Below are 92,076 nucleotides of genomic sequence, written 5' to 3'. Positions count from 1 at the left end.
CCCCCCCCCCCCCCCCCCCCCCCCCCCCCCCCCCCCCCCCCCCCCGGTCGGCGGGGTCGCCCACCGGGGGCTCGCGGGTCGCGGAGTCGCTCACTGCGAGGCGTCCGCCCCACCGTCCGCGCCGCCGTCGTGCTCGCCGGGGGTGCCGGACTCGCCGGCACCGCTGTCGGCCGGGCCCTCGGCGCCACCGTCGGCGCCGCCGTCCTGCTCGCCGGGCACGCCCGACTCACCGGCACCGCTGTCCGCGGGGCCCTCGGGGTCGATGCCGCCGCCCGCGCCGCCGTCGGCGCCGCCGTCGTGCTCGCCCGGGACGCCCTGCTCCTCGGCGCCGCTGTCGGCCGGTCCCTCGGTGGGGTTCTCGCTCATGTCGTGCCCCTCTCTCCGTCGGTGGTGCCCGATGGCACCGGTCCGCTCATCACAGCAGGTCAGCGCGCTGTTGTGGGGCTCGTGCGCAGGCTGACACCATGGGGTCATGCCACCGGACGTGGAGCTGGCCGAGGTCCGGGAGTTCCTGGGCCGCCACGAGCCCTTCGCGGGGCTCCCGGCCGACGTGCTCGCCGGTCTCCCGGTGCGGATGACCGTCGAGTACTTCCGGCGCGGGTCGGAGATGATCCCGCGCGGCGAGGACAACCACCACCTCTACGTGCTGCGCTCCGGCGCCGCCGACGTCCGGGACGCGCAGGGGACCCTCGTCGACCGCGGCGGGGAGGGCTCCTCCTTCGGCTCCATCACGCTCACGCAGGGCAACCCCTCCGCCTTCTCGGTCACCGCGATCGAGGACTCGCTCGCGCTGCTGCTGCCCGAGCAGGACTTCCACGCCCTGTGCCGGGAGCACCCGGACTTCGACGCGTTCTACGACGCCCAGCGACGCAGCCGGATGCGGGGGGCCGTCGCCGAGCTGCAGGTCCCGACCTCGGGCACGGCGGTCCTCACGACGACGGTGCGCGAGCTGGTGGGCCGCGACGTCGTCTCCGTGGTCGCGACCGCGAGCATCCGTGAGGCGGCCGAGGTGATGGCCGACCAGGGCGTCTCCTCGCTGCTCGTCATGGACGGTCAGCGGCTCGCGGGCATCCTCACCGACCGCGACCTGCGCACGCGCGTCGTCGCGGCGGGCGTCGACCCCGGGTCGCCGGTCACCGACGTGATGACGGAGGACCCGGTGACGGGGTCGGTCGAGTCGCCGGCCTTCGAGGCGCTCCTCGAGATGACGAGCCGGCACATCCACCACCTGCCGGTCCTCGACGCCGCCGGGCGCCCGGCGGGCGTCGTCACGACGACCGACCTGCTGCGCCTCGAGGAGGCCAACCCGGTCTACCTCGCGGGCGACGTCGCGAAGCAGCCGGACGTCGAGGGCGTGGCCCGGGCCGCCTCGCGACTGCCCAGGGTGGTGGGCGCGCTCGTCGAGCAGGACGCCTCGGCCGACGACATCGGCCGCGTCGTCACGGCCGTGGGGGACGCGGTCGAGCGGCGGCTCCTCGCCCTCGCCGAGGACGTGCTCGGTGCACCGCCGGTGCCGTACTGCTGGGTCGCGCTGGGCTCCCGCGCGCGGCTGGAGCAGGCGCTGGCCACCGACCAGGACACCGCGCTGGTCATCGACGACGCCGTCGACGAGGCCGGGCTGGCGTGGTTCGAGGACCTCGCGGACTGGGTCACCGCCGGCCTCGTCCGCTGCGGCTACCCCCGGTGCCCCGGCGACGTCATGGCCACCAACCCCCGGTGGCGGCGGCCGCTGTCGCAGTGGCGCCGCGAGCTGTCGGTCTGGTTCGCCGAGCCGACGCCCGACGCGGTGCTGCACTCCTCCATCGTCCTGGACATGCGCCCGGTGCACGGCGACCCCGCCCTCCACGCCCGGCTCCAGGAGCACGTCCTGTCGGTGGCGCCGGACGCTCGCGTCTTCCTCACCCACCTCGCCCGGCAGGCGGCCGGCCACGAACCGCCGCTCGGCTTCTTCCGCGGCTTCGTCCTCGAGAAGGCCGGCGACCACCGCGACACCCTCGACGTCAAGCGCGGCGGCATCCTGCCCGTCGTCGAGCTGGCCCGCGTGCACGCGCTGGCCACGGGGTCGCCCGCCGTCAACACCCGGGCCCGGCTGGGGGCCGCGCACGCCGCCGGGGTCCTCGGCGACGAGCTCGCCGACGACCTGCGCGACGCCTTCGAGTTCCTCGGCTACGTGCGGCTGCGTCACCAGTGGGAGCAGGTCCGGGCGGGCCGCCCGGCGGACAACTTCGTCTCCCCGGACGCGCTGTCGAGCTTCGAGAAGCGGCACCTGCGCGAGGCCTTCGCCATCGTCCGCTCGGCGCTGGGCTCGCTCGGGAGGGGGTACCAGACCCAGATCGTCTCGTGATGCCCTGGCGGCGCGGCGTGCCGGCGCGTCGGGAGCGGGCCCTGCGCCGCTGCGCCCCCGGCCCGCTGCACGACCTCCTCGACGGCCCCGTCCCGGCGCGCGACACCCCGCTCGACGAGCTGCCCCTGCTCGCCGTGGACATCGAGACGACCGGGCTGGACGCGCGCCACGACCGGGTGCTCTCGGTCGGGTGGGTGCCGGTGGACGGCGGTCGGGTCGTCCTCGCCGGCGCGGGCGGGGGCATCGTCTCCGACGCGGGCGAGGTGGGCCGCAGCGCGACCGTGCACGGCCTGACCGACGACGCCCTGGTCGGCGGCGCACCGCTGGAGACCGTCCTCGCCGCACTGCTCGGGGCCCTCGCGGGCCGGGTGCTGCTCGCGCACTTCGCGCGGATCGAGACCGGCTTCCTCGGTGCGGCGTGCGAGCGGTTCTGGGGCGCGGACCTGCCGGTCGAGGTGGTCGACACCTTCGAGCTGGAGCGGCGTGCGCTCGGCGGGGGGTGGGACGCCGCGTCCGACCCGGCCGCCCTGCGGCTGTGGGCGGCTCGCGCCCGGTACGGGCTGCCCGTCTACCGCGCGCACGAGGCGCTCACCGACGCGCTCGCCTGCGCCGAGCTCTACCTCGCGCAGCGTGCGGCGCTCGCCGCGGCCTCCCCGGAGACGACGACGACCCTCCGCCACGTGGTGGCGTGAGGGTCGGTCTGCGTGCCGCTGGGCCCCCGGTGGGTGCTCAGATGTGACGCGGGAGGTGGTGCGAGGTCTGCGAGAGGACGTAGAGCTCGTTGGCCTCGCGGACGAGGTCACGGTCGACGGTGCCGTTCCAGCCGCGGCCGGAGCTGCGGGTGGTGCGGAGCGAGGAGGCGAGGGCGCGGGCCTTCTGGACGGAGAGCGATGCGGCGTTCATGACTCCTATCTTCCGCCTCCCAATGCTTCAGCACAACGTCACTTCGCTTCAGAACCCCGCAGTGTGGCTTAACATTCAAGGATGCTCGACCCGCACCGCATCACCGTCTTCCGGTCCGTCGTCGCGAGTGGCTCCGTCCAGGCCGCCGCGGACAACCTCGGCCTCACCTCTTCTGCGGTCAGCCAGCACCTCTCGGCGCTCCAGCGCGAGACGGGGCTGACCCTCTTCCAGCGCGCCGGCCGGGGCATCGTCCCCACCGAGGCCGCCCTGGTCCTCGACGCCCAGAGCGACGAGCCGATGAGCCAGTGGGACCGCCTCGAGCAGGTGGTCTCCGACCTGCGCGACGGTCGCTCGGGCCGGCTCTCCATCGGGTACTTCGCCTCGGCCGGGTCGGCGTGGATGCCGGCCCTCGTGCGCCGGCTGTCCTCCGAGTACCCGGACCTCGTCCTCGAGCTGCGGCTCAACGAGGTCGAGCAGCGCGGCCCCCGCCCCGACCTCGACCTGGCCATCGACCCGCCGGACACCCCGCTGGCCGCGGGCCTGCGTCGCGTCGACCTCACCGAGGACCCGTTCGTCGCCGTGCTGCCGCGCGACCACCCGCTCGCCGGGGAGGCCGAGATCGCCCTCACCGACCTGCGCGGCGAGACCTGGGTGAGCAACGACTTCCCGGGCGCGGTGGGGCACCGCATCCTCGTCGCCGCCTGTGCCGCAGTGGGGTTGCGGCCGCGCTTCACCGTGCAGGCCCAGGACCACCACACGGCGATCGGGTTCGTCGCGGCCGGCGTCGGCGTCTCGGTGATGCCGGGCCTCGCCGCCCGGAGCCTGCCGGCGTCGGTCGTGCGCGTCGACATCTCGGCGCCCGCTCCGGTGCGCCACCTCTCGGCCGTGGTCCGGCAGCTCGGCGCCTCGACGGCGCCGACCGAGCGGGCCGTCCAGCTGCTGCAGGACCTCATCGCCCACCCGAGCGGGCGGGTGCCCCGCCGGCCGGTGCCGCGGCGTCAGGCGCGGTCGGCCCAGTAGAGCGCCCGCGCCGGGCAGAAGGTCACGGCCTGCTCGCCCTCGGCGCGGCCCGGGTGCGGGTCCTCGACCACGGGGTAGCCCCACTCGTCGAGGTGGACCCGTTCCGGCAGGAGGGTGGCGCACAGGCCGTGGCCGGTGCAGGCGACGCGGTCGACGCGCAGCTCAGGCGTGCTGGACACGGTGTCCCACCTCCGGTCGGGGGCAGCTCCCCGTCGCGTGCGCGGCGAGGTGCGGGGCGAGCACGGTCAGGGCCGAGGCCGCGAAGCGTGCGACGCCGTCGGGGAAGCGGCAGGCGCCGCGCCCGGGCAGCAGGCCCGCGTGCCGGCGCACCTCGTCGCGGGAGGCCGCGTCCGGGCGGGCGGCGAGGCGGTCCCAGGCGGCCGACAGCGCCGGCACGCCGAACATGCACGGGCCGCACTGGCCGGCGCTCTCGCCGGCCGCGTACGCCAGGCGCTCGCGGACGACGTCGAGCGGGCAGCGGGACGGGTCCAGGACCTCGAGCACGCCGGGCCCGACCGACCCGCCGTGGTGCGCCAGATCCGCAGTGCTCCAACGCAGCCCACGAGCGTCCGAAACGGTGAGGAGGATGCCTCCCAGCCCGCCGACGCCGACGTGGGCCGCGGCCGGCGCGGGCGAGGCGGCATCGAGGAGGTCGGCGAGCGGCACGCCCGCCGAGGTCTCGAGCACCCCGGGACGGAGGACGGCACCGGAGACGGTGACCAGCCGCGGACCGGGCTCGGCCGCGGTCCCGAAGGAGCGGAACCACCCCGGGCCGTGCGCCTCGACCTGGGCCACCCGCCAGAGGGTCTCGGCGTTGAGGACCACGGTGGCCGGGATGCGCCGACCGTCCGCGTGCTGCCCGCCGGTGACCACCGGGCGCCGCTTGGTGAGGGGGCGCGCGAGGCCGCCCTCGGCGAGCGAGACGAGCGCGGTCTCCTCGGAGGAGACGTAGCGGCCGGGGACCTCGAGGAGGTCGACGCCGGCGGCGGCGAGCAGGGCGGCGGTCCGCGAGCCACGGTGGGCGGCGAAGCGCACCGACCGCCGGCCCCTGCGGCCACCGACCACGAGCGCGGCGCCCCGGGCGAGCTCGTCGAGGTGGTGCTCGACCACCCAGGCGTCCTTGCCCGCCCCGAGCTCGCCGTCGCAGGCGTTGACGACGAGGTGGGCGCCGTGGTCGTGGGCGGCGCGGATCTTCACCGCGGTGCTGAAGGCGGCGCCGCCACGGCCGGTCAGGCCGGCGGCGTGCAGGTCGTCGACGAGGCTCATGTCCAGCTCCCCTCGAGGGCGGCGGCCCGCTGGTCGCGGTCGGGCTGGCGGGCGAGGAGCCGCCAGGCCACCGCGCCGGCGCCGACGGCGCCGCAGCCGATGGTGACGAACCGCAGCAGGGGCTGGTCGGAGGTGCCCATCGCCAGCCCGTGGACCAGCGCTGTCGGCCACAGGGCGTAGCCCGCCCAGTGCACGGCCCGCCAGGCCCGCTCCGGGATGCGGTGCCGCAGCCACGAGGTCGCGGCCACCGCGACGAGCAGGTCGACGGCCAGGGTGCCGAGCCCGACCCAGAGCCGCTCGTAGCCGCTCGTGAACGGGACGAGGGCGGACACGGCGTCGATGCTCACGTAGGTCTCGGCGACGGCTGTCGCGACGTGCGCGGTGACGAAGGCCAGCATCCCGAGGGAGAGCCAGCGGTGCACGGCCATCACGACCGTCGCGGACTCGCCGTGCGGGCGGCGCCGGCCGGCCGTGACGGCGCCGAGGACCACCACGGCGGTCAGCAGGGCCATGCTCGCGACGCCGGTGCCGCGCGAGAGGTACCAGAGCGCCTCGTTCACGGGGTCACCTCCTCGGGCCAACCGGGGGTCGTGACCACGTCGGTACCGGTGTCGAGCCGGGCGGCGAGCCCGTGCCCGGCGAGCCACGCGGGGGCGTCCGGGCCGAGGACGACGGCGGCGGTGGAGGCGGCGTTGGCCTCGAGCGCGTTCGCGCCGACCACGGTCACTTGGGCCCAGGTGGAGGGGGCGGTGGCTCCGGTGCGCGGGTCGACGACGTGGTGGCGGGTGCCCCCGCCGGCCACGGCCCAGGTGCGCCGGCGGGTCGAGCTGGTGGCGACGGCCTGTCCGGCCCGGAGGGCGAGGACCTGCACGACCGCGCCGCCCTCGTCCTCGACGCCGACCTGCCAGCCGTCGTCGGGGGCGGTGCCGAAGAGGGCGATGTCGCCACCGAGGTCGACGAGGAAGCCGCCCGGGAGGCGGGTCGCCAGGTGCCGCGCGATCTCGTCGGCCGCGTGCGCCTTGGCGGTCGAGCCGAGGTCGAGGAGGCAGCCGGCCGGGACCTCGATCCGGTCGGTCACCGGGTCGACGCTCACGGCGCGCCATCCGGGGACCGCCGCGACGGGCCGGGCCGGGGCGACCCGGGCGCGCACGACATCGAGGTCGGCGTCGTAGCCGCTGGCGGCCACGGCACGGCCCACGGTGGGGTCGACGAGCCCGTCGGTGATGCGGGCCGCGCGCAGGGCCGCCCGCAGCGAGCCGGCGAGGACGGGGGAGGCGAGGGCGCTCGCCGGGCCGGTGGCGGCCGCGTCCGCGAGCCGGCTGACCTCGGAGTCGGGGCGGAACCGGGAGGCGGCGAGGTCGAGGGCGGCGAGGTGGTCGCGGGTGAGGGCCTCGGCCTCGGCGAGCACGAGCGGGTCGGTCACGACGAGGCGCACGGTCGTCCCGAGGGCCGGGAACGAGGTCGCGGCGGGGGCGAGGAGGGTGTCGGCGGTGGTCACGGCGCGGTCCTCAGGACCCGTGGGTGGTCGACTGCGTCGAGGACCCGGAGCCGGAGGAGACCGTGCCCGACGAGGAGAAGCCGGAACCGCTCGAGGAGTCGGACGAGCCCGACGAGGACGAGCCCGTGTCGGACGTCGTCGAGGACGAGGAGTCGTCCGAGCCGCTCGTCGTGGAGGCGGTCGCCGTCGTCGTGCTCTGCGAGGTCGCGAGGTGGTAGCCCGTGACCCCGGTGGTGAGGGCGGCCGCCGTGACGGCCGCCGCCGTCCAGGCCTTGGCCCGCTGGAGGGCTCTCGGAGTGCTGCGCATCGTCGTCACCTTCGGTCGGTCGGGGGGCTGCTACCCCTCGACCTTCCGCCGGTGCCCTGTGCAGTTCCTGTGCCGGTGCGATGCCCCCTCTGTGGGGTCAGCGGCTGCCCGCGGCCACCGGGTCCTCGGTGTCCTGCGGGGTGCGCGTGCCGCGCTCGGCCGCCGCCTGCTCCTCCAAGTGCTCGGCGAGCCGCAGACCCTCGACGTCGAGGTCGGGGAGCAGCCGGTCGAGCCAGCGCGACAGGTACCACGCCCGGTCGCCGAGCAGGTGCATCAGCGCCGGTGTGAGGGTCATCCGCACGAGGAAGGCGTCGATGAGGACGCCGACGGCGAGCCCGAACCCGATCGGCCGGACCATCACGAGGTGGCTGAACGCGAAGCCGAGGAACACCGACGTCATGATGATCGCCGCGGCCGTGACGACCTTGGCGCCGTGGACGAAGCCGGAGCGCACGGCCGTGCGCGAGTCCTCGCCGTGGGCGCGGGCCTCGTGCATGCCGGAGACGAGGAACATCTGGTAGTCCATCGCCAGCCCGAACAGCACGCCGATGAGGATGATCGGCATGAAGCTGAGCAGCGGGCCCGGCTGGGTCACGCCGAACAGTCCTCCGAGCCAACCCCACTGGTGCACGGCCGTCGTGGCCCCGAAGGCAGCCACGACCGTCAGCAGGAACCCACCGGTGGCCACGAGCGGCACGACGACCGAGCGGAACACCACGGTGAGGATGAGCAGGGACAGGCCGACGACGACGACGAGGTAGGTCGGCAGCGCGCCCGAGAGCCGCTCGGAGATCTCGATGTTGGCGACCGTCTGGCCGGTGAGCCCCACCTGGACGCCGTCGTGGCGCTCGAGCAGGCCGGCGGTCCGGCGGATGCCGTCGATGGTCGCCGGGGTGGCCTCGTCGGCGGGCCCGGTGCGGGGGACGACCTGGAAGGCCAGGGTCTCCTTGTCGTCGCTGACGCCGAACGGCACGACGCTCACGACGCCGTCGACCTCACGCAGCGCGGTGGCGATGCGGGCCTGCGCGTCGACCACCTGCGCATCGGTGCGGGTGCCGTCGGTGGCGGGCAGCTCGGCGACGGCGACGACCGGGCCGTTCATCCCGGGGCCGAACTCGTCGGCGACGGTGGTGTACGCGGTGTAGGCGCTGGAGCCCGTGGGCTCGCTGCCGCCGTCGGGCAGGCCGAGGCGCATGTCGAGGGCCGGGATCGCGAGGACGCCGACGATGCCGACCACCCCGAGCACGGTGAGCCACGGGTGCCGCGTCACGGCACCGACGTAGCGGGAACCGTGCTCCTCCGGCCGGTCGTCCGGGTGGTCACCGCGGCTGGTGGGGTCGCCGGGCGTCGCGAAACCGGCTCTGCGCCAGCCTCGCCGCGACACCACACGGGTGCCCATGAGGCGCATCACGGCCGGGGCGACGGTGACCGCGACGAGGACGGCGACGGCGACGGTGACCGCCGCCACGACGCCCATCTCCGCGAGGATCGGGATGCCCGAGAGCACGAGCGCGGCGAGGGCGATGACCACGGTGGCGCCGGCGAACGTGACGGCCGAGCCGGCGGTGGCCACGGCCCGCGCGATCGACTCGCGCTGCGGCATCCCGTGCAGGATGTTCGCGCGGTGTCGGTTGACGATGAAGAGGGCGTAGTCGATGCCGACGGCGAGGCCGAGCATCAGGGCGAGTGCCGGTGTGGTGCTGTTGAGCTCGATGAACGCGGTCGCCGCCATCGCCCCGCCGAGGCCGACCCCGACGCCGAGCAGCGCGACGAGGAGCGGCAGGCCGGCGGCGATGAGGCTGCCGAGCACGAGCACGAGGACGAGGAGCGCGACGGCGAGGCCGAGGATCTCGCCCGGGCCGATGAAGGCCAGCTCCTGGGTGATCTCTACGCTGTAGCTCGGCGTGATGCCGGCCGCCTCCAGCACCGGGTCGCCGCGCTCGGGGATGAGCGCGCGGTCCTCCGGCGGCACCGACTGGGCGTTGTCGTCGAACTGGACCTGCACGACGGCGGTGCGGCCGTCCTCGCTGACCAGGCGGGTGCCCGCGGAGGCGGCGGCGACGGCGGCACCGTCGGTGTACTGCTCCTCGCCGGCCTTCAGCTGCTCCTCGGAGGTCGCCAGCTGCTCCTTGCCGCGCTCGACCTGCGTGCGACCGTCGGCCACCTGCGCCGCGAGGGCGGGGATGCCGGGGTCGTCCGGGTTCTGCTGTCGCAGCTGGGCCAGGAGGGCCTCGCCGCCGGCCAGCTGCCCCTCGCCCGTGGCGAGCTCCTTCTTCCCCGCCTCCAGCTGCGTGCGGCCGTCGGCGAGCTTCTGCTTCGCGGCGGCGAGGTCGGTGGCGGAGGTCTCGATCTGCTGCTGCGCGGCGAAGGGGTCGACGACGCGCTCGACGTGGGGGACGCCCTTCCACCGGTCCATGGCGTCGGCGATGGCCGCCTTCTGCGCGTCGGTGAAGGCACCGGAGTCGCTGGTGAGGACGACACGTCCGAAACCACCTGCGGCCGAGGGGATCTCGGTGCCGAGCTGCTGCACGACGCGCTCGAACTCGGTGCCGGGGATGGACACCTGGTTGGTGAGCGGTCGGCCGACGGTACCGGCGAGGGTGCCCGCGACGGCGAGGACGACGAGCCAGAGGGCGACGACGGGCCAGGCGTGGGCGGCGCACCAGCGGCCGAGGCGGTACAGGGCGGTGGACATGCGGTGACCTTCCGGGGTGGGTCAGGCGGTGGGGGTGCCGGCGAGGAGCCCGGAGCGCAGGTGCCCCAGGGACTCGGCGAGGACGACGTGGAACGCGGGCGGCTGCTCGCCGGCGACGACCGAGCGGGACCAGACCCGGATGGCGGCCTCCCCGCACCCGAGGATCGCGCCGGCGAGGGTGGCGACGTGCAGGTCGGTGGGACCGGGGCCGACGCGCTCGCGGAGCCAGGCCTCGAACCAGTCGAGCCAGGTGTGGAACTCGGCGAGGATCAGCCCCTTGGCGTGCGCCGAGGTCTCGCCGGCCGCGGCGAGCACGCCGATCCGCTCGACGAGCGAGAGGTCGCCGGGCCGGTCGACGACCGCGAGGACGCTGGTCAGCACGTCCTCGTCGGTGGGCCGCTCGGTGAGCCGGGCGCTCAGGGCCTCGAAGAAGTCGGCGACGCTCGCGGTGAGGACGGACTCGACCGAGGGGAAGTAGTTGAAGAACGTGCGCCGCGAGACGCCGGCCCGCTCGGCGACGGCATCGGCGGTGACGGCGTCGACGCCGGCGTCCCGCACGATCGCGTACGCGGCGCCGGCGAGGGCGCGGCGGGTCTGCTCGCGCTTGCGGTCGCGCAGCGTCGGGATCACGCAGGACGGGGTACGGCTCACGGGACGAGCGTAGGCGCCCGTTGCACCACCGTGCAAATCTGCACCTTGATGCATGTGGAAGGTCGAAGCCGAAGGGACGTCGGGGCGCGGCCGCGACGGGGACCGCTGCGCGGAGGATCATCGGGGTGGTGACCCGGACGATCCTCCACCGGGTGGCCTGATGTCGGCGCGACCCGCAGCCGGGCCGGCGCTCGGTCCGTCTCGGATGCGAGGCGCGGGCGGACCCGTCCGCGGCGCGGCCGACGGGCCCCCGTGGGACGCTGGGCGCATGACCGACCGCGCTGCCGCCGAGTCCCGCGCCGACGCCCTCCTGCAGCGGATCCGGGAGTCGGTCATCGGCGAGGACCACGTGATGCAGACCCCCTACGGGCCGCGTCGCGTCACCTACGCCGACTACACCGCGAGCGGTCGCGCGCTCTCCTTCATCGAGGACTTCCTCCGCGACGAGGTGCTGCCGGCGTACGCCAACACGCACACCGAGTCCAGCGGCACCGGCCTGCAGACCACCCGCCTGCGCGAGGACGCCCGGCGGATCATCCACGACGCCGTGCACGGCGACGACGACACCGTCGTCGTGTTCGCGGGGTCGGGCTGCACCGGTGCGATCGACAAGCTCGTCGGCGTGCTCGGCCTGCGCGTGCCGAGCGCCCTCGAGGACCGCTGGCAGCTCTCGCGGCACGTACCCGCCGACCAGCGGCCGGTCGTCTTCATCGGCCCGTACGAGCACCACAGCAACGAGATCCCCTGGCGCGAGACCATCGCCGACGTCGTGACCATCCGCGAGGACGCCGACGGGCAGATCGACCAGGACGACCTGCGCACCCGCCTCGAGGAGCTCGCCGACCGGCCGCTGCTCATCGGCTCGTTCAGCGCGGCGAGCAACGTCACCGGCATCGTCAGCGACACCCACGGCATCTCCGCGCTCCTGCACCGGTACGGCGCGCTGGCCTTCTGGGACTTCGCCGCCGCCGGGCCCTACGTCGACATCGAGATGACCGCCCCCGCCGGCGGGGACCCGTTGTCCTACAAGGACGCTCTCTTCCTGTCGCCGCACAAGTTCATCGGCGGCCCGTCGACCCCCGGCCTGCTCGTGGCCCGCCGCGAGCTGTTCGCCAACCGCGTGCCGGTCACCCCGGGCGGCGGGACCGTCGCGTACGTCAACCCCGAGGACCACGCGTACCTCCCGGACCCCGCGCACCGCGAGGAGGGCGGCACGCCGGCCATCATCGAGTCGGTGCGCGCCGGACTCGTTTTCCAGCTCAAGGAGGCCGTGGGGGTCGAGACCATCCGGGCCCGCGAGGAGCGCTTCCTCGAGCGCGCGGTCACCGCCTGGCGCGACGAGCCCGGCATCGAGATCCTCGGCAACCTCGATGCGCCCCGGCTCTCCATCGTCTCGTTCGTGGTGCGCTCACCGTCCGGCAGCCACCTGCACCACAACTACGTCGTCGCGCTGCTGAACGACCTCTTCGGCATCCAGTCCCGCGGCGGGTGCTCGTGCGCCGGCCCGTATGGGCACCGGCTGCTCGGCATCGACCTCGAGCGCAGCCACGAGTTCGAGCGCGAGATCACCGGCGGGTGCGAGGGCATCAAGCCCGGCTGGGTCCGGGTGAACTTCAACTACTTCCTGTCCGACGTCGTCGCGGACTACGTGGTCGAGGCGGTCCGGATGGTCGCCCGGGACGGCTGGCGGCTGCTCGGCGACTACACGTTCTGCCCGGAGACGGGGATGTGGCGCCACCGCCGGGGCGTGATCGAGCCGCCGCTGCGGCTCGGTGACGTGCGGTACGGCGACGACGGGTCGATCTCGATGCCGTTCTCGGACACCCGCGGTGGTGAGGAGATGCTCGCCGAGCACCTGCGGGAGGCGGCCGAGCTGCTCGCCGCCGCGACCCCGCCGGACCTCGGGGCGCCGGACCGGCACGTCTCGGCCGACTTCGAGCACCTGCGCTGGTTCGACCTCCCGGACGGCGTGGTCGTCAGCTCCTGAGCGGGCCGGCGGCCGTGACGGCCGCGACGTCCAGCGGCCCGTAGAGGTGGGGGAAGAGCTCGTCGGACTCCGGGTGCGGGGCTTCCCAGCGCACCGGGGCGCTGAGGCGGGAGGGGTCGACCGTGAGGAGCACGAGCTCGCCGTCGTGGTCGTCGTAGAAGCGCTCGAGCACCCCGGGCCACTGCTCGGCGGTCGACAGGTGGACGAAGCCGACGTCGGCGAGCGACAGTCCGCGGGTGGAGCGTTCGTAACGGCCCACCGCGCGCGCGGCTTCCCACTCGGTGGCGTCGGCGACGTGGAAGAGGAGGTCGGTCACGGCGACCACGGTGCCACGGCCCGCGCGCACCGGCGACCCGGGACCGGTCCGCGGGCCGTGGTCCTTCTCACGAGGTCGCGCTGCGCCCCCACTCCCGCAGCAGGTGCCACGGGAGGTCGTGGTCGCCGGTGACCGACGAGCGCAGGGCCGGTCCGGTCGTGGTGGAGGTGAGGGCCAGCCGAGCGCCCGGCCCCTCGACCTCCAGCACCAGGGGGCCGGTGTCCGCGGCGCCGCGCAGCGCGCGCACCAACCGGTCGGCGGTGGCGTCGTCCCAGTCCTCGAGGTCGACCCGCAGGGTCCGCCGGTAGCCACCGGTCACCTCGACCCCGCGCACGTCCCGGAGGGCGTCGAGCGCCGGGGCGAGGACGAGCAGGTCGGCCGGAGTGCTGTTGAGCACGGCGCCGTCCCGGCGCAGCTGCCACTGGGTGGTGGGCGCGAGGGCGGCCACCCGGGCCAGCAGGGCGACCGCCGGTTCGGAGGCCGCACCGGGTGCGAGCTCGACGCGCACGAGGCTGCCGTCGGCGCTCACGCGGGCGACGCCGGTGGGGGCCGCGGTCGCGACGGCCGTCGCCGAGACGACGTCGTCGGGGGTCGCGGTGTCGGCGAGGGCGCCCAGCGACAGAGTGAGCAGGGGCGAGGAGACCGACCCCCGGGCATCCGCGAACGCGGCCCGCAGGGCGCGGGCGGTCGGCAGGACCGCCTCGGTGCGAGCCACGGCGACCTCGACGCCGGTGACCCGTCCCGCGCCGCCGCGCAGGACAAGGTGGGTCGGCTCGGTCCCGCTCAGGGCGCGGTCGAGGGTGTCGAGGGAGCCGGTGCCGCCCGCGACGGGCAGCGCGAGGAGGTCGGGCGCGTCACGCTCGAGCGAGGTGGCGGCCTCGACGCACCCGGCCCGCGCCTCGTCGTCGGTCGCCAGAGCCTTCCGGGAGGCGGCGAGCACGGCGCGCAGGCGCTCGAGGGGGGCCACCACCCGGATGCAGGCCGCATCCGCCTCCGCCGAGGTCGACGGCCCGAGGTCCGCCGGCACCCGGACCGCCTCGACCCCCTCGACGGCCGTCGGACCGGAGCGCAGCAGGGACCAGGCACGGGCGGCGAGGGCCGCGCGGTCGCCGCCCGCGCCGAGGGGGAGCAGGTCGGGGCCGACCGCGAGGGTGATGTCCGGCCGGTCGCCGAGGTCGGTCCCGTCGGCGAGGTCGGCGAACCCGCCGAGCAGCCGGGCGACGTCGGCCGGGTCCGTGCCGGGCACCGCCACGAGCCGGCAGGTCAGGGCGTTCTGCGGCGGGTCGTCGACGAGCCGGGCCTCGCACTCGCGCACGGTGGCGATGCCCGGCTGCGTCCCCGCCCACTCGCGCACGCGGTCGGCGCCCTCCTGCGACGCGCACCCGGCGGCGACGGCGAGCAGCAGCGCGGCCGGCATCCCGACCGCGACCCGAGACCACCCCGCCGCCCCCACGGGGCCAGCCTAGGGTGGCGCCCATGGCCACCGCTCCCGGTCGCGTGCGACCCGCCACCCCCGCCGACGTCCCCGCGATCGTGTCGATGATCCGCGACCTCGCCGAGTACGAGAAGGCTCTCCACGAGGTCGAGGCCACCGAGGAGCACGTCGGGGCGGCGCTCTTCCCCGAGGGCGGCGCGCCCACCACGTTCGCGCACGTCGCCGAGGTCGACAGCACGGTCGTCGGTGCGGCGGTGTGGTTCCTGTCGTTCTCGACCTGGACCGGCACCAACGGCGTCTGGCTCGAGGACCTGTACGTCGACCCCGCCCACCGCGGCTCCGGTCTGGGTCAGGAGCTCCTGCGTGCCCTCGCCACGCTGTGCGTCGAGCGCGGGTACCACCGGCTCGAGTGGTGGGTCCTCGACTGGAACTCAGCCAGCATCGGCTTCTACGAGTCGATCGGGGCCCGGGCCCAGGACGAGTGGACCCGCTTCCGGCTCGACGGCGACGCGCTCGCCGCCCTCGCGGGCGGCTGACCCGGGGTCACCCCGCGGCGGGAGCGCCGACCGTTGGGGCGTAGGGGGTCAGCAGCTGGTCGACCGGTGCGTGGTCGTCGGTGAGGACCGGTGAGTCGCCGACCCACGCGTCGAGGGCGGCACCGTCGATGACCGCCCAGTCGAGGTCCCGGGCCGCGATGGCCGCGCGCCAGGCTGCGACGTCGAGCGGTGCGTCCGAGGCGAGCACGACGAGGTTGCCGCCGCCCTCGCCGCGGGTGGCACCGGGTGTGGCGGCGAGGGCGAGGTGCTCGAAGACCGTTCCGAGGGTGCGCACCTCGGCCCGCGCGAAGGCCAGCGGCTGGTGGTCGATGAGGTTGGCGGCGTAGAGGCCGTCGTCGCGCAGGGTCCGCCGCACGTCGGTCATGGCCTCTCGGGTGGTGAGGTGCCACGGCACGCTGACCCCGCCGAAGGCGTCGCCGACGACGAGGTCCAGGGAGCCGGAGCCGACCGCGCGCAGCCCCACCCGGGCGTCCTCGACCCGCACCCGGAGGTCCGGGCCGGTGCGCAGGCCGAGCCGCTCCTCGTCGACGGCGACGACGCCGGGGTCGATCTCCGAGACGGTGCTGACGGTGCCGGGGCGCTCGGCCGCGAGGAAGCGCGGGAGGGTGAGGCCACCGCCCCCGAGGTGGTGGGCCCGCACCGCGCCGGCCGGCAGCTGCGACTCGGTCGCGGCCGCGAGGGCCTTGACGTAGGCGAACTCGAGGGCCGTGGGGTCGGCGAGGTCGACCGCGGAGTGCCGCAGGTTGTCGAGCACGAGCACCCGCTCGGAGGGGCGCGCGGCATCCGTCGTGACGACCGCGCAGTGGTAGGTGGTCTCGACGTCGCAGCCGCTCGGGGCGAGCGCCGCCCCGAGCCCACCGACCACCGTGACGACGGCCGCCGTGGTGGCCAGGGCCCGCCGCGACCCGACCTCGACGACCACACCGCCGAGGACGAGGAGCACACCGAGCCCGACCATGATCCACGTGACCGGGACCCGCGAGATGAGGACGAACCCCGTGAGCACGGTGCCGAGGATGGCGCCCGCGGTGCCGAGCCCGGACAGCCGACCGACCACCGACCCGGTCTCCTCGAGCGTGGAGAGCCGCAGCGCGGTGACGACGGGGTGCACGGCCGACAGGAGCGCGCCCGGGACGATGATCGAGGCGCCGGCGACGAGGATCAGCAGCGAGCCGTCCGCGATGCCGCCCGCCCCCCGCACGAGGAACGGCGTCGCCGCGACGACCGCCCCCGACACCACCAGCAGCAGCCCGAGCAGCGCCCGGCCGTCCCGTTCGTCGGCCCAGCGCCCGCCGAGCCAGGCGCCCCCGGCGATGGCCGCGAGCGCGAGCCCGATGACGAGCGTGCTCGTCTCGAGGGTCAGCCCGAGGTAGGGCGCGAGCAGGCGCAGCGACACGATTTCGACGACGAGCACCGCTGCGGAGGAACCGAACACGAGCGCCACCGCCGTGCGGGCACCGATGCGCGGCTCGCGCCGGTCGGCCTTCCTCACGACGCGGGAACGTTCTCGTCGAGCTCGGCGAGCCAGGCCGTGGCGGCGGCGTCGGAGGGCATCCGCCAGTCACCGCGGGGCGAGAGCGAGCCACCCGCGACGACCTTGGGGCCGTTGGGGATCGCGGAGCGCTTGAACTGGTTCTGGAAGAACCGCTTGAGGAAGACCGCCATCCAGGAGCGGATGGTCGCGAGGTCGTAGGCGACGTGCTCGGCCTCCGGGTAGCCGGCCGGCCAGTCGCCGCGCGAGGCGTCGGCCCAGGCGTGCTCGGCGAGGAAGGCGATCTTGCTCGGGCGGAACCCCCACCGCAGCACGTGGAACAGCGTGAAGTCGTGGAGGGCGTACGGGCCGATGGTGTCCTGCGTCGACTGCAGCTTCTCGCCCTCCTTGACCGGCACGAGCTCGGGGCTGATCTCGGTGTCGAGGATGCCGAGGAGCGTGCGGTCGGCCGCGGGGTCGCCCAGCTCGCCCGCCGAGACGACCCATCGGATGAGGTGCTGGATGAGCGTCTTCGGCACACCGGCGTTCACGCCGTAGTGCGACATCTGGTCTCCCACACCGTAGGTGCACCAGCCGAGCGCGAGCTCGCTGAGGTCGCCGGTGCCGAGCACGATGCCGCCGCGCTGGTTCGCCGCCCGAAAGAGCAGGTCGGTGCGCAGGCCGGCCTGGACGTTCTCGAAGGTCACGTCGTACACCTCCTCACCGTCGCCGGCGGGGTGGCCGAGGTCCTTGAGCATCTGGGTGGCCAGCGGCCGGATGTCGACCTCCTCCCACTCGATGCCGAGGGCCTCCATGAGCTGCACGGCGTGCGTCTTCGTGCCTTCGCTCGTCGCGAAGCCGGGCATCGTGATGCCGAGGACGTGGGTGCGGGGCAGGCCGAGGCGGTCGCAGGCCTTGACCGCGACGATGAGCGCGTGGGTGGAGTCCAGGCCCCCGGAGACGCCGATGACGATGCGCGGCATCCGGTCCGGCACACCGCCGCCGATGGCGCGCATCCGCTGCTCGAGCCCGGAGACCTGGATGTTGTACGCCTCGTAGCAGTCCTGCGCGAGGCGGGCCTCGTCGTCGGGGACGAAGGGGAACCGGTCGAGGGGGCGGCGCAGCCCGAGGTCGCCGGCCGGCGGGCGCACCCGGAACGGGACCACCCGGAAGCCGGCGTCGTCGGCGGAGTACGCCTCGGCGTTGTCGTCGAAGGAGCCGACGCGCATCCGCTCCTGGCGCAGCCGGTCGAGGTCGACGTCGACGACGGTGCGGCGCGGGCCGTCGGGGAAGCGCTCGGACTCGCCGAGCAGCGCCCCGAGCTCGTAGGCGATCGTCATCCCGTCCCAGGACAGGTCGGTGCTCGACTCACCCTGGCTCGCGGCGGCGTACAGGTAGGCGGCGTCGCAGCGGGCGCTCGCCGAGCGGGCGAGGAGGTGGCGGTCCTCGGCCCGGCCGACGGTGATGGGGGACGCGGAGAGGTTGAGCAGCACCGTGGCTCCCGCGAGCGCGGCCTCGTGGCTCGGCGGTACCGGTACCCAGACGTCCTCGCAGACCTCCATGTGCACGACCAGGCCCGGGACGTCCTCGGCGGCGAGCAGCAGGTCCGGGCCGAAGGCGATCTCGCCGTCGACGTCGGCGCCGGGCCAGTGCGGCCGGACGAGGAACTGCCGCTGCTGGCCGGCACCGGAGGCGAACCAGCGCTTCTCGTAGAACTCGCGGTAGGTCGGCAGGTAGGACTTCGGGGCGACGGCGAGCACCTCGCCCCTGTGGATCGCGACCGCGCAGTTGTACAGCCGGTTGCCGTGCCGCAGGGGGGCTCCGACGACGACGAGCGGCGTGAGGCCGGCCGTCGCCTCGGCCACCGCGACGACGGCCGCGTCGACGGCGTCGAGGAGGACGTCCTGGAGGAGGAGGTCGTCGATCGCGTACCCGGAGAGCGAGAGCTCGGGGAAGAGCGCCACGGCCACGCCGTCGTCGTGGCAGGCGCGGACCTGCTCGACGATGCGCCGCGCGTTCTCCGCGGGGTCGGCGAGCGCGACGGGCAGGGTGCACGCCGCGACCCGGGCGAACCCCTGGGCGTAGACGTTCCGGAAGTCCATGCCCCCGAGGCTAGTCGGCCTGCCCGCCGCCCCGACTCATCGCGCCGTCACTGGGATGACGCGGATGTTTGCTCGTGCCAGGGATGCATCCACGTCATCGATGATCTTCCGCGTCGTCTCCGTGATGACGCGGATGCTCGCCGCAGCGACTGGTCAGTCGGCGAGCACGACCGCCTGCATGAACCGGGTGGCCGACTCGACGAGGTCGTCCAGCGGCGCGTCGTCGGGGGCCTCGATGGCCCGCAGCGCGACCTCGTTGAGCCCGCCGACGACGCAGACCGCCTCGAGGTGGCTCAGCCGGCGCACGCTCGTGCCGGCGGTGCGGGCCTGCTCGAGCATCCGCAGCAGCGTCTCCGCGTGCCGGTCGACGACCTCCTGGCGGGCGAGGACGCCCCGCTCGCCGATGGTCGTGATGTCGACGACGTGAGCCCGCCCGAGCGCGCGGTCCTCGGTGAGGAAGGTGAGGAAGGCACGGGCCACCTCCTGGAGCTGCACCGTGGCCGGGGTCGCGCCGGGGGAGAGGGCGGCGTCGACGGCCTCCATCAGCTGGCCGCTGCGGGTGCGATAGAGCGCGAGGAAGCACTCCTCCTTGTCGGCGAAGTGCTCGTAGAAGGTGCGCTTGGAGGTGCCGGCGAGCCGCGCGACGTCGGCGATGGTCGTGGCCGCCAGGCCCTTGTCGGCGACCGCGCCGGCGAGGGCGCCCTCGAGGCGCTCGCGGACGGCCGCGGACCGGGCGGTGTCGCCGGCAGGGCCGCGGTCCGCAGTGCGGGAACGGTGTGGAGTCGCGGTCGTCATGACTGGTACTGTACCGTACCAACCGACTGGTACCAAGCGGTACCGCCTCTCCCACAGTCCTGGAGGACCTCGTGCAGCTCGTCGCAGACGCCGTGTCCGTCGCCGGCACGCGCAGCCCCCTCGTCCGGCCGACGTCGTTCACCGCCGCGCCGTCGCACGTCACCCCGGTGGCGGGCGACCCGGGTTACGGCCAGGTCGCCCTCGCGCTCGCCCTCGCCGGCCGGATGCCCCTCGCCGACGGCCGCGTGCTGCTCGACGGCGACCCGGACCCGGCGCGCCTGCGCCGCCACGTCGCGCTGGTCGACGTCCCCGAGGTCTCCGCGCCGGAGGACGGCCTGGCCGTCCACCACGTCGTCGCCGAGGAGCTCGCCTTCGCGGGCCGGCCGTCGGGACGCCGGGCGGTGGCCGCCTTCCTCGAGCGGCACGGCGTGACGGCCGCGGCCGACGAGCCGTTCGAGCGGCTCGCGCCCGAGGAACGGGTGCGGGTGCTCACCTCCGCCGCCGCCGAGCGGGCCGCCACGCGCGTGCTCGTCGTCACCAACCCCGACCGCCGGGGCGGTGACCCGCGCCTCTGGTGGCCGATCCTCACGCACCACGCGGCGTCGGGCCTGACCGTCGTGGTGCAGCTGACCCACGCGACGATGCGCCAGCTCGGCGTGCCGGTGCGGGCCGAGCTCGGCTCCACCGAGGAGGTGGCCGCGTGACCGCCCTGCGCCTCGCCCTGACCGAGCTGCGCCGCATCGGGGCCAGCCGGGTCGGCCGGCTCGCCCTCGTCGCGATGGTCCTCGTGCCCTCCATCTACGGCGGCCTCTACCTATACGCGAACGACGATCCGTACGGCCGGCTCAGCGAGGTGCCCGCCGCCCTCGTCGTCGAGGACGCCGGGACCACCCTGACCGGCGGCGAGGAGCTGCGGGTCGGCGACCAGGTGGCCGACACGCTCGTCGACAAGCGCACCTTCGACTGGTCGCGGGTCTCGCGCCAGCGCGCCGACCGCGGTCTGCGCGACGGCGACTACGATCTCGTGCTCGTCCTGCCGAAGACCTTCTCCGAGGACCTCGCGAGCAGCGCGACGAACGACCCGCGGCAGGCGACCCTCGAGATCCGCACCAACGATGCGAACAACTACCTCGCCCGCACGATCGCCAACACCCTCGTCAGCCAGGTGACGGCCTCGGTCGCCGAGCAGGTCAGCAACACCGCGGCGAGCCGGTTCCTCGAGGGGTTCTCCGACATCCACGCCCAGGTGGTCGACGCGGCCGACGGCGCGAAGCAGCTGGCCGACGGGGCGCGCACCGCCTCCACGGGTGCCGGGGAGCTGGCCGACGGGGCGGACCAGCTGGTCAGCGGTCAGGAGAAGCTCGCATCCGGCGCGGACGAGCTGGCCTCCGGCGCAGGCGACCTCGCGGACGGGCTCGGCACGCTGCGCTCGAGCACGGCGGCGCTCCCGGACCAGACGCAGCAGCTCGCGGACGGCGCGCGCCAGGTGTCCGACGGCAACGCGAAGGTCGCGGCTGCCGGGCGCAGGGTGGCCGGCGCGGCCGACACCCTCCTCGGCGACCTCACGGCGACCAGGGGCCGGCTCGCCACCGACCTCACGGCGGCCGGCCTGTCCGACAGCCAGATCCAGACGGTCCTCGACCGCGTCGACGCCCTCTCCGGACCGGTGACCGACGCCAACGACACCGTCCAGTCCACCGCCGACGACCTCGACCGGCTCTCCTCGGGGGCCGATCGGGTGGCCGACGGCGCCGAGCAGCTGGCCGCGGCCGCGCCGAGGCTGAGCGCAGGCATCGCGACGGCCGCGGACGGCAGCGAGCGGCTCTCCTCCGGCGCCACCCGTCTCGCCGCCGGCGAGCGCGACGCCCTCGACGGCACCCGGCAGCTGGCCTCCGGGGCCCACGACCTCGACGACGGCCTCGGCGAGCTCTCCACCGGTGCCACGAAGCTCTCCGACGGCCTCGCGAAGGGCGCCGACTCCATCCCCGACCCCTCCGAGGCCCAGCGCCGGGCGATGGCCGAGACGATCGGCAGCCCGGTCGCGGTCTCGCGCGACGCCGAGGCGGCCGCCGGCAGCTACGGCGCCGGGCTCGCCCCCTTCTTCATGAGCCTCGCGCTGTGGATCGGCGGGTTCGTCCTCTTCACCCGGATGCGGGCGCTGTCCGCGCGGGCCCTCGCGGCCGGGCAGCCGGCGTGGCGTGTCTCGCTCGGCGGGTGGCTCGGGCCGGCGCTGCTCGGCGCCGCCCAGGCGGTCGTGGCGTTCGCGGTGGTCGGGTTCGGCGTCGGCATCGACGTCGCGCACCCGGTCCTGCTCGGGGTGTGGATGGTCGCGGTCTCGGCGGCCTTCCTCGCCGTCATCCACCTGCTGATGGCGCGCTTCGGGGTGGTCGGCCAGTTCATGGCCCTCGTGCTGATGGTCCTGCAGCTCGTGAGCGCCGGTGGCACGTTCCCCTGGCAGACGCTGCCCGGGCCGCTCCTGCCGCTGCACCACGTGCTGCCGATGTCCTACGCGGTCGACGGCGTGCGCCGGCTCATGTACGGCGGTCCGCTGGACCAGCTCTGGCTCGACGTCGCGGTCGTCGGCGGGTGGGGGCTGGCGGCCCTGGCCCTCGGCTCGCTGGCCGCGCGCCGGGCGGGCACGTGGACGGCGGCCCGGGTCAAGCCCGAGCTCGCCGCCTGACGTCGGTCGGTCGGGCCGGCTCAGCCGTCGTCGCCGTCGCCGCCGCCCTGCGGGGCCGGCTGCGAGCCGATGCCGTTCCAGACCGCCTTGGCGCCGCTGTGCCCGACGAGCACGACGTCGACGGTCAGGCCGACGGCCGCGAGCACGCCGACGACCAGGAGGACGCGCAGGAGCGCCGAGGGCTTCCGGGTCCCGGCCTCGGCGTCGCGGGGGGTCCGCTTCCAGACGAGGTAGATGACCCACGACAGCACCGCGACGCCGATGAGGATGAGCGGCAGGACGTCGCCGAGCTCGGCGTGCTGCTCGACGAGCTCGCCGCCGGTGCCGTTCAGCCGGCGCTCGAGCGACTCGCCGGACTCCTTGGCCACGTACCCACTCGCAGCCGTGACGGTGGCGAGCAGCGGGAGCGCGATGCCGATCCGGGCGCGCAGCTTCTCCGAGACGGCGGCGAGGACGAGGAGCAGGGCCGTGAGGGGCGCGAGGACCACGACGGCGTGGACGACGAGCGCGTGGACGGGGATGCCGAAGACGGTGTCGAACAAGGCAGGACCTTCCGCAGGGGACGTGGCAGGACCACGGTGTGGGCCAACTCTGCCCGCTCGTCGAGCCTCTCGACGTCAAGGGAGCGTCAAAAGAGGCTGGGACTTTCGTCCGTGGGCCGATGGTCCGATGGCGCAGGTCAGGGGGTCAGGAGGACCTTGCCCTGCGCGCGCCGCTGCTCCACCGCCAGCAGGGCGTCGACCACCTCGTCCAGCGAGCGCACCTCCCCGATGACGGGCGCCACCGCGCCGGAGGCGAGCAGCGGCACCAGGCGGTCCCACTGCTCGCGCAGGTAGCCGGCACCGGGCCCGTGCGGGTGGGTCCACCACGCACCCCAGCCGACCCCGACCACCGAGATGTTGTTCAGCAGCAGGCGGTTCACCTTCACCTCGGGGATGGACCCCGCGGTGAACCCGATGACGAGCAGCCGGCCGCCCGGGCCGAGCGAGCGCAGCGAGTCGGTGAAGCGGTCGCCACCGACGGGATCGACGACGACGTCGACGCCGCGGCCGGAGGTGAGCTCGGAGACGGCGTCGCGGAAGCCCTCGGCGAGGACGACCTCGTCGGCGCCCGCCGCCCGGGCGACCTCGGCCTTGGCGTCGGTGGACACGACGGCCAGGACCCTGGCGCCCCGTGCCGCCGCGAGCTGGATCGCCGCCGTGCCGACCCCGCCGGCCGCGCCGTGGACGAGCACGGTCTCGCCCTCGCGCAGGCGGGCGCGCTCGCCGAGGGCGAACTCGCAGGTGAGGTAGTTCATCGGCAGGGCGGCGGCGGTGTCCCACGGGGTGTCGTCGGGCAGCGGGAAGACCATCGCGGGGTCGACGGCCACGGCCTCGGCGAACCCGCCGAGCACCGGGAAGGCCGCGACCCGGTCGCCGGCGGAGAAGCCGCTGCCGGCCGGGGCGCTGCGCACGACCCCGGCCACCTCGGAGCCCGGGACGAAGGGCGGGTCGGGCTTCATCTGGTACTGCCCGCGGGTCAGCAGGACGTCGGGGAAGCAGACGCCCGCGGCGGCGACGTCGACCACGACGCTGCGCTCCGCGCCGTCGCGTTCCTGCGGGTCGGGGAGGTCGAGCACCTCGACGCTCTCGGGTCCGTCGAGCCGGGTCACCTGGGCTGCACGCATCCGGCCATCCTAGGAACGCGGTCCGGCGTGTGAACTCCGTGTGACATCGCCATCGATCCGGCGGGTCCGGGAATGCGCGGGCGGGCGGGGTTCCTTGCACCTCCCGTGCCCCAGCCCCGCCACCCCGCCCTCGCCACCGCCGCCCTCATCCTCGGCGGCGTCGCCATCGGCACGACCGAGTTCGTGACGATGGGCCTGCTGCCCCGGATCGCCGACGGTGTCGGCGTCGGCATCCCCACGGCCGGGCACACGATCTCCGCGTACGCGGCCGGGGTGGTCGTCGGGGCGCCGCTGATCGCCGCGCTCGGTGCGACCCTGCCGCGCAAGGGCCTGCTCGTCGGGCTGATGGCCGCCTTCGCCGTCGGCAACGCCCTGAGTGCGGTCGCGCCCGGGTACGAGACGCTCGTCGCGGCGCGGTTCCTGTCGGGCCTGCCGCACGGCGCGTTCTTCGGGGTCGCTGCCCTCGTCGCCGTCGACCTCGCGCCGGCCGGTCGGGCCGGGCGGGCGGTCGGCACGGTGATGCTGGGCATCCCGATCGCCAACGTGCTCGGGGTGCCCGGGGCCACCTGGCTCGGGCAGACCCTCGGGTGGCGCTCGGCCTACTGGCTGGTCGCGCTGCTCGGGCTGGCCACCGTCGCGCTCGTGGCCGCCCAGGTCCCGCGGCTGCCCGGTGACCGCACCCGCACCGTGCGCGCCGAGCTCGGCGCCCTGTCCAACCCGCAGGTGCTGCTGACGCTGGCCGTCGGCGCCATCGGCTTCGGCGGGATGTTCGCCATGTACTCCTACATCGCGCCCACCGTCACCGAGGTCACCGGGCTGTCGGAGTCGGCGGTCCCCGTGTTCCTCCTCGTCTTCGGTGCGGCCGGCTTCGTCGGCAACCTCGTCGCGGGCCGGATGGGCGACTGGTCGGTGCTGCGCTCGGTCGTCATCGGGATGGTCGGGCTCGGCGTCGCCCTCGGGCTGTTCGCGCTCGTGGCGCCGTACGCCGTGCCGGCGCTCGTCGTGCTCGCGCTCGCGTCGGTGCTGGCCTCGGTGCTCGTCATCAACCTCCAGCTGCGGCTGATGCAGGTCGCGGGCGAGGCGCAGACCCTGGCGGCCGCCGGCAACCACGCGGCGCTCAACCTCGCCAACGCCCTCGGTGCCTGGCTCGGCGGCGTCGTCATCGCGGCCGGGTACGGGTACACCGCGCCGTCGTGGGTCGGGGTGGGGCTGGCCGTGTTGGGGCTGGCCGTCCTCGCGGTCTCGGTGCGGGTGCACCGGCGCGACACCCGCGGTGCCGCCCGGGCGGCGGCCCCGGCACCCGAGGTCACGACCCCCGCCTGACCCTCCGACCTCCCCGAACGTGTGTGAACCCGCCGGGGATCCCCGGGCAGGTTCACACACGTTCGCTGCGAGGAGGCGGGTCAGGCCGACTTCCGCTCCTCGTCGTCCTCGAGGAACGGGTAGTCGGTGTAGCCCTCGGCGCCGCCGCCGTAGAAGGTGTCGGCGTCCGGCTCGTTGAGCTCGGCGCCCTCCTGCCAGCGGCGGGGCAGGTCCGGGTTGGCGAGGAAGAGCCGCCCGACCACGACCGCGTCGGCGTCGCCACCGGTGACGAGCTGCTCGGCCGACTCCTTGGTCGTCACGTCGGAGAACCCGGTGTTGAGGAGGAGGACGCCGTCGTGGAGGTCGCGGATGCGGGCGGTCACCTCGGCCTGCGGGTCGGCGAGCACCGAGACGTAGGCGATGCCGAGGTCGCGGATGCCCTCCAGGAACGCCGTGTACGTGGCGAGCACGTCGGCGGGGTCCTCCTCGGTCGCACCCTGGATGTTGTGCGCCGGCGAGAGGCGCAGCCCGACCTTGTCGGCGCCGATCGCGTCGACGACGGCGCGGACGACCTCGACGCCGAAGCGCGCCCGGTTCTCGGGCGAGCCGCCGTAGCCATCGGTGCGGTGGTTCGAGCCGGGCGCGAGGAACTGGTGGATCAGGTAGCCGTTGGCGCCGTGCACCTCGACCCCGTCGAGGCCGGCCTCGACCGCGCGGCGGGAGGCGTCGACGTACTCGGCGACGACGGAGGGGATCTCGTCCTCGGTCAACGCGCGCGGCACCGGGTGCGGCTTCATGCCGTCGGCGGTGAACATCTCGCCGGGAGCGGCCAGCGCGCTCGGCGCGACGGTCTCGAGGCCGTGCTTGTTGTCGGGATGGGCGATGCGGCCGGCGTGCATCAGCTGGACGACGATGCGGCCCCCCTCGCCGTGCACGGCGTCGGCGACCCGGCGCCAACCGGCGACCTGCGCGTCGCTGTGGATGCCGGGGGTGGTCAGGTAGCCCTGACCGACGGCGCTCGGCTGCGTGCCCTCGGTGATGACGAGGGCGGCCGAGGCGCGCTGGCGGTAGTACTCGACCTGGAGGTCGGTGGGGACGCCCTCCGCGTCGGCGCGGTTGCGGGTCAGCGGCGCCAGCACGATGCGGTGCGGCCACTCGCCGAACGGGGTGGGCAGGGGGGTGAACAGGTCGGGCACGGTGGTGTCCTGTCTCTCGGGGGTGGGACGGTCGCCCGCCTCGTGGGCGGGCCGACCCGTCATCCGGTTGAGGGTTCAACCACCTCGCGGCGCGGCCATTCCCGGGGAACGTCCGCTGTCGAACCCGGGCGCGGGACGCCGCCGTACGCTGACCGCATGTCCGCGCCCGTCACCTGCACCGTCGAGGGCGGCATCGCCCAGGTCCGCCTCGACCGCCCCGACAAGCTCAACGCCCTGACCCTCGACACGCTCGAGGGCCTGGTCGAGACCGCGCGCTCGCTGCGGGCCGACCGGACCCTGCGCGGGGTCGTGCTCGGTGGGGCCGGTGACTCGTTCTGCGCGGGCCTCGACTTCGCGACCGTGCTGCGCGAGCCGCCACGGGTGGCCCGGGCGTTCGTCCCCCGACCGTGGCGCGGCACCAACCTCTTCCAGGAGGCGTGCTGGGCGTGGCGGCGGCTGCCCGTGCCGGTCGTGGCCGCCGTGCACGGCCACTGCTACGGCGGCGGGCTGCAGATCGCGCTGGCCGCCGACCTGCGGATGACGACCGCCGACGCCCAGTGGTCGGTGCTCGAGGCGCGGTGGGGGCTGGTCCCCGACATGAGCGGCGTGCAGGCCCTCTCCCAGCAGGTCCGCCTCGACGTCGCCAAGCGGCTGACGATGACCGGCGAGGTGGTCAGCGGGACGCGCGCCGTGGAGCTCGGGCTCGCGAGCGAGGTGCACGACGAGCCGTTCGTCGCCGCGACCCGGTTCCTCGAGGAGGTCGCGACGCGCTCGCCCGATGCCGTCGCCGCGACCAAGCGGATCTTCGAGCGGACGTGGAGCGCGGGCCCCCGGCGCACCTTCGCGCGTGAGCGCCTGGAGCAGGCGCGGCTGCTGGGCCGCGGCAACACGAAGGCCGCCCGCGAGGCGGCGCTGCGCCGCGAGGCCCCCTCGTTCGGGCCGCGCGCCCGATGACGACGACGACGCGCCGCGCCTCCTGCACTCTGTGCGAGGCGATGTGCGGCCTCGTGCTGACGCAGGACGACACGGGCGCCGTGACGAGCATCCGGGGTGACGAGGCCGACCCGCTCTCGCGGGGGCACCTGTGCCCCAAGGCGTTCGCGCTCCCCGAGGTCCAGGACGATCCCGACCGGCTGCGGCGGCCGCTCGTGCGCGGCGCCGACGGTCGGCTGCGCGAGACGTCGTGGGACGCCGCCATCACGCGGGCCGCCGAGCTGCTCGCCGACGTGCAGCGCGAGCACGGTGACGACGCGCTCGCCGTCTACCTCGGCAACCCGAACGTGCACAGCCTCGGCGCCCTGACCCACCACCCGACGCTCGTGCGGCTGCTGCGCACCCGGAACCGGTACTCGGCGACCTCGGTCGACCAGCTGCCCCACCACGTCGTGGCGTGGGCGCTGTACGGGCACCAGTTCCTCCTGCCGGTGCCCGACATCGACCGCACCGACCTCCTCGTGCTCGTCGGCCACAACCCGATGGCGTCCAACGGTTCGCTGTGGACGGTGCCGGACTTCCCGGGCCGCCGGCGCGAGCTCGCCTCGCGCGGAGGGAGGCTCGTGGTCCTCGACCCGCGGCGCACGGAGTCCGCGAAGGTGGCCGATGCCCACCACTTCGTCCGGCCGGGCTCCGACGCGGTGGTGCTGCTCGCGCTCGTGCGGGAGGTGCTGGCCTCCGGGCGTTCACGGGCGCCGGCCTGGGTCGACGGCGTCGAGGCCGTGCGCGCCGCCGTCGAGCCGTTCACGCCCGAGCTCGCCGAGCGGGCGAGCGGGATGCCGGCCGACGCGGTGCGGGGGCTGGCGCAGGACCTCCTCGACGCACCCTCGGCCGCCGTGCACGGCCGGATGGGCGCCTCGACCCAGGCGCACGGCGTCGTCTGCCAGTGGGCGGTCCAACTGCTGAACATCCTCACCGGCAACCTCGACCGGCCGGGCGGGACGATGCTCACCACGCCGGCCGTCGACCTCGTCGGTCGCGGTGTGCTGGGTCCGGGTGGGTTCTCCCGCAGGCGGACCCGAGTGCGCGGTCTGCCCGGCTTCGGCGGCGAGCTGCCCGTCTCGGCGCTCGTCGAGGAGATCGCGACGCCGGGTGAGGGGCAGGTCCGGGCGCTGCTGACCATCGCGGGCAACCCGGTGTCGTCGACGCCGGGCGGTCATCGCCTCGATGCGGCGCTCGGGTCGTTGGACGCCCTGGTCTGCGTCGACATGTACCTCAACGAGACGACCCGGCACGCGGACGTCGTCCTGCCGCCGACCGGTCCGCTCGAGCGTGACCACTACGACCTGGTCTTCCACCTGCTCGCCGTCCGCGACACCGCGCGCTTCACCCCCGCGGTGCTGCCGAAGGACCCGGGCGGACGGCACGACTGGGAGATCGCCCGCGACCTCGGCCTGGCGTACCTCGCGGCCGGTGGCACGTCGCGGCGGCGCCGGCTGTCGCGGGCGACGCTGGCGCTCGAGGCGCGGCTGCGGACTTCGCCGACCCGTCAGCTCGACCTCCTGCTGCGCACCGGTGGTGCGGGCCTGTCGGTGCGGCGGCTACGGCGAGCAGGGCCGGGCGGGCTCGACCTCGGGCCGCTGCGCCCGCGGTTGCCGGGCCGGCTGCGGACCCGCGACAAGCGCGTCGACCTCGCGACGCCACTCGTGCTCGATGCCCTGCCGGGCGTGCTCGCGTCGTTCGAGGGCGCCGGCAGCGACGGGCTCGTGCTCATCGGGCGGCGGCACCAGCGCGACAACAACTCCTGGCTGCACAACGCGCCGGTGCTCACGAAGGGGCGCCCGCGGCACGCGCTGCTCGTCCATCCCGACGACCTCGCCGCCCACGGGCTGGCCGACGGCGACCGGGTGCGGGTGGCGTCAGCGGTCGGCGCGGTGGTCGTCGAGGCCGCGGCCAGCGAGGACGTCATGCGCGGGGTCGTGTCGCTCCCGCACGGGTACGGGCACGCGCGCGACGGGGTGCGGCTGCGGACGGCGACGGCGCTGCCCGGCGCATCCGTCAACGACCTCACCGACCCGGGCGTCGTCGACCCCCTGAGCGGCAACGCGGTGCTCAACGGCGTCCCGGTGACCATCGCCCCCGCCCCCTGACCTCCCTCCCTCTCCGCGAACGTGTGTGGTCTCGCCGGGGATCTCCGGCGAGTTCACCCACGTTCGCGTGTAGGGACCAGGAGGGTCAGGAGTGGTCGGCGGTGAGGTGGGTGAGGGCGCGGACGCAGTGGTCGACGAGGGCGTCACGCCCGGCCTCCCGCTCGGCCGGCTCGAGCGCCGACCACTGCAGCGCGCGGTCCTCGAGGTAGGCGACCCATCCGTGCGCCGCCGGCAACGCATCGTCACCCAGCACCAGCTCGCGGCAGACGAGCTCCGCGACGAACCACGTGACCGTGCCGAGCGGGTCGCCGGACGCCGCCCGCGACAGCTCGGTCTGCCCGCGCACGAGGGCCAGGTACCAGGCGCGCCGGCGCTCGACCTGGGCGAGGAAGCGCTCGACCACCTGCCGCACGGCGGCCTCGCCGACCGCCCCGTCGTCGGGGGTGACGTTGCGCCGCACCCGTCGACCGGCGGCGGCCACGACCGCGCGGTGGTACTCGGTCTTGGTCGGGAAGTAGTGGAAGAGCAGCCCGCGCGAGACCCCGGCCGCCTCGGCGACCTCGTCGAGCGAGAGGTCCTGGACCGGGCGTTCGACGAACTTGCGCAGCCCGATGCCGACGAGCTGGCGCCGCCGCTCCTCGGGCGTCATCCGCGTCCGCGCTGCCGTTCCCACGCTATTGAGCATCGCTCAACAAGGGTCTAGGGTCAAGGACATGGACTTCGCCCCGTCCGCCCGCGCCGCCGAACTCGCGGCCCGCGTCCGCGCCTTCGTCGACACCGAGGTCGCGCCCGTCGAGGAGCGCCTCCTCGCCGACGTCGCCGCCCGCCGCGCCCGCGGCGAGGACCCGTGGCCGCCCACGCCCGAGGTCGAGGACCTCAAGGGGAAGGCCAGGGCCCAGGGCCTCTGGAACCTCTTCCTCCCCGCCGGCGAGGGCGATGAGTGGGCCGAACGCTTCGGCACCGACGGCGGCACCGGGCTGACCAACCTCGACTACGCCACCGTGGCCGAGCAGACGGGCCGCTCCACGCTGGCCCCCCTCGTCCTCAACTGCAACGCCCCGGACACCGGCAACATGGAGGTGCTCCTGCGCTACGGCACCCCGGAGCAGCAGGACGCCTGGCTCGTGCCGCTCCTCGAGGGCCGCATCCGCAGCGTCTTCCTCATGACCGAGCCCGGGGTCGCCAGCTCGGACGCCACGAACATGGCCGCCACCGCCACCCCCGACGGCGACGAGGTCGTCCTCGACGGCCGCAAGTGGTGGACCACCGGTGCCGGCCACCCCGACAGCCGGCTCGGCATCTTCATGGGCCTCACCGACCCGAGCGCCCACCGCCACCGCCAGCACTCGATGGTCCTCGTCCCGATGGATGCCCCCGGCGTGCGCGTGGAGCGGATGCTCTCCGCCCTCGGCCAGTACGACGAGCCGCTCGGGCACGGCGAGGTGTCCCTCGACGCCGTGCGCGTGCCCGCCGGCAACGTCCTCCTCGGACCCGGCCGCGCCTTCGAGATCGCCCAGGGCCGCCTCGGGCCCGGCCGCGTCCACCACTGCATGCGGCTCGTCGGCCTCGCCGAGAAGGCCCTCGAGATGGCGTGCGAGCGCGCCTCCACGAGAACGGCCTTCGGCAAGCCCCTCGCGAACCTCGGCGGCAACCGCGAGCGGCTCGCCGGCGCCCGCATCGCCATCAACCAGGCGCGGCTGCTCGTGCTCCACGCCGCGTGGAAGCTCGACACCGTCGGCATCGAGGGTGCCCTCTCGGAGGTCAGCGAGATCAAGGCCGCGGTGCCACAGATGGCCTGCGACGTGATCGACCTCGCCATCCAGCTGCACGGCGGTGGGGGCATGAGCGAGGACTTCCCGCTCGCCGCGGCCTACGCCGGGGCGCGCAGCCTGCGCCTCGCCGACGGCCCGGACGAGGTCCACCTCGGGGTCGTCGCGCGCCACCTGCTGAAGCCCTACGCCCCCCGCGCCCAGGAGGCCACCCGATGACCCGCCGCGCCCTGGTCACCGGCGGGGCCTCCGGCCTCGGTCGTGCCCTCGTCGAGCTGCTCGTCGCCCGGGGCGACCGCGTGCTGGCCGTCGACCTCGCCGAGGACCGCCCGGCCTCCGTGCCGGCCGGTGCCGAGTACCGGCGCCTCGACGTGCGCAGCCAGCAGGACTGGGACGCCGCGCTCGCCTGGGTCCGCGAGGAATGGGGCGGTCTCGACCTGCTCGTGAACAACGCGGGCATCGCGACGGGCGGGCGCATCGAGATCGAGGCGATGGCCGACTGGGAGCGGGTCGTCTCGATCAACCTCCTCGGCGTCGCGCGTGGGTGCCACACCCTCACACCGCTGTTCAAGGAGCAGCGGGCCGGCCACATCGTCAACGTCGCCTCGCTCGCCGGCTTGGTCCACGGCCCGGGGATGTCGAGCTACAACGCCACGAAGGCCGGCGTCGTCGCGCTCTCCGAGACGCTGGGCTTCGAGCTGGGGCCGTGGGGCATCGACGTCTCGGTCGTCTGCCCGGCCTTCTTCCGCACCAACCTGCACGAGTCGTTCGCCGGCAAGGACACCGCGATGCAGGAGGCCGGCATCCGGCTCATCACGAAGGCCTCGGTCGAGGCCGCCGACATCGCCCGCATCGTCCTCGACGGCATCGACAAGAAGCGGCCCATCATCCTCACGGACCGGATGGGCAAGCAGGCGTACTACGGCAAGCGGTTCCTGCGGCCGCTCTACGACCGGATGATGGTCGGCCAGGCCAAGCGCCTCGCGCGCAAGGCGGGTGCCGACCCGCAGGAGTACCTGCCGTGACCGTGGTCGCCGGGGCCTCGCGCGTCCGTGACGAGGACGCCTTCGACGTCGCGGCCGCCGTGGCGTGGCTGCGCGAGAACGCAACCGACGCAACCGGTCTCGACGGCGATCCCGAGGTGCGCCAGTTCGCCGGCGGGGCCAGCAACCTCACCTACCTGCTGCGCTGGCCGGGCCGCGACCTCGTGCTGCGGCGCCCGCCGTCGGGCACCAAGGCCAAGGGTGCCCACGACATGCGCCGCGAGCACGACCTCCAGGCCGGCCTCGCGGCCTCCTTTCCCCTCGTGCCCACGATGGTCGGGTACTGCGGCGACGAGTCGGTCATCGGCTCGGAGTTCTACGTCATGGAGCGCATCGCGGGGACCATCCTGCGCAAGGACGTCCCGGAGGATCTCGGGCTCGACCGCGATGCCGTACGAGCGTTGTGCGAGAACGCGGTCGACGTGCTCGTGCGGCTGCACGACGTCGACGTCGACGCCGCCGGGCTGCGCGGCCTCGACCGCGGCGACGGCTATGTCGAGCGCCAGGTCGGTGGCTGGGCGGGCCGGATGCGCCGCGCCCACACCCCCGACGTGCCCGACCACGAGGCGACCATGGCCTGGCTCGAGGCGCACCGCCCCGCCGACCGGCCGCACACGTTGATCCACAACGACTTCCGCTTCGACAACCTGGTGCTCGACCCCGACGACCCCACCCGCGTCGTCGGTGTTCTCGACTGGGAGCTCGCCACCGTCGGCGACCCGCTGATGGACCTCGGCTCGGTGCTGGCCTACTGGGTGCAGGCCGACGACGACCCCACCTTCGTCGAGCTCCGGCTCCAGCCGACACACACCCCCGGGATGCTGACCCGTGACGAGGTCGTCGAGCGCTACTGCGCGGCCCGGAGCGTCGAGGTCTCGCCGCGCGACCTGCTGTTCTACGAGGTGTTCGGCCTCTTCCGGCTCGCCGTCATCGCGCAGCAGATCTACTACCGCTTCCACCACGGCCAGACCACCAACCCCGCGTACGCCGCGTTCCGGCACGTCGTCGCCCACCTCGACCAGCGGTGCGCCCGGCTCCTCGCCGAACGCGCCTGACCCGCAGCCTGACCCGCAATTCGACCGACCGACCACCGACGAGAAGGACCGACCGTGCCGACGACGATCATCACCGGGGCCAGCTCCGGCCTCGGGGCCGAGATGGCCCGCCAGCTCGCCGCCCGCGGCTGGGACCTCGGGCTCTGCGCCCGGCGCACCGAGCGGCTCGAGGAGCTGCGCGACGAGATCGTCGGGCGCACCGGGAGGCGTGTCGAGATCCGTGCCCTCGACGTCACCGACGACGACGCGGTGTTCGAGACCTTCCGTGCCTTCCGCGAGGACTTCGGCACCATCGACCGCGTCGTCGTCAACGCCGGGCTGGGCAAGGGCGCGCCGCTCGGCACCGGCCGTTACGACGCGAACCGGCAGACGGCGATGGTCAACTTCGTCGCCGCGCTGGCCCAGACGGAGGCGGCGATGGAGGTATTCCGTGCGCAGAAGCGCGGCCACCTCGTGATGATCTCGTCGGTGTCGGCGATGCGCGGGATGCGCAAGACGGTCACGACCTACGCGGCGACGAAGGCCGGGGTCGCCGCGCTGGCCGAGGGCATCCGCAACGAGATGCTCGGCGAGCCCGACCTCGACATCCGGGTCTCGGTCATCTACCCCGGGTACATCCGCTCGGAGATGAACGAGAAGGTGTCGCACACCCCGTTCATGGTCGACACCGTGCCGGGTGTCACCGCGATGGTCGACGCCATCGAGAAGGAGAAGGCGCACGCGCTCGTGCCGTCGTGGCCGTGGGTCCCGGTCGGCAAGGCGCTGCGCCACCTGCCACTTCCCGTCGTCCGGAAGATCATGTGACCGTGGGCGTCGTCGTCCTCAGCCGGCTGCCCGGTGACGCCGTCGAGCGGCTGCGCGCCGAGCACGAGGTCCGCTACCGCGACGAGGACTCGCCGGTGCCCGTGCGTGACCTGCCGGTGCTGCTCTCCGGGGCCGAGGCCGTGGTCGTGACGCTCGGCCACCGGGTCGACGACGCCTTCCTCGACGCCGCCGGTCCGGGCCTGAAGGTGATCTCCAACGTCGCGGTCGGGTACGACAACATCGACGTCGAGGCCTGCCGCGCCCGGGGGGTGCTGGTTACGAACACCCCTGGTGTGCTCACCGACGCGACGGCCGACATCGCCTTCGCGCTCGTCCTCATGGCGACGCGGCGGCTCGGGGAGGCCGAGCGCGGGGTGCGCAGCGGCCGGCCGTGGGGTTTCGGGATGTTCCACCTGCTCGGGACCTCGGTGCAGGGCAAGGTGATCGGCATCGTCGGGCCGGGGGCCATCGGCCTCGCGACGGCCCGGCGCGCCCGGGCGTTCGGGATGTCCGTGCTGCTGTGGGGCCGGTCGGAGCCCGACCCCGCGGCCGTGGCCGCACTGGAGGCCGAGGTCGTCGGGTTCGAGGAGCTGCTCGAGCGGTCCGACGTCATGTCGGTGCACGTACCGCTCTCGGCGGCGACCCGCCACCTGGTCGATGCCGAGGCGCTCGCACGGATGAAGCCGGGGTCCTTCCTCGTCAACACCGCCCGCGGGCCCGTCGTCGACGAGGCCGCGCTCGTCGACGCGCTGGAGTCCGGGCACCTGGCCGGGGCCGGGCTCGACGTCTTCGAGGAGGAGCCGCGGGTGCACCCCGGCCTGCTCGCCCGCGAGGACGTCGCGCTCCTCCCGCACATCGGCTCGGCGACCATCGAGACGCGCACCGCGATGGCCGGCCTCGCCGCCGACAACGTCCTCGCCGTGCTGGGTGGCCGAGGGCCCATCACCCCGGTCCGCTGACCCGTCGGAGGTGGCCGTCGTCCACAGGCGGCAGATCCGAGCTCGGTCGTCCACAGGTGTGTTCGGTGCCCGGGGGCACTGTCGGTGGTCGGTGCTTGGATGGTCACATGTCAACGGGGACAGTCGAACTCGCGGAGCGTCGCTCCGTGATGGAGGCTGCCGGGGACGCGTTGGCCGGGTTCTCGGACGTGCTGTCCGCGGCGTCGGGGGCGGAGCTGGGTGAGCTGCTCGCGGTGGCCGACCGGTTGGCGGCGTTGGCCTCGGCGGCGCGCGTCGCGGTGGCGGTGGAGGCGGCCCGGCGGGGTGAGGTGGCCGGGTCCGAGGTGGCGGCGTGGCTGCGGCAGCACTCGCCGTCGCTGCGGCAGGGCGGCGCGGCGTCGGTGGCGCGGATCGCCGTCGACGTCGCGGCGGCCGGGTCGGCCCTGCCCGGTGACGGTGCGGGCCCGGACGAGGACAGCCCGCTCGGGATCGTCTGGGACGCGGTGCGCGAGGGCGCCCTGGAGGCCGGCACCGGGTGCACGGTGCTGCGGGAGGTCACCCGCCTGACGCCGCTGCTCCAGGACCAGGCCCTCCCGACCGTGGCCACCGGCCTGGTCGAGCTCGCGGCCGAGCACGGGACGTCCACGATGCGCAGGCTGCGCCCGGCCCTCATCGCGCAGCACGGCCACCATGGCGCCCTGGACGACCTGCAGGCCCGGTTGGAGTCCTCGGCCCGGCTCTCGATGCCGCACGTGGAGTCCGGGGACCTGACGGAGTACCAGCTGTGGATGACCCCGGAGCAGGCCGCCACCCTCGAGGCAGCGATCGGGCCACTGTCCGCGCCCCGCCCCAATGAGGAGACCGGCGAGAAGGACCTGCGCCCGGCCGGGCAGCGCCGCGTCGAAGCCCTCACCGAGGTCTGCTCGACCGCCAGTGGCGTCGCGGCCGGGACCAAGGCCGGGTCGCCGGCCACGCTGCACCTCACGATGACCCTGACCGACCTCCAGCCCACCACCGGCGCCGGACAGGTCCTGGCCTCCACCGCCGGCGGCACCCTGCTGGCACCCGAGACCGTGCGGCGCCTGGCCTGCGATGCCACGCTCGTCCCGCACCTGCTCGACCTCACCGGGGCACCCCTGGCCCTCGGCGCGGCCGTGCGCCGGTTCACGACCCCGCAGCGCCACCACCTCTGGCTGCGCGACCGGCGCTGCACCTACCCCGGCTGCACCGCCCCCGCCGCCTGGACCCGCGCCCACCACGTCCAGCACTGGGCCGACGGCGGACCCACCGACGTCACCAACGGCGCCCTGCTCTGCCAGCGCCACCACACCACCGTCCACCGCCGCCGACTCTGGGCCACCGTCCGAGACCAACCGGACGAGCGCGGCCGGTACGTCATCTGGGACCTCACCCACGGCTCCTACGACCGCGCCCTCGCCGCCCTCCCACCACCCCGACCGAGCACCAGCCCCGCACCCGACACCGGGCACCACGACGACCTCGACCAGTGGTGGGACGAGCTCCCCCTCGACGAGGACTGGCACGACACCCCCGCTGCCTGATCGGTAGCGCAACGGAACCATCACTCATGCCGATGAAGGCGAACATCCGCGTCGTCACGGTGACGACGCGGAAACCCGACCTATGACGCGGATACATCCGCGTCACGCGCCAAATTCTGCGTCATCCCGTGACCGTACGGATGCGTCGCTCATGCCGCGGTGCTCACGGTCCTGTCGGTGCGATGAGGCGGATGCACGACGTTCTCAGCCGAAGCCCACCGGCTCCCGCTGGAAGTCCCATGTGAGCTCTGGCTGGTCGTCCTCCGTCCAGTAGTTGACGACCGCGTAGCGCGGTTCGTCCCCTGGCACCTCGAAGGACTCCGTCAACGTTGCTCCGGTGTCGGACTCCGCGGTGAGCCGGTGGCTCCCGGGCTGGAGAGCCAAGGGGAAGCGGATCCAGGTGTGCTGCCCCTTCACGTGGAACTCACCGTCGACCACCGTGACGCCGTCCACCCTGAGCTCCAGATCGACATCGCCGTCCTCGAACGACTGGTTGCTCACGTAGAGGAGGAGGTCTGCCTCTGCCTCACCAACGAGCCGCACCGTCGAACCGGATGCGGTCACCTGAGGGTGCGGCAGGGGGTCCTGGTCGTTGCTGCACGCGGTCACGGTGGCCGCAGCGAGGGCCGTGCCGAGGGCCACCGCGACGGACGAACGCATGCTCATGGGCATCCGACGCAGGCGGCGGCGATGTCGCTCCGTCGAGGGGCACCGCAGTTCGGCACGCTGATCGGAGGGCGTTCTCCGACCCCGACGATCTCAAGGGCATCTCGGCCCGAGTGCACCGATCGCTCCCGGCGTGTGGGTGGCGTTCTCCGTGCGTGCGCATCTCCGATCGGGACCGCACGCCCATGCCGAGCGGGAGGGCCGCGTCAGAGGTGGCGGTGCATGACGTGCAGCCCGACCCGGCCGTGCCGGCGCGAGTCGAAGGCCTCGGGGACGGTCCCGATCACCTTGAACCCGAGCGATCGCCACAGGCCCACGGCCGCCGTGTTGGTCTCGACGACCGCGTTGAACTGCATCGCCGCGTAGCCGTCGGACCGTGCGCGCTCGAGGACCCACTCGCCGAGCGCCCGACCCACCCCACGTCCACGGGCGGCCTCGGCCACCATGAACGACGCCGTCGCGACGTGGGCGCCGCGCCCCGGCCGGTTCGGGCCGGTCTTCGCCGAGCCGAGCAGCTCCCCGCTCGCCTCGTCGACGGCCACGACCGTCACCCCGGGAGCCGCCTCGACCCAGAGGGCCCGCACCTCCTCGGCGCCCAGTCCCTCGGGGTACGCGTACGTCTCGCCGTCGTCGACCACGGCGTGGAACACCGGCAGGAAGGCGGGCAGGTCGGCATCGGCGAAGGGACGGACGATCACCTCGCCGAGGATAGGGCGCGGGTCGGGCCGCCGCTCAGGCCTTTTCCGGTCGTATGTGCCGCCACGGCCGGGTGAGCGAGAAGCGGCGCCCGGTCAGCTCGTCGACGCTGATCGCCACCACGTTGAGCTTGACGGTGTCGACCCAGGGCCGCAGCGGAAGCTCCTCGGTCTCGTCCGCCTCGTGCCCGTCGAGGGTGCGTGCCCGCCCGCGCACGACCACGCTGCGGGCCTCGTGCTCGTCGATCTCGTCGACCTCGAAGGCGACGTCGGCGTTCATCGTCAGCCCGAGCAGCTTGCTGCCCTCAGCGGTCCGCACGACGATGCGGCCCTGCGCGTCGACGGCGTAGTTGATGGGGGTGATGTGCACCTCGTCCGCCAGGTGGAAGGCGAGCCGACCGAACTCGTTGTCGCGCAACATGGCCCACGAGTCCTCGCGGGTGAGGGTGCTGACGGGTGACTCGGACATCGAGGCCTCCTCGAGGTGCAACGGACTTTCTACTACACAGAGTAGTGGATGGATGTGCCGTAGGCCCACCGGACGTGGGTCACACCGGGGTAGCCTCCGGAGCGTGGAGGACTCCGGAGGCCGCACCGAGGAGGTCGTCGTCGTGGGCGCCGGCCCGGGCGGGCTGGCCGTCGCCGCCGCCCTCCGCGACCGCGGGGTCCAGGCCCTCGTCGTGGACCGCGCCGAGCAGGTGGGGGAGTCGTGGCGCAACCACTACGACCGCCTGCACCTGCACACCCCCCGCGGTTGGTCGCACCTGCCGGGCTACCGCATCCCCCGCCGGTTCGGCCGCTGGGTCGCCCGCGCCGACGTCGTGCGCTACCTCGAGGAGTACGCGCGCCACCACCGCGTCCGGCTCCGGCTCGGCACGGCCGTGACGCGCGTGGAGCGGCTCGACGCCACGGACCGCGGCGCGCGCTGGGTGGTCCACCTCGCCGACGGCACCGACGTTCGCGCCCGTCACGTCGTGATCGCCACCGGCTACAACCACACCCCGGTCGAGCCGACCTGGCCGGGCCTGGACGGTTTCACCGGCGAGCTAGTCCTCGCCCGCGACTACCGCAGCGGCCGGCCCTGGGCCGGGCGCGACGTCCTCGTCGTCGGCACCGGCAACACGGGCACCGAGATCGCCACCGACCTCGCGGAGCAGGGCGCCACCCGCGTCTGGCTCGCCGTCCGCACACCGCCGCACATCCTGTCCCGCACGCGTTTCGGCGTCCCGGCGCAGGCGACCGGCATCGCCGTCCGCCGCCTCCCGCCGAAGGTCGTCGACCGCGTCGCGGGCGTGCTGGCGGCCGTCCAGGAGCCCGACCTCACCGAGCACGGGATGCCCCGCGCCGGCCGCGACCTGTACTCCCGCGTGCTCGAGGGGCGCATCCCCGTGCAGGACGTCGGGGTCGTCGGGGCGATCCGGTCCGGACGGGTCGAGCCGGTCGCCGCCGTCGAGGCGATGGACGGCGCCGACGTCGTCCTCTCCGACGGCACCCGGCTGACCCCCGACGCCGTGGTCGTCGCCACCGGCTACCGGGCCGGGCTCGAGCCGCTCGTCGGGCACCTCGGGGTCCTCGGCGAGCGCGGGCTGCCGACGACGCACGGGGCCGAGCCGGCAGCGGGCGCCCCCGGCCTGTGGTTCACCGGCTTCACCAACCCGATCTCCGGGATGCTCCGCGAGCTGGCCATCGACGCCGAGAAGATCGCCCGTGCGGTCACCCGGACCACCTGACGACGGTGCGACCCGGGCGGTCAGTCGGGCAGGCGGGTGACGTCGAGGGTGAAGCCGTGCGCCCGCAGCCGGTGCACCAGCGGCATCCCCAGTGCGCTGGCCGGGGTCAGCACCCCCGCAGCGTCGGGCAGCCCGACGTCGCCCTCCGCGAGGGCCAGCGCGGACTGGCCGAGCATCACGGCCGTGCCCGAGTAGCCGGGGTCGTAGGGCGCGGCGACCGTGGCCCGGTAGCGCGCGCCGTTCGTCGCCTCGGCGGTGACCTCCATCCGGAACCGGCCGGCGGCCATCGCCTCGTCGCTGGGCCCTTCGCCGGGCGCGGGCAGGACGCGGTCGAGAACGGCGCGGGTGGGCGCGAAGGCCATCCCGGCGAGCCCGGCCAACAGCCCGGCCGAGACGACCCCGGCCGTCACCGCGCCGCGCGGGCCGGACCCGTAGTCGGAGTACTCGGTGTAGCGGAACCCGTCGCCGTACCCGAGCAGCGAGGCCGACCGCGCCACGACGCGGGTGTTGAACGCCGCCATGACGAAGGGCCCGGTGAAGTGGGCGTTGTCCGGGTCGCGGCGCACCGGCGAGGCCTTGACCACCCGGTCGAGCGCCCCGCCGACACCTCCGCGTCGCGTCCGACCGGACCCGGCCGGGCGCGGCGGCCGACCGCCCTCGGCCAGGGCCCACGGGTCGCCGGCGATGCGCCGCGTCGCGGGGTCCTCGCGCATCTCGAGGGCCTGGGTGCGCGCCGAGTCGATGGTCCCGCCGCTGAAGCCGCCCTTCATGCTGCGGACGGCCAGCCGGGTGGCGCCCAGCTCGGCGCCGTCGGCCCGCGCGGCGTCGGCGCAGAGCATCACGCCGAGGTCGCTCGGGATGGAGTCGAAGCCGCAGGCGTGCACGATGCGCGCGCCGGACAGCATCGCCGGCTCGTGGTTGGCGCCGACGCTGCGGTGCACGAAGAGCACCTCGCCCGTGAGGTCGCAGTAGTGAGTGCCGGCCTCGGCGCACGCGGCGGCCAGCGGCACACCGAACTTCGCGTACGGGCCGACCGTGGTGACCACGACCCGGGCCCGGGCCGCGAGGTCGGCGACGGCAGCGGGGTCGAGCGCGTCGAGCACGACCAGCGGCCAGTCCGCGCCTGCCTCCCCGAGCGACCCCCGGACCGCCTCGAGGCGGTCGAGCGAGCGCCCGGCGAGGCCGATGCGCAGCCCGGCCGGCGCGTTCTCGGCGAGGTGCCGCGCGGTCAGCCGCCCGACGAACCCCGTGGCGCCGAAGAGGACGATGTCGAGCTCGCGGCTGGTCATCGCCCCACCGTAGGGGGTCGCCCGTCCCGTCGAGCCGGTGCGTCGGGCAGAGTGGGTGGATGAGGGCGACGACGCGGGTGCTCGGTGTGGTGCAGGCAGGCGGGGCCGGGTCCCGGATGGACGTGCTGACGCGGGAGCGGGCCAAGCCGGCCCTCCCGTTCGGCGGGTCCTACCGCCTCGTCGACTTCGCCCTCTCGACCCTCGCGGGGAGCGGCGTCACCGACGTCTGGCTCTCCGTGCAGTACCGCGCCGGCAGCCTGCACGGCCACGTCGCCGGCGGTCGCCCCTGGGACCTCGACCGCACGCGCGGCGGCCTCCGGTGGCTGGTGCCCGAGGAGGGCGGCGGCTCACCGACGCAGGAGGGCTTCGCCGAGGGCAACGCCGACGACCTGCACCAGTACGTCGACGCGATCGACTCCTTCGGGTCCGACGTCGTCGTCGTCACGAGCGCCGACCAGGTGCTGGGCGTCGACCTGCGACCGGTCATCGACGAGCACCTGGCCTCGGGCGCCGACGCCACGCTGCTGACCACCGAGGTCACGCGCACGCGGGCCCGCGAGAAGACCGTCGTCGTCACCGGCCGCGGCGGCGCGGTGCGGCGGGTGGAGGAGAAGCCGGACGACCCGTCCGCCACGACGATCGCCGCCGAGGTGTTCGTCTACCGGCGTGAGGTCCTCGTCGACGCCCTCGGCGCCCTGCGCCGCGACGTGGCCGTCCGCGACGGTGACGCCGACGACCTCGGCGACTTCAGCGAGCACCTCCTGCCCGGCCTCGTCGAGCGCGCCGACGTCCGGGCCGTCCCGCTGCCCGGCTACTGGGCCGACTGCGGCACCCCGGCCGCCTACCTCGCCGCCCACCGCGACCTCGTCGCCGGCCGGGTGGGGCTGATGACCGACCCGCCCGTGCCCCTGCTCACGCGCTGGCCCGAGCGGCGCCCGGCCGTGGTCGCATCCGGTGCGGTGGTCGAGGACTCCTGGCTCGCGCCGGGCTGCGACGTGCGGGGGACGGTGCACCGCAGCGTCATCGGGCCCGGCGTGGTCGTCGAGGCCGGGGCCGTCGTCGAGGACTCGGTGCTCATGGAGGACGGCCTCGTGCGCCGGGACGCCCGCGTGGCCACGGCCGTCCTCGACGAGCGCGTCGTCGTCGGCCGCGGCGCGCGGGTCGGCCGCCTGCCCACCGCGACCCGGCTCGCCGACTCCCACGTGACGCTGCTGGGGCGCGACGCATCAGTGGCCGCCGGCGCCGAGCTCGACCCCGGTGCGCGGATGGAGCCCGGCGCGACCGCCTGACCCCTCGCGCTGCCTCAGCCCTGGGCGCCCGGGTGCACGGCAGCGAGCACGGCCGCGTAGCGCTCGCGCGCCTCACGGCCCTGCTCGGCGGCGGACGGCTCGACGGTGGTCTCGACGGCGACCGGCCAGTCCGGCGCGGCCTCGGCGCCGGATGCCGCCCACGCCGCCTGGCGAGCCGCGCCGACCGCGACGTACTCGCCCGGCGCCGGCACGGCGACGGGCGCGCCGAAGAGGTCGGGCGCGATCGTGCGCACGGCCGTCGAGGCGGCCGCACCACCGATGAGCAGCACCCGGTCGACGGGGCAGCCGGCGTCGCGCACCGCGTCGACGGCGCTCGCCAGCCCGAGCAGCATCCCCTCGACCACCGCGCGCGCGAGGTTCTCGGGTGTCGCGTTCGAGCGCGTGATCCCGTGCAGCGCACCGGTGGCGGTCGGCAGGTTGGGGGTCCGCTCGCCGTCGAGGAAGGGGAGCAGGGTCAGGCCACCGGCGCCCGGGTCGGCGGCCAGGGCCAGCCGGTCGAGCCCGGCGAGGTCGACGCCGAGCATCGCGGCGCCCGAGGTGAGCACCCGCGCCGCGTTGAGGGTGCAGACGAGGGGGAGGAAGGCGTCCTCGGCGTCGGCGAAGGACTGGACGAAGCCGCGGGCGTCGGCGGTCGGGCGGTCGTGACGCGCGAACGCGGTCCCGCTGGTGCCGAGCGAGACGACGACGTCCCCCCGCCCCAGCCCCAGACCGAGCGCGGCCCCCATGTTGTCGCCGGTCCCCGGTGCGACGGCCAACCCGTCGCGGGTGCGACCGACGACCTCGGCCGGGCCGGCGACCCGCGGCACGGCGAGGTCGCGGCCGGCGGCCATCCGCAGCAGGTCGGGGCGGTACTCGCGCGTCGCCGCCGAGAAGTACCCGGTGCCCGAGGCGTCGCCGGCGTCGGTGGTCCACTCCTCGAACCCGCCTCCGGCAGAGAGGATCCGGCCGGTCAGCCAGTCGTGGGGGAGGACCACGCGGGCCGCGCGCCCCATCGCCTCCGGCTCGTGGTCGCGTACCCACCGGACCTTCGCGGCGGTGATGGCCGCCAGGGGCACGATGCCGACCGCCTCGGCCCAGGCGGCGGCGCCGCCCAGCTCCTCGACGAGGTCGCGGGCCGTGCCGGCGGAGCGGGTGTCGTTCCACAGGAGCGCGGGACGGACCACCTCGTCGGCGTCGTCGAGCAGGACCATCCCGTGCTGCTGGCCGCCGACCGCGAGGGCGCCGACGCCGTCGAGCAGGCCGCCGGCGGTCGCCTCCTCCCAGGCCCGCCACCAGTGGGCGGGGTCGACCTCGGTGGCGTCGGGATGGGCGCCGCGACCGAGCCGGACCACCTCCCCGGTCTCGGCGTCGCACACGGCGACCTTGCAGGACTGCGTCGAGGTGTCGACGCCGGCGACGAGCGGGCGGTCGGTCATCCGGGGCCTTTCGGGGGCGGCGTTGTCGCTGCGGGCTCAGGTGAACGATAATCCGCTCACGTGAGACTGTGCAGGCCCGGCCCGTGAGCGAGACCGAACCCCTCCGTGCCACCGACGCGGTGCAGGCCGGCGAGGCCGCCCGCCGGTACTACCTCGCGGGCGAGAGCAAGGTCGAGATCGCCGCCGCCATGGGCGTCAGCCGCTTCAAGGTGGCCCGGCTGCTCGAGGCCGCGCGCGCGGCGGGCATCGTGCGCATCGAGGTGGTCGACCGCGGCGGGGTGGATGCCGAGCTGTCCCGGCGCCTGCGCGAGGCGTTCGGGCTGCGTCGCTGCGTGGTCGTCGACTGCCCGGACGACGCCCCGCGCCTGCGCACCCACGTGGGGTCGGCCGGCGCCGACGTCCTGCTCGACGTCCTCGGCCCGGACGACGTGCTCGGCCTGCCGTGGGCCCGCACCGTCAGTGCCCTGCTCGAGGCGCTGCCCGCGCTGCCGCCCGTGCCGGTCGTCCAGCTGAGCGGCTCGATGGTCATCCCGGGCGAGCACAGCCCGGTCGACATGGTGCGGGCCGCGGCCGCGCTCAGCGGCCACGACGCCAGTGTCTTCTACGCGCCCTTCATCCTCGACGACGCCGCCAGTGCGGCCGCCCTGCGCCGCCAGCCCGCCGTCGCCGCCGCGATGGCCGAGGCCGGGCGGGTCACCGTGGCCGTCCTGAGCATCGGCGCCTGGGTGCCCGGCCACTCGACCATCCACGACGCGGTCGACGATGCCGTGCGCGCCGACGTCACCCGCGCCGGGGCGGTCGGCGAGGCGCTCGGCGTCTTCGTCGACGCCGATGGCCGGGCCGTCCACCCCGAGCTCGTCGACCGGATGGTGACGATCGACGCCGAGCAGCTGCGGCGCATCCCGGAGCGGGTGGCGCTGGCCACGGGGGCGCCCAAGGCGTCGGCGGTGCACGCGTTCCTGCGGGGCGGGTGGGCGACGGCGCTGGTCACCGACCGCTCGCTGGCGACCGCCCTGGCCCGCCGCGCCGGCGCCTGACCCGTCGAAAGGACAGAACACGCCGTCCGCGCCCAGGCGCACACGGCGTGTTCTGTACCTTCGACGGGTCGGTCGGGGCGTCAGCGGGTGGCGGCCGCCCGGTGCTCCGCGGCCTGGCGCTGCGACCAGATGCGGTCGGCGCGGTCCACGCTCGCCCGGTCGTCGACGTCGACCCCTGCCCGCCGCGCCGCGGCGAGGGCCTGCGGGCTGTGCAGGTCGGGGGTGAGCACGCGCTCGGGGGTGATGCCGCGGTCGAGCTCGGCGTAGCGGCGCTGGGTGGCGGCGAGCCGCTCCTCGGAGCCGGCCGCCTCGCGCAGCAGCGCGCTGGTGGTGCGCACGGTCGCCCCGGTCAGCAGCGGGCTGACGGTCGGGGTGTAGCCGTTCGCGTGGCCCTCCTTCTTCGGGTGGTAGGACTCCTCGATCGGGTTGGACAGGCCGTTGATCCACTCCGGGGAGTCGCACACGGCGTGGCCGACGAAGCGCGAGGTCGGGTTGGCGAAGGAGAAGCCGGCGGCCGAGGCCCGCTGCGAGGTCACCGAGTTGACGAGGTCGGCCATCGCGTTGAGACGCGCCTCCTCCTCCGGCGAGAACCAGGTGAGGGCGTTGCAGTCCTCGCCGTTAAAGATCCGGGGGTAGCCGACCACGGTGACCTTGGCGTTCGGCGCCTTGGCCCGGATGCTCGAGTACAGCGAGGACAGCCGGCTGGGCAGGGTGCCGTTGACGAAGGCCTGCGCGCCGTCGACCGCGCCGTTGCAGTCGCTCATCCACCCCGGCTGGGCGCACTCGGTGAGGACGTCGGCGAACCCGGCGTCGTTGCCTCCGATGGAGATCGAGACGTAGGAGGTGGAGGCCGACAGCGCGGGGAGCTGGCTGTTCGTGACGTCGGCGACGGTCGCGCCGGAGCAGGCGCGGAAGGTCAGGGAGTACCCACGGGCCGCCGCGATGAGCGAGGGGTAGGCGTACGCGGAGCGCAGGCACGAGGTGCCGTCGGCGATGTAGTCCCGGGTCCCGGTTCCGGAGGAGTAGCTGTCGCCCAGGGCGACGTAGGTCGGGCCGGCCGCGTGCGCGGGCAGGGCGCTCAGCGCGAGCGCGACGGTCGATCCGAGGGCGGCGGCGGCCATGGCACGTCGTCGGGACATGGGTGATCCTCCAGGGTGTGGTCGGGGGGTGGGTGCCGTTCACGCTAGGACGGTCTCGCACAGTCCGCGCGGCGAGCGGTTCGCGCGGGTTCTTCCGCCGGGGCGCCGCGTCGCTTATCTTTGGGCCGTGAATCCAACGGGTCCAGCGCCGGGCTCGCAGGCCTCCCTGCGCGAGAGGAACCGCCTGCGGGTCCTCGACGCCGTCCGCGAGCACGGTGCGCTGACCCAGGTCGAGATCGCCGGGGTGACCGGCCTGTCCGCCGCGTCGGTCTCCACCCTCGTGCGCGAGCTCGACGTCGCGGGCGCCGTGCAGCTGCGCCCGAGCATCCGCAACGGGCGCCGGGCCACCCAGGTCTCGGTCGCGACCTCGAGCGGGCTGGTCGGTGCGGCCGTGTTCGGTGACCGCGACATCCGGGTCGCGGTGGCCACCGGTCCGGCCGACATCGTGAGCCAGAAGCGGATGCCGCTGCCCGCCGACCACGCGGCCGACGAGGGGATGACGCGCGCCGCCCGCCTGCTCCAGGAGCTCGCCGAGGGGGCCGGTCACACGGCCGCCGACATCCGCGCGCTCGTCGTGGGCCTGCCCGCACCCATCGACACCGTGTCCGGTGAGGTCGGCTCCGAGGGCGTGCTCCCCGGATGGCGGGGCGTCGCCGTCGGTCAGGCGATGCAGGACGCCCTCGGCGTGCCGGTGCTGCTCGACAACACCTCGAACCTGGCTGCCGTCGGTGAGTTCAAGCTCGGTGCGCTGCAGGGCATCTCGACCGGTGTGTTCCTCAAGGTGTCGTACGGCGTCGGCGCCGGGCTGATCATCGGGGGCGAGCTCTTCCGGGGGAGCGCGGGGACGGCGGGCGAGATCGGGCACGTCACCATCGACGAGAACGGACCGGTGTGCCGGTGCGGCAACCGGGGCTGCCTCGACACCTTCGTCGGGGCCCGGGCGGTGCTCGCCGCGCTGCTCCCCACGCACGGCTCGCTGACCCTGCGCGACGTCATCAACCGCGCGCTCGACGGCGACCCCGGCTGCCGCCGCGTGCTCGAGGACTCCGGCCGCCACCTCGGTGTCGCGCTCGCCGGCGTCGTCAACCTGCTCAACCCCGAGGTCGTCGCCCTCGGCGGTCAGGTGGCGCGGGTGGGGGAGGTCGTCCTCGGGCCGATGCGCGAGGCCATCGAGCGCTGTGCCATTCCCAGCGCCGCCGCGTCGGTGGACGTGCGGGTCGGCGAGCTCGCGCCGGAGGAGGCCGACGTGCGGGGCGCGCTGGCCGTCGCCGACCAGCTGCGCGAGGACGCCGACCGGGCCGCCCTGGCCGTCGGGTGAGGCCGTGACCGAATCGTGTCCCGACCACGTTGTATTCAAGCCTTGACGTCAAGGCCTGAAGCGAGTTGAATCCGTCAGGACCGCACCAGAGAGGCTGCGGACGTCAGGCACAGGAGAGACACATGACCCCTCGACTCACCCGATTCGCCGGTGCCACCCTGGCGCTCGGCCTCACCGTGGCCGGCCTCGCGGCCTGCGGTGACGGCGGCAGCGGCGGCGGCTCGAGCTCGGACTCCGGTTCCGGCTCCGGCGGCGCGAAGAAGATCGCCCTCCTCCTCCCCGAGAACAAGACCGCCCGCTACGAGGCGTTCGACCGCCCGATGTTCGAGGCCGCCGTCAAGGCCGCCTGCGCGGACTGCGAGGTCGTCTACAGCAACGCCGAGCAGGACGCCGCCAAGCAGCAGCAGCAGGCCGAGGCCGCCATCACGCAGGGCGTGAACGTCCTCGTCCTCGACGCCGTCGACGGCAAGTCGGCCGCGACCATCGTCCAGAACGCCAAGTCCCAGGGCGTCCCCGTCATCGCCTACGACCGCTTCGTCGCCGGCTCGGACTACTACGTCTCCTTCGACAACCAGAAGGTCGGCGAGCTCCAGGGCACCGGCCTGGTCACCGCGATGAAGGCCGCCGGCAAGACGAGCGGCGACATCGTGATGATCAACGGCTCGCCCACCGACGCCAACGCGGCCGACTTCAAGAAGGGCGCGCACAGCGTCCTCGACAGCAGCGGCTACACCGTGAAGGCCGAGTACGACACCCCCGACTGGAGCCCGGACAAGGCCCAGGCGTGGATGGAGGGCCAGGTCGGCACCGTCAAGGGCAACCTCGTCGGCGTCTACGCGGCCAACGACGGCACCGCCGGTGGCGCCATCGCCGCCCTCAAGGGTGGCGGCGTCAACCCGCTCCCGCCGGTCACCGGCCAGGACGCCGAGCTGGCCGCGATCCAGCGGATCATCGCCGGCGACCAGGCGCTGACCATCTACAAGGCCATCAAGCCGCAGGCCGAGGACGCCGCGAAGAACGCGATCGCCCTGGCCAACAAGCAGAAGCCTGCCTCCTCCGCCGACAAGGAGGGCGTCCCCTCGACCCTCCTCGACCCGGTCGTCGTCACCAAGGACAACATCAAGGACACGGTCATCGCCGACGGCTTCTACAAGGCCAGCGACGTCTGCACCGCCGAGTACGCGGCCAAGTGCACCGAGCTCGGCATCAGCTGACCCTCCGCCCCATCCCTCACGAAGGAGTGAGCCGACCGTGACCACCACCACCCCGGCCCCCGTGCTCTCGATGACCGGTGTGTCGAAGCGCTTCGGAGCAGTCCAGGCGCTCAAGGACATCGAGTTCCACGTCGGTGCCGGGGAGGTGGTGGCCCTCGTCGGTGACAACGGCGCGGGCAAGTCCACGCTCGTCAAGGCGATCGCCGGCGTCTACACCCCCGACTCCGGCGACGTCACCTTCGACGGCCAGAAGGTCGACATCACCACCCCCGCCCAGGCCCAGGCCCTCGGCATCGCCACCGTCTTCCAGGACCTCGCGCTCTGCGACAACCTCGACGTCGTGGGCAACCTCTTCCTCGGCAGCGAGGTCAAGCGCAGCGGCGCCCTCGACGAGGTGACGATGGAGCAGGAGTCCTGGCGGCTGCTGCGCGAGCTGAGCGCGAAGATCCCGAGCGTGCGCATCCCGGTCGCCAGCCTCTCCGGCGGCCAGCGCCAGACGGTGGCCATCGCCCGGTCCCTGCTGGGCGCGCCGAAGGTCGTCATGCTCGACGAGCCGACCGCCGCCCTCGGCGTGGCCCAGACCGCCGAGGTCCTCAACCTCGTGGAACGGCTGCGCGAGAAGGGACTCGGGGTCATCCTCATCAGCCACAACATGAGCGACGTCATGGCCGTCGCCGACCGCGTCGCCGTCCTGCGGCTCGGGCGCAACAACGGCGACTTCCGGGTCGCCGACACCAACAGCCAGGAGATCATCGCGGCCATCACCGGCGCGACGACCAACGCCGTCACCGCGCGAGCCGCCCGCCGGGCCCCGCAGGAGGAGCAGTCGTGAGCACGCAGACCCCGCCCCCCGCCGACCCCACCGCCGCCGCGGCGATCCCGGCCGACCTCCAGGACGAGCGGCTCATCGCCTCCCAGGGCGTCGGCGGCTGGGCCTCCGCGACCTGGACGCGCATCCGCTCCGGCGACCTCGGCTCGCTGCCGGTCGTCGTCGGCCTCGTCATCATCTGGGCGGTCTTCTACGCCCTGAACCCGGCGTTCATCAGCAGCCGCAACCTCGTCAACCTCACCCTCCAGATGGTGCCGATCGGCATCCTCGCCATCGGCGTGGTGCTCGTCCTCCTGCTCGGCGAGATCGATTTGTCGATCGGCTCGATGTACGGCCTGTCCGGCGCGGTGCTCGTCGTGCTGTTCGTCAACCAGGGGATGAGCGTCTGGGTGGCGGTGGTCGCCGCGCTGGCGGCGGGCGCGGTCGTCGGGCTCGTCTACGGGTTGTTGTTCAACCGGTTCGGCGTGCCCAGCTTCGTCATCACCCTGGCCGGCCTGCTCGTGCTCCTGGGGCTGCAGATCCGCACGCTCGGCAAGGACGGCACGGTCAACCTGCCGTTCGAGTCCTCCCTCGTGCAGTTCGCCTCGCAGAAGTTCCTGCCGCACTGGCTGGCCTACACGCTGGCCGTCGCCGTGCCGCTGCTCTACCTGCTGGCGCGGCTGCGCACCAACCAGCGGCGGACCGGCGCCGGCCTGTCGGCCACCCCGGTCACGGCGCTGGCCGTCCGGGCGGGTCTGCTCGCGGTGGCGCTGGTCGTCATCACCTACCTGCTCCAGCGTGACCGGGGCATGTCCTACATGGTCGTGCTCTTCCTCGTCCTCGTCGTCGTCATGGACCTCGCGATCCGGCGCACGACGTGGGGCCGCTCGGTGCTGGCCATCGGCGGCAACGTCGAGGCGGCGCGGCGGGCCGGCATCAAGGTCAAGCGCGTCTACCTCAGTGTCTTCGTCCTCTGCTCGACGTTCGCGGCGCTCGGCGGCATCCTCGGTGCGGCGCGGCTGGCCTCGGCCAACCAGAGCAGCGGTGGCGCCGACACCAACCTGAACGCCATCGCGGCGGCGGTCATCGGCGGCACCTCGCTCTTCGGTGGTCGTGGCTCGGCGTACTCGGCGCTGCTCGGCATCCTCGTCATCTACTCGATCAGCAACGGGCTGGCCCTGCTCTCGGTCTCGGCGGACGTGCGCTACGTCGTCACCGGTGCGGTCCTCCTCCTCGCCGTCGTCATCGACAGCCTGAGCCGCCGCAGCCGCGCGGCCCACGGCCGGGCCTGACCTCGGCCGTCCGGCCGGACCCCCGGGGCCTGCGCCCCGGGGGTCCGCCGTGTCCACGTAGCATCGCCGGATGGCCCTGACCGACCTGTCCCGCTGCTCGGCCGCCGCGCGCGACCGCGGCGAACCCCTCGCCGGCAGCGCCCCCGTGGCCAGCCGGTGGCTGCTCGTCGAGCACCCCGGCCCGTGGTCCAAGGCGCCCCTCGAGACCCCGCCCTTCCTCGGTCGGGTGGGCGCGGAGATCGAGTCCACGTGCGCGTCCTTCGGCGGGCGGGTGCTGCTCGTGCGGCGCCAGGGCCGCCGCGGCTCCGAACCCGGTGCGCGCCAGTGGTTCGCCGTCGACACCGTCCGCGGCACGTGGGTGCGCGGCACGTGGCGCACCGCCGAGGACGTCGTGGCCGCCGCCCGCTCGCTGGGGACCGCGTTGAGCGCCAGCGACACCGACGCCGAGCCGATGCTCCTCGTCTGCACGCAGGGCACGCGCGACGCCTGCTGCGCGGTGCGCGGCCGGCCGATCGCGGCCACCCTCGCCCGCGAGTGGCCCGAGGAGGTCTGGGAGTGCACCCACCTCGGCGGCCACCGCTTCGCGGGGACGATGCTGAGCCTCCCCGACGGCGCCTGCTACGGGTACCTGGACGCCGACCACGTCGTCGACCTCGTGCGGGGCCACCTGGCCGGTCGTGCCACGGCCCGGCACCTGCGGGGGGTCACGCGGTGGGAACCGGCGGTGCAGTCGGCGCTGGCCACGGTGCTCGCGGAGCACGGGCCGGCGGGCCTCGACGACGCCGTGCCCGGGCGGGTCGACGCCGACCCCGCCGGCGGGCCGACGCGGGTCGAGGTGCTGGGGTCCGGGCCGGTGCCCGACCGGGTGCTCGTCGAGGTCACGGCCGAGACGGTCACGGACTTCGCCCTCAGCTGCGGCGCCGGCCCGAAGCCGGCCGTCGTGCACCGCGCGCGCATCCTCCCCTCCGACTGAGCGACCGACGACGACGGCCCGCCCCCGCGGTGGGGACGGGCCGTCGGTCGGACGAGGCGGTCGGTCAGGAGGTCGCGACCGTCACGCCGTAGTACGAGGCCGCGTCGACGACCGGCTGGTAGAAGCTGTAGCTGCCCGCGCCGTAGCCGGCGTTGAAGCCGCACTCGACGCCGACCGGGCCGCCGGAGGTCATGCCCTGCGCGTAGTTGTTCGTGCCGATGTACGCGCCACCGGAGTCACCGCCCTCGGTGCAGACCGTGGCCCGGGCCAGGCCGCTCACCGAGGTGCCGCCCTGGTAGTTGACGGTGACGTTGTAGGCCTGCACCTGGCCGCAGGTCCAGCCGGTCGTGTTGCCGGCCTTGCAGATGTCGGAGCCGACGGGGTTCTTGCTGGCGCCGTACACGGGGACGTTGCCGGAGAGGCCGCCGCGGGTGTCGACGTAGGGGCGGCCGACGTCCTCGGCGTCGATGTCCATGAGGCCCATGTCGACGCTCGCCGCACCGGTGACGAACCGGCTGCTGACGCCCTTGCCGATGTGGGTTCCGTTGGCGTCGAGGATGTCCGGGAGCCCCTCGACGCAGTGGCCCGCGGTCAGCAGCACGTTGTTGCCGCTGGAGGTGGTGCCGGGGAAGCCGAGGCTGCAGTTCGTGCCCGGCGAGAGGTCCATGATGCGACCCGGCACGACGTCGGCCTGCGTGGTGAGCGGCGCGCCCTCCTCGACGGTGACGCCGGCGACGCGGGCGAGCGCCGACCGCAGCGAGGCGGGGGCGTCGGGGGCGACCTCGGCGACGACGGTCTGGCCGGCGAGGTCGGGGGTGAGGGACACCAGCTCGCTCGAGCCCTTCGCCGCGGCCTGCGCGGTGCGCGCGATGGCGTCGAGGTCGCTCTGCCCCCGGCCCTGGCGGGCGACGAGGCCCTCGGCCTGCACGGAGCGCGCGGCGGCGGGGGAGTCCACGAGCACCACGAGCCGCTCGCCGTCGAAGTAGGCGCCGTCGGTGGCGACACCGCGGCGGTCGAGGGACTCGTAGGTGCGCTGCCGGTCGGCCTTGCGCTCGAGGGACTGGCGGGCCTGCTCGGTGCTGACGCCGTCGCGCTGGGCGACGAAGCCGGCCACGACGTCGTCGGGGGTCGGGAGGGGGGCGGCGCTCGGGGCGGCCCAGGCGCTCACGGATGCGGCGGCGACGACGGCGCTCGTGACGACGCCGACGGCCAGGACGCGGTGCTTCATCGGGGACTCCTTCGTGGGGGTCGCCGGACCGAGGGGGTCCGGCGGCGCGGCGCCGGGGGTGGCGGCACCGGGGCCACCCGCCGGCGGCCCACCACCACCTCCGCAGGCCGTGACGCCGATCGCAAACCGGGACAGCCGTTTTGACCGAACCCATAACGGATCCTCGACCGACGCTGGGTTCCTCGTGACCACCCTCGGGGGTGTCCTGTGGGCACTCTTTACCCACGATTCCGCTCTCGGCGTAACTATCCGCCGTCGGCCGGAGGTGGGGTGGCGGCGGCGTCCGGGACGGTCTCGAGGGCCAGCGGCGCGCCCGCCTCGCAGGTGCGTCCGGGGTCGGCCTGGCGCGTGTCGATCCGGTCGCCGTTGGTGATCGACACGTCGTCGTAGGCCGGCCGGCCCTCGATGACGTCGCGGAACCGGTACCGCGTCAGCGACGAGAGCCGGCAGTCGGTGCCGAAGGTCAGCACGTCGAAGGACGACGGCTGGCCGACGAGCTCCTCGCCGGGCGCGTCCGCGGTGAAGTGGGTGAAGGGCCCGCCCCCGGTGAAGGTGCCCACCTGGATGCGGTTGCCCTCGAGGTCGCTGGAGTGCATGTGCCCGTTGAGGAGCACCCCACCGGACAGGCCCTGGACCGCCCAGGGCTCGTGGCTGACGACGATGTCCGTCGCCTTGCGGCCGGTGAAGGCCTCCTCGAAGGCCGTCCGGGCGGGGAGCTGCTTGAGCCGCGACCCGGTCCCGGAGTCGCCGAACCAGCGCGGGTCGTTGAAGCCCGAGATGGTGACGCCGCCGATGCTCGCCTCCTGGTACCCCCCGGTCGGTGGCTGCAGCAGGACGACGTTGGGGACGCGCGACATCCGGCGCAGGACGGCGGCGTCGGTGGCGGAGGTGGCGTCGTGGTTGCCGCGGGTGAAGACGTACGGCACGCCGAGCGAGCCGATGCCCTCGAAGATCCCGGCCGCCTCGCCCTCGGCGACGGTCCCGAAGTTCACCAGGTCGCCGGTGTCGACGACGACGTCGATGCTCTCCTCCTCGACCACGGTGCGCATCAGCGGGTACTGGTTGCCGCCGTGGATGTCGCTGACGAGCAGGACGCGCAGTGCGGGGTCGGCCTCGAGCGAGCCGGCGGCGTACTTCTGCTGCAGCGCGGTCGAGAGCGCGAGGAGGTTGCGCAGGTACGGCGTCACCTGGGCGGCGCGGGTCTCGACGTCGCCGAGCAGGCCCTGGTTGCGCTGGAGGGTGCCGAGCACCTCGGTCGCGGTGAAGGTGCCCTGCCGGCTCGGCTGGTAGGTCGTGTAGAGCGCGGCCGTCGTGCCGGCGGTGGCGACCGTCCAGCCGACCACGGTCGCGACGACGAGGGCGCGCGGCGGGCGGCGGCGCCGTGCGGCCGACCACGTGACGAGGACGGCCAGCCCGGGCAGCAGCGCCCCGAGGGCGAAGCGGGAGAGGACGTCGACGGCGGTGTCGCGGATCGCCGAGTCCAGCTCCTCGGGGCCCGGGCGCAGGCTGGCCAGGCTGACACCGGGCCGGGACAGGGCGTCGGTGATGTTCGCCCGCACCTGCGGCACGACGCGCACCCCCGGCGCGAGCCCGGTGAAGGAGACCCGCACGTCGCCGAAGGTCGTCTCGGCCAGCAGCTCGCCCGACAGCCGTGGGTCACCGGCGAGCGAGACGCTGGCCTGGTAGTTGCGGGTCTCGGCGGTGGCCGGCACGAGGGAGGTCGCCGCGACCCCGGCGCCGGCGCAGGCCGCCGTGAGCAGGACGACGCCGAGCGCGTGGCGCAACCGGTGGGACCCGAGGCGGTGCCCCGCCGCCCACCAGACGCCGACCGCCGTCACGAGCGGCCACAGCACGGTGAGGACGGCGACCACCCGCTCGTGCAGCCCGAAGACGCCGCCCCCGGTGTCGACGGTGAGCGAGGCCACGGCGAGGACGAGGACGGCGCCCGCCGGGAACGCGACCCGGCGATCCAGGACCGCCGGCCCGTCCCGCCGGGCGGCGAGGAGCGGCCAGAGCGCGAGCAGCCCGAAGGACAGCGTCGCGACGGCGGTGTGCGCTGCCGAGGACCCGGTGCGCGAGGGCAGGGGGAGCAGCGCGACGAGGAGGGTGGCCGCCCCGCCGGCGGCCAGCGCGATGCGACCCGTGGGCCGGGCCGCGCCGAGGGCCCACGCGCTGACCAGGTGCGCCACCCCGGTGACGACGAGCGCGGTCGTCATCACCCAGCGGTGCGGGGTCTCGAGCGAGGCGAGCGCGCTGATCGACTCGGCGGTGGGGTCGAAACCGCCACCCACGAGCCCGGCGGCCCACGTCCAGCCGCCCACGAGCGCGACGGACGCGACCGTCGCGCTGGCGACGGCGGTACGCAGGTGTCCGGCGGGCCGGGGCATGCCTCCACCCTAGGTCGGTGCTCCGGGCGCCCACCGGCGGTCCCCGGGATCGCGCATAGGGTGACGTCATGCCGGAGCCCGTCACCTCGTCCGACCCGCTGCCGGATGCCCTGCGCCGCTCCTTCGCGGCCGTCCTGTTCGACATGGACGGCACCCTCATCGACTCGATCGGCGCGGTGACCCGGTCCTGGTTGCGCTGGTGCGAGGAGTACGGCGTGGACCCGCAGCGCCTGGTCGGCTTCCACGGGGTGACCGCCGAGAACCTCATCGCCGGGCTGCTGCCGGAGGAGCGCCGCGTCGAGGCCTTCGCGCGCATCCGCGAGATCGAGCGCAACGACGTCGAGGGCATCGTCGTCCTCCCGGGGGCCGCCGAGCTGCTGCGGGCGCTCGCGGACGCCGGCGTGCCGACCGCCATCGTCACGAGCTCGACCGACGACCTCGCCGAGGCGCGGCTCACCGCGACCCGGCTGCCGCACCCGCCGGTCGTCGTCACCGCCTCCGACGTCGAGCGCGGCAAGCCCTTCCCCGACCCGTGGCTCCTCGGCGCCGAGCGGCTCGGGGTGGACCCGGCCGACTGCCTCGTCGTCGAGGACGCCGTCGCCGGGCTGCAGGCGGCGCGGGCCGCGGGGTGCGGTGGGCTCGTGGCCGTGACGAACACGATGGAGCGCGCCGAGCTCGAGCCCGAGGCGCACCTCGTCGTGCGCGACCTGTCCGCGCTGCGTGTCGAGGCCGCGGACGGGACCTGTCGCATCGTGGGTCACGGCGCATAGGGTTCCGAGCGTGGATGCCGACGTCGTCGTCGTGGGAGCCGGGCTCGCCGGTCTCGTCGCTGCGTGCGAGCTCGCCGACGCGGGCCGTTCCGTGGTGCTGCTGGACCAGGAGTCCGAGGCCAACCTCGGCGGCCAGGCGTGGTGGAGCTTCGGCGGGCTGTTCCTCGTCGACAGCCCCGAGCAGCGCCGGATGGGCATCCGCGACTCCGCCGACCTGGCCTGGCAGGACTGGCAGGGGACGGCCGGCTGGGACCGGCTGACCACCCCCGACGGCTCCCCCGGGCCCGACCACTGGGGACGCGAGTGGGCCCGTTCGTACGTCGAGTGGGCTGCCGGCGAGAAGCGCGACTGGCTTCGCGCGCAGGGCGTCTCGTTCTTCCCCGTCGTCGGCTGGGCCGAGCGCGGCGACGGCACCAGCGGCGGGCACGGCAACTCGGTCCCCCGGTTCCACATCCCGTGGGGTACCGGCACCGGTGTGGTGGCGCCCTTCGAGCGGCGGCTGCGCGAGCACCTCGCCGGCGGTCGCGTCTTCTACCGTCCACGGCACCGCGTCGACGCCATCGTGATGTCGAGCGGCGTCGCCTCCGGCGTGCGCGGTTCGGTTCTCGCGGAGGATGACTCGCCGCGGGGTGTCGAGAGCAGCCGAGAGGTGGTCGGCGAGTTCGAGTACGGCGCGCAGGCGGTGCTGGTCAGCTCGGGTGGCATCGGCGGCAACCACGAGCTGGTGCGCGCCAACTGGCCCGAGCGCCTCGGCGCGGCACCCGAGCACCTGCTGACCGGCGTCCCCGCGTACGTCGACGGCCGGATGCTCGCCATCACCGAGGCGGCCGGCGGGAGCATCGTCAACCGCGACCGGATGTGGCACTACGTCGAGGGCGTGCGCAACTGGGACCCGGTCTGGCCGGGGCACGCCATCCGCATCCTGCCCGGCCCGAGCGCCCTGTGGTTCGACGCCCACGGCAACCGGCTGCCCAGCCCGTTCCTCCCCGGCTTCGACACCCTCGGCACGCTGGACCACCTGCGGCACACCGGTGCCGACCACTCGTGGTTCGTCCTCAACCGCTCGCTCGTCGGCAAGGAGTTCGCGCTGTCGGGCTCCGAGCAGAACCTCGACCTCACCGAGAAGCGGTACCGGGACGTGCTGAAGCGCCCCGTCACGAAGGTGCCGCCCGCCGTGCAGGCCTTCCTCGACCACGGCGAGGACTGGATCACCGCCGACACCCTCGGCGAGCTCGTCGCGCGGATGAACGCCCTCGAGCCCGGCACCCCCATCGACCCCGCCCGGCTCGAGCGGCAGGTCGTCGAGCGGGACCGCCAGGTGGAGAACGGGTTCACCAAGGACGCGCAGGTGGCGGCCATCCGGGTCGCGCGGCGCTACCGCGGGGACCGGCTCACCAAGCGGGCCTTCCCGCTGCACCGCATCCTCGACCCGAAGCACGGGCCGCTCGTGGCCGTCCGGCTGCGGGTCCTGTCCCGCAAGACGCTCGGCGGCCTGCACACCGACCTCGACGGCCGGGTCCTCGACGCGGTCGGCACGCCGGTGCCCGGGCTGTACGCCGCCGGCGAGGTGGCGGGCTTCGGCGGCGGTGGCGTGCACGGGTACCGCGCGCTGGAGGGGACGTTCGTCGGCGGCTGCCTGTTCAGCGGACGCACCGCCGGCCGCGCCATCGCCCGCGCCCTCTGACGCGGCCGGTCAGGCGCCCGGCTCGACGAGGACCTTGAGGCTCGTCGGGTCGCTGCGCAGCGTCTCGAGGGCGTCCTCGTAGCCCGACAGCGGGAACCGGTGGGTGACGAGCCCGTCGGTGCGGACCCGCCCCGAGCGCAGGAGGGCCAGCGAGCGGTCCGTGCAGTCGACCTGGGCGAACGAGCCCTTGACGGTGAGCTGGCGCCGGAAGACGTCGTAGGGGCTCAGCGGGATGCGGGCGTCCTCGTCGCACATGCCGTAGACGAAGACGGTGCCGTTGGTCGCCGTGAGCGAGGGCAGCATCGCGACGACCGACGCCGACCCGGTCACGTCGACGGTGACGTCGAAGCCGCCCGGCTGCAGGGCGGCCAGGGTCCGCGCGGTCTCGCCGGCGTCGCGGGTCACCCGCACGACGCGGTCGACGCCGTAGCCGTCGGCGAGCTCGAGCTTGAAGGGCGTCGGGGCCGCGACCGTCACCCGGCCGGCGCCGCCGTGCAGCAGCAGCTGGGAGAGCAGCAGCCCCGTCGTCCCCGCACCGACGACGAGCACGTCGGCCCCCGGCCGCAGCGCGAGGACGTCCATCCCGTGCACCGCGCAGGCCAGCGGCTCGGCGAGGACGGCGACCTCGGGGTCGAGGTCGTCGGCCGGGTAGACCTTGTGCGCCGGGCTGAGGAGGGACTCGGCGAAGCCACCCGGGGCGTTGACGCCGAGCGAGAGGAATTGCTCGCAGAAGAGGTGGTTGCCGCGCGAGCACTCGGGGCACCGGCCGCACGACGAGGCGTTGTCGACGGCCACCCGCTGCCCGGGCCGCAGGTGGGTGACGCCGTCGCCGACCTCGCGCACGGTGCCGGTGGACTCGTGGCCGGGCGTCAGCGGGAAGGTGGCGAAGAACCCGCCCTCGTGCAGGTGCAGGTCGGTGCCGCACACCCCCGCGAGGTCGACGTCGACCACGACCTCGCCCGGCCCGGCCGACGGCCGCTCCACCTCGCGCACCGCGAGCGAGCGCGGCGCGTCGTAGACGACCGCCCGCATCGTCCGGCCGGGGTCGGGGGGCGCCGCGGGGGGGACGGGGGGCGGCGCGTCGTCGGGCACCCGTCCTTCCTAGCCGACCGGCGCGATCGGCGGTAGGGCCGTCCCGTCACGGGTTAGGCTCCGCGGGTGCCGACGACGCCCGCCACCTCGCGTGCCCCGGGCCGGACGCGACCCTCGTGAACGCCGTCCTCACCGGGCTCGGCCGCCTCCTCGGGCTCCAGCTGATCCTCCGGCTCACCGACGGGATGCCGCGTGCCGCGGCCCGTGCGCTCCTCGCCGCGACGGTCGTCGTGGTCAACGCCGCGCCGGTGCTCGCCGTCCTCACCGGCGCCATCGGGTACGGCGACGTCTGGCTGTGGCTGGCCGTCGAGGTCGTGACGATCTACGTGTGGACGCTGGTGCGCGCCCTGGTCGCCCGCGGCGCCGACGGGCGCGGCCGGGCCCGCTCGTTCGGCACGGTCTTCTTCGCGTTCCACTACGGAGGCTTCGCCGTCGTCCCCTTCCTCGTCGGGCTGGCCACCGTGCTGCCGGTGGCGCCGTTGCGCGGCCCGTGGCTGACCGTGCTCGTCCTCGGCGGCATCGGCTTCCTCGCGGCCGGTTGGGCGAGCGCCGGCCGGCTGCGCGAGCGTCAGCCGCTCGGCATCGGAGACTACGTGCGGGCCTACGCCCGGATGGCCCTCGCCTACGCCGCCCTCTTCGCCCCGCTCGTCGTGCAGGGCGTGGGCAGCAGCGATGACCTCACGCGACTGTCGGCCGGCCAGGAGCGCGGGGTCGCCCTCGTGGTCCTGGCCGCCAAGCTGGTCCTCGAGCTCCTCCTCCTCCTGGCCGTCGAGCGGCGCGAGGGGCGGCTCTTCGTCCTCGGCCGGCCGGTCGTCGTCACGGTCCGGAGAGCGGCGTGAGCGCCGACAGCACCACGGGTGCCCCTCCGCTGCACCGTGACCGCGACTTCCGCCGGTTCTGGCTGGCCCGCCAGGTGTCCATCGCCGGGACCCTCGTGACGGCGGTCGCGCTGCCGGTGCTGGTGTACCGGCTCAGTGGGAGCCCGTCGCTCACGGCGCTCGTCACGCTGGTCGAGGGCCTGCCGTACCTGCTCTTCGGCCTCGTCTCGGGCGCGGTCGCCGACCGGCTCGACCGCCGCCGCGTCATGGTCGTCGCCGACCTCGCGAGCGCGCTGGCCATCGGGTCGGTGCCGCTCGCCCACGAGCTCGGGGTGCTGACCGTCTGGCACGCCCTCGTCGCCGGCTTCGTCACCCAGGCCTGCTTCGTGTTCTTCGACGGCGCCGCGTTCGGCGCGCTGCCGGCCATCGTCGGCCGCGACCGGCTCGGGCCGGCGAACTCCGCCATCTGGGGCTTCGGCTCGCTCCTCGACCTGGGGGTGCCGATGCTGGCCGGCGTGCTCCTCGCGGCACTCCATCCGGCCCTGCTCCTCGGCGTCGATGCGCTGAGCTTCCTCGCGTCGGCGGCGGCCGTCGTCGGCATCGCGGCCCGGCTCTCCGGTGCCCGCGACCTCCCGCCGATCAGCGCCCGCGCGGTCGCCGACGAGGTGCGCGTCGGGCTCCGCTTCCTCCTCGACCACCCGGGCGTGCGCTCGCAGACGGTGATCGGCTTCCTGCAGTCGCTCTCGGGGGCCGGCTTCATGGCGCTGTCGGTGCCGTACGCCGACCGGCTGCTCGGGGTGGGCACCAGCGGGTGGCGCTTCGGTGCGGTGTTCGCCGCGTGGGGGATCGGCGGGGTCGTCGCCGCCACGCTGACCCCGCGCCTGCATCGCCGCTTCTCGATGCCGCGCGCCACGCTGCTGGCCCTCCCGGTCTCGGCGGTGGCCGGGCTCGTGGTCGCGACGACCTCGTCGTTCGCCGTCGCGGTGGTCGCCATGGTCGGCTGGGGGATCGCGTACCAGGCCGTGGTCCTCACCTCCATCACCTACCGGCAGCAGGCGACGCCCGAGCACCTGCTCGGCCGGGTGAACACCACCGGCCGGATGCTCTCGTTCGGCGTCGGCTGGACCTCGGGGGCGCTCGGGGCCGGGGCGGTGGCCGGGCTGCTCGGGACGCGGGGGGCGATGGTCGCCATCGTGTCCGTCGGGGTGCTGGCCGCCGTGTACGGCTGGCTGTCGCCGCTCCGCACGCTGCGCGAGGTCCCGGTGCCGGCATGAGCGCGGCCCCGACCGAGGTGTCCGTGCGCCCGTCGCGCTGGGGGCTGCTCGCGGCGTTCGCGCTGCTCGTCGCGACCACCCAGGTGCTCTGGCTGACCTTCGCGCCGGTGACCGTCGAGTCGGCCCGTGCGCTGGGGGGGTCGGAGGGTCTGGTCGGCGACCTCGCCGTCGTCAACCCGCTGCTCTTCGTCGTGCTCGCCCTCCCCGCAGGGCGGTTCGTCGACCGGTCGCTGCACCCGACGCTCACGGCCGGCGCCCTCTTCACCGCGGCCGGCGCCCTGGTGCGGTTGGTCGACCCGGGTTCCTACGGCTGGCAGCTCACGGGCCAGCTGCTCGCCTCGGTCGCCCAGCCGCTGGTGCTCACCGCGACCACCACGCTCGCCGCCCGGGCCTTCCCGGCCCGCGAGCGCACCACCGCCATCGCCGTCGGGTCGGCGGCCCAGTTCGTCGGGGTGCTCGGGGGAGCGCTCGGCGGGGCGCCGCTCGTCGCGGCCGGCGGCCTGCCACTGCTGCTGCGGGTGCACGCCGGCCTGGCCGTGCTCGCGGCGGTCGGGGTCGTCGCGATGCTCCGCGTCGCCGTGCTCGCGCCCGTGGGGACGCGGGACGCCCACGGCCTGCGCTGGCTGCGGCACGAGCCGCTGCTCTGGCGGCTCGCGGGACTGCTGCTCGTCGGCGTGGGCGTCTTCAACGCGCTCGCGACCTGGCTCGACCCGGTGATGGCCGGCCTCGGGCACCCCGGGACCGGCGGCCCGCTCATCGCGGTCACCACGCTCGCCGGGATCGTCGGTGCCGCACTGCTGCCCGGCCCGGTGGCCGCGCGGCGCCGCCGACGGAGGTTCCTCGTCGCCGCGACCGGTTGCACGGCAGCGGTGTTCGTTCTGCTCGTGGTGGCGAACACGCCGGTCGTGGCCGGCGTGCTGCTCGCGCTGCTCGGGTTCGTCCTGCTCGCGGGGCTTCCCGTGGCGCTCGAGTGGTCCGAGGCGCACGTCGGTGTCGCGCGCTCGGGGACGGCGACGGCGTTCCTCCTGCTGGCCGGGAACCTCGGCGGGGTGCTGCTGGTGCTGCTCGTCCAGCCGTTCGTCGACGCGCCACGGGTGGCGCTCGTCGTCATCGCGCTCGCGGCCCTGCCCGGCGCGGCCGTCGCGCTCTCGCTGCCGCGCCGCGAGGAGGCCGGCTGACGGTACCCGCCGTCAGAGGTACTGGCCGGTGCCCTCGGCGTGGCCCGGACCGTCGGGCCGCTGGACCCCGGGCAGGCCCCCCGGGCCCTGCGGGGTGTGGCCGTGGCCCTGCCCCGGAGCCATGCCCGGCGGGAGCGCGCGCATCTGCTGGAGCTGGGCCTGGGCGGCCATCTGCTGCGCGACCAGCGCGGTCTGGATGCCGTGGAAGAGCCCCTCGAGCCAGCCGACCAGCTGGGCCTGGGCGATGCGCAGCTCGGCGTCGGTGGGCTGCTCGTCCCTGAACGGCAGCGCGATCCGCTCGAGCTCCTCGACGAGCTCGGGGGCCAGGCCGTCCTTCAGCTCGGCGATCGAGCGGTCGTGGATCTCGGCGAGGCGGGCGCGGCCGCGGTCGTCGAGGGGGCTGCTGCGCACCTCCTCGAGGAGCTGCTTGACCATCGACCCGATGCGCATGACCTTGGCCGGCTGCTCGACGAGGTCGGCCGGGTTGGTCGGGCCCTCCCGACCCTCCTGCTCACCGGTCTCGGGCTCGCGCGGGGCGACGCCCATCCCCTCGGGGGTGACGACGACGATGCGGCCCTCGTCGCCGACGACGGTGGCGGGGACCGCTCGGGTCTCGTCGCGGTCCTGGTCCTCACGGGGCTGGTCGCTCATGACCCCATCCTGCCCCGAGGACCCGACGTCCATCCGTTGACATCGTTCCTCGATATGCATATCGTCTCTCGATAGTACATCGACGATCGATAGCCAGGAGATGCCATGAACGCCGCGCCGCGACGACGCAAGGACCCACTGACGTTCGACCGCTGGGACCGGTGGGGGCTCACGGCGCTCCTCGGACTGGCGGCCGTGGTGACCGTCCTCGGTGGCGTCGTGGGCCCCGTGCGCGACTGGGTGGCGGGAGCCCCGGTCCGCGTCGAGGCGCACGCACCCGTGTCGGTGCCCCGGCTCGACGCCGCCGGCGTGCAGCACGGGTTGGCGACCTTCGACATCGAGGTTCCTGCGGTCGGTGGCGGGCTGCGCCTGCTCTCGCTGCTGCCCGGGGTGCTGGTCGCCCTGCTGGTCGTCGTCGGCGGGTGGCTCGTGCTGCGGATCATGCGGACGGTGGCGGCGGGCGAACCGTTCGCGGCGGTCAACGTCACCCGGATGCGCGCGCTGGCGATGGTGCTGGTGCTCGGCTCGGCGGTGGTGTTCTTCCTCGAGCTGTCCGTCCGTGGTGCCCTGCTGGGCTCGGCGGAGCTCGGAGGCCTCGAGCCCGGGGTCGTCCTCGACGTGCCGTGGCTCCCGATGCTGTCGGGACTGGTCCTCGCGATGCTCGCCGAGGCGTTCAGGACCGGCAGCAGGCTGCGCGACGATGTCGAGGGTCTGGTCTGATGCCGGTCGAGGAGCCGCACCGCGTGGTCTGCCACCTCGACCGGCTGCTCGAGGAGCGGGGGATGACCCTCGCCGCGCTCGCCGAGGCCGTCGGGGTCACCGTCGTCAACCTGTCGGTGCTCAAGAACGACCGGGCCAGGGCCATCCGGTTCAGCACGCTGACGGCGGTCTGCGACGTCCTCGGTTGCCAGCCCGGTGACGTCCTCACCGTCGGGCCCGCCGCCGACTGACGAGGGCTCGAGGGCTCAGGTGGTCGCCGGAGCGGCCACCTCCGCACTCGACTCCGCGGCCGACCCCCGGCGCAGCAGCGGCTGCGACGCGGCGGCGAGGACGAGGGCCAGCACGCCCGCCGACACCGTCACCGAGAACGCGCCCTGGTGCCCGTGCAGGTCGGCCAGCCGGCCGGCGACCGCCGACCCGAGGGCGTAGCCGAGGCCGGTCACCGCGGCGAGCAGGGTCATCGCGGTGCCGACCCGGGGGGCCGGGACGGCCCGCTCGCCGAGGACGAAGACGCTGATCATGTAGGGCGCCACGACGAAGCCGAGGACGAGCACGACAGCGAACAGCCGCGGCACCGAGTCGGTCACGAGCAGCGGGGTGGAGAGCACCGCGAGGCCGGCGGCCGTGACGAGAACCCGTGAGGGGAAGCCGAACCGGGCCGGGAGGCCGGCCACGGCGAGCCCGGCGAGGACCGAGCCGACACCCAGGGAGGCGTGGACCAGCCCGGCGAGCCCGGGCTGGCCGGCCGCCGTCGTCAGCACCGTCGTGCCGGTCTGGATGGACCCGAAGACGACACCGATGAGCAGCTGCGCGCCCAGCAGCACCGCGAAGACCGGGGTGAGCAACCGGCCCGCGGCGACGGCGGTCGGCCGGTGCGCGTGCGCCAGGGCGGCGGTGGGGTGCAGCGCGAACGCGGTGCCGAACGCGAGGAGCAGGACGGCCGCCACCGACACCGCGAGGGCCGGGCTGACGAGGACGACGAGCACACCGATGAGCGCCGGCCCCATGACGAACGACGCCTCGTCGGCGGCGCCCTCGTAGGAGAAGGCGGTCTCCATCAGCCGGGGCTGGTGCTCGCCCTGGGCGCGGGTCATCGGCCGCCACCGGACGCGCGCCAGCGGGCCGATCTGGGGCATCGCCGCCCCGGCGACGGCGGCCGCCGCGATCACCGCGGCCGGTGCGACCCCGGACGTGGCCAGCGCGACGAGGACGAGCAGCGCCGCGCCGCCCGCGAGGGACTGGACGAGGACGACGGGGCGCTGGCCGATCCGGTCGGCGACCGCTCCGGCCACCGGCGCACCGGCGGCGTTGGCGACCGCGAGCGCCCCCGCGGCACCGCCGCCGAGGCCGTAGGAGCCGGTGGTGCCGGCGACGAGCAGGAGGGTGCCCATCTGGCTCATGGCGAGCGGCAGCCGCCCGACGAAGGCGACGAGGACGTAGAGGGGTCCGGCGAGCGAGAACAGCCGCCGGTAGCTGGCGAGGGGTGACATGGGGGTCGTGCTTCCTGGGTCCTGCGCCCGGGTAGGGCGGAGCGGGCGTGCGCCGAACCCGCCTCCAACGACGCACCAGGACCCTGTGCTCCGCCGATTCTACCGCCCCGAGAACGATGCCCCCGCCCGTCGCCGCAGGGGCGCGGGCGGGGGCATCCCCCTGCCAGGGGTCTTTGGTCAGGTCGCCCGGCGGGTGACCTGCGGGGCGCGGCGGATGCCGGCCGCGGCGAGCCCGGCCGCGACGACCGGCACGAGGAGCCCGACGACGAGCAGCGAGAGCCACGGGACGACGAGCAGGCCCGTCCCCTCGACCGAGCCGCCGGTCAGCGGGTCGTAGCCCTGGCTGGTCAGCGGCCGCGCGATGGCGATGCCCGGCACGAGCCCGACCGCCACGCCGAGCACGCAGCCGACCGCGGTGAGGACGAAGGCCTGGCCGGCCGCCATCACCCGCCGGGTGCCCCTCGTCGCCCCCAGCGCGGCGAGGGTGGCCTGGTCGGTCTGCTGCTCGGCGAGGGTCAGCGCCGTCGAGGTGAGCGTGACGACGAGGATGAGGACCCCGAACACGGCGAGGAGGATGGCGACCACGACGCGGTCCTCGCGCTGGAAGCCGTCCTCGCGCTGCACGCCGACCTCGTCGCCGAGGCGCTGCTGCAGCTGCTCGACCGCGGTGTCGGACACCGCTGCCCCGCTGGGGTCGCGCACGGTGAACGTCCGGTTGATGGTCGGCCAGCCCTGCGAGGTGGTGGTGTCCGCGGCGAACACGACGGTCGCGCCGAGGACTCCCGCGAAGCCCTCGCCGGTCGGCGGCACCCGGACGACGGGGACCTCCACGTCCTGGACGAGCCGGACGTCGGGGTCGGGAGCCTGCGTGGAGTCCGTGGCCGTGGGGTCGGTGGCGTAGGTGCCACGGACCACCCGGACGGTGTCGACGGGCAGGCCGCGGACGACCGCCGCACCGGCGCGCACCTTCGCGGCCGCGGCGGGGTCGAGGCCGAGCCGCCGGACGATCTCGTCGGCCGGGAGGACCGGCACCTCACCGGTCCCCGTGCTCTCGGTGCCGGCGACCGTGCAGCGCTCCTGCGGGCTCTCCTGGAACATCCCCCAGCCGAGGGTCTGCTCGGGGGTGCAGCCCTCCGGGACGAGGCTGAGGAACGGGACGCGGTAGGCCTCCTGCGGAGGTGTCTCGGCGTACCGCGCCGGGTCGAAGGCGAAGACGGGGTCGGGAGCCACGGTGAGGCCGGGGGCGGCGGCGACGTCGTCCGCGCGGATCGCGCCCTCGCCGAAGCCCCCCGAGACGAGGACCTCGCCGGGCAGCGTGCTCGGCACGTACTCGCGGCGGTTCTGCTCGGTGTCGCTCGCGAGGCCGGTCAGGCCGAAGGTCAGCCCGGCGACGACGGCGAGCACGGCCGCGACCGATGGCGCGCTGCGGGCCCGGTGCCGGGCGATGTCGCGCGCCGCCATCCGCAGCGAGGTGGGGAGCCGGCCGCCGAGCCGCCCGAGGCCGGCGAGCAGCACCGGGACGAGCAGGAGCGACCCGACGATGAGGACCACCGCGCCGACGACGACGAGCATCTCGCCGCTGTCGGAGGAGAACATCGGCAGGACGGACCGGGCGTCGACGACCCCCGTCCCGCCGAGCGTGAGCACGGAACCGGCCGCGGTGAGCAGCGCTCCGAGGGCGAACACGAGCACGCTCGGCCGCGGCGAGACGCTCTGGCCGCGCATCACCCCGACGATGTCGAGCCGCCCGAGCCGTCGCGCGGGGATGAGCGCCGCCACCAGGGTCGAGGCGATGGCACAGGCGGCGACGGCGAGGAGCACCGGCAGGCGGACGTCGAAGGGGCCGCCGAAGCTGGGGTACTGGGTCGTGGAGTCCCAGAGCACGAGGAGGCGGGCCAGGCCCACGCCGAGGGTGACGCCGAGCACCGCGGAGCCGGCGCCGAGCACGAGCGCCTGGGCGAGCACGGTGCGCCGCAGCACCGGCGTGTGGGCGCCGTTGCTCGCGGCGAGCGCGAGGGTGCGCCGCTGGCGGGTGGCGCTCACCGCGAAGGCGGGCCCGACGAGGAGGGTCGTCGAGACGAGGAGCATGACGGCGGCGAGCCCGACCATCAGGCCGGTGCGGGCGTCGTCGCCCGAGGTCATCTCGGCGATCTCCCGGGGCACCTGGTCCGGCGACGGCGGGTTCGCGAGCACGTCGGCCGAGGCGACCCGGAGGCCGTAGGTGTTGAGGTCGCGGACCTCCGGCCAGGTGACGGGGTCGTTGCCGAGGACGATCCAGCCGCCGTTGCCGGTGACGGCGGGCCCGTCGGCCTGCAGGAGGCCGGCGGTCACGACGCCGGGGACGGACCAGCCGTCCTGGGCCTCGGCGACACCGACGACGGCCAGCGTGCGCTCGGTGCCCTCCGAGGTGACCCGGACCGTCCCGCGCTCCGGCAGCCCGCGGGCGATGCCGACGGGGGTGACGAGGGCCTCCACCGGCGCCGAGGCGTCGCCGGAGGGAGCGGCCGGCCAGCGCCCGGAGACGAGGCGCAGCTTGTCGCCGAGCCCGACGGTGCCGTCGAGGGCGAGCCCGTCGAGGGAGACGCGGCGGTCATCGACGGTGGTGCGGATCGCGAATCGTTGCAGCGGAACGACATCGGCGCCGACGAGGCGGGAGACAGCGGGTGCGTTGTCGAAGAGGGAGGCGTCGCGGTCGTAGCCCGGGATCGCCCGGGCGTCCTCCGGGCCACTGCCCCCGGCCTGCGAGGGGTCGGCGCCCTGCAGGACCCGGCCGGAGTCGGGAGGGTCGATGAACGCCTGGCCGGTACCCATCGTGGCCGGGATCTTCTCGGCCCCGGTGACGTCGGAGGTGTAGGCGATGGTGACGACGGTCGACAGGAGGAGCGTCGGCAGCAGCACCATGACGACGACGAGCGCGCTGCGGCCGGTGTGGCGGCGCACGTCGCGGCGGGCCATCCGGAGCGCGACGGCCCACGACGAGCGCCACTGGGCGAACCGGCTCGGTTCCGCGGCAACGGGTTCCGGCGTGCCGGTGACCCGGTCGAGCTCCGGGCGGGGAGGGGCGGCGGTGCTCACCGTGCGCCGCCGGAGGCGAGGAGGTCCTCGGGCCGGTCGAGGCTCCCGGTGCTGTCGACGACCTTGCCGTCGCGCAGGAAGACCACCCGGTCGGCCCAGGCGGCGTGCCGGGCCTCGTGCGTGACGAGCAGGCCCGCGACGCCCTCGTCGCAGCGCTCGCGCAGGACCCGAAGCACCTCCTCGCCGGTGTGGCTGTCGAGGGCGCCGGTCGGCTCGTCGGCGAGGACGAAGCGGCGCGTGCCGACGAGGGCCCGGGCGATGGCCACGCGCTGCTGCTGGCCGCCGGACATCTGGTCCGGGTAGCGGTCGGAGAGGGCCATGAGGTCCATGAGGTCGAGGGTGCGGCGGGCGTGCCGGCGGGCCTGGCGCGCCCGCATGCCGTCGAGCTCGAGGGGGAGGGCGACGTTCTCGGCGGCGGTGAGGCTGGGGATGAGGTTGTAGTCCTGGAAGACGAAGCCCATCCGACGGCGGCGCAGCTTGGCGAGGTCGCGGGCGGAGAGGTCGCCGAGCGACTGCCCGCCGATGCTCACCGTGCCCGAGGTGGGGCGGTCCAGGCCGCCGGCGACGTTGAGCAGGGTCGACTTGCCGGAGCCGCTCGGGCCCATGACGGCGACGAGCTCGCCGGGCTGGATCTCGAGCGAGACGTGGTCGAGGGCGACGACGCGCATCTCGTCGTGGCCGTGGACGCGGGTGACGTCGGAGATGACGACGTGTGGCGTGCTCATGCGTGGGTCCCCTCCCGGTGGGCCGGCACGGTGCCGGCGTGGTCGTGCGTGGTGGTGTCGCTGGTGGCACGGCCCCCGGCCGGTGCCCGGCGTGCGTGGCGGGCGAGCGCGGACTCGACGTGGTCGAGCCAGCGGACCTCGGCCTCCGCGCCGAAGACGAGGTTCTCGAGGACCAGCAGCCAGGCCAGCCCGTGCTCGGCGTCGCGCGTGCCCTCGCCCGACCCCTCCGCCCGGTCGAGGGCGTCCCGCTTGAGGCGGGTGAGGTCGCGCAGCTGGCGCAGCGTCGAGGTGCGCTGGGCCTGGACGACGCGCTGGACGTCGACACCCGGGGCGGTGACGGCCAGCGCGAGCTTGATGGTCAGCTCGTCGCGCGGGGTGCTCGTGCGGTCGACGGGGGTGTCCCACCAGGTGCCGAGCTCGGCGTGGCCGGCCGCGGTGAGGCGGTAGGCGATGCGGCCCTCGGCGTCGGCCTCGCCGGCCTGCTCGACGAGGCCGTCCCGGACGAGCCGCTCGAGGGTCGTGTAGACCTGCCCCACGTTGAGCGGCCAGGTGCCTCCGGTGCGCTCCTCGAAGTCGGCGCGCAGCCGCGCGCCGTAGGAGTCGCCCTCGGCGAGGAGGGCCATGAGCCCCAGGCGGACCGACACCGGTGCCTCCGTCCCCCGGTGGTGATACCGGGTATTGCGTGCTGACGAGGAGATGTATACCGAGTATTGGGGCCGGTCGTCAAGCATCCCGGCCGGTCGCGTGCGACCGCCGGTGGCGCCGGAGCGACCTCTCGCCGACCGGACAGTGGCGGCGGCGTCCCCGGTCGCAGAGGATGGCCCCAGCAGACCCCGACGGAGAGGAACGCCGATGCTCGTCCCGATGACCGTGTCCGACTTCATCGACCGCGCGAGGACGGTCTACGGCGAGCGGGTGGGTGTGGTCGACGAGCCGCAGCAGCCGGCCGACCCGCTGCCGGACCTCACCTACGCGGAGGTGGCGGCGCTGGCGCAGCGTCAGGCGGCACGGCTCGACGAGCTCGGCATCGAGGTCGGCGAGCGGGTGGCGATCGTGTCGCACAACGCGGCCCGGATGCTCGTGTCGTTCTTCGGCGTCTGCGGGTCGGGTCGGGTGCTGGTGCCGGTGAACTTCCGGCTGCGCCCGGACGAGGTGCGGTACATCGTCGAGCACTCCGGAGCGCGCGTGCTGCTGGTCGACCCCGAGGTCGAGGCGTCGCTCTCGTCGGTGACGGCCGAGCACCGCTTCGTGCTCGGCGAGGACTCCGAGATCTTCGCGCCCGAGGGGGCGACGCCGCGGGTGTGGGAGCGGGACGAGAACGCGACGGCGACCATCAACTACACCTCGGGCACGACGGCCCGCCCCAAGGGCGTCCAGATCACCCACCGCAACATCTGGACCAACGCGCTGACCTTCGCGCTGCACGCCGGGGTGAACGACCGCGACGTCTACCTGCACACCCTGCCGATGTTCCACGCCAACGGCTGGGGGATGCCGTTCGCCACGACCGGGCTCGGCGTGAAGCAGGTGGTGCTGCGCAAGGTCGACGGGGCCGAGATCCTCCGGCGGGTGCGCGACCACGGGGTCACGTTCATGTGCGCGGCGCCCGCCGTCGTCAACGCGGTGCTCGAGGCGGCGCAGACGTGGGAGGGCGAGGTACCGGGCCGGGACCGGGTGCGCATCATCGTCGCCGGGGCGCCGCCGCCGACGAAGACGGTCGCGCGGGTGGAGGCCGAGCTCGGGTGGGAGTTCGTCCAGATCTACGGGCTCACGGAGACCTCGCCGTTGCTGACCATCAACCGCACGCGCGCCGAGTGGGACGACCTCTCCACCGAGGAGCGGGCCGAGCGGCTCGTGCGGGCCGGGGCGCCCGCGCTCGGGGTGACGCTGTCGCTGTCTCCCGATGCCGAGGTGCTGGCCCGCTCGAACGTCGTGCTCGAGGGGTACTGGGAGCAGCCGGAGGAGTCCGCGCGGGCGCTCGAGGACGGCTGGTTCCACACCGGCGACGGCGGGACCATCGGCGAGGACGGCTACCTGACCATCTCGGACCGCAAGAAGGACGTCATCATCACCGGTGGCGAGAACGTGTCGTCCATCGAGGTCGAGGACGTCATCTTCAGCCACCCGGCGGTGACCGAGGTGGCGGTCATCGGGGTGCCGGACGAGAAGTGGGGCGAGACCATCAAGGCGCTCGTCGTGCTGGCGCCGGGGGAGTCGGTGAGCGAGGCCGAGCTGATCGCGTGGTGCAAGGAGAAGGCGGCCGGCTACAAGGCGCCGACCTCGGTGGAGTTCCGCGACGAGCTCGCCCGCACCGCCACCGGCAAGCTGCAGAAGTTCAAGCTGCGCGCCCCCTACTGGGAGGGCCGCGACCGCCAGGTCAACTGACGGCGCGGACCCGGGGTAGGCGCCGGCTCAGTGGGCCAGGACCTGCGCCACCAGCGCCAGCGCCGCCGGCAGGGCCTGCACCACGAGGATCCGCTTGTTCGCCGTCGCCGCCCCGTAGACCCCGGCCACGACCACGCACCCCAACGTGAACAGCGCGAACGCGTACCGGTGCTCCTCCGGGCCGACCGATGCCAGAGCGATGCCCGCCACGAGGAAGCCGTTGTAGAGCCCCTGGTTGGCCGCGAGCACGGTGGTCTGCCTCGCCAGCTGCGGCGTCGTGCCGAAGGTGGCCCGCCCGCGCGGGGTGTCCCAGAGCGCCATCTCGAGGACGACGATGTAGACGTGGATGAGCCCGACGAGGGCGGTGAGGACGGTCGCGACGACGCTCATCCGCGATGTCTACCGCACCACGGCCCGCTGCCGCAGCCCCTCGTCCACCCGGGCCACGGGCGCGGCCCGGGCGGTCAGCCCGTCGTCAGCAGGATCTTGCCGATGTGCCCGCTCTCCTCGAGCTCGGTGTGCGCCCCGGCGGCGTCCGCGAGCGGGCGCCGCGAGTGCACGACGGGTCGCACGACCCCGTCCTCGACGAGCGGCCACACGTGCTCGCGCACCGCGGCGATGATGGTGGCCTTCTCCGCCGCCGGGCGCGCCCGGAGCGATGTGGCGATGACCGCGCCGCGCTTGGCGAGCAGCGCCCCGAGGTCGAGCTCGCCGACCCGCCCGCCCTGCATCCCGATGACGACCAGCCGTCCGTTCGTGGCGAGGACGTCGACGTTGCGCCCGAGGTACTTCGCACCCATGTTGTCGAGGACGACGTCGGCGCCGTGGCCGTCGGTGGCCTCGCGCACGCGCTCGACGAAGTCCTCCTCGCGGTAGTTGACGAGGACGTCCGCCCCGAGCGCCCGGCAGGCCTCGAGCTTCTCCGCCGAGCCGGCCGTCACGGCCACCGTCGCCCCGACCGCCTTGGCGAGCTGGATCGCCATCGTCCCGATGCCCGACGACCCGCCGTGCACGAGGAAGACCTCGCCCGGCTGGAGGTTCGCGGTGAGGAAGACGTTTGACCACACCGTGCAGGCCACCTCGGGCAGCGCGGCGGCGTCGACGAGCGACACCCCGGCCGGCACCGGCAGCAGCTGCCCCGCCGGCACGCGGACGAGCTCTGCGTACCCACCGCCCGCCAGCAGCGCGCAGACCTCGTCGCCGACCGACCAGCCCTCGACGCCCTCGCCCAGGGCCTCGACCGTGCCGCTCACCTCGAGGCCCGGCACCTCGGACTCGCCCGGCGGCGGCGGGTAGAAGCCCTGGCGCTGCATCGAGTCGGCCCGGTTGACGCCGGCGGCCGCGACGCGGACCAGCACCTCGCCGGCACGCGGCTCGGGTACGTCGACGTCGGAGAGGACGAGGGCCTCGGGCCCACCGGGTGCGGGGATGGTGATCGCCTTCATCCCCCGAGGCTATGCCCCGCACGCGGCCGGTCGGCACACCCCCGTTGCCGTCGGTGGAGTTCTACGGTGGAGGATCCGTCCGCCACCGATGGGAGCCAAGGCCATGTCGATCGAACGCCGCACGATGCTCAAGGGAGGGGCGGCCGTCGCCGGCGGCGCCGCCCTCGGGGGGCCGTTCCAGGGGCTGGTCGCCGCCCCCGCGTCAGCGCTCGGAACCAGCCCGGCAGGCCTCGGCGCCCCGGCCTTCCGGGGCCTGCGCCCCGCGCCCGACGAGCGCGACGGCGCGGTCCGCCTCCACGTGCCGGAGGGGTTCCGCTACCGCTCGTTCCACGACACCGAGTCGCCGGTCACCCTCGACGACGGCACCGCCCTCCCCGGCCGTCACGACGGGATGGCCGCCTTCCGGAACCGGCACCGCGGCCGCGTGACCCTCGTGCGCAACCACGAGGTCAACAACCCCGGTCCGGCGTTCGGCCCGGTCGGTGACCACACCTACGACCCGATGGGGCGCGGCGGCTGCACCGTCGTCGACGTCAGCCTCACCGGCGAGGTCGCGAGGTCCTGGACCGGCCTCAACGGCACGATGATGAACTGCTCGGGCGGCCCGATGCCGTGGGGCACCTGGATGACGTGCGAGGAGACGGTCAACGGCCCCGACGTCGGCCCCGACTTCACCGGCGCCTCGAACGTCCCGCTGACCAAGCCGCACGGCTACGTCTTCGAGGTGCCGACGAAGGGTCGCGCGAGCGGCGAGCCGATCACCGCGGCCGGCCGGTTCGCCCATGAGTCCGTGGCGTTCGACCCGCGCGGGGGCAGCCTCTACCTCAGCGAGGACAACTTCGCCTTCCCCTCGGGCTTCTACCGCTACACCCCGCGGAAGTCCCCGATGAGGTCGGGTCACCTCGACAACCGCGGCCGGCTCCAGATGCTCAAGGTCAAGGGCACCGACAACGCCCACCTCGAGGCGAACCAGCGCCGGGGCGCGTGGTACCGCGTCGAGTGGGTCGACATCGACGACCCGGACCCCACGTACGCGTACACCCCGGGCCAGACCGCGCCGACGAGCAACGACACCGCCATCAACCACGTCGGCGACCAGGGGCGCGCCCAGGGTGCCGCGCACTTCTCCCGGCTCGAGGGGACGATCTACGACCAGGGCGTCGTCTACTTCACCTCGACCCAGGGCGGCGGCGCCGCGATGACCGGCCCCGACTCGGTCGGCGGCTACGGCAAGGGCTTCGGCCAGGTGTGGGGCTACGACACCCGCCGCGAGGTGCTCTTCCTCGTCTACCAGTCGCCGGGCAAGGAGACCTTCGACTTCCCCGACAACATCACCGTGAGCCCCAAGGGCACGCTCGTCGTGTGCGAGGACAGCAGCGCCGACAACTACGTCCGCGGGCTCTCGCGCCGCGGGCAGCTGTGGGACATCGCGCTCAACCGGGTCCAGAGCTCCCGCACCGGGCAGCCCCGCTACGACGACGAGTTCGCCGGCTCGACCTTCAGCCCCGACGGGCGCACCCTCTTCGTCAACATCCAGGCCAGCGCCGGGATGACCTTCGCGATCTGGGGGCCGTGGCACCGGATCGGCGTCTGACGCACGGCCGCACGGGCCTCAGCGCGCCCGACCCACCCGTGCCGCGAGGGCCGCCGCCGTCTGCCGCACGGCGCGCACCAGCACCTCGCGGGCCGCGTCGTCCACGGCGTCCTGCGGGTAGGTGACGGCCACGGCGGCGACGGGGTAGTCGTTGGCGTCGAGCACCGCCACGGCCACCGAGCCGAGCCCCGGCGTCACGAGCCCGTCCTCCACGGCGTACCCCCGCTGCCGCACCGCCTGCAGCCACGAGCGCAGCTGGGTCGTCGACGCCGGCCCGCGCCCGTCCCGGTGCACCAGCGCGGCCCGGTCGGGGAACAGCGCCCGCACCTGGGCCGCCGGCAGCGCGGCGAGCATCGCCAGGCCGGTGGCGGTCAGTGGCGCCGGAAGCCGCACCCCGACGTCCGTCACCAGCAACGGCCTTCCGGGAGAACGTTGCTCGACGACGTAGAGGACGTCGGAGCCGTGCAGGACCGCGAGGTGCGCGTTGTGCCCGCACGCGTCGACGAGCCGGTCCATCGGGCCGCGCGCCATCCGCTCGAGCGGCGCCTGCCGCTGGTAGGCCGACCCCAGCTCGTAGGACGTCAGCCCGAGCCCGTACCGGCGCTCCTCGGGCAGGTGCCGCACGTACCCGCGCTCGACGAGCACCGCGAGCAGGTGGTAGACGCTCGAGCGGGGCAGGCCGAGGTCACGGGCGATGGCCGCGGCGGGCACGGGCTCGCCGTGCCGGGCGATGAGGCCGAGGACGTCGAGGGCGTGCGCGGCCGCGGGAGCGTTGGCCATCGCTCAGCCGATCCACCGGTAGAGGCGCTCGGGCCGTCCGGTCGAGCCGTAGCGCAGCCGGACGTCGGCGCGGCCGACCCCCGCGAAGTGCTCGAGGTAGCGCCGGGCGCTGACCCTCGAGATGCCGACGCTCTCGGCGACCTCGGTGGCGGACACCGCGTCCGGGGCGGAGGACAGGGCCTCCTCGACGAGCCGGGCGGTCTCGGGGCTCAGCCCCTTGGGCAGCACGACGGCCCCGCCGGATGAGCTCCGCCGGAACACCCGGTCGACGTCGTCCTGGCCCGCCACCTCGGTGCGGTCGAGGACGGCGCGCTGCGAGGCGTACCGGCGCAGCCGCTCCTCGAGGTCGGGGAAGCCGAACGGCTTGAGCACGTAGTCGGCGACCCCCAGCCGCACCGCCGCGCGCACCGCATCGCTCTCGCGGGCCGCGGTGATGACGATGGCGTCGCACGGGCTCGGGCCGGTGCGCACCTCGGCGAGCAGGTCGAGCCCGAACCGGTCCGGGAGGTAGAGGTCGAGCAGGAGCAGGTCGGGGCGCAGCTCCTCGACCGCCTCCAGGGCCTCCGCACCGGTGTGCGCCGTCCCGACGACCTCGAAACCGTCGACGCGCTCGACGAAGCCGACGTGGATGCGCGCCACCATGAAGTCGTCGTCGACGACGAGGACCCGGATCACGACCGGCCCCCCTGCGCCGCAGCCGAACCGGCGCCGGCAGGGGCCGCAGCGTCGACGACCGTCGACACCCCGAGCCGCGCGGTGAACCGCGTCGAGCCGTCGACCCGGTCCACGTCGATCTCCCCTCCACGGCGCCGGCACACGAGCCGGGTCAGGGCCAGCCCGACACCGTGCTCCATGGGGTCGACCCTCTTGCTCGTGACGCCGTGCTCGAAGAGGGAGGCCCGCAGCTCGTCGGGCACACCCGGCCCCGAGTCGTCGACCACGATCTCGACCGTGCTCGCGTCCTGGCGGATGCGCACCCGCACGGACGGCGGTGTGGCAGAACCCCTCGGCGCGTGCTCGAAGGCGTTGTCGACGAGGTTGCCGAGCACCGTCGCGACGTCGGCAGCGTCGTGGGTCTCGAGCCGCTCGAGGCGCGAGTCGTCGGCGATGGTCAGGTCGATGCGCCGCTCGTTGGCGGTCGCGGCCTTGGCCATGAGCAGCGCCGCGATGGTCGGGTCGCCGACGAGGGTCGTGACGACGAGGTCGAGCGCGGTGCGCTGCTCGCTCAGGGCATCGACGTAGCGGACCACCTCGTCGAGCTCGCCGATCTGGATGAGGCCGCTGATGGTGTGCAGCTGGTTGGCGAACTCGTGTGCCTGCGAACGCAGCACGTGCGCGGTGGACCGGAACGAGCCGATCTCGCGCTCGAGGTCGGCCATCTCGGTGCGGTCGCGCATGGTCGTCACGGTGCCCAGCACGCGGTCGCCGCTGACGACCCGCATCGTGCTCATGACGAGCACCCTCCCACGCCGGATGACGACCTCGTCACGCGCCGCGGTGACGTGGTCCTCGGGCGCGGCGTCCGCACCGGAGCGGGGGTTCTCCCCGACCAGCACCTCGCGCAGCCGCCCCTCGATGCGCAGGTCGGCCACCGACGTGCCGACCGCGTGCTCGGGCAGGTCGAGCAGCCGGCGCGCGACCTCGTTGACGAGCGTGATGCGGTGCTGCGGGTCGAGGGCGATGACCCCCTCGGCGATGCCGCGCAGCATCGCCTCGCGGTGCTCGGCGAGGCCGGCGATCTCGCGCGGCTCCATCCCGCGGGTCTGGCGCTTGATCCGCCGGGACAGCAGCCACGAGCCGCCGAGCCCGACGACGAGGGCGATGCCGAGGTAGGTGAGCAGGTAGGAGCTGGTGCCCTGCAACCGTTCCCACGTGGTCGGTGCCTCCTCGGCGACCATCACCGTGCCGAGCAGCTCGCCGGCCCGGGTGGGGGTCGTGGGATCCTTGTCGTCGTCGTCACCCGCGAGGACCGGTACCTGCGAGGCGAGGTACTCGCGCCCATCGACCGTGAGGGTCCCGGACCAGCTGCCCCCACGGGCCACGCGCGGGTCGCCGAGCGGCAGTGGGCGCTCCTCGAGCGAGGGGTCGGTCGAGACGCGGACGTCGAGGTCCGGCTCGGCGAACGACACCGACGTGATGTTCGCCTGTGCGACGAGCCCGAGCGCGAGGGTCGCCAGCCCGGTGCGGCTCTCGGGCTGGTCGAGGTTGGCGCGCACCAGGGGGTTGGAGGCCAGCTGCTCGCCCAGGGCCGAGACGCGGCGCCCCTCGGTGCGCTCGAACGTGGCCGCCGACTGCGCGAGCGAGACGGCGGCGACCGCCACGAGCACGACGAGGATGATCGCGAGCTGGAGCGCGAAGAGCTGCCCGGCGAGGGTCGCCCGGCGTCGTCGGCGCGTGACCACTATGAACTCAACCTCCACTGCGGACGAAAGCGCGACAGGCTCCGTACCGGTCGCCCACGATCATCGCGTTCCACTCCACCACAGGAAAGGGATCTCGACGATGAGACTCCACCGCATCGCGCTCGGCGCACTCGTCGCGGCCACGCTGGCCCTCACCGGCTGCGGCGCCACGAAGGACCAGGGCAGCGGGGGTGCCTCCTCCTCCGGTGGTGGCGCGCCGGCGACCGGCCTCCAGTACATGGTCCCCAACAGCCCCGGCGGCGGGTACGACACGACCGCGCGCACCGCGGCCCAGGTGATGGAGAAGGAGAAGATCACCGGCAGCGTCCAGGTCTTCAACCTCCCCGGCGCCGGTGGCACCGTCGGCCTCCAGCGGGTCGTCAACGAGAAGGGCAACGGCAAGCTCGCCATGCAGATGGGTCTCGGCGTCGCCGGCGCCGCGTACACCCAGAAGTCGCAGGCCAAGCTGTCGGAGACCACCCCGATCGCCAAGCTCATCGAGGAGGCCGGCGCGATCGTCGTGCCCAAGGACTCCCCGTACAAGGACATCACCTCGCTCGTCGCGGCGTGGAAGGCGAACCCGAAGGGCCTCGCCGTCGGCGGCGGCTCGTCCCCGGGCGGCCCCGACCACCTCCTGCCGATGCAGCTGGCCCAGGCCGCGGGCATCGACCCCAAGACGGTCAGCTACGTCAGCTACGACGGCGGCGGCGAGCTCCTGCCGGCGCTGCTCGGCAACAAGATCGCCTTCGGCGCCAGCGGCTTCGGTGAGTTCCTCGACCAGGTCGAGGCCGGCGACGTCCGCATCCTCGCGGTGACCAGCGCCGAGCGGGTCGCGGCCCTCCCCGACGTGCCGACCCTCAAGGAGTCCGGCATCGACCTCGAGTTCACCAACTGGCGCGGCGTCGTCGCCCCTCCCGGCCTCTCCGACGCCGACAAGGCCGTCTGGGTCGACGCGTTCACCAAGATGCACGCCTCCGCGGCGTGGAAGGCCGAGCTCGAGAAGCGCGGCTGGGTCGACGCCTTCGAGACCGGCGACGAGTTCGGCTCCTTCCTCACGGCACAGGACGCCGAGGTCGCCAAGATCCTCCAGACCCTCGGCCTGGCCTGACATGAGCACCGAGGCCACCACCGCCCCGCAGGGCACCGCGCCCTCCGGGGCGGGCCCCCTCGGCCGGGTCAGGGACCGCGCCCAGCTCGGGCTGGCCGCGGCCCTGGCCCTCGTCGGGGTCGTCGTCGTCGTCGACGCGGCCCGGCTCGGCCAGGTCACGAGCAGCAACGACCCGGTCGGCCCGCGGGCCATGCCCTTCCTCGTCGGCGGAGCGCTCCTGCTCGTCGCGGTCCTCTACGCCCTCGACGTCCTGCGCGGCGGGGTCGGCGAGGCCGAGGCCGGCGAGGACGTCGAGCTCGGCCACCGCGCCGACTGGAAGACGGTCGGCCTGCTCGCGGGCGCGTTCGCGCTCAACGCCGTGCTCATCGAGCCGCTCGGCTGGGTCATCAGCGGTGCGCTGCTGTTCTTCCTCTCCGCGTTCGCGCTCGGCAACCGCCACCACGTCCGCGGCCTGGCGATCGGTGTCGCCCTCTCGCTCGCCACCTTCTACGCCTTCGCCATCGGGCTCGGGGTCAACCTGCCCGCCGGCATCCTCCAGGGGATCCTCTGATGGACAACGTCAACGCCCTGCTCGGCGGCTTCGCCGACGTCATCACGCCGATGAACCTGCTCATCGCGCTCCTCGGGGTCACCGTCGGCACCGCCGTCGGCGTCCTCCCCGGCATCGGGCCGGCGATGACGGTCGCGCTCCTGCTGCCCGTCACCTACGGGCTGCCGGTCGAGCAGTCCCTCATCCTCTTCGGCGGCATCTTCTACGGCGGCATGTACGGCGGGTCGACGACGTCGATCCTGCTCAACACCCCCGGCGAGTCCGCCTCGGTCGTCACTGCCCTCGAGGGCAACAAGATGGCCAAGTCCGGACGGGCCGCCCAGGCCCTCGCGACCTCGGCGATCGGCTCGTTCGTCGCCGGCACCATCGCCACCGCGGCCATCGTCTTCGTGATGCCTCAGGTCGTCGACTTCGCCGTGACCCTCGGGCCGCCGGAGTTCCTCGCGATCATCCTCGTCGCCTTCGTCGGCACCGCCGCGATCCTCGGCTCGTCCCGGGTGCGCGGGTTCGCGGCGCTCCTCGTCGGGCTCGCCCTCGGCCTCGTCGGCACCGACTTCGTCACCGGCCAGCAGCGGCTGACCTTCGGCAGCCCGTTCCTCGCGGACAACATCGACGTCGTCGTCATCGCGGTCGGCATCTTCGCCGTCGGCGAGGCGCTGTGGGTCGCCGCTCACCTGCGGCGCAAGGCCGCGACGGTCATCCCCGTCGGGCGTCCGTGGATGTCGAAGCAGGACTGGAGCCGGTCCTGGAAGCCGTGGCTGCGGGGGACCGCGCTCGGCTTCCCGTTCGGGGCCATCCCCGCCGGTGGCGCCGAGATCCCGACCTTCCTCTCCTACCTGACCGAGCGGAAGCTCACCAAGCACCCCGAGGAGTTCGGCAAGGGCGCCATCGAGGGCGTCGCGGGCCCTGAGGCCGCGAACAACGCCTCGGCCGCCGGGACGATGGTGCCGCTGCTGGCCCTCGGCCTGCCGACCAACGCCACCGCGGCGATCATCATCGCGGCGTTCATGTCCTACGGCATCGAGCCCGGGCCGCTCCTGCTCACCAAGGAGCCGGACCTCGTCTGGATGCTCGTCGCGAGCCTCTTCATCGGCAACCTCCTGCTACTCGTGCTCAACCTGCCGCTCGCGCCGGCCTGGGCCAAGCTGCTGCGCATCCCGCGGCCCTACCTCTACGCGGGGATCCTGTTCTTCGCGTCGATGGGCGCCTACGCGGTCAACGCCCAGCCGTTCGACCTGTTCCTGCTGCTCGGGCTCGGCGCGGTCGGCTTCGCGATGCGGCGCTTCGGCCTGCCGGTGCTGCCGCTCATCGTCGGCGCCATCCTCGGCCCGCTGGTCGAGCGCAAGGCCCGCCAGGCGCTGCAGCTGACCGGCGGTGACGCCTCGGGCCTCGTCGGCGGGCCGGTGGCGTGGGTCTGCTACGCGTTCATCGTCGCCGTCCTGGTGTGGCCGCTCGTCGCGAAGCTGCGTGGCCGCGGGCGTGGCGGGGACGACGACGGCCCGGCCGACGGTGACGGTGGCTCGCCGGACCCGCAGGTCGAGCTCGCCCACGCCTCCTCGGAAGGACACCGGTCATGACCGTGCTCGTGGGCTACGTCCCCAACCCCCTCGGCGAGGCCACCCTGCGCGCCGGCGTCGAGGAGTCCCGCCGCCGCTCCGAGCCGCTCGTTGTGCTCAACATGGCGCGTGACGACGTGCTCGTCGACGCCCGGCGTGCCCCGGCCGACGACCTCGCCCGGGTCGGGCGCGACGTCGCCGAGCTAGGGGTCGACGTCGAGGTCGTCCAGGTCGAGGAGGGCAGCGACCCCGCGGACGTCATCGTGTCGGAGGCCTCGTCGCGGGGTGCGTCGGTCGTCGTCATCGGCCTGCGGCACCGCACTGCCGTCGGCAAGCTGATCATGGGCTCGGTGGCGCAGCGCATCCTCCTCGATGCACGGTGCCCCGTTCTCGCCGTCAAGGAGGACGAGGCATGAGCACCGGGGACTTCACGACCGCCGACCTCTACGACGAGCACGGCGACGCGCTCCAGTCGTGCTCGGTGCAGCTGCGCCGGTACGGAGGGGTCGCCCGCTTCACCGGGCCGGTCAGCACGGTCCGCTGCCACCGCGACAACGCGCTCGTCAAGGCCGCGCTCGCCGAGCCCGGGGAGGGCCGGGTGCTCGTCGTCGACGGCGGCGGCTCGCTCGAGTCGGCGCTCATGGGCGACCTCATCGCCGGCTCCGCCGTGGCGCAGGGCTGGGCGGGCGTGGTCATCCACGGCGCGGTCCGTGACGTCGTGGCCCTCGGCGACCTGCCGCTCGGGGTGCTGGCGCTCGGCTCGAACCCGCGCAAGTCCGCGAAGGACGGTGTGGGGGAGCGTGACTCGCCGGTCGCCTTCGGTGGTGTCGAGTTCGTGCCCGGGGCGACGCTCTGGGCCGACGAGGACGGGGTGCTCGTCACCCGCCCCTGACGCCCAGCCCTCTCCGGACCGGTCGGACCCCTGCCCCCACCGGTCGAGAGACGAGAACATGCCGCGTGCCCCTGAGAGCGCGCGGCATGTTCTCGTCGTTCGACGACGGGGTCAGGCGTCGGCGTCGGCGTCGAGGCGCTCGAGGATGCGGCGCAGCGTCGCCCGGTCGGCGGCCGGCAGCCGGGCGAAGGATGCCTCGGCGGCCTCGCGCCGGGCCTCGTCGACCCGCTCGAGCAGCGCGCTGCCCTCGTCGGTCACCGAGACGACCTGGGCGCGCCGGTCGACGGGGTCGGGAGAGCGCCGGGCCAGGCCCCGCTCCTCCAGGGCGTCGACGACGTCGGTGACCGAGCGCGGCGCGACGCGCAGGTGCTGCGCGAGCTCGCCGAGGCGCATCGAGCCGTGGTGGCCGAGCACGCGCAGCGCGCGGGCGTGGTGCGGTGCGAGGTCGTGGGGCTCGAAGGCCACCATCCCGCGCCGGCGCAGGTCGCGGGCGAGGCGCATCACCAGGTCGCCGAGGTCGAGGTCGGCGGCGGGACGGTCGTCGCGGGGTCCGTGCACGCGGGAATGCTAGCGCGAGGTGCTGCGTTGGGCTCATTGTGAGGTAACCTCAGCAACGACCCGACCGGAAGGAGGGGTGCCCGTGACGGCGGCCCCGACCCAGACCCCCACCCGTTCCCGCGCCGCCGACCCGCTCGCGGTGCCGGCACCCGGCCCGACCCACGGCGGAGGCCGGGGCGGTCGCGGCGGCCCGATGACCGTCGACCCGCGCGACCGCGCCCGCCTCGAGGAGGCGCCGGTCAGCCTGCGCCGCGTCCTCGACCTGTTCCGCCCGCACCGCGGCCGCATCGCCGTCGTCGTCGGCATCATCGTCGTGACGAGCGTCGTCGGCCTGGCCCAGCCGTTCCTCGTCCGCGAGGTCGTCGACGTCGCCCTCCCGCAGCAGGACGTGCGGCTCCTCGTGCTCGCCGTCGCCGCGATGGTCGCCGTCGCGGCTGTCACCCAGCTGCTCGGCGTCGTCCAGACCTGGCTGTCGACCCAGGTCGGCCAGCGCGTCATGCACGGCCTGCGCACCGACGTCTTCACCCACCTGCAGCGCCAGTCGCTCGGGTTCTTCACCCGCACGCGCGGCGGTGAGGTGCAGTCGCGGCTCGTCAACGACGTCGGCGGGATGCAGGGCGTCGTCACCTCGACCGCCACGTCCATCGCCTCGAACGTCACGACCGCCGTCGCCACCGCCGTCGCGATGGTCGCCCTCTCCTGGCGGCTCTCGCTCCTCTCGCTGATCGTCGTGCCGCCGGCCCTCTGGCTGACCCGGCGCGTCGCCCTCCTGCGCCGCGAGGTCACCGCGCAGCAGCAGCGACGGCTCGCCGACCTCAACGCCCAGATCGAGGAGGGACTCTCGGTCAGCGGCGTCCGCCTGGCCAAGACGCTCGGCACCGGTCGCGCTGCGGCAGAGCGCTTCTCGTCGACCTCCTCGGACCTCGTCGGGCTCGAGCTGCGCTCGCAGCTCGCCGGGCGCTGGCGGATGGCGACGATGCAGATCGTCTTCGCGGTGATCCCCGCGCTGGTGTACCTCGCGGCCGGGCTGCCGGCGACGTCGGGGTCGATGACCATCGGCACGCTCGTCGCCTTCACCGCGCTGCAGGGCGGCATCTTCCGGCCGCTCATGGGGCTGCTCAACGTCGGTGTCCAGTGGGTCACCTCGATGGCCCTGTTCTCGCGCGTCTTCGAGTACCTCGACCTCGTGCCGGACGTCCCCGCGCCGACGCACCCGGTGCCGCTCGACCCCTCGCTGGTCTCCGGCCACGTGCGGCTCGACGACGTCAGCGTGCGCTACCCCGGGTCGGACCGGGACGCCGTCTCGGGCGTGACGCTCGACGTGCCGGCCGGTTCGACACTGGCCCTCGTGGGGGCCACTGGGTCCGGCAAGTCCACGCTCGCCGGGCTGCTGGCCCGCCTGCACGACCCTGACACCGGGCGGGTGACGGTCGACGGCGTCGACGTGCGCGACCTCGACCCCGAGGTGCTCGCCTCCGTGGTCGGCACGGTGTCGCAGGAGAGCTACCTCGTGCACGCGTCGGTGCGCGAGAACCTCCTCCTGGCGCGGCCCGAGGCCACCGAGGCCGAGCTGTGGCGGGCGCTGGCCGCCGCCCAGGTCGCCGACCTCGTGGCGTCGCTGCCCGACGGGATCGAGACCGTCGTCGGCGCGCGGGGGCACCGCTTCAGCGGCGGCGAGCAGCAGCGGCTGGCCGTGGCGCGGACCATCCTGCGCGACCCGCCGGTGCTCGTCCTCGACGAGGCGACCTCGGCCCTCGACACCGCCACCGAGCGGGCCCTGCAGGCGGCGCTCGACGATCTCGCCCGGGGTCGGACGACGGTGACCATCGCCCACCGGCTCTCGACCGTGCGGCGCGCCGACCGCATCGCGGTGCTGGACGCCGGTCGGGTCGTGGAGTCCGGGACGCACGAGCAGCTGCTGGCGCTCGGCGGCCGGTACGCCGACCTCGTCGCCGCGGCCGAGGGTGCTCCCGTCCCCGCCTGAGCACCCCACCCCTGCCGGCATCCGGAGAGAGTTGAGGTCTCGGGTGCGAGACAGGATGCGGGGCGGCGTGCTGGTCGCGCGGCGCGGTCGGCCCTCCAATGGGAGGCATGACCGCTGACGCCCCCACCGCCCCGCCCGTCGTCGTCGGGTCGGGCCCGCTGACCGTCGAGGACGTCGTGGCCGTCGCCCGCCACGACGCTCCGGTCCGCCTCGGCGATGCCGCCCTGGCCGAGGTCCGCCGCACCCGCGAGATCATCCGCGGGCTCGCCGACGACCCGCAGCCGCACTACGGCGTCTCGACCGGATTCGGCGCGCTGGCCACCCGCCACATCCCCGTCGACCTGCGACACCGGTTGCAGCGCAGCCTGATCCGCAGCCACGCCGCGGGCTCCGGCCCCGAGGTCGAGCGCGAGGTCGTCCGCGCCCTGATGCTGCTGCGCGTCGCCACCCTGGCGACCGGCCGCACCGGCATTCGCGAGGAGACCCTGCGCACCTACGCCGGGATGCTCGACGCCGGCATCACGCCCGTCGTCCACGAGTACGGCTCGCTCGGCTGCTCCGGCGACCTCGCCCCGCTGTCGCACTGCGCGCTGGCCCTGATGGGGGAGGGCGACGTCCGTGATGCGAACGGCGCCCGGATGCCCGCCGCCGACGCCCTCGCCGCCGCCGGCCTCACGCCGGTCGAGCTCGAGGAGAAGGAGGGCCTGGCCCTCGTCAACGGCACCGACGGCATGCTCGGGATGCTCTGCCTCGCCCTGCACGACCTGCGCGGGCTGCTCGTCGTCGCCGACGTCGCCGCCGCCATGTCGGTCGAGGGGCTGCTCGGCACCGACGACGTCTTCGCCGCGGACCTGCACGCCCTGCGGCCCCAGCCCGGCCAGGCCGTGAGCGCTGCGAACATCCGGAAGGTCATGGCGCACAGCCCGATCCGCGAGTCGCACCGCACGGAGGAGTGCACGCGCGTCCAGGACGCGTACTCGCTGCGGTGCGCGCCGCAGGTGGCCGGTGGCGCCCGGGACACGGTCGAGCACGCCGCCCGGGTCGCCGGGTTCGAGCTCGCGTCGGCGGTCGACAACCCCGTCGTCACCCCCGACGGCCGGGTCGAGAGCAACGGCAACTTCCACGGCGCGCCGGTCGCCTACGTCCTCGACTTCCTCGCGATCGTCGCGGCCGACCTCGCCTCGATTTCCGAGCGCCGCACCGACCGCTTCCTCGACGTCTCGCGCAGCAACGGCCTGCCGCCCTTCCTCGCCGACGACCCCGGCGTCGACAGCGGCCACATGATCGCCCAGTACACGCAGGCGGCCATCGTCTCGGAGATGAAGCGGCTCGCCGTGCCGGCCTCGGTCGACTCGATCCCGAGCAGCGCGATGCAGGAGGACCACGTCTCGATGGGCTGGTCCGGCGCCCGCAAGCTGCGGCGCTCGGTCGACGGCCTCGCGCGCGTGCTCGCCGTCGAGGTGCTCACCGCCGCCCGTGGGCTCCAGCTGCGGGCGCCGCTCGAACCGGCCCCCGCATCCGGTGCGGTCGTCGCGGCGCTGGTGGCCGCCGGAGCATCGAGGCCCGGGCCGGACCGCTTCCTCGCCCCCGAGGTCGAGATCGCCCACCGTCTCGTCATCGACGGCACGGTGCGCCGCGTCGTCGAGGAGGTCACCGGCCCCCTCGCCTGACCCCCGAGACCGCTCCCACATCGCGAACGTGGGTGAAACCCTTCGGTATGGCGAAGGTTGTCACCCACGTTCCGGAGGAGGGCCGGAGTGGCGTCAGGCGGTGCGGGTGGCGCGGACCACGAGGTCGTCGGCGTGGTGCGCGCCGGCGCCGCCGCTGATGAGCCGCGGCCGGCGCTCCTCGAGCACCTCCCACCCGTCGGCCTCCCGCAGCCCCGCCGCGACGTCCTTCGGTGCCAGCAGCGTGTCCGGGTCGAACCCGTGGGCGATGGCCCGCTCGCGGTCGACGTCGGCGTGGTGCACGACGAGCAGCGTGCCGCCCGGCGCGACGAGCGCGGCGAGCTGCGCCACGGGGTCGATGTCGAGGGAGATCGCCGGGTAGAAGACCGAGACGAGGTCGAAGCCGGCATCCGGCAGCTCGACCTCGCCGAGTCCACCCCGGAGCCACGTCACCTCGACCCGGCGCTCGCCGGCCGCCCTGCGCGCCCGCTCGAGCGCGACGCCCGAGGGATCGATGGCCGTCACGCTCCATCCGCGGGTGGCGAGCCAGACCGCGTCCGCACCCTCGCCGCACCCGACGTCTAGCGCGCGGCCGGGCACCAGGGCTGCCGCCTCGACGGTGAGCCCGTGGTTCGGCTCGCCGCTCCAGATGCGGTCGGTCTCGGAGTAGCGGGCGTCCCACACGGACTCGTCGTCGCGCAGGGCGTACCCGTGCTCGTGCCGGAGGGGCGTCCCGGAGCCGTGCTGGTGGTCGTGGCCCGCGGCGTGGCCGGCATCGTGCGTACTCATGCCCCGAGTGTGCTCCGCCGGGGTGCTGCGCGTGGGCATCCCGTTGCCGTTCCGGCAACCGGCACGACGCAGGACACCCGGCCACGTCTCGGATGCCAGACGCCGACGGCCGATGCCCCCTCCTGCCGCGCCCCCGGCGCCGCGACAGTGGGGGGAACGCGACGAAGGAGACCGACATGGACGGCGCCCGCCCGGTCCGCAGCCCCCGCGGCACCACCCTCACCGCCCGCCAGTGGAGCACCGAGGCCCCGCTGCGGATGCTCATGAACAACCTCGACCCCGAGGTCGCCGAGCGCCCCGACGACCTCGTCGTCTACGGCGGCACCGGCCGCGCCGCCCGCGACTGGCGCTCCTTCGACGCGATGGTCCGCACCTTGACCGACCTCAGGGCCGACGAGACGATGCTCGTCCAGTCCGGCCGCCCGGTCGGTGTCTTTCGGACCCACGAGTGGGCGCCGCGGGTGCTGCTCGCGAACTCCAACCTCGTCGGCCACTGGGCGACCTGGCCCGAGTTCCGCCGCCTCGAGCACCTCGGCCTGACGATGTACGGCCAGATGACGGCCGGCTCGTGGATCTACATCGGCACCCAGGGCATCGTCCAGGGCACCTACGAGACCTTCGCCGCGGTGGCCGAGAAGCGCTTCGGCGGAACGCTGGGCGGCACCCTCACGCTCACCGCCGGCTGCGGCGGGATGGGCGGCGCGCAGCCCCTGGCGGTCACCCTCAACGACGGCGTCTGCCTCGTCGTCGACGTCGACCCGAGCCGCCTCCACCGCCGCGTCGAGCACCGCTACCTCGACGAGGTCGCCGACGGCCTCGACGACGCCGTCGAGCGCGTCCTGCGCGCCAAGGCCGAGCGCCGGGCCCTCTCCGTCGGCGTCGTCGGCAACGCCGCCGAGGTCTTCCCCGAGCTGCTGCGCCGCGGCGTCCCCATCGACGTCGTCACCGACCAGACCAGCGCCCACGACCCGCTCAGCTACCTGCCCGAGGGCATCGGCCTCGACGAGTGGGCCGAGTACGCCGAGAAGAAGCCCGAGGAGTTCACCGACCGCGCCCGCGCCTCGATGGCCCGCCACGTCGAGGCGATGGTGGGCTTCCTCGACGCCGGCGCCGAGGTCTTCGACTACGGCAACTCGATCCGCGACGAGGCCCGTCAGGGCGGCTTCGCGCGCGCCTTCGACTTCCCCGGCTTCGTCCCGGCCTACATCCGCCCGCTGTTCTGCGAGGGCAAGGGCCCCTTCCGCTGGGCCGCGCTCTCCGGCGACCCGAAGGACATCGACGCCACCGACCGCGCGGTGTTGGACCTCTTCCCCGACAACGACCGGCTCCAGAAGTGGATGCGCGGCGCGCGCGAGCGGATCGCGTTCCAGGGCCTGCCGGCGCGCATCTGCTGGCTCGGCTACGGCGAGCGCGAGAAGGCGGGGCTGGCCTTCAACGACCTCGTCGCCTCGGGCGAGGTCAGCGCACCGCTCGTCATCGGCCGCGACCACCTCGACTGCGGCTCGGTCGCCTCGCCCTACCGCGAGACCGAGTCGATGCTCGACGGCTCCGACGCCATCGCCGACTGGCCGCTGCTCAACGCGATGGTCAACACCGCCTCGGGCGCGAGCTGGGTGTCCATCCACCACGGCGGGGGCGTCGGCATCGGCCGCTCGATCCACGCCGGGCAGGTCTCGCTCGCCGACGGCACGGCGCTGGCCGCCGAGAAGCTCGAGCGCGTGCTGACCAACGACCCGGGGATGGGCGTCATCCGGCACGTCGACGCCGGGTACGAGCACGCCGACGAGGTGGCCGAGGAGCGTGGCGTCCGGGTCCCGATGCGCGAGGGCATCTGACCCCCCGAGCCCACTGATTGCGCATCCGCCACCTCGGAGGGCCCGAATCGGCCTCCGCGAGGTGGCGGATGCGCAAGAAGTCGGGTGGTGTGGCCCCGGGTCAGCGGGGGGTGACGGGGTCGGTGACGTCGGCGACCTCGGCGTCGAGGGCCGCGACGAGGGCGTCGGCCCCCACCGTGGCCGCCACCCCGTGGGCGCCGGCCCCGATCGAGACCGTCCGGCCGGTGAGCGTGGCGTCGGCGACGACGGGCAGCGCCCGCAGCGACCCGAACGGCGTGATGGTGCCGCGCTCGTAGCCGGTGACGTCCCGGGCGACGTCGGCCGGAGGCATCGAGAGCCGGTTCACCCCGAGGTGCGCGCGCAGCTTGGGCCAGGAGATCTCGCGGTCGCCGGGCACGAGGACGAAGAGGTGGTCGTCCTCGCCGCGGCGCACCACGAGGGTCTTGACGATGCCCGCCGGCTCGACGCCCCGGAGGCGGGCCGCCTCCTCGAGGGACCCCACCCGTCCGTGGCTCGTGATCTCGTGGGCCAGCCCCGAGGCGGCGAGTGCCGCGCGGGCCCGGTCGGCTCCGTCGTCCATGGCCGTCAGCCTAGGGCGACAACCGTTCACCGACATCGTCTCCCCGGCGAGACAATCGCTCGTCCCTCCGCCCCCACCAGCCCGTCCGGCTTGGTCCAATGGTCGACATGTCCAGCAGGCAGGTCCCCGACGGGGCGACGCTGGCCTTCCGGAGGATGTGGCAGGACCTCGAACCGCTGGGGCTCGACGCCACCACGGGGGGCTACCGCCGGTATGCCTGGACCCGGACCGACCACGACCTGCGCGAGTGGTTCGCCGGCGAGTGCGCGGCCCGCGGCCTGGACCTGACGACCGACCGCATGGGCAACCAGTGGGCGTGGTGGGGCGACCCCGACGCCGCGGCCGCCGCCGGCACGCCCGGGGTCGTCGTCGGCTCCCACCTCGACTCGGTGCCCGACGGCGGGGCCTTCGACGGCCCGCTCGGCGTCGTCAGCGCGCTGGCCGCCGTCGACGCCCTGCGCGCGAAGGGCTTCCGTCCCGACCGGCCCATCGGCGTCGTGAACTTCGGTGACGAGGAGGGATCCCGGTTCGGCGTCGCCTGCGCCGGGTCGCGCGTCATCACCGGGGCGATGTCCGCCGACCGCGCCCGCGGCCTCAAGGACCTCGACGGCGTGACGATGGCCGAGGCGATCGAGCTCTCGGGCGGCGACCCGCGCCACCTGGGCCGCGACGACGAGACCCTCGCCCGGGTCGGCACGTTCGTCGAGCTCCACGTCGAGCAGGGCCGGGCCCTGGACCTCCTGGACCGGCCGGTCGGGGTCGGCAGCGACATCTGGCCGCACGGCCGCTGGCGCATCGACGTGCCGGGGGAGGCCAACCACGCCGGCACGACGGCCCTCGACGACCGCGAGGACGCGATGCTGGGCCTGGCCGCGGCCATCATCTCGGCCCGCCGGTCCGCCGAGGAGCACGGCTGCCTCGCGACGATCGGCAAGGTCGAGGTCGTCCCGGGCGGCGTCAACGCCGTCGCCAGCTGTGCCACCGCCTGGCTCGACGCCCGCGGCACCGACGCCCACGCCGTGCGCCGCGTCGTCGCCGACGTGCGCGACGTGGTCGCCGACTTCGACGCGCTCGTCACCGAGGAGTCGTGGACGCCCACCACCGACTTCGACCCCCTCCTCGTGCGGAGGCTGTCGACGCTGCTCGGCGGGATCCCGGTCATCGGCACGGGTGCCGGCCACGACGCGGGCATCCTCGCCAACGCCGGCGTGCGCACCGCGATGTTGTTCGTGCGCAACCCGACCGGCGTCAGCCACAGCCCCGACGAGTGGGCAGCGGCCGATGACTGCCTCAGCGGCGTCGCCGCGCTCGCCGACGTCGTCACCGACCTCGCGGGACCGACTGCTGCATGACCACGTACTGGTGCGAGCACGCGGTGCTCCCCGGGGGTGCGCGGCGCCACGTCCGGGTCGTCACGGAGCGCGGCCGCATCCTCGAGGTCGTCGGCGACCAGCCGATGGAGCCCGGGGACGTCGTCCTCCACGGGCTCGTCCTCCCCGGCCTGGCCAACGCCCACAGCCATGCCTTCCACCGGGCGCTGCGCGGCCGCACGCACGGCGAGGAGGGCAACTTCTGGACCTGGCGCGAGGGGATGTACGCCCTCGCGCGCCGGCTCGACCCCGACTCCTACCGCCGCCTGGCCACGGCCGTCTTCGCCGAGATGGTGCTGGCCGGCTACACGGCGGTCGGGGAGTTCCACTACCTCCACCACGGCCCGGACGGGACCCCCTACGACGACCCCAACGCGATGGGCGTCGCGCTCGTCGAGGCAGCGGCGGCGGCGGGCATCCGGCTGACCCTCCTCGACACCGTCTACCTCGCCGGCGGCCTGACCGGGGGTGGGCACGTGCCCCTCGACGCCGTGCAGCAGCGGTTCTCGGACGGCTCGGCCGAGGGCTGGATCGAGCGGGTCAGCGCCCTGCGCCCGGGGGAGGGCTGGCGGGTCGGGGCCGCCGTGCACTCGGTGCGCGCCGTGCCGCTGGACGACCTGGCCGTCGTCGGTGACGCCGCCGTCCGCGAGCTGTGGCCGCTGCACGCCCACATGTCCGAGCAGCCGGGCGAGAACCTCGCCTGCGAGTCCTTCTACGGCCGCACCCCGGCCCGCCTCCTCGCCGACGAGGGCCTGCTCACGGGGACCACCTCGCTCGTCCACGCCACGCACCTCACCGACGACGACGTCGCGCTGCTCGGCGGGTCCGGTGCCTGTGCGGTCTTCTGCCCCACGACCGAGCGCGACCTCGCGGACGGCATCGGCCCGGCCCGCGCGCTCGCCGACGCGGGGGCGCGGCTCGCGGTCGGCTCGGACCAGCACGCCGTCGTCGACCCGTTCGAGGAGGTGCGCGGGGTGGAGATGCACGAACGCCTCGTCAGCCTCGAGCGCGGCCGGTTCGCGCCGGCGGACCTCCTCGCGATGGCCACCCTCGACGGCTACCACTCGCTCGGCTGGCCGGACGGTGGTCTCATCGCCGGCAACCACGTCGCCGACCTCGTCGCCGTCCGCACCGACAGCCCGCGCACCGCGGGCTGCTCCCTCGACCAGGTGCTCTACGCCGCGACCTCGGCCGACGTCACCGACGTCGTCGTCGCGGGCGAGCACGTCGTCAGTGCAGGCGTTCACCGTCTGGGTGACGTCGGGCGGCTTCTCTCCGAGGCGATCACGGCGGTCCGCCGATGAGTGGCGGTGCGGCGCAGCTCGTCACGGGTATCGGCCGGCTCGTCACGTGCGCCGGGCCCGACGGTGACCTGCCGGTCGCCGACCGCTCGGTGCCGGCCGAGGAACGCCTCGGGGTGCTCACCGACGCCGCGCTCGTCGTCGAGGACGGCCGCGTCGCGTGGGTCGGGCCGGCCGACCGGGCTCCCTCCGCCGACCGGGCCACCGACGTGGGCGGCCGCGCCGTCGTCCCCGGGTTCGTCGACAGCCACTCGCACCTCGTGTTCGCGGGCGACCGGTCCGCGGAGTTCACCGCCCGGATGGCGGGAACCCCCTACGACGGCGGGGGCATCGGCGTCTCCGTGGCGGCCACCCGGGACGCGACCGACGACGAGCTCCGTGCCCTCCTCGCCGCCCGCGTCGCCGAGGCGCGTGCGCTGGGCACGACGACGCTCGAGGTGAAGGGCGGGTACGGGCTGACCGTCGAGGACGAGGCGCGCTCGCTGCGCCTGGCCGCCGAGGTCACCCCGGAGACGACCTTCCTCGGTGCCCACGTCGTGCCGCCCGAGGCCCGCGGGGACCGCGCCGGCTACCTCGACCTCGTCACCGGCCCGATGCTCGCCGCCTGTGCTTCGCACGCCCGCTGGGTCGACGTCTTCTGCGAGCCGAACAGCCCGCACGCCTTCACGGGGGAGGAGGCGCGCCGCGTCCTCGTCGCGGGGCGCGATGCCGGGCTCGGGCTGCGGGTCCACGGCAACCAGCTGGGGCCCGGTCCGGGCGCGCGGCTGGCCGTCGAGCTGGGCGCGGCCTCCGTCGACCACTGCACGTTCCTCGACGACGCCGACGTCGAGGCGCTCGCCGGGGCAGCCGACACCACC

84 protein-coding genes (1 of these 84 running past the window's edge) are annotated in these 92,076 nt (G+C 74.6%); 45 read left to right on the top strand and 39 right to left on the bottom strand.

Annotated features, from left to right (window positions below; all coding sequences use genetic code 11):
- Positions 1 to 90: 90 nt before the first annotated feature.
- Complete coding sequence (locus tag ACQZ2A_RS04335; protein WP_430207521.1) at positions 91 to 366, bottom strand: BatC protein; 276 nt, start codon at positions 364 to 366, stop codon at positions 91 to 93.
- 106 nt (positions 367 to 472) lie between these two features.
- On the opposite strand from ACQZ2A_RS04335, the gene ACQZ2A_RS04330 reads away from it, so the two are divergent.
- Together ACQZ2A_RS04330 and ACQZ2A_RS04325 are read left to right on the top strand one after the other, a co-directional pair.
- The gene (locus tag ACQZ2A_RS04330; protein ID WP_430207518.1) at positions 473 to 2,344 is read left to right on the top strand and encodes a DUF294 nucleotidyltransferase-like domain-containing protein; all 1,872 of its coding nucleotides are present in this window, start codon (positions 473 to 475) and stop codon (positions 2,342 to 2,344) included.
- On the top strand, positions 2,344 to 3,036 hold the full coding sequence (locus ACQZ2A_RS04325; protein WP_430207515.1) for an exonuclease domain-containing protein: 693 nt from the start codon (positions 2,344 to 2,346) through the stop codon (positions 3,034 to 3,036). The genes ACQZ2A_RS04330 and ACQZ2A_RS04325 overlap by 1 nt, the downstream gene beginning before the upstream one ends.
- Before the next feature lie 37 nt (positions 3,037 to 3,073).
- Here the strand turns inward: ACQZ2A_RS04325 and ACQZ2A_RS04320 are convergent, their stop codons facing one another.
- Positions 3,074 to 3,247 carry a hypothetical protein gene (locus ACQZ2A_RS04320; protein WP_430207512.1) on the bottom strand — a complete coding sequence of 58 codons (174 nt, stop codon included), beginning with the start codon at positions 3,245 to 3,247 and terminating at the stop codon, positions 3,074 to 3,076.
- An 81-nt stretch (positions 3,248 to 3,328) separates the two neighbouring features.
- On the opposite strand from ACQZ2A_RS04320, the gene ACQZ2A_RS04315 reads away from it, so the two are divergent.
- Positions 3,329 to 4,267 carry a LysR family transcriptional regulator gene (locus ACQZ2A_RS04315; protein ID WP_430207509.1) on the top strand — a complete coding sequence of 313 codons (939 nt, stop codon included), beginning with the start codon at positions 3,329 to 3,331 and terminating at the stop codon, positions 4,265 to 4,267.
- Here ACQZ2A_RS04315 and ACQZ2A_RS04310 read toward each other — a convergent pair.
- Genes ACQZ2A_RS04310 through ACQZ2A_RS04295 form a run of 4 tightly spaced genes read right to left on the bottom strand, consistent with a single transcriptional unit; the run spans position 4,246 to position 7,031 of the window.
- Positions 4,246 to 4,446: a ferredoxin gene (locus ACQZ2A_RS04310; protein ID WP_430207507.1), complete on the bottom strand. Its 201-nt coding sequence runs from the start codon at positions 4,444 to 4,446 to the stop codon at positions 4,246 to 4,248. The two genes, ACQZ2A_RS04315 and ACQZ2A_RS04310, sit on opposite strands and share 22 nt — an antisense overlap.
- Complete coding sequence (locus ACQZ2A_RS04305) at positions 4,430 to 5,533, bottom strand: NADH-ubiquinone oxidoreductase-F iron-sulfur binding region domain-containing protein (protein ID WP_430207504.1); 1,104 nt, start codon at positions 5,531 to 5,533, stop codon at positions 4,430 to 4,432. The genes ACQZ2A_RS04310 and ACQZ2A_RS04305 overlap by 17 nt, the downstream gene beginning before the upstream one ends.
- The gene (locus ACQZ2A_RS04300; protein ID WP_430207501.1) at positions 5,530 to 6,093 is read right to left on the bottom strand and encodes a ferric reductase-like transmembrane domain-containing protein; all 564 of its coding nucleotides are present in this window, start codon (positions 6,091 to 6,093) and stop codon (positions 5,530 to 5,532) included. Before ACQZ2A_RS04300 ends, ACQZ2A_RS04305 begins: the two co-directional genes overlap by 4 nt.
- Entirely contained in the window at positions 6,090 to 7,031 is a 942-nt protein-coding gene (locus ACQZ2A_RS04295; protein WP_430207498.1) for an FAD:protein FMN transferase, read from the bottom strand. Before ACQZ2A_RS04295 ends, ACQZ2A_RS04300 begins: the two co-directional genes overlap by 4 nt.
- 23 nt (positions 7,032 to 7,054) lie before the next feature.
- Here ACQZ2A_RS04295 and ACQZ2A_RS04290 point away from each other — a divergent pair, with 23 nt between their 5' ends.
- Complete coding sequence (locus ACQZ2A_RS04290; RefSeq protein ID WP_430207495.1) at positions 7,055 to 7,249, top strand: hypothetical protein; 195 nt, start codon at positions 7,055 to 7,057, stop codon at positions 7,247 to 7,249.
- 186 nt (positions 7,250 to 7,435) lie between these two features.
- On the opposite strand, the gene ACQZ2A_RS04285 is transcribed toward ACQZ2A_RS04290, so the two are convergent.
- Positions 7,436 to 10,033 (bottom strand): MMPL family transporter, encoded by a 2,598-nt coding sequence (locus ACQZ2A_RS04285; RefSeq protein ID WP_430207492.1) that lies wholly within the window; start codon positions 10,031 to 10,033, stop codon positions 7,436 to 7,438.
- A gap of 21 nt (positions 10,034 to 10,054) precedes the next feature.
- On the bottom strand, positions 10,055 to 10,684 hold the full coding sequence (locus tag ACQZ2A_RS04280) for a TetR/AcrR family transcriptional regulator (protein ID WP_430207490.1): 630 nt from the start codon (positions 10,682 to 10,684) through the stop codon (positions 10,055 to 10,057).
- Between the two features lie 268 nt (positions 10,685 to 10,952).
- On the opposite strand from ACQZ2A_RS04280, the gene ACQZ2A_RS04275 reads away from it, so the two are divergent.
- Entirely contained in the window at positions 10,953 to 12,671 is a 1,719-nt protein-coding gene (locus ACQZ2A_RS04275) for an aminotransferase class V-fold PLP-dependent enzyme (protein ID WP_430207488.1), read from the top strand.
- Here ACQZ2A_RS04275 and ACQZ2A_RS04270 read toward each other — a convergent pair.
- Positions 12,661 to 12,987, bottom strand: coding sequence for a DUF952 domain-containing protein (locus tag ACQZ2A_RS04270; protein WP_430207485.1), 327 nt, complete (start codon positions 12,985 to 12,987; stop codon positions 12,661 to 12,663). The two genes, ACQZ2A_RS04275 and ACQZ2A_RS04270, sit on opposite strands and share 11 nt — an antisense overlap.
- 67 nt (positions 12,988 to 13,054) lie before the next feature.
- A complete protein-coding gene (locus tag ACQZ2A_RS04265) occupies positions 13,055 to 14,440 on the bottom strand; it encodes a hypothetical protein (RefSeq protein WP_430207484.1) in 1,386 nt (461 codons plus the stop codon).
- 23 nt (positions 14,441 to 14,463) lie between these two features.
- Between ACQZ2A_RS04265 and ACQZ2A_RS04260 the strand changes: the two genes are divergently transcribed.
- Positions 14,464 to 14,958 (top strand): N-acetyltransferase family protein, encoded by a 495-nt coding sequence (locus ACQZ2A_RS04260; RefSeq protein ID WP_430207481.1) that lies wholly within the window; start codon positions 14,464 to 14,466, stop codon positions 14,956 to 14,958.
- Positions 14,959 to 14,965: 7 nt separating this feature from the next.
- Here ACQZ2A_RS04260 and ACQZ2A_RS04255 read toward each other — a convergent pair whose 3' ends face one another.
- The 3 genes from ACQZ2A_RS04255 to ACQZ2A_RS04245 form a co-directional block, all read right to left on the bottom strand.
- A complete protein-coding gene (locus tag ACQZ2A_RS04255; RefSeq protein WP_430207478.1) occupies positions 14,966 to 16,471 on the bottom strand; it encodes a fused MFS/spermidine synthase in 1,506 nt (501 codons plus the stop codon).
- Positions 16,468 to 18,552 (bottom strand): NAD(+) synthase, encoded by a 2,085-nt coding sequence (locus ACQZ2A_RS04250; RefSeq protein ID WP_430207476.1) that lies wholly within the window; start codon positions 18,550 to 18,552, stop codon positions 16,468 to 16,470. Before ACQZ2A_RS04250 ends, ACQZ2A_RS04255 begins: the two co-directional genes overlap by 4 nt.
- A gap of 153 nt (positions 18,553 to 18,705) precedes the next feature.
- A complete protein-coding gene (locus ACQZ2A_RS04245; RefSeq protein ID WP_430207474.1) occupies positions 18,706 to 19,347 on the bottom strand; it encodes a TetR/AcrR family transcriptional regulator in 642 nt (213 codons plus the stop codon).
- A 71-nt stretch (positions 19,348 to 19,418) separates the two neighbouring features.
- Here ACQZ2A_RS04245 and ACQZ2A_RS04240 point away from each other — a divergent pair, with 71 nt between their 5' ends.
- Together ACQZ2A_RS04240 and ACQZ2A_RS04235 are read left to right on the top strand one after the other, a co-directional pair.
- Positions 19,419 to 20,051 (top strand): hypothetical protein, encoded by a 633-nt coding sequence (locus ACQZ2A_RS04240; protein WP_430207471.1) that lies wholly within the window; start codon positions 19,419 to 19,421, stop codon positions 20,049 to 20,051.
- Positions 20,048 to 22,027 carry a YhgE/Pip family protein gene (locus ACQZ2A_RS04235; RefSeq protein WP_430207469.1) on the top strand — a complete coding sequence of 660 codons (1,980 nt, stop codon included), beginning with the start codon at positions 20,048 to 20,050 and terminating at the stop codon, positions 22,025 to 22,027. The genes ACQZ2A_RS04240 and ACQZ2A_RS04235 overlap by 4 nt, the downstream gene beginning before the upstream one ends.
- A 20-nt stretch (positions 22,028 to 22,047) precedes the next feature.
- On the opposite strand, the gene ACQZ2A_RS04230 is transcribed toward ACQZ2A_RS04235, so the two are convergent.
- Together ACQZ2A_RS04230 and ACQZ2A_RS04225 are read right to left on the bottom strand one after the other, a co-directional pair.
- Complete coding sequence (locus ACQZ2A_RS04230; RefSeq protein ID WP_430207466.1) at positions 22,048 to 22,569, bottom strand: DUF2231 domain-containing protein; 522 nt, start codon at positions 22,567 to 22,569, stop codon at positions 22,048 to 22,050.
- Between the two features lie 137 nt (positions 22,570 to 22,706).
- On the bottom strand, positions 22,707 to 23,693 hold the full coding sequence (locus tag ACQZ2A_RS04225; protein ID WP_430207464.1) for an NADPH:quinone oxidoreductase family protein: 987 nt from the start codon (positions 23,691 to 23,693) through the stop codon (positions 22,707 to 22,709).
- A 105-nt stretch (positions 23,694 to 23,798) separates the two neighbouring features.
- On the opposite strand from ACQZ2A_RS04225, the gene ACQZ2A_RS04220 reads away from it, so the two are divergent.
- The gene (locus ACQZ2A_RS04220; RefSeq protein ID WP_430207462.1) at positions 23,799 to 25,016 is read left to right on the top strand and encodes an MFS transporter; all 1,218 of its coding nucleotides are present in this window, start codon (positions 23,799 to 23,801) and stop codon (positions 25,014 to 25,016) included.
- 80 nt (positions 25,017 to 25,096) lie between these two features.
- On the opposite strand, the gene ACQZ2A_RS04215 is transcribed toward ACQZ2A_RS04220, so the two are convergent.
- Complete coding sequence (locus ACQZ2A_RS04215) at positions 25,097 to 26,254, bottom strand: alkene reductase (RefSeq protein WP_430207459.1); 1,158 nt, start codon at positions 26,252 to 26,254, stop codon at positions 25,097 to 25,099.
- Between the two features lie 93 nt (positions 26,255 to 26,347).
- On the opposite strand from ACQZ2A_RS04215, the gene ACQZ2A_RS04210 reads away from it, so the two are divergent.
- Together ACQZ2A_RS04210 and ACQZ2A_RS04205 are read left to right on the top strand one after the other, a co-directional pair.
- Positions 26,348 to 27,145, top strand: a complete 798-nt coding sequence (locus tag ACQZ2A_RS04210) for a crotonase/enoyl-CoA hydratase family protein (protein WP_430207456.1) — start codon at positions 26,348 to 26,350, stop codon at positions 27,143 to 27,145.
- Complete coding sequence (locus ACQZ2A_RS04205; protein WP_430207454.1) at positions 27,142 to 29,274, top strand: molybdopterin-dependent oxidoreductase; 2,133 nt, start codon at positions 27,142 to 27,144, stop codon at positions 29,272 to 29,274. The genes ACQZ2A_RS04210 and ACQZ2A_RS04205 overlap by 4 nt, the downstream gene beginning before the upstream one ends.
- An 85-nt stretch (positions 29,275 to 29,359) precedes the next feature.
- On the opposite strand, the gene ACQZ2A_RS04200 is transcribed toward ACQZ2A_RS04205, so the two are convergent.
- Positions 29,360 to 29,947, bottom strand: a complete 588-nt coding sequence (locus ACQZ2A_RS04200; RefSeq protein ID WP_430207452.1) for a TetR/AcrR family transcriptional regulator — start codon at positions 29,945 to 29,947, stop codon at positions 29,360 to 29,362.
- 40 nt (positions 29,948 to 29,987) lie between these two features.
- Here ACQZ2A_RS04200 and ACQZ2A_RS04195 point away from each other — a divergent pair, with 40 nt between their 5' ends.
- The 6 genes from ACQZ2A_RS04195 (at position 29,988) to ACQZ2A_RS04170 (ending at position 36,445) form a co-directional block, all read left to right on the top strand.
- Positions 29,988 to 31,262 carry an acyl-CoA dehydrogenase family protein gene (locus ACQZ2A_RS04195; protein ID WP_430207449.1) on the top strand — a complete coding sequence of 425 codons (1,275 nt, stop codon included), beginning with the start codon at positions 29,988 to 29,990 and terminating at the stop codon, positions 31,260 to 31,262.
- On the top strand, positions 31,259 to 32,068 hold the full coding sequence (locus ACQZ2A_RS04190) for an SDR family NAD(P)-dependent oxidoreductase (protein WP_430207447.1): 810 nt from the start codon (positions 31,259 to 31,261) through the stop codon (positions 32,066 to 32,068). The genes ACQZ2A_RS04195 and ACQZ2A_RS04190 overlap by 4 nt, the downstream gene beginning before the upstream one ends.
- Positions 32,065 to 33,141, top strand: a complete 1,077-nt coding sequence (locus ACQZ2A_RS04185) for a phosphotransferase family protein (protein ID WP_430207444.1) — start codon at positions 32,065 to 32,067, stop codon at positions 33,139 to 33,141. Before ACQZ2A_RS04190 ends, ACQZ2A_RS04185 begins: the two co-directional genes overlap by 4 nt.
- A 54-nt stretch (positions 33,142 to 33,195) precedes the next feature.
- Positions 33,196 to 33,945 (top strand): SDR family oxidoreductase, encoded by a 750-nt coding sequence (locus ACQZ2A_RS04180; protein WP_430207442.1) that lies wholly within the window; start codon positions 33,196 to 33,198, stop codon positions 33,943 to 33,945.
- Entirely contained in the window at positions 33,942 to 34,904 is a 963-nt protein-coding gene (locus tag ACQZ2A_RS04175; RefSeq protein WP_430207440.1) for a 2-hydroxyacid dehydrogenase, read from the top strand. Before ACQZ2A_RS04180 ends, ACQZ2A_RS04175 begins: the two co-directional genes overlap by 4 nt.
- 149 nt (positions 34,905 to 35,053) lie before the next feature.
- A complete protein-coding gene (locus ACQZ2A_RS04170; protein WP_430207538.1) occupies positions 35,054 to 36,445 on the top strand; it encodes a DUF222 domain-containing protein in 1,392 nt (463 codons plus the stop codon).
- 204 nt (positions 36,446 to 36,649) lie between these two features.
- On the opposite strand, the gene ACQZ2A_RS04165 is transcribed toward ACQZ2A_RS04170, so the two are convergent.
- From ACQZ2A_RS04165 to ACQZ2A_RS04155, 3 genes are all read right to left on the bottom strand, one after another.
- Entirely contained in the window at positions 36,650 to 37,111 is a 462-nt protein-coding gene (locus ACQZ2A_RS04165; protein ID WP_430207439.1) for a hypothetical protein, read from the bottom strand.
- A 206-nt stretch (positions 37,112 to 37,317) separates the two neighbouring features.
- Positions 37,318 to 37,809, bottom strand: a complete 492-nt coding sequence (locus tag ACQZ2A_RS04160) for an N-acetyltransferase family protein (protein WP_430207436.1) — start codon at positions 37,807 to 37,809, stop codon at positions 37,318 to 37,320.
- A gap of 34 nt (positions 37,810 to 37,843) precedes the next feature.
- A complete protein-coding gene (locus tag ACQZ2A_RS04155; RefSeq protein WP_430207434.1) occupies positions 37,844 to 38,275 on the bottom strand; it encodes a pyridoxamine 5'-phosphate oxidase family protein in 432 nt (143 codons plus the stop codon).
- Between the two features lie 103 nt (positions 38,276 to 38,378).
- Between ACQZ2A_RS04155 and ACQZ2A_RS04150 the strand changes: the two genes are divergently transcribed.
- The gene (locus ACQZ2A_RS04150; RefSeq protein ID WP_430207433.1) at positions 38,379 to 39,536 is read left to right on the top strand and encodes a flavin-containing monooxygenase; all 1,158 of its coding nucleotides are present in this window, start codon (positions 38,379 to 38,381) and stop codon (positions 39,534 to 39,536) included.
- A gap of 20 nt (positions 39,537 to 39,556) precedes the next feature.
- Here the strand turns inward: ACQZ2A_RS04150 and ACQZ2A_RS04145 are convergent, their stop codons facing one another.
- Positions 39,557 to 40,825, bottom strand: coding sequence for a saccharopine dehydrogenase family protein (locus ACQZ2A_RS04145; protein WP_430207430.1), 1,269 nt, complete (start codon positions 40,823 to 40,825; stop codon positions 39,557 to 39,559).
- Between the two features lie 59 nt (positions 40,826 to 40,884).
- On the opposite strand from ACQZ2A_RS04145, the gene ACQZ2A_RS04140 reads away from it, so the two are divergent.
- Positions 40,885 to 42,114: a glucose-1-phosphate adenylyltransferase family protein gene (locus ACQZ2A_RS04140; RefSeq protein WP_430207427.1), complete on the top strand. Its 1,230-nt coding sequence runs from the start codon at positions 40,885 to 40,887 to the stop codon at positions 42,112 to 42,114.
- Between the two features lie 14 nt (positions 42,115 to 42,128).
- Here ACQZ2A_RS04140 and xylB read toward each other — a convergent pair whose 3' ends face one another.
- Positions 42,129 to 43,550 carry a xylulokinase gene (xylB, locus tag ACQZ2A_RS04135; RefSeq protein ID WP_430207424.1) on the bottom strand — a complete coding sequence of 474 codons (1,422 nt, stop codon included), beginning with the start codon at positions 43,548 to 43,550 and terminating at the stop codon, positions 42,129 to 42,131.
- Between the two features lie 83 nt (positions 43,551 to 43,633).
- Between xylB and ACQZ2A_RS04130 the strand changes: the two genes are divergently transcribed.
- Positions 43,634 to 44,587 (top strand): sugar-binding transcriptional regulator, encoded by a 954-nt coding sequence (locus ACQZ2A_RS04130; RefSeq protein WP_430207421.1) that lies wholly within the window; start codon positions 43,634 to 43,636, stop codon positions 44,585 to 44,587.
- Positions 44,588 to 44,667: 80 nt separating this feature from the next.
- On the opposite strand, the gene ACQZ2A_RS04125 is transcribed toward ACQZ2A_RS04130, so the two are convergent.
- A complete protein-coding gene (locus ACQZ2A_RS04125) occupies positions 44,668 to 45,726 on the bottom strand; it encodes an SGNH/GDSL hydrolase family protein (protein ID WP_430207418.1) in 1,059 nt (352 codons plus the stop codon).
- 127 nt (positions 45,727 to 45,853) lie between these two features.
- Here ACQZ2A_RS04125 and ACQZ2A_RS04120 point away from each other — a divergent pair, with 127 nt between their 5' ends.
- The 5 genes from ACQZ2A_RS04120 to ACQZ2A_RS04100 all read left to right on the top strand — a co-directional run bounded on the left by ACQZ2A_RS04120 (position 45,854) and on the right by ACQZ2A_RS04100 (position 51,331).
- Positions 45,854 to 47,044 carry an ROK family transcriptional regulator gene (locus tag ACQZ2A_RS04120; protein ID WP_430207415.1) on the top strand — a complete coding sequence of 397 codons (1,191 nt, stop codon included), beginning with the start codon at positions 45,854 to 45,856 and terminating at the stop codon, positions 47,042 to 47,044.
- A gap of 122 nt (positions 47,045 to 47,166) precedes the next feature.
- Entirely contained in the window at positions 47,167 to 48,258 is a 1,092-nt protein-coding gene (locus tag ACQZ2A_RS04115; protein WP_430207413.1) for a sugar ABC transporter substrate-binding protein, read from the top strand.
- A gap of 37 nt (positions 48,259 to 48,295) precedes the next feature.
- On the top strand, positions 48,296 to 49,090 hold the full coding sequence (locus ACQZ2A_RS04110) for an ATP-binding cassette domain-containing protein (RefSeq protein WP_430207410.1): 795 nt from the start codon (positions 48,296 to 48,298) through the stop codon (positions 49,088 to 49,090).
- Positions 49,087 to 50,358, top strand: coding sequence for a sugar ABC transporter permease (locus ACQZ2A_RS04105; protein WP_430207408.1), 1,272 nt, complete (start codon positions 49,087 to 49,089; stop codon positions 50,356 to 50,358). The genes ACQZ2A_RS04110 and ACQZ2A_RS04105 overlap by 4 nt, the downstream gene beginning before the upstream one ends.
- Positions 50,359 to 50,428: 70 nt before the next feature.
- The gene (locus ACQZ2A_RS04100; RefSeq protein WP_430207405.1) at positions 50,429 to 51,331 is read left to right on the top strand and encodes a sucrase ferredoxin; all 903 of its coding nucleotides are present in this window, start codon (positions 50,429 to 50,431) and stop codon (positions 51,329 to 51,331) included.
- Between the two features lie 64 nt (positions 51,332 to 51,395).
- On the opposite strand, the gene ACQZ2A_RS04095 is transcribed toward ACQZ2A_RS04100, so the two are convergent.
- Positions 51,396 to 52,559: a S1 family peptidase gene (locus ACQZ2A_RS04095; protein WP_430207403.1), complete on the bottom strand. Its 1,164-nt coding sequence runs from the start codon at positions 52,557 to 52,559 to the stop codon at positions 51,396 to 51,398.
- Between the two features lie 245 nt (positions 52,560 to 52,804).
- Complete coding sequence (locus ACQZ2A_RS04090; RefSeq protein ID WP_430207400.1) at positions 52,805 to 54,946, bottom strand: DUF998 domain-containing protein; 2,142 nt, start codon at positions 54,944 to 54,946, stop codon at positions 52,805 to 52,807.
- A 68-nt stretch (positions 54,947 to 55,014) separates the two neighbouring features.
- Here ACQZ2A_RS04090 and ACQZ2A_RS04085 point away from each other — a divergent pair, with 68 nt between their 5' ends.
- The gene (locus tag ACQZ2A_RS04085; protein WP_430207398.1) at positions 55,015 to 55,716 is read left to right on the top strand and encodes an HAD family hydrolase; all 702 of its coding nucleotides are present in this window, start codon (positions 55,015 to 55,017) and stop codon (positions 55,714 to 55,716) included.
- A gap of 10 nt (positions 55,717 to 55,726) precedes the next feature.
- A complete protein-coding gene (locus ACQZ2A_RS04080) occupies positions 55,727 to 57,400 on the top strand; it encodes an FAD-binding dehydrogenase (RefSeq protein WP_430207395.1) in 1,674 nt (557 codons plus the stop codon).
- Between the two features lie 9 nt (positions 57,401 to 57,409).
- Here ACQZ2A_RS04080 and ACQZ2A_RS04075 read toward each other — a convergent pair whose 3' ends face one another.
- Positions 57,410 to 58,492 (bottom strand): zinc-dependent alcohol dehydrogenase family protein, encoded by a 1,083-nt coding sequence (locus ACQZ2A_RS04075; protein WP_430207393.1) that lies wholly within the window; start codon positions 58,490 to 58,492, stop codon positions 57,410 to 57,412.
- 116 nt (positions 58,493 to 58,608) lie between these two features.
- Here ACQZ2A_RS04075 and ACQZ2A_RS04070 point away from each other — a divergent pair, with 116 nt between their 5' ends.
- From ACQZ2A_RS04070 to ACQZ2A_RS04060, 3 genes are read left to right on the top strand one after another with little or no spacing between them, the layout of a single operon-like run.
- Positions 58,609 to 59,331 carry a DUF6498-containing protein gene (locus ACQZ2A_RS04070; RefSeq protein ID WP_430207391.1) on the top strand — a complete coding sequence of 241 codons (723 nt, stop codon included), beginning with the start codon at positions 58,609 to 58,611 and terminating at the stop codon, positions 59,329 to 59,331.
- A complete protein-coding gene (locus ACQZ2A_RS04065) occupies positions 59,328 to 60,584 on the top strand; it encodes an MFS transporter (RefSeq protein WP_430207388.1) in 1,257 nt (418 codons plus the stop codon). Before ACQZ2A_RS04070 ends, ACQZ2A_RS04065 begins: the two co-directional genes overlap by 4 nt.
- A complete protein-coding gene (locus ACQZ2A_RS04060; RefSeq protein WP_430207386.1) occupies positions 60,581 to 61,762 on the top strand; it encodes an MFS transporter in 1,182 nt (393 codons plus the stop codon). Before ACQZ2A_RS04065 ends, ACQZ2A_RS04060 begins: the two co-directional genes overlap by 4 nt.
- A 12-nt stretch (positions 61,763 to 61,774) precedes the next feature.
- Here ACQZ2A_RS04060 and ACQZ2A_RS04055 read toward each other — a convergent pair whose 3' ends face one another.
- On the bottom strand, positions 61,775 to 62,413 hold the full coding sequence (locus ACQZ2A_RS04055; RefSeq protein WP_430207383.1) for a bacterial proteasome activator family protein: 639 nt from the start codon (positions 62,411 to 62,413) through the stop codon (positions 61,775 to 61,777).
- Between the two features lie 105 nt (positions 62,414 to 62,518).
- Here ACQZ2A_RS04055 and ACQZ2A_RS04050 point away from each other — a divergent pair, with 105 nt between their 5' ends.
- Together ACQZ2A_RS04050 and ACQZ2A_RS04045 are read left to right on the top strand one after the other, a co-directional pair.
- Complete coding sequence (locus ACQZ2A_RS04050; protein WP_430207380.1) at positions 62,519 to 63,133, top strand: DUF2975 domain-containing protein; 615 nt, start codon at positions 62,519 to 62,521, stop codon at positions 63,131 to 63,133.
- A complete protein-coding gene (locus tag ACQZ2A_RS04045) occupies positions 63,133 to 63,363 on the top strand; it encodes a helix-turn-helix domain-containing protein (RefSeq protein WP_430207377.1) in 231 nt (76 codons plus the stop codon). The genes ACQZ2A_RS04050 and ACQZ2A_RS04045 overlap by 1 nt, the downstream gene beginning before the upstream one ends.
- 15 nt (positions 63,364 to 63,378) lie before the next feature.
- Here ACQZ2A_RS04045 and ACQZ2A_RS04040 read toward each other — a convergent pair whose 3' ends face one another.
- The 4 genes from ACQZ2A_RS04040 to ACQZ2A_RS04025 form a co-directional block, all read right to left on the bottom strand.
- A complete protein-coding gene (locus tag ACQZ2A_RS04040) occupies positions 63,379 to 64,623 on the bottom strand; it encodes an MFS transporter (protein WP_430207375.1) in 1,245 nt (414 codons plus the stop codon).
- Between the two features lie 177 nt (positions 64,624 to 64,800).
- The gene (locus tag ACQZ2A_RS04035; RefSeq protein ID WP_430207373.1) at positions 64,801 to 67,698 is read right to left on the bottom strand and encodes an FtsX-like permease family protein; all 2,898 of its coding nucleotides are present in this window, start codon (positions 67,696 to 67,698) and stop codon (positions 64,801 to 64,803) included.
- Positions 67,695 to 68,423: an ABC transporter ATP-binding protein gene (locus ACQZ2A_RS04030; protein WP_430207372.1), complete on the bottom strand. Its 729-nt coding sequence runs from the start codon at positions 68,421 to 68,423 to the stop codon at positions 67,695 to 67,697. Before ACQZ2A_RS04030 ends, ACQZ2A_RS04035 begins: the two co-directional genes overlap by 4 nt.
- Entirely contained in the window at positions 68,420 to 69,067 is a 648-nt protein-coding gene (locus ACQZ2A_RS04025) for a PadR family transcriptional regulator (protein WP_430207371.1), read from the bottom strand. Before ACQZ2A_RS04025 ends, ACQZ2A_RS04030 begins: the two co-directional genes overlap by 4 nt.
- A gap of 220 nt (positions 69,068 to 69,287) precedes the next feature.
- Between ACQZ2A_RS04025 and ACQZ2A_RS04020 the strand changes: the two genes are divergently transcribed.
- Complete coding sequence (locus tag ACQZ2A_RS04020; protein ID WP_430207370.1) at positions 69,288 to 70,808, top strand: AMP-binding protein; 1,521 nt, start codon at positions 69,288 to 69,290, stop codon at positions 70,806 to 70,808.
- Between the two features lie 27 nt (positions 70,809 to 70,835).
- Here the strand turns inward: ACQZ2A_RS04020 and ACQZ2A_RS04015 are convergent, their stop codons facing one another.
- Both ACQZ2A_RS04015 and ACQZ2A_RS04010 read right to left on the bottom strand, forming a co-directional pair.
- Positions 70,836 to 71,198 (bottom strand): DUF1304 domain-containing protein, encoded by a 363-nt coding sequence (locus ACQZ2A_RS04015; RefSeq protein WP_430207369.1) that lies wholly within the window; start codon positions 71,196 to 71,198, stop codon positions 70,836 to 70,838.
- A 74-nt stretch (positions 71,199 to 71,272) separates the two neighbouring features.
- On the bottom strand, positions 71,273 to 72,253 hold the full coding sequence (locus tag ACQZ2A_RS04010) for an NAD(P)H-quinone oxidoreductase (RefSeq protein ID WP_430207368.1): 981 nt from the start codon (positions 72,251 to 72,253) through the stop codon (positions 71,273 to 71,275).
- Between the two features lie 88 nt (positions 72,254 to 72,341).
- Here ACQZ2A_RS04010 and ACQZ2A_RS04005 point away from each other — a divergent pair, with 88 nt between their 5' ends.
- Positions 72,342 to 73,847, top strand: coding sequence for a PhoX family protein (locus ACQZ2A_RS04005; protein ID WP_430207366.1), 1,506 nt, complete (start codon positions 72,342 to 72,344; stop codon positions 73,845 to 73,847).
- 18 nt (positions 73,848 to 73,865) lie between these two features.
- On the opposite strand, the gene ACQZ2A_RS04000 is transcribed toward ACQZ2A_RS04005, so the two are convergent.
- From ACQZ2A_RS04000 to ACQZ2A_RS03990, 3 genes are read right to left on the bottom strand one after another with little or no spacing between them, the layout of a single operon-like run.
- Positions 73,866 to 74,627 carry an IclR family transcriptional regulator gene (locus tag ACQZ2A_RS04000; protein WP_430207364.1) on the bottom strand — a complete coding sequence of 254 codons (762 nt, stop codon included), beginning with the start codon at positions 74,625 to 74,627 and terminating at the stop codon, positions 73,866 to 73,868.
- A 3-nt stretch (positions 74,628 to 74,630) separates the two neighbouring features.
- The gene (locus ACQZ2A_RS03995; RefSeq protein WP_430207363.1) at positions 74,631 to 75,302 is read right to left on the bottom strand and encodes a response regulator; all 672 of its coding nucleotides are present in this window, start codon (positions 75,300 to 75,302) and stop codon (positions 74,631 to 74,633) included.
- The gene (locus ACQZ2A_RS03990; RefSeq protein WP_430207362.1) at positions 75,299 to 77,029 is read right to left on the bottom strand and encodes an ATP-binding protein; all 1,731 of its coding nucleotides are present in this window, start codon (positions 77,027 to 77,029) and stop codon (positions 75,299 to 75,301) included. The genes ACQZ2A_RS03995 and ACQZ2A_RS03990 overlap by 4 nt, the downstream gene beginning before the upstream one ends.
- A 100-nt stretch (positions 77,030 to 77,129) precedes the next feature.
- On the opposite strand from ACQZ2A_RS03990, the gene ACQZ2A_RS03985 reads away from it, so the two are divergent.
- The 5 genes from ACQZ2A_RS03985 to rraA are packed head-to-tail and all read left to right on the top strand — an operon-like array spanning position 77,130 to position 81,135.
- Complete coding sequence (locus ACQZ2A_RS03985; RefSeq protein ID WP_430207360.1) at positions 77,130 to 78,137, top strand: Bug family tripartite tricarboxylate transporter substrate binding protein; 1,008 nt, start codon at positions 77,130 to 77,132, stop codon at positions 78,135 to 78,137.
- 1 nt (position 78,138) lies between these two features.
- Positions 78,139 to 78,687, top strand: coding sequence for a tripartite tricarboxylate transporter TctB family protein (locus tag ACQZ2A_RS03980; RefSeq protein WP_430207358.1), 549 nt, complete (start codon positions 78,139 to 78,141; stop codon positions 78,685 to 78,687).
- On the top strand, positions 78,687 to 80,264 hold the full coding sequence (locus ACQZ2A_RS03975; protein ID WP_430207355.1) for a tripartite tricarboxylate transporter permease: 1,578 nt from the start codon (positions 78,687 to 78,689) through the stop codon (positions 80,262 to 80,264). Before ACQZ2A_RS03980 ends, ACQZ2A_RS03975 begins: the two co-directional genes overlap by 1 nt.
- The gene (locus tag ACQZ2A_RS03970) at positions 80,261 to 80,659 is read left to right on the top strand and encodes a universal stress protein (protein WP_430207352.1); all 399 of its coding nucleotides are present in this window, start codon (positions 80,261 to 80,263) and stop codon (positions 80,657 to 80,659) included. Before ACQZ2A_RS03975 ends, ACQZ2A_RS03970 begins: the two co-directional genes overlap by 4 nt.
- Positions 80,656 to 81,135, top strand: coding sequence for a ribonuclease E activity regulator RraA (gene rraA / locus ACQZ2A_RS03965; RefSeq protein ID WP_430207349.1), 480 nt, complete (start codon positions 80,656 to 80,658; stop codon positions 81,133 to 81,135). The genes ACQZ2A_RS03970 and rraA overlap by 4 nt, the downstream gene beginning before the upstream one ends.
- Before the next feature lie 111 nt (positions 81,136 to 81,246).
- On the opposite strand, the gene ACQZ2A_RS03960 is transcribed toward rraA, so the two are convergent.
- Positions 81,247 to 81,693, bottom strand: coding sequence for a MarR family winged helix-turn-helix transcriptional regulator (locus tag ACQZ2A_RS03960; RefSeq protein ID WP_430207346.1), 447 nt, complete (start codon positions 81,691 to 81,693; stop codon positions 81,247 to 81,249).
- 193 nt (positions 81,694 to 81,886) lie between these two features.
- Here ACQZ2A_RS03960 and ACQZ2A_RS03955 point away from each other — a divergent pair, with 193 nt between their 5' ends.
- Positions 81,887 to 83,677, top strand: coding sequence for an ABC transporter ATP-binding protein (locus tag ACQZ2A_RS03955; protein WP_430207536.1), 1,791 nt, complete (start codon positions 81,887 to 81,889; stop codon positions 83,675 to 83,677).
- A 107-nt stretch (positions 83,678 to 83,784) separates the two neighbouring features.
- Positions 83,785 to 85,347, top strand: a complete 1,563-nt coding sequence (gene hutH / locus ACQZ2A_RS03950; protein WP_430207343.1) for a histidine ammonia-lyase — start codon at positions 83,785 to 83,787, stop codon at positions 85,345 to 85,347.
- A gap of 93 nt (positions 85,348 to 85,440) precedes the next feature.
- Here the strand turns inward: hutH and ACQZ2A_RS03945 are convergent, their stop codons facing one another.
- A complete protein-coding gene (locus tag ACQZ2A_RS03945) occupies positions 85,441 to 86,133 on the bottom strand; it encodes a class I SAM-dependent methyltransferase (RefSeq protein ID WP_430207341.1) in 693 nt (230 codons plus the stop codon).
- A 176-nt stretch (positions 86,134 to 86,309) separates the two neighbouring features.
- Here ACQZ2A_RS03945 and hutU point away from each other — a divergent pair, with 176 nt between their 5' ends.
- Complete coding sequence (hutU, locus tag ACQZ2A_RS03940) at positions 86,310 to 87,968, top strand: urocanate hydratase (RefSeq protein ID WP_430207339.1); 1,659 nt, start codon at positions 86,310 to 86,312, stop codon at positions 87,966 to 87,968.
- Positions 87,969 to 88,068: 100 nt separating this feature from the next.
- Here the strand turns inward: hutU and ACQZ2A_RS03935 are convergent, their stop codons facing one another.
- Complete coding sequence (locus ACQZ2A_RS03935; protein ID WP_430207336.1) at positions 88,069 to 88,548, bottom strand: aminoacyl-tRNA deacylase; 480 nt, start codon at positions 88,546 to 88,548, stop codon at positions 88,069 to 88,071.
- Between the two features lie 107 nt (positions 88,549 to 88,655).
- Here ACQZ2A_RS03935 and ACQZ2A_RS03930 point away from each other — a divergent pair, with 107 nt between their 5' ends.
- The 3 genes in view from ACQZ2A_RS03930 to hutI are tightly spaced (each overlapping or abutting the next) and all read left to right on the top strand, a layout consistent with a single transcriptional unit that may run on beyond the window.
- Positions 88,656 to 89,900 carry an allantoate amidohydrolase gene (locus ACQZ2A_RS03930; protein ID WP_430207334.1) on the top strand — a complete coding sequence of 415 codons (1,245 nt, stop codon included), beginning with the start codon at positions 88,656 to 88,658 and terminating at the stop codon, positions 89,898 to 89,900.
- Positions 89,897 to 91,222, top strand: a complete 1,326-nt coding sequence (locus ACQZ2A_RS03925; protein ID WP_430207331.1) for a formimidoylglutamate deiminase — start codon at positions 89,897 to 89,899, stop codon at positions 91,220 to 91,222. The genes ACQZ2A_RS03930 and ACQZ2A_RS03925 overlap by 4 nt, the downstream gene beginning before the upstream one ends.
- Positions 91,219 to 92,076, top strand: the 5' portion of a protein-coding gene (gene hutI / locus ACQZ2A_RS03920) for an imidazolonepropionase (RefSeq protein WP_430207328.1). It continues 354 nt past the right edge of the window; 858 of the gene's 1,212 nt are visible here — the first part of the coding sequence; its start codon is at positions 91,219 to 91,221; its stop codon lies off the right edge, out of view. Before ACQZ2A_RS03925 ends, hutI begins: the two co-directional genes overlap by 4 nt.

Source organism: Phycicoccus avicenniae (assembly GCF_050496545.1).
GTDB lineage: Bacteria > Actinomycetota > Actinomycetes > Actinomycetales > Dermatophilaceae > Phycicoccus > Phycicoccus avicenniae_A.
The sequence above is the reverse complement of the archived record's forward strand: the minus strand, read 5'-3'. Positions and strand labels throughout refer to the sequence as shown.

Excerpts from the sequence above, each read along its gene's own strand:
- ACQZ2A_RS04335 (WP_430207521.1), bottom strand. The coding sequence starts at position 366 with ATGAGCGAGAACCCCACCGAGGGACCGGCCGACAGCGGCGCCGAGGAG.
- ACQZ2A_RS04330 (WP_430207518.1), top strand. The coding sequence starts at position 473 with ATGCCACCGGACGTGGAGCTGGCCGAGGTCCGGGAGTTCCTGGGCCGC.
- ACQZ2A_RS04325 (WP_430207515.1), top strand. The coding sequence starts at position 2,344 with ATGCCCTGGCGGCGCGGCGTGCCGGCGCGTCGGGAGCGGGCCCTGCGC.
- ACQZ2A_RS04320 (WP_430207512.1), bottom strand. The coding sequence starts at position 3,247 with ATGAACGCCGCATCGCTCTCCGTCCAGAAGGCCCGCGCCCTCGCCTCC.
- ACQZ2A_RS04315 (WP_430207509.1), top strand. The coding sequence starts at position 3,329 with ATGCTCGACCCGCACCGCATCACCGTCTTCCGGTCCGTCGTCGCGAGT.
- ACQZ2A_RS04305 (WP_430207504.1), bottom strand. The coding sequence starts at position 5,533 with ATGAGCCTCGTCGACGACCTGCACGCCGCCGGCCTGACCGGCCGTGGC.
- ACQZ2A_RS04285 (WP_430207492.1), bottom strand. The coding sequence starts at position 10,033 with ATGTCCACCGCCCTGTACCGCCTCGGCCGCTGGTGCGCCGCCCACGCC.
- ACQZ2A_RS04275 (WP_430207488.1), top strand. The coding sequence starts at position 10,953 with ATGACCGACCGCGCTGCCGCCGAGTCCCGCGCCGACGCCCTCCTGCAG.
- ACQZ2A_RS04260 (WP_430207481.1), top strand. The coding sequence starts at position 14,464 with ATGGCCACCGCTCCCGGTCGCGTGCGACCCGCCACCCCCGCCGACGTC.
- ACQZ2A_RS04250 (WP_430207476.1), bottom strand. The coding sequence starts at position 18,552 with ATGGACTTCCGGAACGTCTACGCCCAGGGGTTCGCCCGGGTCGCGGCG.
- ACQZ2A_RS04245 (WP_430207474.1), bottom strand. The coding sequence starts at position 19,347 with ATGACGACCGCGACTCCACACCGTTCCCGCACTGCGGACCGCGGCCCT.
- ACQZ2A_RS04225 (WP_430207464.1), bottom strand. The coding sequence starts at position 23,693 with ATGCGTGCAGCCCAGGTGACCCGGCTCGACGGACCCGAGAGCGTCGAG.
- ACQZ2A_RS04215 (WP_430207459.1), bottom strand. The coding sequence starts at position 26,254 with ATGACGGGTCGGCCCGCCCACGAGGCGGGCGACCGTCCCACCCCCGAG.
- ACQZ2A_RS04210 (WP_430207456.1), top strand. The coding sequence starts at position 26,348 with ATGTCCGCGCCCGTCACCTGCACCGTCGAGGGCGGCATCGCCCAGGTC.
- ACQZ2A_RS04205 (WP_430207454.1), top strand. The coding sequence starts at position 27,142 with ATGACGACGACGACGCGCCGCGCCTCCTGCACTCTGTGCGAGGCGATG.
- ACQZ2A_RS04195 (WP_430207449.1), top strand. The coding sequence starts at position 29,988 with ATGGACTTCGCCCCGTCCGCCCGCGCCGCCGAACTCGCGGCCCGCGTC.
- ACQZ2A_RS04190 (WP_430207447.1), top strand. The coding sequence starts at position 31,259 with ATGACCCGCCGCGCCCTGGTCACCGGCGGGGCCTCCGGCCTCGGTCGT.
- ACQZ2A_RS04170 (WP_430207538.1), top strand. The coding sequence starts at position 35,054 with ATGGAGGCTGCCGGGGACGCGTTGGCCGGGTTCTCGGACGTGCTGTCC.
- ACQZ2A_RS04165 (WP_430207439.1), bottom strand. The coding sequence starts at position 37,111 with ATGAGCATGCGTTCGTCCGTCGCGGTGGCCCTCGGCACGGCCCTCGCT.
- ACQZ2A_RS04155 (WP_430207434.1), bottom strand. The coding sequence starts at position 38,275 with ATGTCCGAGTCACCCGTCAGCACCCTCACCCGCGAGGACTCGTGGGCC.
- ACQZ2A_RS04145 (WP_430207430.1), bottom strand. The coding sequence starts at position 40,825 with ATGACCAGCCGCGAGCTCGACATCGTCCTCTTCGGCGCCACGGGGTTC.
- ACQZ2A_RS04140 (WP_430207427.1), top strand. The coding sequence starts at position 40,885 with ATGAGGGCGACGACGCGGGTGCTCGGTGTGGTGCAGGCAGGCGGGGCC.
- xylB (WP_430207424.1), bottom strand. The coding sequence starts at position 43,550 with ATGACCGACCGCCCGCTCGTCGCCGGCGTCGACACCTCGACGCAGTCC.
- ACQZ2A_RS04125 (WP_430207418.1), bottom strand. The coding sequence starts at position 45,726 with ATGTCCCGACGACGTGCCATGGCCGCCGCCGCCCTCGGATCGACCGTC.
- ACQZ2A_RS04115 (WP_430207413.1), top strand. The coding sequence starts at position 47,167 with ATGACCCCTCGACTCACCCGATTCGCCGGTGCCACCCTGGCGCTCGGC.
- ACQZ2A_RS04100 (WP_430207405.1), top strand. The coding sequence starts at position 50,429 with ATGGCCCTGACCGACCTGTCCCGCTGCTCGGCCGCCGCGCGCGACCGC.
- ACQZ2A_RS04095 (WP_430207403.1), bottom strand. The coding sequence starts at position 52,559 with ATGAAGCACCGCGTCCTGGCCGTCGGCGTCGTCACGAGCGCCGTCGTC.
- ACQZ2A_RS04090 (WP_430207400.1), bottom strand. The coding sequence starts at position 54,946 with ATGCCCCGGCCCGCCGGACACCTGCGTACCGCCGTCGCCAGCGCGACG.
- ACQZ2A_RS04085 (WP_430207398.1), top strand. The coding sequence starts at position 55,015 with ATGCCGGAGCCCGTCACCTCGTCCGACCCGCTGCCGGATGCCCTGCGC.
- ACQZ2A_RS04060 (WP_430207386.1), top strand. The coding sequence starts at position 60,581 with ATGAGCGCGGCCCCGACCGAGGTGTCCGTGCGCCCGTCGCGCTGGGGG.
- ACQZ2A_RS04055 (WP_430207383.1), bottom strand. The coding sequence starts at position 62,413 with ATGAGCGACCAGCCCCGTGAGGACCAGGACCGCGACGAGACCCGAGCG.
- ACQZ2A_RS04050 (WP_430207380.1), top strand. The coding sequence starts at position 62,519 with ATGAACGCCGCGCCGCGACGACGCAAGGACCCACTGACGTTCGACCGC.
- ACQZ2A_RS04045 (WP_430207377.1), top strand. The coding sequence starts at position 63,133 with ATGCCGGTCGAGGAGCCGCACCGCGTGGTCTGCCACCTCGACCGGCTG.
- ACQZ2A_RS04040 (WP_430207375.1), bottom strand. The coding sequence starts at position 64,623 with ATGTCACCCCTCGCCAGCTACCGGCGGCTGTTCTCGCTCGCCGGACCC.
- ACQZ2A_RS04030 (WP_430207372.1), bottom strand. The coding sequence starts at position 68,423 with ATGAGCACGCCACACGTCGTCATCTCCGACGTCACCCGCGTCCACGGC.
- ACQZ2A_RS04020 (WP_430207370.1), top strand. The coding sequence starts at position 69,288 with ATGACCGTGTCCGACTTCATCGACCGCGCGAGGACGGTCTACGGCGAG.
- ACQZ2A_RS04015 (WP_430207369.1), bottom strand. The coding sequence starts at position 71,198 with ATGAGCGTCGTCGCGACCGTCCTCACCGCCCTCGTCGGGCTCATCCAC.
- ACQZ2A_RS04010 (WP_430207368.1), bottom strand. The coding sequence starts at position 72,253 with ATGAAGGCGATCACCATCCCCGCACCCGGTGGGCCCGAGGCCCTCGTC.
- ACQZ2A_RS04005 (WP_430207366.1), top strand. The coding sequence starts at position 72,342 with ATGGGAGCCAAGGCCATGTCGATCGAACGCCGCACGATGCTCAAGGGA.
- ACQZ2A_RS04000 (WP_430207364.1), bottom strand. The coding sequence starts at position 74,627 with ATGGCCAACGCTCCCGCGGCCGCGCACGCCCTCGACGTCCTCGGCCTC.
- ACQZ2A_RS03985 (WP_430207360.1), top strand. The coding sequence starts at position 77,130 with ATGAGACTCCACCGCATCGCGCTCGGCGCACTCGTCGCGGCCACGCTG.
- ACQZ2A_RS03980 (WP_430207358.1), top strand. The coding sequence starts at position 78,139 with ATGAGCACCGAGGCCACCACCGCCCCGCAGGGCACCGCGCCCTCCGGG.
- ACQZ2A_RS03975 (WP_430207355.1), top strand. The coding sequence starts at position 78,687 with ATGGACAACGTCAACGCCCTGCTCGGCGGCTTCGCCGACGTCATCACG.
- ACQZ2A_RS03970 (WP_430207352.1), top strand. The coding sequence starts at position 80,261 with ATGACCGTGCTCGTGGGCTACGTCCCCAACCCCCTCGGCGAGGCCACC.
- rraA (WP_430207349.1), top strand. The coding sequence starts at position 80,656 with ATGAGCACCGGGGACTTCACGACCGCCGACCTCTACGACGAGCACGGC.
- ACQZ2A_RS03955 (WP_430207536.1), top strand. The coding sequence starts at position 81,887 with ATGACCGTCGACCCGCGCGACCGCGCCCGCCTCGAGGAGGCGCCGGTC.
- hutH (WP_430207343.1), top strand. The coding sequence starts at position 83,785 with ATGACCGCTGACGCCCCCACCGCCCCGCCCGTCGTCGTCGGGTCGGGC.
- ACQZ2A_RS03945 (WP_430207341.1), bottom strand. The coding sequence starts at position 86,133 with ATGAGTACGCACGATGCCGGCCACGCCGCGGGCCACGACCACCAGCAC.
- hutU (WP_430207339.1), top strand. The coding sequence starts at position 86,310 with ATGGACGGCGCCCGCCCGGTCCGCAGCCCCCGCGGCACCACCCTCACC.
- ACQZ2A_RS03935 (WP_430207336.1), bottom strand. The coding sequence starts at position 88,548 with ATGGACGACGGAGCCGACCGGGCCCGCGCGGCACTCGCCGCCTCGGGG.
- ACQZ2A_RS03930 (WP_430207334.1), top strand. The coding sequence starts at position 88,656 with ATGTCCAGCAGGCAGGTCCCCGACGGGGCGACGCTGGCCTTCCGGAGG.
- ACQZ2A_RS03925 (WP_430207331.1), top strand. The coding sequence starts at position 89,897 with ATGACCACGTACTGGTGCGAGCACGCGGTGCTCCCCGGGGGTGCGCGG.